The sequence below is a fragment of the Janibacter massiliensis genome, assembly GCF_900289115.1.
Classification (GTDB): Bacteria; Actinomycetota; Actinomycetes; order Actinomycetales; family Dermatophilaceae; genus Janibacter_A; species Janibacter_A massiliensis.
Map to the genome: position 1 here is coordinate 533027 of NZ_LT985196.1, position 97510 is coordinate 630536.

Here is a 97510-nt window from a genome sequence, read left to right on the forward strand (position 1 = left end):
TGTGGTGCAGAGTCGGCGCCCTCCGGGCTCTCCCCCTCTCTATTCGTGGGCAGCGTCAGATGTGTATAAGCGACAGCCGGGGGCAGGCGGCACCGAGGGGCCACCCGAGCCCGGGGGCGGCGGCACGCTGGCCTGGGCCGTGTGGAGGGCGAACGACCGGATCGCGCCGCGCTGCTCCATCGCGCGCAGGGCGCCGAGGACCCGCTCCCGCTCCCCAGCGTCGGCCGGGCGGCCCGTCGCCTCGAGGTAGGCGAGGACGCCGAGGTCCCGGTAGTGGCGCTCGACGTCGTTGCCGGGTCCCCCGAGAGCGCCGTCGGCCTTGTTCGCGAGGTTGTCGAGCTGCGAGCGGGCCTTGTCCATGAAACCCATGCGTCCCCTCCGTCCGGCCCGCGGCCGGGCCCGTCGTCGACGCGCCGGTGCGCGCCGGTGCGTGCGCAACCCTACGGACCGGCGCCTCGGATCACTAGGGTTCGAGGTGACCGGTCGCGCGACCGTCGCGGCCGACTGCGGACACGAAGGGGAACCAGCGGTGACGATCCACGGCAAGCTGTTCACGGACTTCAAGGAGACGGAGTCGAGGGACCAGTTCTCGCTCCAGAACAAGAAGCTCCTGAAGATCCAGATGGGGTACGGCCCGGTCTGGGCCAGGTCGGGCTCGATGGTCGCCTACCAGGGCGACATCCGTTTCGAGAACAAGGGCTCGGGCGGTCTGGGCAAGATGTTCAAGCAGGCGATGACCGGCGAGGGCGTCAACATGATGCAGTGCTCCGGCCAGGGCGAGCTGTTCGTCGCCGACATGGCCTCGGAGGTGCAGGTCATGTACCTGGAGAACGACCTGATCTCCGTCAACGGCAACAACGTCCTCGCGTTCAGCTCGTCGATCGAGTGGGACATCAAGCGGATCCAGGCCCGCGGCGCGGCGATGACCGGCGGCCTGTACAACGTCGAGCTGCGCGGCACGGGCTACGTCGCCATCACGACCAAGGGTGACCCGGTCGCCCTCGATGTGGCCTCGGCCCCGACCTTCGGTGACGCCCAGGCCGTCGTCCTGTGGACGCACGGGGTCCGCATGGACATCCGCGTCGACACCGGCGGTCTGAAGTCGATGGTCCGCGGTGGCACCGGGGAGACATTCCAGATGGCCTTCTCCGGCCAGGGGTACGTCCTCGTCCAGCCCTCGGAGTCGGTCGTCGAGGGCAACGGCCAGGGCGGCAGCGGCGGGGGCGGCGGGGCGAGCGCGCTCGGGTCGCTCCTCAGCTGACCCTGCCTAGGAAAAAAGTTCCCGGTCGGAGGCAACCAATGGCGCGTTCGTCCCGTCCTAAGGGTATGGGGACACCCGAAGGGGGAACGACGGGCGCGCCGGAGGGCGGATCCGTCGGCGGCGCGGGGGCGCCGCCCGGCCCGGCGCCGCGTGCTGACAGCGCGCGGCGCCGGCTCCGGCCGGGGGTCGGGGTCGCGTCGTTCGTCGCCGGGGGGCTGGCGGTCACGCTCGCCTCGGTGCCGATCGTCCTCGGCCTCATGGTGGTCGGCAGCGCGGAGCGGCCGACCACCGTCTTCGAGCAGTGCGAGCACGAGGACCTCACCGCGACCGGCCCGGACGGGGGTCCGGTGCGCACCGGGCTGTGCGTCCAGCACGCCCTGCGCGACCCGATCCTCGGAGTGCACCTCGACCAGCTGCGGCTCGTCGTCCGGCAGGAGGACGGCACCGAGATCCCCCGGGCCGTCACGTACGGCTGGCCGCTGCGGCGCGACGCACAGCCGGAGGTCGTGTTCGGCTCGGACACGGTCACGGTCTCCGACGGGCACGTCACCGCGACGTTCCCGCGGGTGAGCGCGGAGGACCTCGGATGAGCGCCTGGCTCCGGGGCGCGCTCGGGTTCGCCCTCGGCGTCGTCGTCGCCGTGCCGGTGGCCTACCTGGCGGTCGGTGCGCTCGTCGTCGCCGAGCTCGCGTTCCACCAGCCGCAGACCGTGTGGGAGCAGTGCGAGGGCCGCTACTGCGTCCGGCACGAGAGGGCCGACCGCCTGCTCGCGGAGGACACCGACGTCCTCGTCCTGGTGGAACCCGCCCACGACGCCCTGGAGGGCGGTCGCGCGGAGGTGCCCTGGCCGTTCCCGTACGAGGTCGGCGCTGGTGCCGACGTCGCCGGCGACCACGTCACGCTCAGCGGGGAGGACGGCACGACCGTCCGGATCGACACGGACATCCTCGACGCCGCCGCCACCCGCTGACCGACACCCCATCCGTCCACAGGCCGGGCCGGTGGGAGGATGGCCCCCATGACTGCGCAGGCTCCCGCACCCACCGACGACCGCCGCACCGACGGGGACATCATCGAGATCGCCCGCGAGCAGGTCCTCGATCGCGGGGTCCCGCTGAACCGGGAGCAGCTCATCGAGGTTCTCCGCACCGGCGACGACCGGCTCGAGGAGCTGCTGTCCCTCGCCCACGAGGTCCGGATGCGCTACCAGGGCCCGGCCATCGAGGTCGAGGGCATCGTCTCCCTCAAGACCGGCGGCTGCCCCGAGGACTGCCACTTCTGCAGCCAGTCGGGCCAGTTCACCTCGCCCGTGCGAAGCGTGTGGCTGAACATCCCCGAGCTCGTCCGGGCCGCGAAGCAGACCCGCGAGACCGGCGCGAGCGAGTTCTGCATCGTCGCCGCCGTCCGCGGTCCCGACGAGAAGCTCATGGCGCAGATGCGCGAGGGCGTCAAGGCGATCCACGACGAGGTCGACATCCACGTCGCCGCCTCCTTGGGGATGCTCAGCCAGGAGCAGGTCGACGACCTCGTCGACATGGGCGTGCACCGCTACAACCACAACCTCGAGGCGGCGCGCAGCTACTTCCCGGAGGTCGTCACGACGCACACCTACGAGGAGCGCTGGGACACCTGCCGGATGGTCAAGGAGTCCGGCATGGAGCTGTGCTGCGGCGGGCTCGTCGGCATGGGCGAGACGCTCGAGCAGCGGGCGGAGCTCGCCGCCGAGCTCTCGGCGCTCGAGCCGCACGAGGTGCCGCTGAACTTCCTCAACCCGCGCCCCGGCACGCCGTTCGGCCACCTCGAGCCGATGTCGAGCAACGACGCGCTCCGGACGATCGCCGCGTTCCGCCTGGCCCTACCCCGCACGATCCTGCGGTACGCCGGCGGCCGCGAGCTCACCCTCGGTGACCTCGGCACGAAGGACGGTCTCCTCGGCGGGATCAACGCCGTCATCGTCGGCAACTACCTGACGACCCTCGGCCGCGACCCCAAGGAGGACCTCGCCCTCCTCGAGGAGCTCGAGATGCCGATCAAGGCCCTCAACGAGACGCTGTGACGCAGCAGCACGACGCGCCGTACTGCACCAGGTGCGGCGAGCCGGAGGCCACGGGCGACCACGGCGCGTGCGAGCGCTGGCTGGCGTCCGAGGAGCCGCCGCGGTTCTGCCCGCGCTGCCGCCGGCGGATGAAGGTCCAGGTCGTCCCGCTCGGCTGGAGCGCGACGTGCTCGGTCCACGGGACGGAGCGCCAGGACCCCGCCTGACGCCCGACGCTCGCCGTCAGCCCTGCGCCGTCAGCCCTGCGCGGCGAGGTCGAGCGCCCGCTGCGCCGCCTCCCGCGCGGCGGGCACGTCCGCGTCGACGAGCGACAGACGCGTGCGCCGCTCGATGAGGTCCTCGGGCGTGAGCGCCCCCTCGGCGAGGACGCCGTGGAGCAGCTCGGCCCCGATCGTCGGGCGCCCGGGCACGACCGGCTCGCCGAGCCAGGCCGCCTGCTCCCGCAGCGCCCACACCGCCGCCGCCTCGGTCCCGTAGCGCCGCACGAGGTGCCGGGGCGCGTCGATGCGGGAGAGTGTGCGCTCGTCGGCCGCTCCGACGAGGGGGATCCGGGTCGTGCGGCACGGCTCGTCCCGGCCCAGCCGTGCGACCGCGGCGTCGACGGCGTCCTGGGCCATCCGTCGGTACGTCGTCAGCTTGCCGCCGGCGATCGTCAGCGGACGGCCGGGCTCGTCGAGGAGGAGATGCTCGCGCGAGACGTCGCTCGTCGGCATCGCACCCTTCGCCTCGGACGTCGCCGGGGTGACCAGGGGCCGCAGACCCGCGAAGCGACCGACGACGTCGTCGCGGGTCAGCGGACGCGCCAGCCCGCGGTTGATGACCGACAGGAGGAAGTCGACGTCCTCCTCCGGCACGGGCGGCGCGATGCCGTCGACGCCAGGCGCCGGGTCGTCGGTGAGGCCGATGTACGTCAGCCCACCGGTCTGCGGCATCGCGAAGACGTACCGCCCGAAGTGGTCGGGCACGGGGACGGTGAGCTGGGCCCGCAGGTCGCCGAGGGCGCTCGAGCGGACCACGAGGTGCGTGCCGCGGCTCGGGGTCACCGCCAGCTGCGGCTCGAGGTCACCGGCCCACACCCCGGTCGCGGAGACGACGACGCGCGCCCGCACGTCGATGCTGCGCCCGGTGCGCTCGTCGGTGACGGTGAGCGCGTCCTCGCGGACCTCGCTCGCGGCAGCGTGGGTGACGACGTCAGCGCCGTGGGCGGCCGCGGTCCGGGCGATCGCGGTGACGAGCCGGGCGTCGTCCTCGAGCTGGCCGTCCCAGTAGACGATGGCGCCGCGCAGCCCGTCGGGGTCGATGGACGGGGCGAGCAGGAGCGCGTCCTGCGCGCTCACACGGCGCGGGCGGGGCAGCAGGCGCGCCGGCGTCCGCCGGACCATGCGGAGGGTATCGGCGAACCGGATGCCGGTCTCGGCGAGCGCGCCCATCGCCGGCGACGTGCCCTCGTCGAGCGGCAGGAGGGTGGCGATCGGGTGGATGAGGTGCGGGGCGATCGCGGTGAGGAGGTGGTGACGCTCGACCGCGGACTCCCACGCGATGGCGATGTCGCCCTTGGCGAGGTAGCGCAGGCCGCCGTGGACGAGCTTGCTGCTCCACCGGCTCGTCCCCGCGGCGAGGTCGACCCGTTCGACGAGGGCCGTGCGCAGACCCCGGCTCGCCGCGTCGAGGGCGACCCCGGCCCCGGTCACGCCACCACCGACGACGACGACGTCGTACCGCTGCGCGCCGAGGCGGTCGAGGGCGGCCTCGCGGGTGCGCGCGTCGATGACGGTCATGGGTTCTCCTTGGTCACGGGGCAGGTGGTGCCACCGGCTGGAGGTAGCCGGTGACGACGTGGCGGATCTCGTCCTCGATCTCGGACGCGTGGCCGTGGGCCTGGACGATCGACCCGGAGACGGCGAAGGACTGCAGGGCCAGCAGGAGGACGAGGGCGGCACGGTCGGGATCGACCTCCCGGACCGAGCCGTCGGCGATCCCCCCCGTGATCCGTTCGCGCAGGTGGCTCAGGAGCATCTCGTGCGAGCGGCCCAGCCGGTCGAGGAGGTAGGGCAGGAGGATCTCGGCGTCGTGGTGCTGCAGGGCACGGAAGAGGGGGGAGGCGCGCAGGGCGGAGAGGAACCCGAGAACCTCGTCGACGAGCACCGTCAGGCGATCCGCCCCGGCGGGGATCGGGTCGGGGACCCGGACCTCGTCGAGCAGCTGTCGGAACTCCGAGACGAGGGCGGACATGACGAGGTCGTTGATCGTCCCGCCGACGCGATACACGGTGACCCGGGAGACCCCGGCCCGTCGGGCGATCGACGTCGCGGTGGCCCGGCGGACGCCGTAGGCCATGACCTCCTCACGCACGGCGGCGAGGACGAGCGCCTCGGTCGATTTCACCATGGACAACAATGTATCACCACCGTTACTCTGTTTCACATGGCCGATCTGCTGACCCACGTCATCCCTCGTTCCGTCTGGTACGGCTGGGGTGACCCGACCGAGGCCAAGCCCCTGTCGGCCGGCGCGTGGTCCGCGCTCGAGAAGGAGCTCGGCGTCTCCCCTCGCCGGGTGCCGAACCTGCCCGTGCCCATCGAGGACGTGCGGCTGCCCGACAGCCGGCTGACGGACGACCAGCGTTCGGCGGTCGCCGCCGTCGTCGGGGCCGCGCACGTGACCACCGAGCGGCGGGACCGGGTCGAGCACGCCGGGGGCAAGTCGTACCCGGACATCAAGCGCCTGCGCGACGGCGACGGTCGCAACGCCCCCGACGCGGTCGCCTTCCCCGCCGATGCCCGCGAGGTCGCCGAGCTGCTGCGCACGTGCTCCGAGGCCGGGATCGCCGTCGTCCCGTTCGGCGGCGGTACGAGCGTCGTCGGCGGCGTCGGCGCGGGCGAGGACGGTCCCGCGCCCGTCCTGGCCGTGGACCTGCGCCGGATGGACAAGCTCGTCTCCCTCGACCCCGTCTCGCGACTGGCGACCTTCGAGCCCGGCCTGCGCGGGCCGGAGATCGAGGCCGCGCTGCGCCCCCACGGGCTGACGATGGGCCACTACCCGCAGAGCCACCAGGAGGCCACCCTCGGCGGGTACGTCGCCACCCGGTCGGCCGGCCAGGCCTCGACGGGCTACGGCCGCAGCGACCAGCTCGTCGTCGGCGCCCGTCTGGCCACCCCTCGCGGCGAGCTCGTCGTCGGCAACCGCGCGCCCGCCACCGCGGCCGGCCCCCGCCTGACCGACCTCGTCGTCGGCAGCGAGGGCGCCTTCGGGATCATCACCGAGGCGACCATGCGCGTCGTCCCCGCGCCGACCGTCAAGCGCTACGCCTCGTGGGCGTTCGGCTCGTACGCCGAGGCGACGGAGGCCTTCCGCGCCCTGGCCCAGGAGCTCGGCCACGGCGTCGCGCCCGACGTCTGCCGGCTCTCGGACGCCGAGGAGACCGAGGTCTCCATGCGGCTGGCTGGCCGGGCCGGGACCGCGATGTCCGCGTACATGCGCGCCCGCGGTCTGTCGGAGCCGTGCATCTCGCTCTTCCTCTGGGAGGGCCGGGACGACAAGGTCCTCGCCGCCCGCCAGAAGGCCGCCGAGGGGCTGCTGCGCGAGCACGGCATCCGCATGCCGAAGGTCATCGCCCAGAAGTGGGAGCACGGCCGGTTCTCCGCGCCGTACCTGCGGGACGAGCTCATGGGGCACGGCGTCCTCGTCGACACCCTCGAGACGGCGACGACGTGGGAGAACCTCCACGTCCTGCACGACGCCGTCTCGACCGCGCTCCACGAGGCGTTCGCCGGCCAGGGAACCCCGGCGATCGTCCAGTGCCACGTGAGCCACCTCTACGAGGCGGGCGCGTCGCTGTACTACACCTTCCTCGCCAAGGAGGCGGCCGACCCGATCGCCCAGTGGCGCACGGCCAAGGACGCCGCGTCCCGCGCGATCATCGCCGCCGGCGGCACGATCACCCACCACCACGCCGTCGGTACCGACCACCGCCCCTACCTCGCGGGCGAGATCGGCGGGCTCGGCGTGGAGATCCTCCGTGCGGTCAAGGCGACCCTCGACCCCGAGGGCATCCTCAACCCCGGCAAGCTCATCCCCACCGACGCCGAGGTCGCAGCCGCCGAGGCCGCTCGATGACCGCGCGGTCCGTCACGCTCGTCGTCAACCCGACGGCGGGCGGTGGCCGGGCCGAGAGGCTGCGCACCCCCGTGCTCGACGCCCTCCGCTCGACGGGCTGGGACGTCACCGAGGTCGTTCCCGGATCGGCGGCGGAGGCGACCGCGCTCGCCGCGGCGGCCGGGCCCGACGACCTGTTCGCGACGCTCGGCGGCGACGGGCTGCTCGGTGCGGTCGCGTCGGGGGCGATGGAGTCCGGCGCCCTCGTCGCGCCGCTGCCCGGCGGCCGCGGGAACGACTTCGCACGGGCCGTGGGCATCACCGACGGCATCCTCACCGTCGCCAAGGGCCTGCCGACCGCCACGGAGCGGCGCGTCGACATCGGTGAGGTCGCCGGAACGCGGTTCCTCGGCGTCGCCGCCGTCGGGTACGACTCGGTCGCGAACCGGATCGCCAACGAGTCCCGGCTCAGGGGCCCGCTCGTCTACACGGTCGGCGGGGTGAAGGCGGTGTTCCGCACGCGGCCGCGGCGGTTCGTCCTCACCGTCGACGGGCGGCGCGAGGAGGTCGAGGCGTGGAACGTCGCCGTCGGCAACTCGGGTCGCTACGGCGGCGGAATCCACATCTGCCCCGATGCCGTCCTCGACGACGGCCAGCTCGACCTCGTCGTCACCGGCCGGACCTCGCGGGTCGCCTTCGCCGTGACCGAGCTGCAGACGTTCAGCGGCAAGCACGTGCACCGGCCCGGCGTCCGGTCGAGCCGGGCGCGGACCGTGCGGATCGAGGGTCCGTCCGACCTCGACGTCTACGCCGATGGCGACCCGATCGGCCGGCTGCCGGTGACGGTGACGGTGCACCGGGAGGCCGTGCGTATCCTCGCCGGGTGATCGACCCCCGGCCGCCCGATGAGCTCCTCGCGATCGACCGGGATCACGTCTGGCACCCGTACTCGTCCTCCCTCGACCCGGTGACGACACGCCTGGTCGAGTCCGCGTCGGGGGTTCGCCTCCGGCTGCGCGAGGCGGACGGGAGCACCCGCGAGGTCGTCGACGGGATGGCCTCGTGGTGGTGCGCGATCCACGGGTACGCCGTGCCGGAGCTCGACGCCGCCGCGCGCGACCAGCTCGCCTCCATGAGCCACGTGATGTTCGGGGGGCTCACGCACGCGCCCGCGATCGGCCTCGTCGAGCGGCTGCTCGCGATCACCCCGGCGCACCTGACGCGGGTCTTTCTCGCCGACAGCGGGTCGGTCAGCGTCGAGGTCGCGATGAAGATGGCCCTCCAGGCGGGTGTCCTCGACGGGCGACCGACCCGCACCCGCTTCCTCACCGTCCGCGGGGGGTACCACGGCGACACGTTCTCGCCGATGTCGGTGACGGACCCCGTCGGCGGGATGCACTCCCTCTTCCGCGGGGTCCTGCCGGAGCACGTCTTCGCTCCGTTGCCCCCGCACGCCCCGGTCGACCCCGTCACGGGCGTCCCGGTGAGCGACCCCGGCGCGCTCGCGACGTGGCGGGAGTCGGTCGACGCGCTCTTCGCGCAGCACGGGCCGGACCTGGCCGCGGTCATCGTCGAGCCGCTGCTCCAAGGAGCAGGTGGAATGCGACCGTGGGCGCCGCAGGCGGTCGACCACCTCTCCCGCCGGGCGCGCGAGCACGGCGCGCTCGTCATCCACGACGAGATCGCGACCGGGTTCTGGCGCACCGGGACCCGCTGGGCCGGCGACCGCTGCGCCGAGCCCGCGGACATCGTGTGCATCGGCAAGGCGATCACCGGCGGGTATCTCTCCCTGGCCGCGGTGCTGTGCACGGACGAGGTCGCCGACCGGGTGAGCGCGTCCGCCGGTGCCCTCATGCACGGTCCGACGTTCATGGGCAACCCGCTCGCGTGCGCGATCGCCTCGGCGAGCATCGACCTCCTCGAATCCCCGGGTTACGGCGGCACCGGTGCGGCGGGGACGGTGGCGCGGCTGTCCGCGGCGCTGCGCGCGGGGCTCGAGCCGCTGCGTGAGCGGCGCGGGGTGCTCGACGTCCGCGTGCTCGGGGCGGTCGGTGTCGTCCGGGTCGACCGGCCGGTCGAGGGGACGCTGCACGAGGCGGTAACCTCGGCCGCACTCGACGCGGGCGTGTGGCTGCGGCCGTTCCGCGACCTCGTCTACGCGATGCCGCCGTACGCGTGCACGGACGCCGACGTCGAGGTCCTCACGGCCGGGGTCGGGGCGGCCGTCGACGCCGCGGCCAGCGCTGAACGGACCGGGTCCGGGTGACCTGCGCGGGCTGCGCCGCCCGGTGCCACGGTAGGGCCGCCGTCATCGGTCCTCCGCACGGCCGTCGGCCTCCCGCTCGAACCAAGCCAAGAACAGCGCCGCGGCTTCATCGCACAGCGAGCCCAGCTCTCCCGCGGGGGTCGGCGTCGATTTCACACCAAGCGCCCACCCGTCCGTGTACCCCTTGGCAAGCCACGTCTGGCCATCGAGGAACTTGTTCACCAGCGGGATCTTGTTGGCACCTCGCGCACCACGTCCATTCCCGGCCGCCGTCCTGGCGATACGGGGGAACCTCTCTCCTGCGTCGTCCGTGACCAGTTGCTCCAGGACCCTGAGATGCTTGATCCAAGCCGGCGCCGACTCGCACTCCCTCGCGTCAGGTAAGTCGTCGTCGTCGGCAATCACCTGGACACCCACGTGATACTCGAGCCGCAGAAGCTCGCTCTCCTTCGGCATCGCCCGCCCGATCACTTGGACCTGGCCGCGAAGCTCGCGTCCGTCCGGGAGTGTCGGGGATTGCACGATGATCGAGGGCATCCCGGCGCCGTTGCGCCGGATCTCGACAAACCAGTCGGAAGGGAACAACCGCTCCGCGACCCCCTGGGCCCGGAACATGCGCTCAACAGTGAGCTTGTCGGACGGCATGTTCCGCACGTCATCGAGGGTCAAACGTGAGTCAGGCAGGGTCGCGAGGAGCTGCTCCCATGTGATCACGCAGTCGACGAGATCTGCGTGAACGCCCGCATCCTCAGCGGCGAGTACCAGCAGAACGAGATGGTCGACAACCTCCGCTTCACGCTCAAGCTGCTCGGCCGTGATCTGGTGATCGAACTTCGCCTCCAGACCAACTCGTCGCTCTTTGCCATCAGCCGCGTACACCAGCAGGACATCGATCCTTCGCTTCGACTCGCATCTGACATCGGTCAGAACCCCCAGTTCGCCGGTCGCGAGTTTCAAGCTCTCCTCGAGCAGGGCGGTTGCGTGCTCGGCGTTGTGGCGAAGCTCCGCGGCGAGAGCCCGGGTTGCCATCGGTTCACTGGTAAAGATCGAGGTCCCCACGGGACTTTGGTAGCACGGCAAGGCACAACTTGTCCCCGAATGACAAGGTCCACCGCCCCCGATCGTCGGGCTGCCGCCCCGGTCTACCGGGCCGATGCCCCGGAGCGGAATCTTGGGCCGGACGCGAGGGGTCTGACGGCACCCACGACCAATTGGACGCTTGGCCAGCGAGTGGTCAAGTCGCTCATACGCGACCTCGGCGCCTCGGCGGCGATGGCCTCGAAGATGTCGTGTCGGGGGGATCCGCCAGCCGGCAACGGCGGTCGTGCACCCGCCGCAGGTGGTGCACTGCGCGGCTTGGGCAGGCGTTTCCCACCGGATCTCGTGCCCGGGAACACGACGGCGTAGGCAAGCATCCGCGGCAACGGAGAGCACAGCGCGCTCGGATCCGCCGGGCCAGCAGCGAGGGTGGGCGTGGGCTCGATCGCAGACCGGGGGTGGGGGCGGTCTCACCCTGGCGGCGAGGGGCCGCCGGGATGCGGTGAGAGGATCGTCGGGATGATCACCGACGCGACGACCTTGACCGACTGGCTGAGCGACCGGGCGCGCGAGCGGGATGCCGCGGGCCTGCACCGCGAGACGGTCGTCCGGGGGGATGCCGGGCCGGAGCACGTCGTCGACCTCGCGAGCAACGACTACCTCGGGCTGCGGCGGCACCCGCGCGTGATCGACGCCGCCCGCGCGGCGGCGGGGTCCGGTGGTGGCGCGGGGGCCTCGCGGCTGGTCACCGGGACGCTGCCGATCCACGCGGAGCTGGAGGACCGGCTCGCGGCGCTCGTCGGGACCCCAGCGGCCCTCGTCCTCTCGACCGGCTACCACGCGAACCTCGCGGCGACGACCGCCCTCGCCGACGCCGACACCCTGATCGTCTCCGACGCCCACTGCCACGCCTCGCTCATCGACGGGATGCGCCTGTCCCGCGGATCGGTGCAGGTCGCCCGGCACAGGGACCTCGGCCACGTCGAGGAGCTGCTCACGGCGCGGGTCGGCCGGGACGGCGAGCCGCGCGGCCGGGCGATGGTCGTCGTCGAGTCGGTGTACTCGGTGCTCGGCGACGCGGCGCCGCTGGTCGAGCTGGCGGACCTGTGCGCCGAGCACGACGCGGTCCTCCTCGTCGACGACGCGCACGGGCTGGGAGTGCGTGGCGCCGACGGTGCGGGGCTCGTCGCAGGGTCGGGGATCGCCGGACGGCCGCACGTCGTCGTGACGACGACGCTGAGCAAGTCGCTCGGGTCCCAGGGCGGGGCGGTGCTCGGGACCGGGCTCGTGCGCGAGCACCTGGTCAACACGGCGCGCCCGTTCATCTACGACACCGGCCTGGCGCCCGCGGCGGCCGGGGCGGCGCTCGGGTCGCTCGACGTGCTCGCCGACGAGCCGTGGCGCTGCGCGCGGGTGCGGGAGGTCGCGGCGCGGTTGGCCGAGGTGTGCGGGGTCGACGAGCCGGCCGGGGCGGTGCTGTCGGTGCCGATGCCCGGACCGGACGAGGCGGTCGCGGCGGTGGCGGAGGCCGGTGAGCGGGGCGTGCGGATCGGGTGCTTCCGCCCGCCGTCGACACCCGACGGGATCTCCCGGCTGCGGTTCACCGCCCACGCCGGGATCACCGACGAGGACCTCGAGACGGTCGCGCAGGTCCTGGCCGGCGTCGTCGGCACGACAGGAGATGCGGCATGAGCGAGCAGGTTCCCCCCACCGGCCCGACCCTCGACACCGATGCGGCGGACGACCGGCGCGAGCTCGCGCTGCCCTCGGTCGTCCTCGTCACCGGGACGGGGACCGAGATCGGCAAGACGATCGCGACGGCGGCGCTCACCGCGCTCGTCCTCGCCCGTGGGTCGCGGGTCGCCGTGCTCAAACCGGCGCAGACCGGCCTGGCGCCGGGGGATGCGGGGGACGTCGACGTCGTGCGGTCCCTCGCGGCGACCCCGGAGACGGCGGCGCGGCTGACGACCCTCGAGCCGATCCGGGTGCCGGAGCCGCTCGCGCCCGACGTCGCCGCCCGACGTGCGGGGGTGGAGCTGCCGACGATCGCCGATCACGCCCGGACGGTGCGCTCGCTCGCGGCGGAGCACGACACGGTGATCGTCGAGGGCGCGGGCGGGTTGCTCGTGCGGCTCGACGGTCGGGGCGGGACGTTGGCCGACCTGGGGACGGCGCTGCGGTACGTCGGGACGTCGGTCGGGGTCGTCCTCGTCGCCGACCCGCATCTGGGGACGCTGAACTCGATCGCACTATCGGCGGAGGCGCTCGCCGCCCGGTCGCTCCCGCTGCTCGGGGTCGTGCTCGGGACGTGGCCCGAAGACCCGGGGCTGGCGGAGACGACGAACGTGGAGGAGATCCCGTCGGTGGCCGGCGCTCCCCTGCTCGGCCGCATCCCCACGGGAGTGGGCACCCTCGAACCCCAGACCTTCACCACCCAAGCCCCCACCTGGCTCACGATCCGCTGACCCACCGCCCGCTCGTCCCTCCTCGCAATTGCGCGCGCAATTGCCATCTGCGCGCCGAATATCGCGCGCAGATGTCAGCGATGACGCGCAGATCGTCGACCGGCGGGGGCGACCGTCGTCGTTCACATCCCACGAACCCCCGAACCCACCACGCCCGATCCACGAATCCCCGAGACCACCCAGGAGCACCCCGTGAGCGAGCCGTACCGCGTCTGCGTCGTCTGCACCGGCAACATCTGCCGGTCGCCGATGGGTGAGTTCATCCTTCGTGAGCTCTTCGAGGAGGCCGGTCTCGGGGACCGCGTCGTCGTCGACTCCGCGGGGACGACCAGCTGGGAGGTCGGCAACCCGGCGGATCCTCGGACCCTCGCGGTGCTCGAGCGGAACGGTCACGCTGACTTCGGCGGCCGCGAGCACGTCGCGCGGGCGTTCGAGCACGGGTGGCTCGCCGAGCGTGACCTCGTCCTCGCCGCCGACCGGGGGCACGCGTCCACCCTCCGCTCCTACGCCCGAACCCCCGAGGACGCGGCGAAGGTCCGACTCTTCCGCTCGTTCGACCCCGCTGCTGGCGAGGACGCCGAGATGCCCGACCCCTGGTACGGCGACGCAGCCGCCTTCGACCAGACGTACGCGGAAGTGACCGCCGCCGCCCGCGGGGTCGTCGACTTCGTCCGCGACGACCTCGACCGACGAGGCTGACCCGACGCGGCATCCGTTACGCCGGTCACAGCCGCGTGCCCGGCTGAGGCTCACCCCCCACCCCGACCCGGGCGCGCCGAAGGCCCCGGACCATGAGGTCCGGGGCCTTCGGGGTTCACGTCACCGCATCAGCGGCGGGTGGGTGGTGCGTCGTGGTTCACGCGCCCGTGATCTTGCGGCCGGCCTTGTCGAGCCAGCTGTCGCCCTCGCGGGTGTAGCCACGGCGCTCGAAGTCGGCGTCACGGTCCTGGACGTTCGAGTAGCGCGTGCGCTCGCCGCCCTCGTGCTCGATCTCGATCTCCTCGTGCGAGACGTCGGCCGTGACCTGCTGGTTCTCCGTGACGGTCCGCTTGTCGAGACCGACACGCTCGACGTCGACGACCTCCTTGTCGACGACCGCGCGCTCGGCGGACGTCGTGGCCTCGATCGTCTCCTCGCGGAGCTCGCCGCCGGTGCGACCGTCGGCGATCGGCTCGCGGACGACCTCCACCTCCTCGCGCTCGACCGGGACGTTCACCGTCTGCTGCTCGGTGACGACGTGCTTGCGGAGGCGGACCTTGCCGCCCTCGACGCGCTCCTTGCCGACGTTCAGCTGCTCCTCGCGGCGGACGACCGAGTCACCCTCGACCGCCCGGTCGCGGTCGACGTCCACGTCGGCAGCAGCGGCGCGGTCCACGTCGACGTCCGTGCGGGTGTTGTCCATCGAGTAGTAGCGGTAGAGCTCGTCCTGCTCAGCCTCACCGATGTGACCGTCGTCGTCGACGTTCGGAGCGTCCTTGACGAAGTCCTTGGTGTACGGGACGCGGATCTCGGAGCCCGAGATGTTGGCGCCGTTCAGCGGGATGAAGGACTCCTTGTTGCCGAAGAGGCCCGTGTTGACCGTCACCCAGGTCGGCTGGTCCGTGACGTCGTCGAGGTAGATCTGGCCGACGGAACCGATCTTGTCGCCGTTCTGGTCGACGACGGTGCCGTTCTGGACCTCATCCAGGTTGAAGTTCATGCTGTTCTCCTTCGAGTAGGTGACGCCTGTGCAGCGCCCTCTTCCGGGGGCAGTCCTTCAGCTGAAGCGCGGTGCCGCTGCCACTGTCGTGGCCCCGACGGGGCGATCAGTCATCCCTGAACATACCTTGCACAACGCGTTCGTCAAACCCTCGACAACGATCAGTTCTCGGCGGTGCCATCCCCGGGCAGGTGGAGGGGCAGGGACATCCGTGCCGAGGGGCCGTCGAACCCCGCTCGCTGGTAGAGGCTCCGGCCCTGCTCGGTCGTGTCGAGGAAGACCTCATCCGCCCCGACCGTGCGGGACCAGCGGACGATCTCGTCGACGAGCGCCGCGCCGTGGCCGTGGCGCCGGTGGTCGGGGTGGACAACGAGGTTGCCGAGCCGGACGACACGACCCGAGGGTCGCTCCGGGCGGACGATGCAGCACTCGATCGAGCCCGACCCCACGGCGACGAGGCCCTCGGGGGTGATGACGACGGGGAAGCACGCCCGGTCGGGACGGTCGACCAGCCCGCCGAACCACGCGCGGGCCCGGCCCTGCCAGCCCGGCGTCGCCGTGCCATCGACGAGAAACAACATCTCCCACAGCTCGAGGATCGACTCGAGGTCGGAGGACACGGCCAGCCGCATCCGCCCCCCGCACACCTGGCTCATGACGGACATGCTGCACCGCCCACCAACATCGCGGGCCCGGCGGGCTCCGGACCACGGCGAGCACGCGCCCGGGACAGGGGTCGCCCGAATGCGGCGGAGGACCGGGGAGCCTAGTGCCGTTCTGACCCCTGCGGACGATTTCCCTCCGGTAGGTTGGCAAGTCACCGAGCCCCCACACGTAGAGGCAGGTCGTTCGTGCAGGTCTTCGATGTCCGAGAGAAGGTCGTCACCGACTACCGAACCTTTACCGAGGCGTCGGTGAGCCCTCGGGCGCGGGACATCCGGGCCTTCCTCGACCTTCAGGCCCAGGACGGCGCCCAGTGGCCGGACCCGTGGATCAGCCTGAACCCGAGTTTCCGGGCGGGCGGTTCGATCGAGGACCTCGTCGCCCAGGGCCGCCTGCACCCGGACACCGCCCCGATCTTTCGCATCAAGAACCCCGGTAGCGACCCCGCGGGTGAGCCGCTGCACCTCCATCAGCACCAGGCGGACGCCATCGATGCCGCGCGCGCCGGCGGGTCGTACGTCCTGACGACCGGCACGGGGTCGGGCAAGTCGCTCGCCTACATCATCCCGATCGTCGACCACGTGCTGCGGTCCCGCGTGGCCGAGGGGCCTCGCCGCGGGGTCAAGGCGATCATCGTCTACCCGATGAACGCGCTGGCCAACTCGCAGATGGGCGAGCTGGAGAAGTTCCTCGACCACGGTTTCCCCCCTGGCCAGGCGCCCGTGCGGTACAAGCGATACACCGGGCAGGAGGGCGAGGACGAGCGCGCCGCGATCCTCGCCGATCCCCCGGACATCCTCCTGACGAACTACGTGATGCTCGAGCTGGTTCTCACCCGGCCGAAGGAGCGCGACTCGCTGGTCGCCGCCGCGGAGGGGCTGCGGTACCTCGTCCTCGACGAGCTCCACAGCTACCGAGGCCGCCAGGGCGCGGACGTCGCGCTGCTCATCCGACGGGTTCGCGACGCCTGCCGTTCCGAGCAGCTGGACGTCATCGGCACCTCGGCGACGATGGCCACCGGCAAGCGGGCCGAGCAGGCGGCCGAGGTGGCGAGGACCGCGAGCCTGTTCTTCGGGGTGGAGGTCCCGCCTGAACGGATCATCGGCGAGACCCTGGTTCGGTCCACCACGGGGGACGCCTCCGACCGTTCAGCCATCGTCGAGGTCATCGACGAACCCGACCTCCTCGACCGCCTCGACTACGACGCCCTCGCCGCGCACCCGATCGCCGCGTGGGTCGAGGACCGGTTCGGGCTCGACGGCGAGAGCGACCCGCCGCACCTCGTTCGCCGTCGCCCCTCTCGGATCGAGACCGAGGCCCGGGTCCTTGCGTCGCAGACGGGGCGCGGCGAGACCGCCTGCGGAGAGGCGCTGCGCCGGACCCTGCTGCGGGGGTCGAACGTGGCGCACCCGCGCACCGGTCGGCCGCTCTTCGCCTTCAGGCTGCACCAGTTCCTGTCCAAGGGTGACAACGTCTACTCGACCATCGAGCCCGAGGGTGCGCGCACGCTCGTCGGGACCTACCAGCTGCGGTCCCCGCAGGACCATGGCGCGGCGCTCCTGCCCATGACGTTCTGCCGCGAGTGCGGCCAGGACTATCTCGTCGCCGACCTTCGGCCCGATGCGGACGGCACCTGGGTCGCAGCCCGTCCCGGCGTCGGGGACGACCCGTCGCGGATGCAGCGCGGATACTTGTACCTGTCCCGGGGGGACGACTTTCCCTGGCCGGAGAACCCCGTCGTCAGCAAGCGCCTCCCGGCCGACTGGTTCGAGACCGTGGACGGGCAGGATGTCGTTCGGAAGAACTACGAGCAGCACCTTCCCCGGACGGTGCGCGTCCGCAAGGACGGATTGATTGACGACGAGGGACAGCTCGCCTGGTGGGTTCCCTCACCCTTTCGCTTCTGCCTGCGGTGCACGACCTCGTACACCAACGTCCGCGGGAACGACTACCCCCGCCTGGCGACCCTCGACCGCGAGGGCCGGGCGAGTGCCATCACGGTCATCGCGACCAGCCTGCTGCGCACGCTGCGTGAGCTTCCCGACGAAGCTCTCGACCCCCGGGCGCGCAAGCTGCTGACGTTCGTCGACAACCGGCAGGACGCTGCCCTGCAGAGCGGGCACTTCAACGACTTCGTCCTCACGGCGCAGCTGCGGGGGGCGTTGGTCAGGGCGCTGGAGCACTCGGCCGACCACACCCTCGACCACGAGGCGGTCGACTCTGCGGTGTCCGAGGCCCTCGCCCTGGACTTCGAGGAGTACGCGCTCTCGCCGGAGGCGGTGTACTCCGCACGCGAGCGGGCCGAGTCGGCGCTCCGCCGGGTGGTCGGGTACCGCGTCCTCGCCGACCTCAAGGTCGGCTACCGGCTGACCATGCCGAACCTCGAGCAGACCGGCCTGCTGGTGGTCGATTACGCCGATCTCGACCTCGTCGCGAAGGACGACGCGATGTGGCGCGGGTGCGATCCGATGCTCGCCGACGCTCGCCCGCAGCAACGCGCCGAGTGGTGCCGGGCTCTCCTGGGGGAGTTCCGCCGGGAGCTCGCGGTGTACGCCGCACCGCTCACGGGTCAGGGGTGGGACCAGCTCCAGAGCGCCTCGCGCCAGCATCTCACCGGGCACTGGGCCCTCGCAGAGAACGAGCAGCCCGCATCGACCTCGCGCGTGATACCTGGCAGCCCGCCGAAGGGGCGACGCAAGGGAGCGGAGCACGACGACAAGTTCCTGGGGGGGCGTAGCGCGTTCGGTACGTACATCGCGCACGAGCACAACGAGGTCCGCGGGACGCGTCCGTCGGTCGAGGACCGGGTCGGCCTGATCCGCGACCTCTGCAGCGTGCTCGCCCGGGCGGGCATCCTCGTCGAGGTCGGCGACCAGAAGGGCGGACCCGGGTACCAGCTGAACGCCGGAAGCGTGGTGTGGCGGCTGGGCGGCGGGAAGAAGGGGTATGTCGACCCGGTCCGGGTGCACATCTACGCGGAGCACGCGAAACGGGTCAACCCGTACTTCGTCGAGCTGTACCGGGACGTCGCAGCGTCGCTGAAGGGCCTCCGGTCGCGGGAGCACACCGCTCAGGTGCCTCCGGCCGAGCGCGAGGAGCGCGAGCACGAGTTCTCCGAGGCGAAGCTCAACGCACTCTTCTGCTCCCCGACGATGGAGCTCGGGGTCGACATCAAGTCGCTGAACGCCGTCGCCCTGCGGAACGTCCCGCCGTCACCGGCCAACTACGCTCAGCGCTCCGGCCGCGCCGGGAGATCTGGCCAGCCGGCGCTCGTGACGACGTACTGCGCGACGTTCAGCGCCCACGACCGGTACTTCTTCAACCGGCCGGAGCAGATGGTCGCCGGGGTCGTCCAGCCGCCCCGGCTCGATCTGGCGAACGAGGCGCTCCTGCGCAGCCACGTGTACGCGATCTGGCTCGCCGAGGCGGGGGTCTCCCTCCCGGCGCGGATCCCGGACCTGCTCGAGATGGACGACATCGACATCCTTCCGATCGACCGCGACCTCCGGGCGGACCTCACCCGTCCCGACATCGCGCCCCGGGCGGTTGCGCGCGCCGAGAAGGTCGTGCGCGCGGCGCGGACGTCGTGGGGGTCGGGGGATGCCGACTGGTGGTACGAGGAGTGGGTCTCGGACGTCATCTCCCGGGCGGAGACCGAGCTCGACGAAGCCCTCGAGCGGTGGCGCATCCTCTACCGCGCGGCCTACCGGGAGCACGAGGCGCAGTCGAAGCGGGTGCGTGACCACGCGACCGACCACGCGGGGCGCCGTGATGCCGAGGCCCGGCAGCGGGAGGCGGCCGGGCAGCTGCGTCTGCTGTCGAACGAGGACCGCGACGGCGGCCAGACGGACTTCTACACCTACCGCTACCTCGCGTCGGAGGGCTTTCTGCCGGGGTACTCCTTCCCCCGCCTGCCCCTGGCTGCGTACATCCCCGGCATGACCCGGAACGCCGGGGACTACATCCAGCGGCCCCGGTTCCTCGCGATCTCCGAGTTCGGGCCAGGTGCACTGATCTACCACGAGGGCGCGCAGTATCAGGTGTACCGCGTCGAGGTACCCCGGGGCGCCGACGGCGTGACGACGGAGTCCGCCCGCACCTGCGAGGCCTGCGGCTACCACCACCGGGTCGAGGTGGGGACGGATCGGTGCGAGCTGTGCGGTGCCGAGCTCGGCGACGAGACCCGCGGCCTGCTCGAGCTGCGCACGGTCTTCACGAAACGACGCCACCGGATCAGCAGCGACGAGGAGGAGCGGCGGCGCCAGGGGTACGAGCTCCGGACGACGTACCACTTCACGCAGGGGCCGTCGGGACGCTCGCATCACGACGCGTCCGTGGCCGGGGAGTCGGGTCCGCTCCTGGAGCTGACCTACGCCGACTCGGCCACCGTCCGGGTGACCAACCTCGGCCCCAGACGCGCCGCTCACGGTGACAAGGGCTTCATCCTCGATCCCCGGAACGGCCGGTGGCTGCGGCAGTCCGACGAGAACGGGGACGACGACGCGCTCACCGATCCGGGGACGGTGGAGCGCCCCATCCGTGTCGTGCCGTACGTCCACGACCGGCGGAACATCGTCATCGCCCGGTGGGCGGAGGAGCTCACCCCCACGCAGGCCGTCACCCTGCGCCACGCGCTCGAGCGCGGTATCGAGGTCTGCTTCCAGCTGGAGGACTCCGAGCTGTCGTCGGAGGCGTTGCCCGACCCGGACAACCGAGGGCGGCTGCTCCTCACCGAGTCGTCAGAGGGAGGCGCGGGCGTGCTCCGTCGCCTCGTGTCCGAGCCGGATGCGGTCGCCCGCGTCGCCCGGGCCGCCCTCGACCTGCTCCACTTCGACGACCGAGGGGGCGACCTCCGCCGGGCGCCGACGGCGACCGAGGACTGCCAGCTCGCCTGCTACGACTGCCTGCTCGGGTACAACAACCAGCCCGACCACGCGCTCATCGACCGTCACAGCATCGTCGACCTGCTGCTGGCGCTCGCCGGGGGCTCGACCGCTGCCCAGGGGGACGCCACGCCGGGCGCAGCGGGTGTCGCGGACGCCGCTGACCTCGACAGGTTGACCAGCTACGAGCAGGAGCTGGTCGGGTGGCTCGAGCAGCACGGCCACACGGTCCCCATGTCGTTCGGGATGCGCGTGGGTGACATCCGCGTCCCGATCGTCTACCCGGACCACGCAGCGGTCTTCGACCTGCGCGATCCCGATGCTGCCGGGTGCGCCGATGCCCTGGAGGATCTCGGGTGGACCGTGGTCCGGGTCCGCGGCACGGACGAGCTGGCGAAGACGGTGCCGACGCTGTCGTCGGTCTTCGGGGCAGGACGATGAGAGGGTGGGTATGAGCGTGACGGGATCTTTGGCGGCCGGGTCGCTGGTCCGGGCGCGAGGTCGGGAATGGGTGGTGCAGCCGGGCAGCGACGACGACTTCCTCGTCCTGCAGCCGCTCGGCGGGCGGGCCGAGGACGTCACGGGTCTGCACACCGCGCTGGAGCAGGTTGATCCCGCGACGTTCCCCCTGCCCTCCGCCGATGATCTGGGGGATGCCCGGAGCGCCCGTCTGCTCCGCACCGCCCTGCGGCTCGGTTTCCGGTCGACCGCCGGCCCGTTCCGCTGCATCGGCTCGATCGCGGTCGAGCCGCGGGCCTACCAGCTGGTCCCGCTGATGCTCGCCCTGCGCCAGCCGGTCACCAGGTTGCTCATCGCCGACGACGTCGGCATCGGCAAGACGGTCGAGGCAGGCCTCATCGCGGCGGAGCTGCTCGCCCAGGGCAGCATCGAACGGGTGGCCGTCCTCTGCAGCCCGGCGCTCGCCGAGCAGTGGCAGCAGGAGCTGCGCGAGAAGTTCCTCCTCGACGCGACACTCGTCCTCACCTCGACCGCGGCGAGGCTCGAGCGGGGCCTGATGATGGACGAGTCGCTCTTCGACCGGCACCCGGTGACGGTCGTCTCGACCGACTTCATCAAGTCCCCGCGCCGGCGTGACGACTTCGTCCAGCACGCCCCCGACCTCGTCATCGTCGACGAGGCGCACACCGCTGTCATGGACGCGGACACCACGGGCCGGGCGCGCCACCAGCGGTTCGAGCTGCTGACCGCGCTCGCCGCGAACCCCGCCCGTCATCTCCTGCTCGTCACGGCGACGCCGCATTCGGGCAAGGAGGAGGGTTTCCGCAACCTCGTCGGGCTGCTTGACCCGCAGCTCGCGACGATCGACCTCGACACCACGGCCGGCCGCGAGCGCCTTGCCCGGCACATGGTCCAGCGTCGTCGGAAGGACATCCGCCACTTCGTCCAGGCCGGGCTGCAGGAGCAGACCGTCTTCCCCGAGGACCGGGAGACCGCCGACCGCGCCTACTCCCTCACCCCTGCCTACCGTGACCTTTTCAACCGGGCGCTGGCGTTCGCCCGGGAGCAGGTGACGGACACGTCGGGGAGCGCCGTGCACCAGCGGGTCCGGTGGTGGTCCGCTCTGGCGATGCTGCGGACCCTCGCGTCCTCCCCGGCGGCCGCGGCGGAGACCTTCCGCTCCCGGGCGGCTTCCGTGCAGGCTGAGGACCTGTCGACCGTCGACGCCCTCAGTCGGTCGCGGGTGTTCGACGCGGCGGACGACGAGGCGGTCGAGGGCATGGACGTCTCCCCCGGCGCCGACCCGGGCACCGAGGCCGAGGGGGAACTCTCGTCCGCATCGCGCGAGCGCCGGACGCTGCGGGACCTCGCGCGTCGGGCGGAGGCGCTGCGTGGCCCGACGGAGGACGCGAAGCTCGCCGTGGCGGTGCGCGAGGTCAAGCGCCTGCTCGCCGACGGGTACAACCCGATCGTGTTCTGCCGGTTCATCCAGACGGCCGAGTACGTCGCCGAGCACCTGAGCAACGCGCTCGGCAAGGGAATCGTCGTCGGGGCGGTGACCGGGACCCTGCCGCCGGCGGAGCGCACCGAGCGCATCGCCGAGCTCACGGCGGACCCGGACAAGCGGCTCGTGCTCGTCGCCACCGACTGCTTGTCGGAGGGAGTCAACCTCCAGGAGCACTTCCAGGCGGTGCTCCACTACGACCTGGCGTGGAACCCGACGCGCCACGAGCAGCGCGAAGGCCGCGTCGACCGGTTCGGGCAGCGGGCGAGGACGGTGCGGGCGCTGACGCTGTACGGCCCGGACACCCAGATCGACGGCATCGTCCTCGACGTCCTCATCCGACGGCACCGCGCCATCCGCAAGGCGACGGGGGTGAGCGTGCCGGTCCCCGATCAGAACGACTCGGTCCTCGAGGCCCTGATGGAAGGCCTCCTCCTGCGGGGCGCGAGCGGCGACCAGCTGCTGCTCGATGTCGATGTCTCGCGCGCGGACCACGACCTGGAGACAGCGTGGGAGTCCGCGGCGGCCAAGGAGAAGGACACCCGGACGAAGTACCAGCACGCGGCGCTGAAGCCGGAGGTCGTCGCCGACGAGGTCAACCGGATGCGTGAGGCCATCGGCACCGGCGCGGAGATCGAGCCGTTCGTCCGGTCGGTCCTCGTGGGGCTCGGCGGTCATATCACCGGCGACGCCGAGGACCGGCTCGAGGTCGCCACCGACACTCTCGACCCCGCGCTGCGGGACCTCCTGCCGCGCACCGGGCGCCACGGGTCGACCTTCGTCCGCACCGCACCCGCCCCGTCGGGCGCCGCGGCGCTGACGCGAACCGACCCGACCGTCGCCGCGGTGGCCCGCCACGTGCTCGAGTCGGCCTTGGACGCCAGCGTTCCGGGCGAACGTCTGGCCAGGCGGGCCGGGATCATCCGCACCACCGCCGTGACCGGACGGACGACGCTGCTGCTCGTGCGCTACCGCTTCCACCTCGATCTGCCGAGCCGGGAGAAGGGGACGCGCACGCTCGTCGCGGAGGACTGCGAGCTCCTCGCCTTCCGCGGAGCGCCGAGCAGCGCGCAGTGGCTCGACGCGGCGGAGACAAGCGCGCTCGCCGAGGCGCGGCCCGACGCGAACATCCCGCCGGACCAGGCGCGACAGGGCATCGCCACGATGCTCGACCAGCTGCACCACGTCGAGGAGCACCTCACGGCACGGGCCGACGAGCGGGCGGCGGAGCTCGCCACCAGCCACGCCCGGGTCCGCGAAGGCGCGGGCGAGATCATCCGCGCGCTCAAGGTGCGTGCCGAGCACCCCGTCGACGTGCTCGGGGTCTACGTGTACCTGCCCGTCGTGGGCGCGACGAAGGGAGCCGGTTCGTGAAGGGCGACTTCTCGACCATCCGCACGGTCGGCACGACCCTCCCGGCGGAGCTCCTCGAGCGGGTCGTCGCCGGGGACACCCAGCTCGGCCGACTGTCGGCCGCGGACTACCACCTCGCCGCGGGCGAGACCCCCCGGGCGGCGGCGCACCGCGCGTGGTCGTACCTCAAGCAGGCGTGGGTCGGCTTCCGAGGACAGATCGAGGGCCGCCGGGACGACGACCCGCTCATCGGGGTGACCCGCGACCAGTGGCTGCACGTCGTGCTGCGCGAGCTCGACTACGGGCGGGTGCCGCAGACGCCGGCCGGCGGCATCGTCGTCGACGAGCGGGCCTATCCCGTCTCGCACGAGTGGGGGGCGCTCCCCATCCACCTGCTCGGGTGGAACGTCCCCCTGGACCGCAGGTCCAAGGGGGTGCCGGGAGCGGCGGACCGGGCGCCGCACGCGATGGTGCAGGAGCTGCTCAACCGGTCCGAGGATCGCCTGTGGGGGATCCTCGCGAACGGCCGGAGCCTGCGGCTGCTCCGCGACTCGACGAACCTCACCGGGGTCTCGTACGTCGAGTTCGACCTCGAGACGATGTTCGACCACGACGTCTTCAGCGACTTCGTCGTCCTCTACCTCCTGTGCCACCAGTCCCGCTTCGAGGTCGGTGAGGGCCAGCCGCCGACGGCCTGCCCCATCGAGACGTGGCGGTCCACGGCCCGTGACCTCGGCGTCCGGGCGCGGCAGGAGCTACGCGAGGGGGTTGCCCGGGCGCTCGAGCTGCTCGGCAACGGCTTCCTCACCCACCCGGCGAACACCGAGCTGCGACGCCGCCTGTCCACCGGGGAGATGACGCACACCGAGCTCCACCGCGAGCTCATGCAGCTGGTCTACCGGCTGCTCTTCCTCTTCGTCGTCGAGGACCGCCCCGAGCGGGACCTCATCCTCGATCCCGCGATCACCCCGGCGCAGCGCGAGCGCTGGTCGGTGTACTACTCCAGTCGGGTGCTCCGGCGCCGCGCCCTCGTGCTGCGCCGGACGCGTCACGGCGACGAGTGGCAGCGGACGTGGACGGTGCTGCGGGGGCTCGGCGGTGACGGGATCCCGGAGCTCGGCGTCACCGGGCTGGGTGGGCTCTTCGCGCCGACACCGGGCGAGACCCTGGCGGCGGAGGCACTCACTCGGGCCGATCGATCCGCCCCGCTGTGCCAGATCGGCAACGACTCCTTTCTCGCCGCGGTCCGTGCGCTGTCCGTGATCCGGCTCAAGGGGCAGCCGGAGCAGGTCGTCGACTTCGGTCGCCTGGGCGCCGAGGAGCTCGGGGGCATCTACGAGTCGCTGCTCGAGCTCGTCCCGCACCTGGACATGTCGACGTGGGCCCTCTCGTACGGCGAGTACCTGGGCAACGATCGGAAGACGACCGGGTCGTACTACACCCCGAGCGATCTCATCGACCTCGTTCTCGACGAGGCGCTCGACCCGTTGCTCGACGAGGCGGAGCGCGCCGACGACCCGGAGGCCGCACTGCTGGCGATGACGGTGTGCGACCCGGCGTGCGGGTCCGGGCACTTCCTCGTCGCGGCCGCCCGACGGATCGCCGAACGGGTCGCACTGGTGCGTTCGGAGACGCGGGACCTCCTGCCGGGCGACCTCGACGCGGCGATGCGCGATGTCGTCGTCCGGTGCATCTACGGCGTCGACCTCCAGCCGATGGCCGCCCAGCTCGCGAAGGTCGCGCTGTGGCTCGAGTCGATGGAGCGCGGGAAGCCGCTCGCCTTCCTCGACCACCACATCAAGGTCGGCAACTCCCTGCTCGGGGCGACTCCGGCGCTGCTGTCCCGGGGTGTGCCGGACGGCGCGTACGCGGTGCTCACCGGGGACGACAAGAAGGTCGCCGCGGCGCTGAAGAAGCAGAACCGCACCGAGCGGGTCGCCAAGCAGTCCACCCTCCTCAGCCAGGACGACGACGCCGAGGGGATCGAGATCGCGCCCGAGCGGGTGCGCGCACTCCAGGCGGTCGTCCCGCAGCGCACCGCCGCCGAGGTCGCGGCGGTTGCCGAGCGGTTCCGCGCGCTGGAAAGCGACGACGAGATGACGCGCGCCCGGCGCGCCGCGGACACGTGGTGCTCCGCCTTCACCGCGCCGAAGGTCGATTCCAGCCGGGCAATCACCACGGAGACGGTGCGCAACGCTGCGCACGGCACGCTGCCGGCTGTGCTAGGCGAGATCGTGTCGGAGGAGGCGACCCGCTACCGCTTCTTCCACTGGCACCTCGAGTTCCCCGAGGTCTTCACCCCGCTGCCGGCGGACGACATCCCCGACGACGACCCGACCGGCTGGGCGGGCGGGTTCACGGCGATGCTCGGCAACCCGCCCTGGGACCGCGTGAAGCTGCAGGAGAAGGAGTTCTTCGCGCACCGGGACGCCGCCGTGGCCGCGGCTCCGAACGCCGCCGCACGCAAGCGGCTCATCACCGCGCTCGTGGAGTCGAACCCCACGCTGGCGGCGGAGTGGCAGGATGCTGTTCACCAGTCCGAGGCGACGAGCGCTCTGCTGCGGGTGTCGGGGCGGTTCCCCCTGTGCGGGACGGGGGATGTCAACACGTACAGCGTCTTCGCCGAGCTGTTCCGCTCGTCGCTGTCCCCCGCCGGCCGCATGGGGATCATCACACCGACCGGCCTCGCAACGGATGCGACGACCTCAGCGTTCTTCGCCGACACGCTCCAGGCCCGGCGCCTCGGGACGTTCTACGACTTCGAGAACGAGGCGAAGATCTTCGCGGGCGTCCACAACCAGTTCCGCTTCGCGGTGACGTCGATGACCGGTGGAGTTCGTGCTGATCGCACGCGCCTCGCGTTTTACACCCGATTCATCGCCGACGTGCCCGATCGCCGGTTCGAGCTCAGCGCCGACGAGATCCTCCGGATCAACCCCAACACCGGGACACTTCCGCTGTTCCGTACCCGCCGGGATGCGGAGATCACCCTCGCGGTGTACCGCCGGTTCCCGGTTCTCATCGACGACGCGACCGGCACGAACCCCTGGGGTCTGCGCTTCATGCGGATGTTCGACATGGCCAACGACTCTGGTCTGTTCCGGACCGGCGAGCAGCTCGCGCAGGACGGGGCGGAGTTCGACGGGTGGGCGTGGACCTCCGGCCCCCGGCGCTGGGTCCCGTTGTACGAGGCGAAGATGCTCGGCCACTACGACCATCGGTTTTCGACATACCGTGGCGCCACACAGGCGCAGCTGAACAAGGGCACGCTCCCCCACCCCGACGCGGCCGCCCACGACGACCCGTCGATGGAACCCTTGGCCCGCTACTGGATCCACGAACGCGAGGTCGACAAGCAGCTCGATAATCGCTGGGACCGCGACTGGCTCCTCGGCTGGCGCGACATCGCTCGCGCTAGCGATGCCCGGACCTGCGTACCGAGCGCAATGCCGATCTCAGCCGTCGGTGGTGGTTTCTACCTTGCGTTCCCAAGGCAGGGCGGCGACGGCCCTCTTCTTGAGGGCGTGTGGTCGAGCTTTGCGTATGACTTCCTCGCCCGACAGAAGGTGAGCGGCGCTCACCTCAACCTCTCGCCGATGAGGCAGCTGGCGTGCCCGACGCCGGGCGAGGTCGCGGCATCTCTCCGTGGCGTCGACTCGACGTCATACGCGGGTTGGCTGCGCCCGCGGGTGCTCGAGCTGACGTACACCTCGTGGCGCATGGCCCCGTTCGCGGTCGACTGCCTAGAGCTCCCCGACGGGACGGACCCCGGCCCGCCATTCCGGTGGATCCCGGAGCGACGGGAGCAGCTGCGCGCCGAGATCGACGCCGCGATGTTCCACCTCTACGGCATGCCCCGAGAGGACGTCGAGCACGTCATGGGTTCGTTCACCGTGGTCCGGAAGTACGAGCTGCGCGACCACGGCGAGTTCCGGACGAAGCGCCTCATCCTCGAGATCTACGACGCCATGGCCGACGCCGCCGCCCGCGGCACGGTCTACACCTCACCCCTCGACCCCCCGCCGGGGCATGGACCTCGGCACGGATCGCGGTAGGGGTACTGGTGCTCGTCTATCCCGTCGACGTCGAGTCACACAGCGACGACCTCCTCTGCACCGCCGTCAGGCAGCAGCTCGCCCAGCCGCTGACCCCCGATATCGGCCCGGTGCCCGCGCTTGACCGTCCGCTGCGTACGCGAGTCCCCGACATCCTCCTCCGTCTCGGGCTGGTGATGTCTGCGCAGGGACGAACCGGCGGAGGTCGGACACGCTCAACCGACGCGCTGTGGCCGATTCTCAAGTACTTCCACTTCTTCCGTCGTTCCCGCCGAGGCGGACTGCTGGCGGGACCCGACGCTGCCCGTTATCGACATCACAGCCGCGGCGCCGTCTCAGACGAGCTCGGCATGGCGTTCAGTCTCCTTGCGGCTGAAAGATGGATCGTGGACGCCGGTCTGATCCCAGGCAACATCGTTGACCTCGAACGCCACCCGGGGCCGCTGGCCCTCAACCTCGCCAGAGGCCGGCGCCCCGATTTCGGTTACGAGGCATTCGACCTCGGGACCATGACCCCGAGGTGGCTCACAGTCGAGGCCAAAGGAGCATCCGCGCCCGCGTCCGAGACGCGCGCGGCGAAGCAATTGGCTGACGCGCACGGGCAAATCACAGCGCTGCCCAACATCAGCGGGCTCGCATCGGTGACCTTCACCGGTCGTGGCCCCGTGTCCATCTGGGCCGTCGCCGCACCCGCGGAGGAACCGCTCGATCCCGTGCTTGCGGATTTCTTCAAGTTCTCTGCAGGTCGACGACGTCACCGGCCCGAGGCGCGCCTACGTCATTCGATCAGCGCTCTCGCCGCGTGGTCAGGGGTGAACATGCTTCTAGGTCAGGAACGTGAGGCCCCGGTCGAATACACCTCATTACGGGACGAGTGGATGGGCCACCTCGACGTCTACGGCCGCAGAGGGCAGCTCGAGGGTCTGGAGATCTTTCGCGGGATCGATGCCCCCCTGGCCGAGTCGTTGCTCAAGGGAGACGTCGACATGTACCTCTCCGCACGTGTGCAATTGGCCGAACAGTGGTTCGCACGTCAGTCGAGGATCGATGAAGATGACTACCGTGAGCTCTATGAGCCCGGCTCGACAACGTGGGTGACCGCCCTTGCGCCCAACGGTGCGATCCTGGCGATCCGCGGTCGGGTGAAGGTGCCCGAACGCGATCCCCGAGCGACGAGACTGGAGGAGATGGACGATGAGTGAGAGCGTGCGCAAGGAAGTTCTGATCGCAGCCCTCATCGACGTCCTCCGTGAGTCGCACGGGCACCTGCCTGCGTCCCAGGCCATCGAGGCGGTGCGGCAACGCGTCGAGCTGACCGAATACGAGCTCAGCCGGAACCCGAGCGGCCACGAGCGGTTCGACACCTTCCTCCGGTGGGAGTCCTCCGGGCTCGTCACCCTCGGGTGGATCGTCAAGGAGTACGACGGCTGGGTCGTCACCGAGGCCGGTCGCGCGGCGATGTCCGCGCCCCGTCCCGAGAACGGCTGGTACCGCTTCTACCAAGAGCTGTACAGGCGCGAGAAGGCCCGCCTCCGGTTGGAGGAGCGACGAACGGCTGCCGAGCTAACCATCGCCACGGCGCTCGACCTCCTCGAACCTGGCACGTGGACGGGTCTGGACGACCTCGTGAGCTGCGTCGAGACCGACGAGGACGCTGTCGTGACGTGGCTCGCCGCGCACCAAGGAGCTGCGACGCGACGCGTGCTCGGCGCCGAGGGCCAGGTCCTCGACCGCCCGCGATGGCGACCGGACGACGACGCCGACTCCATACGCGCAGCGCTCGTCGCTGAGGGGTTGCAGTTCGACCCGGCCACCGGTCGGGCGAGCCTTGCCGGCCACCTCGGGCGGGAGGACCTCTTGCCAGACGAGGGAGACCCGGAGACGACGACGCGCGCGTGGCTGGTGCGCGGGTCGAACGTGTCCGGCAAGGACATGGTGCCGACCTGGCTGCGGGAGTCCTTCGTCTCCCTCGCCGCGACCCACCTCCGCACACTGAGCCTTCCGGTGGAACGGCGGCAGATCGCCGAGGCCGTCGAGATCGATTACGCGTCGCAGTCGTACAACCAGCGGTCCAACCGCTTGCGGTCGTTCGACCTGTTTCTCAACCGGATGTCGATCGACGACGTCGTCGTGACGGTGAAGGGGAGCGACCTCGTCATCGGCCATCTGATCAGCGAGCCGACGCAGGTCGCCTCGTCCGGCGGGCTGAGCAACCTGAGGCGTGAGGTTCGGTGGGAGAACCCCGATCGACCGGTGCCGTTCAGCGACCTACCCGAGGGCGTCAAGGCACGGCTGAAGTCCCAGGACGACGTCATCGACCTGACGACCCAGCTCGACGCCCTCCGCGAGCTCGCGGGGGAGACGACTAAGGACGAGACGGCCGAGGTCCCGGACGCCCCGCAGACCGCAGACCTCCAGGACCCGACGCAGGACCTCGCCGACGAGCTGCACGTCGACCTCGAGTGGCTGCAGAAGACGACCCGGTTGCTCCGCCAGCGGAAGCAGATCATCTTCTACGGGCCCCCAGGCACGGGGAAGACGTACGTCGCGCAGAAGCTTGCCGAGGCCGTCACCGACGCGGACGCCGTGAAGCTCATCCAGTTCCACCCGGCGTACACGTACGAGGACTTCTTCGAGGGGTACCGCCCGACGCCGAACGCGGCTGGCGACGGGGTCCAGCTCGCACTCCGGCCGGGGCCGTTCCGCAAGCTCGTCGACCGCGCCTCGGACAACCCAGGCACGGCCTACATCCTCATCGTCGACGAGATCAACAGGGCCAACCTCGCCAAGGTGTTCGGTGAGCTGTACTTCCTCCTGGAGTACCGCAAGCACCCGATCGACCTGCTGTACGCCGAGCCCGATGCCGAGCCGTTCATCATGCCGCCGAACGTCTTCATCATCGGGACGATGAACACGGCCGACCGATCCATCGCGCTCGTCGATGCGGCCATGCGCAGACGGTTCGCCTTCCTCCCGATGCACCCGGACGAGCGGCCGACCGCGGGGCTGCTGCGGCGGTGGCTGGCGGCGAAGGGCGGCGACACCGAGCTCGCCGACATCCACGACGAGCTGAACAGCCGAATCGACGACGCCGAGTTCAAGATCGGACCGTCGTACTTCATGCGGGATGAGGTCGCCGAGGAGGGCGGGCTCGAGCTGATGTGGGAGACGTCGATCGTCCCGCTGCTCGAAGAGCACTACTTCGGGGACTCTCAGGTCGACGTCGGTAGGCGGTTCTCGTTGGACGACGTTCGCAGGTCTGCGCGCCGTCTCCGCGAGCCGTCCGCCTCGCCGGCCGAGGGATCGACCGAGGGCCAGTCGTTCGATAGCACCGGCGGGGCAGCTGGCGCTCCGGAGCCCGGCGACGTTGACGCGCCCGGTGTGGACGAGGGCGCCGGTGACGCCTGAGCCGCTCGAGCTGCAGGAAGGGGTCGCCCGAGACGACTGCGATCTCACGGTCGAGCAGGCGTTCGCACTCGACGCGTCCGGGTGGCTGACCGTGACGCGGTCCCCCGGCGGGCGGTGGACCGTCGCACCGAGGACATGGGTCGGATCTGCGCGAATCGGTGATCTCGACGTCGTCATCCGCCCCAAGCTGCCGATCCGGAGGGTGTTCTTCCTCCTCGGGTACGCGGCCGGGAACGACCGGTGGGACGCGACGCCTACCGCCATGGCGACGACGGATGACCTCGTCGATGCGATGGCGAGCGCGTTCGTCGCCCAGGCGGAGCGAGCGATCGGCCAGGGCTTGCTGCAGGGGTACCGCACGGTCGAGGACGCGCTGCCGGTCGTCCGCGGGCGGATACGGCTCGCCGACCAGATGCGGCAGCACTTCGGGTTGGCGCTCCCGGTCGAGGTCACCTACGACGAGTTCGACACCGACATCGCCGAGAACCAGATTCTCAAGGCGGCGGCGACGGTGCTGCTCCGCCTGCCGATGGTGCGGCAGGACACGCGGCGGCGACTCGCCCGGGTACACCGCTCGCTGGCGGACGTCTCGCCGCTCGTGCGCGGGAGCGTCCTGCCTCACTGGTCACCGACGCGCCTCAACGCGAGATACCACGTGGCGGTGCCGCTCGCCGAGCTCGTGCTCCGATCGTGCTCTGTCGAGCAGGCCGCGGATCCGACCCAGCGGACGGCGGGCTTCATGATCAACATGGCGACCCTGTTCGAGGACTTCCTCGAACGTGCGCTCCGCGAGGCGATCGAAGGTCGGTTCGGTGGCGGGCTGAAGGGCCAGGACGGGCAGTGGCTCGACACCGGCCAGTCCGTGTGGGTCAAGCCCGACCTCGTCTGGTACCCGACCGGGTCGTCGACGGCAGGGGCCGTGATCGACGCGAAGTACAAGGCGGAGAAGCCGTCCGGGTATCCGAACGCGGACCTGTACCAGATGCTCGCCTACTGCACGATCCTCGGCCTCGACCGGGGACACCTCGTGTACGCGAAGGGTCAGGCCGAGCCAGCGCACCGAGTCGTCCGCAACGCGGGCGTCACCCTGGTCCAGCACGCCCTCGACCTAGACCAGGAACCTGACGCGCTGCTAGTGCAGGTCGGACATCTCGCGACTAGGGTCGTCGCACGGGAGTCGGGCGTCAAGCCACGTAGGTCGGGGGACTCGAACTAGTTCCGGCGGAAGCCGCGACGAGAACTTAGGGGCAGTGGTGGTCCGAGCGGAATTCGAAGAAAAAGAGTATGAAACCTTCGCGAATGTTGAATTGTACCAACTAGGGCGTCGGGGGCCACTGCCTCCCCTATGGACGCCCGGCCAGGTCCTCGAAGCAACTTTGGGCTACGACGCCGCGGCGAACGTGCGCCTAAATAAATCGCTTCGCCGAGCAATGGCGCTCCCGCCTAGGCGGCACGCGCGAATGGACGGCGTGACCACCGCGGCAATCTATCCCGCGCGTGGGCAGTATGCGAACATTCCACGATTTGTGGCGAGCCTATTTATCCAGTATAAACGGCCTGACAGGATGAGCGGTCGAGGCCAGTCAGCACATCTCTGGAACGGCCAACGCTACTACCGTGCTCGAATCGAAACCGATTCCAACCAGTATAGAATCCTCCGTGATCTCGATCAGATGGTTCATCCGAGGGCAGTCGTCCGCTATGCCGCGCCAGCATTCCACACTCGAACCGAACTCTTCGCATCTGCGTCGACCCACGCGGTCCTGGAACGGACAGCATTTCTTCGACCGGTTCGACTGAAGGACCAGCACACCTACTGGACCTACCGAATGCCTGGTAGCATGGGGCTGTGGAACCCCGCGGGGGATGCCTCCTATGCGGAGAGCATCGACCAAATGGTCGAAAACCTGTCGGATAGGCAGGAATCAGAAACACTCCAGTCCCATTTGAGAGAACTTTTTCTATCAATTGCAGAGGCCGATCACCTTGGCTTAACGGACAGCGACCGCCGCCTGCTAGATGCGTTCCTAGCGCCTAATGCGCGCATCGGGCGGCATTCGCAAGCGAGAGCGATACTCGCGATTTCCGGGTGGGTAGTGCGCCAACGCCTCACTTGGCGGCTGATAGCCCAACCACACGATCGCTACCGTGCTGGGATGATCGGGGCATGACCTCGACGCCGCGTGCCTCTCTCGCCGACATCACCCCGCCGATCGCCCTCGGCGCGCTCGACGGGCGCTACCGCCCCGCCGTGTCCGACCTCGTCGACCACCTGAGCGAGCCGGCGCTCAACCGCACCCGCGCGCACGTCGAGATCGAGTGGCTCATCCACCTCACCGACCGGCAGGTCGTCCCGAACGTCCGGGCGCTCACCGACGACGAGAAGGCGAAGCTGCGCGCCGTCATCACCGAGTTCGGCGCGCGGGACATCGACGAGATGGCGACGACCGAGCGCGTCACGCAGCACGACGTCAAGGCCGTCGAGTACTACCTCAAGGAGCGGCTGCACCGGATCGCCCCGGCGCCGGAGGACCGCGGCCTGGCCGAGCTCATCCACTTCTGCTGCACGTCCGAGGACATCAACAACCTCTCCTACGCGCTCATGGTCCAGGGCGCGATCGAGCAGGTGTGGCTCCCCCGCGCGACGACCCTCGTCGAGGCCCTCGCGACGATGGCGAGCGACCTGCGGGACGTCCCCCTGCTGGCCCACACCCACGGCCAGCCGGCGACCCCGACGACGATGGGCAAGGAGCTCGCGGTCCTCGCGTTCCGCCTCCAGCGCCAGCTGCGCCGCATCGAGGACGCCGAGTACCTCGGCAAGCTCAACGGCGCGACCGGCACGTACGGCGCGCACCTGGCTGCGGTCCCCGGCGCCGACTGGCAGGACATCAGCGAGTCGTTCGTCACTGGGCTCGGCCTCACGTGGAACCCGCTGACGACGCAGATCGAGTCGCACGACTGGCAGGCCGAGCTGTACGCCGACGTCGCGCGCTTCAACCGCGTCCTGCACAACCTCTGCACCGACGTCTGGACGTACATCTCGATGGGCTACTTCGCCCAGGTGCGTGGGCAGGGCACGGTCGGGTCGAGCACGATGCCGCACAAGGTCAACCCCATCCGCTTCGAGAACGCCGAGGCCAACCTCGAGGTGTCGAACGCCCTCCTCGACGTCCTCGCAAGCACCCTCGTCCAGTCCCGGCTCCAGCGGGACCTCACCGACTCCTCGATGCAGCGCAACATCGGCGTCGCGCTCGGCCACGGCCTCCTCGCGATCGACAACGTCACCCGCGGGCTCGCGGGGCTGGACGCCGTGCCCGAGGCGATGGCGGCCGACCTCGACGCGAACTGGGAGGTGCTCGGCGAGCCGATCCAGACGGCGATGCGAGCCCTCGGCGCGCAGGGCGTCCCCGGCATGGAGAACCCGTACGAGCGCCTCAAGGACCTCACGCGCGGTCGGCGGATCGGCCAGCCGGAGCTCGTCGAGTTCGTCCACGGGCTCGGGCTGCCGGCCGAGGTCGAGGAGCGACTCGCGGCGATGACGCCGGCGACGTACGTGGGCCTGGCGCCCGAGCTCGTCGACCACCTCGACTGAGGGCCTCGGCCGGCCCCGCTTCGCGGCGGGATGTGATGGCCGACCCCCCTTGTGCATTCGAACAGGTGTTCGATAACGTTGGGGCGTGGCCATCGCGGCGCTGGATCTGCAGGCCCCGGGCGGGGGGATGCCCGGGGCGATCGGTGATGCGCACGCGGCGGTGGACGCTGCCCTGGCCGCGGGGGCCGGTGGGGTGGGGTCGTTGGCCGAGCTGCGCGCGGCGTTGGGTGAGGCGGAGCGGCTGGTGCGGCGGGCGGAGGCGGTGCGGTTGGCGGTGATCCGGGAGATCGACCGGCGTGGGGCGGCCGCGTCGGCGGGGCACACGGACACCGGGTCGTTCGTCGCGATGGTGACGAACACCGACCGGGTCAAGGCCGCGGGTGCGGCGCGGTTGGCGGCGGACCTGGAGGCGAGCGCGACGGGTGCGGCGCTGGCGCGGGGGGAGATCTCCAGCGAGCACGCGCGGGTCATCACCCAGGCGTTGGCGGACCTGCCGGGGTCGGTGGACGAGGCGGGGCGGGCGGTGGTCGAGGAGTCGCTGGTGCGGGCTGCGGGTGGGATGAACCCGAGGAGCCTGCGGCGGTTCGGTCGGCGGGCGATCGAGGCGGTCGAGCCGGATCCGGTGGTGGTGGACGAGCACGAGAACTCCCTGGTGGAGGCGCAGGAACGGGCGGCGTGGGAGAACACGACGTTCTGGATGCGGGATGCCGGTGACGGCACGACCCATGGCCGGTTCACGGTGCCGACGGTGCAGGCGCACGCGGTGAAGAAGGTCCTGGACGCGATGACCGCGCCGCGGCGGCGCACGGACGACACCCCGGAGGCGTACCGGGACGACGCGCGTGCCGGCGGGTCACCGGCCGACGCTGCCGACGTGGGGCTGGCGGGGCCGTTCGACGCGGACCCGGCGATGTTGACGCCGCAGCAGCGGGAGGTCGCGGACCTGCATGCGGCGTACTCGACGGCGTGGAACGAGACCGGTGACCAGGGGCGGCGGTGGCAGCAGCTGCGGGGTCAGGCGTTCGCGTCGTTGATCGAGCGGATCCCGACCGACCATCTGCACGACAAGGTCGCGGCCACGGTCGTGGTCCATGTCGATCTGGCAACGCTGCGCGGGGAGCACGCGAAGGCCTCGAGCACCGACACCGGGGAGCTGATGTCTGCCGGGGAGCTGCGGCGGTGGGCGGCCGGGGCGGGGATCATCCCGGGCGTCCTGGGTGGGGAGTCGGTGCCGCTGGACCTGGGGCAGGGGAGCAGGTGCTTCACGACCCACCAGCGGCTGGCGTTGGCGAAGGTCTACGAGGAGTGCGCCGCGGAGCACTGCGGCCGGCCGTTCGCGTGGTGCGAGATCCACCACGACCACCCGTGGAAGGACGAGGGCCGCACGAGCCTGGACAACGCGATCCCCCTCTGCCCGTTCCACCACCGGCTCATCGACCAACGACCACACGTCGTCGAACCCGCCGACCCGCCGCAGGATCCACGAGATCCACGAGATCCCAGCGGCCGATCACGCGAGCGGACGGAACGGAAGGTGGTGCGCTTCCACGACCAGACCTAGCGCTGGTCGACCCGCGCGGGGGCCCAGGCAGTACGCGGGACCCAGGCAGCGGGCGGGGCTCGGTCAGCGGGCGGGGCTCGGTCAGGCGGGGTTGACGGAGACGTCGACCTGCTGCGCGAGGTAGTTCTGCACGCCCGTGGCCCGGATGGCGTCGAGCTGCGACTCGAACCAGTCGGCGTGCTCCTCCTCCTCGCGGGCGGACTCCTCGAAGACGAGGGCCGTCGCGTTGTCGCCGAGCGCGTGACACTCCGAGGCCGCCGAGTTGAACAGGCGGACCGCCGAGACCTCGCTCTCGAGTGCGAGGCGGAGCATCTCCTCGGGCGTCTCCCCGACCTGGATGTGACCCAGGCGCTGGACGTTCGGGTGACCGTCGAACATGAGAATCCGCTGGATGTAGGCGTCCGCGTCCTTCATCTCGCCGATCGACAGGTCGTAGAAGACCTTGCCGAGGCGCGGCAGGCCCCAGTTGTCGAGCATCCGCGCGTTGAGGAAGTACGCGTTGGTGACCGTCAGCTCGAACGTGAGCGCCTCGTTGAGCAGCTCGACGACACGGGGGCTAATGGGCTGCATGGGCGATCTCCCGGTGGAGGCCGGCATCGATCCCGGTGCCGGTGAGGACGGTGGCCACCTCATGCTGGCACTGAATGGCCTTCACCGCGAACACGCACCCGCCGCACTCGGAGCCGGCGCCCGTCCGCTGGCACACCTCGGCGAGGGAATCGGCCCCGGCGTCCACGGCAGCGCGGATCTGCTGGTCGTTGACGACCCGGCAGTGGCACACGATCACGGACGGTCCTCGGCGCGCTGGGAGGGGATGCGAGCGGCGGACCGCCCGAATACTTTAGGTGTGCCTTACCTAAGCACGAGCGGGCCGGGGGTCGCAACCTCCGTCCGGCGCCCGGCATGGACGCCTCGACCCGCTCCCAGCGTGGTCGATTACCGTGATCGGGCGACAAGTTTCCGAGCCTCCGGAGGTCTCCCATGCGTCGCACGACCGTCTCCACGTCCCGGGGTGTCACGTCCCGACGGGTCGCGTCGCGTCGCGGCGCGTCCGTCCTCGTCGCCGCCCTCGCGGTCGCCACCCTCACCGCGTGCGGGGACACCAACGACGACGCGCCGGCCCCGACGCCCCTGAGCGCGACCTCGACCGCCCCCGACAGCACCGCCACCAGCAGCGGCACCAGCTCGGACGATGACTGGACACCGGCCACCTTGACCTCGGGCGGCACCGGTTCCGGCGGGAAGGACGGCGACGGGAAGGCATCGGCCAGCACCGGTTCGGCCGGCTCCACGACCCGCCCGACCGGCGACAAGATCGACCCCGACGAGCTGAGCTCACGGATGACCGCCGCCGTCGCGAAGTTCCCGACGGCCCGCGTCCGCGGCGACGTCGACGGCGGCAGCGACGGCCTCACGCTCACGGTGGAGGGCGACGAGCAGATCGCCTCCTCGCCACAGATGGACCTCGACGTCGAGCTCGAGGACACCACGGCACGGGTGATCGAGACCGGTGGGCAGGTGTACGTCCGCGCAGGCCAGGGCGACTGGATCGCCTTCGCCTCCGACGACGACAGCCACCCGGTCGCGCAGCAGTTCGGGCCGATCATCAAGCGGCTCCGGATCGGCGACACCCTCGACGCCCTGGCTGCGGGCACTCGCGAGGTGCGCGAGCAGGGCACGGTGACCGTCGACGGCGTCCGAACGACCAAGTACGCCCTCGTCGTCGACAGCCGAAAGATGATGGCCGCCTACGGGGACACGATCCCGGACAGCGCGCCCGACACCGTGATCTTCACCGTGTGGCTCGACTCGCGAGACCTGCTGCGGAAGGCCGACTACACGGTCGGCACGACCCACGCCGTCATCCGGACCGACCAGTGGGGCAAGAAGGTGTCGATCTCGGCCCCGAGCTGAGCTGGGGCGATCCGGGGCGACGACGGGCAGCCGTCATCCGGTGTGCGTCAGGGTGAGTCGACGCCGCCGTTGACGTTGAGCGTCTCGCCGATGACGTAGCTGCTCTCCGCCGACGCGAGGAAGACGTACGCCGGGGCGAGCTCGACCGGCTGACCGGCACGGCCGATCGGCTGCCCGACGCCGAACTTCGGCAGCTTCTCCTTCGGCTGGCCCTCGACGACCTGCAGCGGCGTCCAGATCGGGCCCGGCGCGACGAGGTTGACGCGGATCCCCTTCGGCGCGAGCTGCTTGGCCAGCCCCTTGCCGAAGGTGTTCATCGCGCCCTTGGTCATCGCGTAGTCGAGCAGGTGGTCGCTCGGGGAGTACGCCTGGATCGACGTCGTGAGGATGATCGACGCGCCCGCCTCCAGGTGCGGCACGACGTCCTTGAGCAGCCAGAACATCCCGTAGACGTTCGTCTTCACGGTCTCGTCGAACTGCTCGTCGGTGATGTCGGTGATCGCCGGGCGGCTGACCTGCTTGCCGGCGTTGACGACGACGACGTCGAGGCCGCCGAGCTCGGCGATCGCCCGCTCGACGAGCTCGGTGTTGAACTGCCGGTCCCGCACGTCACCGGGGATCGAGACGCCCGTGCGGCCCTCGGCGCGGATGAGCTCGACGATCTTGTCCGCGTCGGGCTGCTCGTCCGGCAGGTGGGTGATCACGACGTCGGCCCCCTCCCGGGCGAAGGCGATCGCCGTCGCGGCGCCGATGCCCGAGTCGCCGCCGGTGATGAGCGCGCGACGGCCCTCGAGCCGGCCGGTGCCTCGGTACGACGTCTCGCCGAGGTCGGCCTTCGGGTCGAGCTTCGCGTCGAGACCGGGGAAGTCCTGGTCCTGCGGGTCGGGCGTGATCTTCGGGTGCCGGTCGACGGGATTGTCCTGGGACAGCTGGTCGTTGGTCATGAGGTGGACGATAGGTCCACGGTGTGTGCGTCACATCACCCCGATGGGGGTGCGAGCGCGCCGCCAGACCCGACGACCCGTTGTCGGATCCCTACGAGAAGGTGGAGCACATGAGCAGCGCTGGCGGATCGACCGAGAACCAGACCACGCCCGTCGTCGTCACGGGCATGACGTGCGGTCACTGCGTCGCGGCCGTCACCGAGGAGCTGTCGGCGATCCCGGGTGTCACCGACGTCGCGGTCGACCTCGTCGCCGGGGGTGACTCGCCGGTGACCATCACGAGCACCGGGCCGATCGAGCACGACGCGATCGTCGCCGCCGTCGAGGAGGCCGGCTACACCGTCGCACGGGGCGGCGAGGCGCCGACCCCGAACCACCCGTGAGCGGCGACCCGGGCTCCCCCGGGTTCGCGGACACCGAGCCGCGCGAGGTCGATCTCGCCATCACCGGGATGACGTGCGCCTCGTGCTCGGCCCGGATCGAGCGCAAGCTGACCCGGCTGGGGACCGACACGAACGTCAACCTCGTCACGGAGAAGGCCCACGTCGTCTTCCGTGAGCCGCTGACCGTCGACGACCTGATCGGCACCGTGCGCGGCATGGGCTACGGCGCGACCGAGATCGTCCCGGCCTCCGCGCGAGCGCGGGCGAAGGCGACGGACCGGGCCGGTGCTGGCGCTGATGGCCCGAGCACCGGCGAGTCGGCCGACGCCGATGCCGTGGCGCACCCGGCCAGCGAACCCGGGGTCGCCGACGACGCGAAGCGGCCGATCGATCCGCGCGCGCGGCTCGCCATCGCCGCCGTCCTGACGATCCCGGTCCTCTTCCTCGCGATGTCCCCCGGCTTCGACGTGCCCTGGAACCCGTGGGCGCAGCTCGTCCTCGCGACGCCCGTCGCCCTGTGGTGTGCGTGGCCGTTCCACCGGGCCGCGGCCCTCAACGCCAAGCACGGCAGCTCGACGATGGACACCCTCGTGAGCATCGGGGTCATCGCCTCGTGGGCGTGGTCGGTCGTCATCCTGCTCGGCTGGGCGACCGGCTGGTGGGGCACGCACGCCGACGGCGGGCACGCGCTGCCCCACCTGTGGTTCGAGACCGCCGCGGTCGTCACGACGTTCCTGCTGCTCGGCCGCTACCTCGAGGAGCGGGCGAAGAACGCGGGCAAGTCGGCGCTGACCTCGTTGGCGTCGCTGTCCGTGCGGGACGTCGCCGTCGAGCGGATCGACGCCCGCACCCGCGCCACGACGGCCGTCCGTATCCCCATCGAGGACCTCGCCGTCGGGGACACCTTCATCGTCCGGCCCGGCGAGCGGCTCGCGACCGACGGCATCGTCCGGGAGGGCACGAGCGCGGTCGACGCCTCGCTCGTCACCGGCGAGTCGGTGCCCGTCGACGTCGTCGCCGGGGACGAGGTCGTCGGGGGTTCGCTCAACGTCAACGGGCGCCTGACCGTCGAGGCCCGCGCGGTCGGCGCGGACACGACGCTCGCCTCGATCACCCGCCTGGTCGAGCAGGCGCAGAACGGCAGCTCGCCCGCGCAGCGGCTCGCCGACCGGGTGAGCGCGGTGTTCGTGCCCGTCGTCCTCGGGCTGGCGCTGCTCACCCTCGCCGGGTGGTGGATCGGCACGGGAAGCTTCGCGACCGCGCTGTCCGCGGCCGTGGCCGTGCTCGTCATCGCCTGCCCGTGCGCGCTCGGGCTCGCGACCCCGACGGCGCTCGTCGCCGGGACCGGCCGGGGCGCCGAGCGGGGGATCCTCATCAAGGGTCCCCAGGTCCTCGAGGACACCCGCGCCGTCGACACCGTCGTCCTCGACAAGACCGGGACGGTGACGACCGGCCACGGTCGGCTTGTCGACGTGACGGCCGCTGGTCGGCTCGACCCCGACGCGGCGCTGCGGGCGGCTGCGGCCGTCGAGTCGGGCAGCGAGCACCCGATCGCACGGGCGGTCGTCGCCGGTGCCACCGAACGCGGCCTGAGCATCCCCGCCGCGACGGGGGTCGAGGCGCTGCCCGGCAGCGGCGCCCGGGGAACGGTGAACGGGACCGAGGTCGTCGTCGGCAAGCCCGAGCTGTTCACCGAGGTTCCCCAGGAGCTGCGGGAGCCGGCGGACGATGCGGAGCAGGCGCACGACGCGGTGCAGGCGAGCCCGCCGGACGGCGCCGCCGGCACGCCGGATCGGGTGGCTGACGCCTCGCGTCTCGTGGCTGACGCCTCGGATCGGGTGGCTGGCACGCGGGTGCTCGTCGGCTGGGGCGGCGTCGCGCAGGCGGCGCTCACCGTGGCCGACGACGTCCGGCCCGAGGCGGGAGAGGCGATCGCTGCCCTCCGCGCGCGGGGGATCGACGTGCGGCTGCTCACCGGCGACTCCGAGCGGGTCGCCCGCGCCGTCGCCGCGCAGGTGGGCATCGACACGGGCGACGGTGGTTCCGTCGTCGCGCAGGTCCGGCCGGAGGACAAGCACGCCGCGATCGAGGCGATGCAGCGCGAGGGTCGGGTCGTGGCCATGGTCGGCGACGGCATCAACGACGCCCCCGCGCTCGTCCAGGCCGACGTCGGGATCGCGATGGGCGGCGGGACCGACCAGGCGAGCGCCTCGGCCGACGTCGTGCTCGTCCGGGACGACCTGCGGGCCGTCGAGGAGGCGCTCGACCTGTCGACCCGCACCGTCCAGGTCATCCGCCAGAACCTCGTGTGGGCGTTCGGTTACAACGTCATCGCGATCCCGATCGCGATGTCCGGCCGGCTCGACCCGATGATCGCCGGGGCCGCGATGGCGCTGTCGAGCGTCACGGTCGTCGGCAACTCGCTCCGGCTGCGCGCGTTCCGTCGCCGCTCCCGCTGACCCACGCGCGTCCGCTGATCCGCTTGCGTCCGCTGACCCGCTTGCGTCCGCTGACCCGCTGCGGCGCCCGTGTGCGTCTGCTGCGCTCCCGCCGAGATACGGGTTTCGGCTCCCATCGCCGTCCGATGAGGACCGAAAGCCGTATCTCGGCGTGGTGGGAGAGGCCGGTGCGGGACGCTGGGATCGGGCCGAGCGGGTCAGCTGGGTGCCTGGGTCAGCTGGGTGCCTGGGTCAGCTGGGTGCTACGCGGGTCAACTGGCTGCGCGGGTCAGGTGGCTGCGCGGGTCAGATGGTGACGGGGCCCTCAGGGGTGTTGAAGACGACCTCGAGCAGGCCCGGCGTGCCGTGCGGCGCGACGAAGGTGAAGTCGATGACCGAGCTCGTCGCGTCGGCCGGCAGGCCCAGCCAGTCGCGCACGCGCCCCGGGTCGCCCGCGAGCGTGAGGGAACCGATCGTCACCTCGGTGCCCGGTGCGACGTCGGCCGACGGGTGCGGCGAGAGCTCCAACCACTGGATGAAGTACGGCAGCTGCGCGTCGGCCATCATCCCCTTGACGCCGATCTGGCACCAGCGGAACTCGCGACCGTCCGGGGTCCGGCGGCCGCCGTCGACCGACTGGCGACCCAGCCGCTCCTCGATGGGCGCCATGTCGTCGACGCGGACGACCCACCCCATCCACCCGCCACCGGCCTCCGACCGGGCGCGGACCGCCTGGCCGAAGGGGGCCTTGTCGGCGCTGGGGTGGTCGAGCACCTCGACGACCTCGACGTAGCGCTCGTGCGCCAGCGGGAGGATGACGTTCCGCGTGCCGAACCGGGGGTGGAGCCCCCCGTCGACCGGTTCCACGCCCAGCTGGTCCGCCAGCCTGCGGGCCGTCGCCTCCAGACCGTCCCGCTCGGCGGCGTACGACACGTGGTCCACTCGCATGCGGTAATCGTGACACGGGCCGGAGGCGCCGGTGACACGGGTGCCCCCGCCGGGGTGAGGGCCAGCCTGCGCTCACCCCGGGTGGGAGTCCTGGCCGGAGAGCCCGCGGCTGCGGTGCCGCAGCGCCTCGTACGCGACGATCGCCGCCGAGGTGGCGACGTTGAGCGAGTTGACCACCCCGTGCATCGGGATGCGGATCCGCTCGTCGGCCGCCTCGAGCGCGGCGTCGGTGAGCCCGTACTTCTCCGTGCCGACCGAGAACGCGACCGGCCCCGACCAGTCGACATCGGTGTGCACGGTCTCGGTGTCCGGGGTCGTCGCGAGGTGCCGGACGCCGTGGTCGGCGAGCCACGCGATGGTCTCGCCGAGCGTCGCCGAGGCGACCGGCACCGAGAACACCGTCGCCTTGCTCCCGCGCACGACGTTCGGGTTGCCCCAGTCGGTCACCGGGTCGACCGCGACGACGAGGTCGATCCCCGCGGCGTCGGCCGTGCGGAGCATCGCCCCGAGGTTGCCGGGCTTCTCGATGCCCTCGCACAGCAGCACGAGCGGGTCGGGCGGCAGGGTCACCTGCGCCAGCGGCAGCCCGGGCGTCGGGACGACGGCGAGGAAACCGTCCGGCCCCTCGCGGTAGGCGGTCTTCTCGAAGGCCGCGCGGGCGACCTCCCACGTCTGCGCCCCGAGCGACCGGGCGCGCTCGACGAGCAGCAGCTGCGCGGCCGGGTCGAGCATGAGCTCGGCGCAGTGGAGGACCACCTCGGGGATCGCGCCGGCGTCCATCGCGAGCGCGAGCTCTTCGTAGCCCTCGACGAGGCAGGTGCCCGAGTCCTCCCGCTCCCGACGCCGACGCAGGGCCGCCACCCCCTTGAGGCGAGGGTTCGCGGGCGACGTGATCTGCAGGTCGGCTGCCGGGGTCAGGACGTGCTCCCGGTAAGGGAGTCGAGGACGTCGGCCAGGCCGTCCTCGAGGACGTCGCCGGTCACCTCGTCGGCCGCGGCCTTGACCTCGTCGGGCGCGTTGCCCATCGCAACCCCGCGGGCGGCCCAGCGGAGCATCTCCAGGTCGTTGCGCTGGTCCCCCACCGCGACCGTGTCGCCCGGCTGGACGCCGAGCTGCCGGCGCAGCTGCTCGAGCGCCGACCCCTTCGAGACGCCCTCCGGGTTGATGTCCAGCCAGGCCGACCAGCCGACGGCGTAGCTCACCTCGTGAAGCCCGATCTGGTCGATGAGCTCGTCGAACTCGGCGCTCGTCGACTCCGGCGAGCGGATCGTCACCCGGGTCACGGGCTCGGCCATGAGCTCCTCCCACGGGACGACCCGCAGCCGGCCGTCGAGCTCACCGTCGGGGAACGGTGCCGACAGCTTGAACCCGACCCCGAGCTCCTCGACCGCGACGACCGGCACGGGCGAGCCGTCCGGCCAGCGCTCGCGGATGACGGTGAGGGCGGGGCGCGGGTCGAAGGTCACCGCCTCGAGCACCTCGAAGCCCTCCTCTCTCGACGGATCGAGCGCGACCGTCACCGCACCGTTCGAGCACACCGCCCGGCCGGTGGTGATCCCCAGCTGGCGGACGATCGGCATCGTCGCGACGACCGCCCGACCGGTCGACATGACGACGTGGTGGCCGGCGTCGACGACCCGCCGGACGGCGTCCCGCACGCGCGGGCTGAGCACCTGGTCGTGCGTGATCGTCGTGCCGTCGATGTCGAGGCAGATCATCAGGGGGCGCGAGCCGGTGCTCTCCATGCCGCCGACCCTAACGGCGCGTTCCCCGCGTCACGGGCGCGGGCGCCCCAGGCGCCAGTAGCCGCTGTGACTGATCCGCCGCCGGTCGAGCCCATGCCCGCGCATCACGTGCCTCCGGGCTGCGGCGACCATCGACCCCTCCCCGCAGATCCACGCGTAGCCGAGACCGGGGATCGGTTCCTGCGCCAGCACGTCGAGCACCGCGGACCCCGGCGCCGCGTCCCCGCGTTCGTGGACGAGCGCGCCGGCCGGGATCGACTCGACCCCAACCGTCTCGACCGAGGGGACCTCGACGTGGACGAGGCTCACGGGCCGGCCCGGCCCGTTCCCGAGCCATTCCTGGATCGCGCACACCGCGGGCAACGCTGTCTCGTCCGCGACGAGCAGCTGGACCCGGTCGACCGCTGCGGCGTCACCGGGCCGCCACCCCGCGTAGACCGACCCCGCCGAGCGCACCCCGACCTCGTCCCCGACGCCGACCCGGCACGCCCACGCCGATCCCGGGCCGCTGTCACCGTGGCGCACGACGTCGACGTCGATCTCCCCGGCCTCGGGCCGGTGCGCACGGATCGTGTACCACCGCAGCGCGGGGCGCTCGCCCTCCGGCATCGCCGCGACGGCCGCGCGCGGGTCGGGCCGGTCGGCTGGCATCACGAGGCGTGCACCCCGCTCGGGCATGAGGAGGCCGACGTACTCGTCGGGGCCGCTGCGCTCGAAGGTCCGGAGGGTGTCGGCGGCGATCGTCAGACGGCGGGTCGCGGTCCCGAGGTCCCGGACGGCGACGACGCGCGCGACCGTCTGCACCTGCTCCTTCCGGGCGGGGGCGAGCGCCATCGTCAGGCCGGCGGCGCGGTGCACGAGGGCGACGGCCCCCTTCTCGATCAGGCCTCCGGTGCTCATCGGGGCTCCTGCGCGATCGGTCGGGGCGCACGGCCCCCGTGGGCTGGTGGGTGGGCGGGGACGACGAGGGGGGTGCCGGTCACCGGGTCGGGGACGACCTGGACCGTCAGCCCGAGCGTGCGTTCGAGGACGGCTGGCGTGAGGACGTCCGCTGGCTCGCCCTGCGCCACCACGCGACCGTCGTGCATCGCGACGATCCGATCGGCGTAGCGGGCGGCGAGGGCGAGGTCGTGGAGGACCATGACGATGGTCGTGCCGGTGGACCCGAGCCGCCGGACGACGTCGAGCACGTCGATCTGGTGGGCGAGGTCGAGGAAGGACGTGGGCTCGTCGAGCAGGAGCACCGGCGCCTGCTGAGCGAGGACGAGCGCGAGCCACACCCGCTGCCGCTGGCCGCCGGAGAGCTCGCCGACGCCCCGGTCGACGAGGTCCCGGGTCCCCGTGACCTCGAGCGCCTCGGCGACCGCGGCGTCGTCCGCAACGGTCCATCGGCCGAACCAGCCGCGGTGGGGGTGCCGGCCGCGCGCGGCGAGCTCGGCGACGGTCGTCCCGGCCGGGACGACCGGGTGCTGCGGGAGGAACGCGATCTGCCGCGCGAGCGCCTTCGCGGGCACATCGGCGACGTCCCGCCCGTCCAGCGTGACCCGACCACCCGCGAGCGGCACGAGTCCGCGTACCGCGCGCAGCAGCGTCGACTTGCCGCAGCCGTTCGGACCGATGATCGCCGTCACGGCGCCGGGCTCGACGTCGAGGTCGACCCCGTCGACCGCCGCCGCGCTCGCCCCCGGGTGGACGAACCGCACGCCGCTCGCCCGCAGCTCCGGCGGCGCGACCGGCGCGCCCCGGGCGACGCACGTGGCGCTCCGCGCGTGCGCGGAGTGCCACTTCTCGGCGTGGGGGCTGGTGGCCATGGGGGTGGTGGTCATCGGACCTCCGTCGGTCGTCGGGTGATGAGCCAGATGAGGAAGGGAGCGCCGATCGCGCCGGTGACGACGCCGACCGGCAGGTTCGTGCCGGGCAGGGCGTAGGCGGCGACGTGATCAGCGGTGACGAGGGTGATCGCGCCGACGAGCGCGGCGGCGACGACCGTCGGCCGACCGCGCAGCAGCCGCCGGGCGATCGGACCGGACAGCAGCGCGACGAACGCGATCGGTCCCGAGAGGGCGCACACCGCCGCGACGAGGAGGACGACGAGGACGAGCACGGCCGCGCGGGTCCGCCGCAGGTCGACGCCGAGCCCGGCAGCGAGGTCGTCGCCGAGCGCGGTGACCTCGCTCACCCTTCCGACGGCGACCGCGAGCGGCAGCAGGGCGAGCGTCGTGAGCGCGAGCCACCGGATGCCGTCCCACGTCGCCGCGCCGAGGCTGCCCGTGACCCACAGGAGCGCCTCGTGCGCCCCCGTGATGCTCGAGCGGAGCAGCACCCACTGGACGAGCGCATGGCACGCGGCGGCCGTCGCGACGCCGCCGACGATCAACCGGGTCGAGGCCCGCGGGCCACGTCCGGCGAGGCCAACGACGAGCGCGGTGGCCACGACCGCGCCGGCGAGGGCGCACCCCGTGACGGCCGGGCCCCGCAGGTCGAGGACGACGGCACCGACGACCGCCCCGAGCCCCGCGCCGGAGGTGACCCCGAGGACATCCGGGCTGGCGACGGGATTGCGCACGTGGTCCTGCAGCAGCGCGCCCGCCGCGCCCAGGCACATCCCGCCGAGCAGTGCGGTGACGGCGCGCGGCAGCTTCGACTCCATGACGACGAAGGTCGCGACGGGGATCATCTCGCCGCGCAGGATGCGGACGAGGTCGACCGGCGTCACCGTGTAGTCACCGAGGAGCACGCGCACCGCCAGGACGCCGACGAGCGTGGCGAGCAGGCCACCGAGGACGACGCCGGTGGTGCGTCGACGGCGCCGGCGCGCGAGGGCGAGCGGCGAACCACAGCCCGGCGACCGGGCGAGCGCGGGCGTGCTCATGCGAGCGTCCGTCGGCGCAGGAGCAGGACGAGGGCGGGCGCCCCGACGAGCGCGACCGTGATGCCCGCGGGCACCTCCCCCGGGGGTGCGAGGACCCGCCCGACGACGTCCGCGATGACGACGAACGCGGCTCCGCACCCGGCCGAGGCCGGGAGAACCGCGAGGTGTCCCGTCCCGACGAGCGGCCGCGCGGCGTGCGGTGCGAGGAAGCCGACGAAGCCGAACGGTCCGGCGACGGCCGTCGCACCAGCGGTGAGCAGTGCCGCGGCCAGGAGCGCCAGGCCGTGGAGCCGTCCGACGTCGTGCCCGAGCGCGGACGCGGCCTCGTCCCCGAGCGCGAGCGCGTCGAGGCCCGGGGCGAGCGCCAGGGCCAGGACCACCCCGCCGAGCAGGAGCAGCGCGACCGGCAGGAGCACACCGACCGACCGCCCGGCGGACGAGCCGACCTGCCACGACCTCAGCTGGTCGAGGGCGCCGCGGTCGGTCAGGAGGATCCCCGTCGCGGCCGAGCTGCACACCGCGGTGAGCGCGGCGCCGACGAGCACGCTCGTCTCGGGTCGTCGGGCGACCGGCACCCGGCGCGTCGCGAGGTGGACGAGCACCCCGACCACGAGCACCCCGACGACGGCGAGGACGCCGACGAGCGAGGACGACCCGATCCCGAGCACGGCGGTGGCGACGACGACCGTGAGCACGGCACCCGCGGTGAGGCCGAGCAGGCCGGGGTCCGCCAGCGGGTTGCGCGAGCTGCCCTGGAGGGTTGCACCGGCCAGACCGAGCGCCGCGCCGACGACCAGCCCGACGACGGTGCGATCGGTGCGGGCCTGCAGCACGCCGGACGTCGACAGCGCGCCCGCACCCACCGCAACCGAGAGCGTGACCGCCGCACCGAGGGCGAGCAGCATCACCGCCGCCGCGACCGCACGGCTTCGGCCGCTCACCGGGTGACCGGGGTTCCGCCCGCCGCCGTCGCGACCTTCGGCATGAACTTCGTCGCCGCGACCTCGATGGACAGCGGGGTGGGGCTGCTCATCGCGTAGGCGACCGTGCGGTCGACCGAGGCGACGTACTGCTTCTTGCGGATCGCCGGGATCGCCGAGACGAGCGGGCTGGCGAGGATCCGGTCGAGCTGCTTCGGCTCGTCGAGGTAGAAGATGAAGACGTCGGCGTCCAGCTCCTCCGCCCGCTCCGCGGACAGCGAGAGGTCGAACGTCTTCTTCGCGCGGGACAGCTCGGCGACGAGCGGCGCGTCCTTCATCCCGAACTCACGGAGCATCTGCGGCCGGAGGTCTCCCGAGCCGTAGAGCCCGAGCGTGCTCGTGTCCTTCGGGTCGATCCAGCCCCACGCGACGGTCTTCCCGCGCAGGTCGTCGAGGTCTTTCTTCGCCCGCTCGATCGTCTCCTCGGTGCGCGCGACCAGATCCTTCGCCGCGTCGGGGCGGCCGACGGCAGCGCCGATCGTCGTCGTCGAGTCCCGCCACGGGGTCGTCCACGGCATGTCGGGGTAGGCGACCGTCGGTGCGATCTTCGAGAGCTTGGCGTACTCGGCCTTCGTCATCCCGGAGTTCACCCCGAGGATGAGGTCCGGCTCGAACGTCGCGATCTCGTCGAGCGGCACCCCGTCGGAGTCGTCGTACCGCTCGACGGCGGAGCCGCTGCTGTTGTTGATGCTCCTGTTCTTGCGGATCTGCTCGTCGAACCAGTCGGTCGAGCCCTTCGCGTTCCCGCCCCAGGTGATCTTCGCGGCCGCCGCCGGGACGAGGCCGAGGGCGGCGACGACGTCCTGGTCCGACCAGCCGATCGTCACGACCCGCTGCGGCGCGCTCTGCACCGTCGTCGACCCGAAGGCGTGCTCGAGGGTCACCGGCAGCGCACCGTCCTCGACCTCCCCGCTCGCGCCGGTCGAGCCGCCCTGTCCGTCGGCGGGTCCGGTCGAGCAACCCGCGGCCAGGAGGAGCGGACTGGCCAGGGCGAAGGAGAGGGCGGTGCGGCGGCGCATCGAGGGGTCCGTTTCGGGGTCGGAGACAGGTCGCTCGGCCATGACAATGAGGTTAGCCATGCCTAAGTAAGGCTTACCTAAGCAACGTAGCCCGGTGGTGTCAACCGTCGCCAGGGCAGCGCGGTCGGGACCGAGCCGGCCGAGCACCCGGGCGCGTGACCGAGGCCTCAGGACTCGCGGGCGGGGAGGATCCCGTCGAGGAGGACGTCCAGTCCGGGGAGCGGCGGGGCGGCGGCTGTCTCGAGCGCAGCGGTGAGCGGGAAGTCCGCGGGGTCGACCTGCGCCAGCGCCCGCTCCCCACCGGGGGTGAGGGTGGCACTCGCCTCGAACAGCGCGTGCGCCTGGACGTACGTCGTCAGGGCGTACGTCGCCGCTGCCGCCCGGGCCGGCTCGAGCCCCTGCGCGGCGAGGAACCGCAGCAGGGCCTCGTTGAGCGCGAGCGCGTGGGGTCCGACGATCCGTCGACGGGCGAGCACGTCCGCGAGCCCGGGGCTCGCGGTGAGGACCTCGACCGCCGACGCGACGAACCGACCCAGCCGGGCGGGAGCGTCGGGGACCGACCCGTCGACGGCCAGAGGCGCGAGCGGGATACGTCCGACGAAGGCGTCGCCGACCGCGTTGAGCAGGTCATCCATGTCGGCGAAGTACGTGTACATGGCCGTCGGTGTGGCGCCGGCCGCCGCCGCGACCGACCGCAGCGACAGCACGCCCCCTCCCTCGACGAGCCCGACGGCGGCGGCGACGAAGCGATCGGCGTCGAGGTCTCCGCGCGGGCCCCGACGGGACGCCGGGGACCCGCCCGTCGGCGCAGCGGCGTTTCCGTCGGCTGCCGGGGGCGTTCGTGAGGACTTCTTGCGGACCATCACTCACCACGGTAGCGTCCCGATTTGTGCAGCGAACAAACAGCGTGCCTCGGATCACCGGTCGGGCCGCGGCCGGGCTGGTGCTCGGGTACCTGCTCGCGCTCGCGGGGATGGTCGCGCTGTGCGCCGGATTCGCCGCTGGCGGGCACGACATCCCGCCGTGGGCCATCGCGGTCGGCCGATGGATCCCGGCCCTGGCGAGCCTTCTCGCGCTGCTCGTCGTCCCCCTCGTCCCCCGACGCGGACGCGCGGCCGAGCAGACCGACGGCTCCCGAGCAGAGGGCCGGCCGACGCGCCTGGCGGACATCTGGCGACTGCGCCCGGGCGGGTGGAGGGGCCTGCTTCGTGCGTGGTACGCCGCGATGGCCGTGACGGCGGTCGCGACGATCGTCCCGGCGATCGTCGCGGGCGTCGTCACGGGCACCATGCCGAAGGGGCCCCTGCCGCTCGCGTCGGTCGTGCCCCTGCTCGTCATCGGCAGCAGCCTGCTCGTCGTGAGCACGATCGGCGAGGAGGTCTTCTGGCGCGGCCACGCCCACACCGTCCTGCGGGCGCTGGGGTTCTGGCCGATGGCGCTCGTCGTCGCGATCGCGTGGGCCGCGTGGCACGTCCCGATGCAGTGGCTCTACTGGCGCCAGGGCACGTTCACGGCCACGGAGTCGATCGCGCTCACGGTCGGGATCGCGGCGTGGGCGCCCCTGCTCGCCGCCCTCGTCGAGCGGTTCGGGTCCGTCTGGCCGGCTGCTGCCGCCCACGCCGTGCCCTTCTCCGCGGGCAACCTCCTACGGGAGGGCGCGATGGACGAGACCGCCCCGTTCTGGGTGGTCAACGCGCTCACCTGGGTCGTCATGCTCGCCCTCGCCGCGGTCGTGATCCGCTGGCGCGGCGGCGGGCGCGAGGAGGTCGGTGCCCGGGAGCCGACCCCCTCGTAGGCTGGATCCATGCCGGAAGCGAGCGTCCCCGCCGCGTTCGAGCGGTGGGAACGCCCCGCCCCGCCGATCGGGCGCCGCGACATCGGCCTGAGCGTCGTCGTCGGCATCCTCGCGATCGTCCTCCTCGAGCTCGTCCGTCGCCTCGGCGCCCTGGAGACGGTCGGCGCGGACCCGTGGGTCCAGCGCGCCGCCACGCTCGCGGTCGCCGCCCTCCTCGTGGCCCGGCGTCGTCACCCGCTCGTCGTCGCCGGGCTCGCGGCCGCGCACATGTTCGTCGTCGGCGTGACGATGCCGCTGGTCATGGCGCAGATGAGCCTGCAGGTCGTGTACTTCGTCGCGTTCTTCTCGGCCACGGCCTGGGCCAGGGACCGCGCAGCGGCAGCGATCGTGTGCACCGGGATCGTCCTCGTCATGGCCCTGTGGATCGCCTGGAACTTCGCGTACGGCTCGGGGGTGGAGGACATCGTCGACGCGAACCAGGGTGCACCGACCGGTGGCGGGGTCGCCACCGCAGCCATCCTCATCACGGTGATCATCAACGTCCTCTACTTCGGGGGCGCCATCCAGCTCGGCCGGGTCACGTGGCGGGCGGCCCGGGCCCGCGCGGTCCTCGCCCACCAGGCGGAGACGATCGCCGACCAGTCCAGCCGCCTGCGTACCCAGGCGGTCGTCGACGAGCGGCTGCGGATCGCGCGTGAGCTCCACGACGTCGTCGGCCACCACATCGCGGGCGTCGGCCTCCACGCGGGGGCGGCCCGCCGGCTCGTGCGCACCGACCCGGTCGCCGCCGCCGAGGCGATGGCGACCGTCGAGTCGAGCGCCACCGACGCCGTCGCCCAGCTGCGCGGCCTGCTCGGGGCGCTGCGGATGCCCGATGGTGACGGGGACACGGGCCGGGTGGACGAGACGGGCCGGACGAACGTCACGAGCGACACGAACGAGGGCCAGCTCGAACCGGGAAAGCAGCCCGACCGGTCGCCCGGACCCGCGCTCGCTGACCTGCCCGCGCTGCTCGATCAGGTGCGCGACCGGCTCGACGTCGAGCTGACGACCGCGAGCGAACCGCCCGGCGCGCTCGAGGACGTGCCGCCGGCGGTCGGGGCCGCGCTCTACCGGGTCGTCCAGGAGTCGCTGACGAACGTCCGGCGGCACAGCACGGCCGACTCGGCACGCGTGGCGCTGCGGTGCGTCCGCCACGGCAGCAGCCCGCACGTCGAGGTCGAGGTCACCGACTCGGGTCGACCCCGCAATGGCACCTCCGGCTCCGGGCTGGGGCAGCTCGGGATCCGCGAACGGGTCGCCGGGCTCGGTGGCACCGTCGACATCGGGCCCCGCGTCACCGGGGGCTACCGCGTGCGCGTGCGCATCCCGCTGGCAGGCTCGCGGTCGTGAGCACGCAGGGCACGCAGGTCGCGCCGGACCCGCAGGACGGCTCGAACCGCACCGACGGGGGGCCGCTGCGCGTCCTCGTCGCCGACGACCAGCCGATCGTCCGATCCGGCCTGACGATGGTGCTCGGGACCGAGCCGGGGATCGAGGTCGTCGGCGAGGTCACCGACGGGGCGCAGGCGATCGAGCTCGCCCGCCGGCTGGCCCCCGACCTCGTCCTCATGGACGTCCAGATGCCCGGCACGGACGGCATCGAGGCCACCCGGACGATCACCTCGAGCAGCGACACCAGGGTCGTCGTCCTCACGACCTTCGACCGAGACGACTACCTCTTCGCCGCGCTCGAGGCCGGGGCCAGCGGCTTCCTCCTCAAGACCGCCGGGAGCGACCAGCTCGTCGAGGCCGTCCTCGCCGTCGGGCAGGGGCACGCGCTGCTCGCCCCCGAGGTGACGGCGCGGGTCATCCGCCGCACCCTCGCCGCGCGGGCCGCCGCCCCGACCGGGAGCACCACCTCCCCCGGGGTCGTCACCGATCCGGGGCTCTCGCTGCTTACCGGCCGCGAGCGCGAGGTGCTCGGTCTCGTCGGGGCCGGGCTGTCGAACGCCGAGATCGCCGCCGAGCTCGTCATCGGGGAGGCAACGGTGAAGACCCACGTCTCGAACGTGCTGGCCAAGCTGCACCTGCGCGACCGCGTCCAGGCCGTCGTCCGTGCGCACGAGTGCGGCATCGTCGCGGGCACCCGACCGCGCGGCTGAGTCGTCCCCCGACGGGCGGAGGAGAGCACCGCCGAAGATCCGCCGCGCGACGGATCCGGCCCGGGGCGCTCGTCCGTAGCGTCGAGGGCATGGACATCACCACCAGCGCGAACGAGATCAGGGCAGAGCACCTGACCCGCCGGTTCGGGGACGTCACGGCCGTCGACGACGTGTCGCTGACGATCCCGGGCGGGCGGATGACGGGCTTCGTCGGCGGGAACGGCGCCGGCAAGACGACGACGATGCGGATGATCATGGGCGTCCTGCAGCCCACCGAGGGCGCGGTCCTCTGGCAGGGCCGACCGATGACCGCCGACGACCGCCGCACGTTCGGCTACATGCCCGAGGAGCGCGGCCTCTACCCCAAGCAGAAGGTCGGCGAGCAGCTCGTCCACCTCGCCCGCCTGGCGGGGCTGTCCGCGGCCGACGCCCGGGCGAGCGTGGAGGAGCACCTCGAGCGTCTCGGCCTGGCCCACCGCGCGGGTGACCCCGTCGAGAAGCTCTCGCTCGGCAACCAGCAGCGGGTGCAGATCATCGCCGCGGTGATGACGCGCCCCGCGGCCCTCGTCCTCGACGAGCCGTTCTCCGGCCTCGACCCCGACGCCGTCGACTCGATGGCCGACCTGCTGCGCGAGCACGTCGCCCGCGGGATCCCCGTCCTCTTCTCCAGCCACCAGCTCGATCTTGTCGAGCAGCTGTGCGACCGGCTCGTCATCCTCTCCGGCGGCCGCAAGCGCGCCGAGGGAACGGTCACCGAGCTCCGCAGCGCCGGGGCCCAGCGGCACCGGGTCACCCTTCGTGGGGACGCCGGCTGGCTGCGGGACCTGCCCGGCCTGGACGTCGTCGACGTCGACGGGCGCGAGGCGGTGCTCGAGCTGCTCGGCGACGAGACGCAGCGCCGCGCCACCCTCGACCGGCTCCTCACCGAGGCGACCGCTCGCGGCGGCCTCGACGCGATCGCCCCCATCGTCCCCCGCCTGAGCGACATCTACCGAGAGGTCACGGCATGAGCACGCAGACGACCCCGACCCCGAGCAGCGCGAACCGGACCACCCCGGCCCAGACCCCGCGCGCCTCGGCCCGCGGCGCCTGGCGGCTCATCGCCCAGCGCGAGATCCTCGTCAAGCTGCGGGACAAGAGCTTCATCTTCTCGACGTTCCTCACCCTCGCGATCATCGGTGCGTCGATCGGCTGGCAGGCGTGGAACGCCGACCGGCACCGCGACTACACGATCGTCGCGGTGGCCGACGACGCGGCGATGGCCGACACGATCGCCACGGCCGCGGAGCAGTCCGGCGACAACGTCGGGATCACGGTGACGCGCGTGCCCGACGGCGGCGCCGCCAAGGCGGCTCTCGCCGACGGGTCGGCCGACGGGTGGCTCCACGAGGACGGCGGCACGTGGACGCTCACGGGCCAGCGAGAGGTCGACGACCGGCTGGAGGGTCTGACGACGGAGACGGTCGGCGGGGTCGTTCGGGCGCAGAACGCCCAGCGCGCGGGCACCGATCTCGCGGCCATCGAGAAGGGCACGGAGGTGAGGACCGCCCTCGTCGTCGGCGACCAGAAGGAGCAGCTGGTCGCGAAGGTCGTCGGCCTGGCGATGACGTTCCTCTTCTCCTTCGCGGCGCTGCTCTTCGGGATCGCTCTGGCGACGAGCGTCGTCGAGGAGAAGCAGTCGCGGATCGTCGAGATCATCACCGCCTCGATCCCCGTCCGGCAGCTGCTGCTCGGCAAGGTCGTGGGGAACGTCCTGCTCGCGATCGGCCAGCTCGTGCTCTACACGACCGTCGCGCTCGTCGGGGTGTCGTTCACCCCGTTCGCGTCGATGATCCCCGCGATGTCGAGCGGCCTGCTGTGGTTCGTCCTCTTCTTCGTCGTCGGGTTCACGGTCATCGCGACGCTGTACGCCGTCGCGGGGGCGCTGGCCAGCCGGACCGAGGACGTCCAGTCGACGTCGGTGCCCGTGACGATGCTCGTCATGCTCATGTTCTTCGGGGCGATGTTCCTCGACGGGGCGCCGAAGACGGTCGCCTCTTTCGTCCCGCCCCTGTCCGCGGTGCTCATGCCGATGCGGATCGTCGAGGGGACGGCGCAGTGGTGGGAGCCGGTCCTCGCGCTCGCCCTCCTGCTCGGGGCCGGTCTCGGGGTCGTGCTCGCCGCGGAGCGGATCTACCGCCGGGCGCTGCTGCAGACCGGCGGCAAGCTCACCGTCCGCCAGGCGTGGACCGCGGAGACGTGACGGCCGGCCGACGGGCGACGTGACCGTCGGTTGACACCGATCGGCTAACAGTGTTCACTCAGTGAAGTGAACACTGTTAGCCGAGTCCTCGTCACCGTTCCCGTGGCCCTCGTCGCCGTCGTCGCGACCTCCTGGGTCTGGAGCCGGACCCACCCCCATGTCATCCGCACCGAGCGCGTCATCGACGCCCCGCCCGAGCGGGTGTGGGCCGTCCTCGAGGCGAACGAGCGCTGGTCGGAGTGGAACCCGTCGATCGTCCGGAGCAGAGGTCGCTTCGTCGAGGGCGGCACGGTGACGAACACCGTCCGCTCGGGCGACGGGACCATGACGTTCACCCCGACGATCCTCTCGCTCGAACCCGACCGCGAGCTGCGGTGGCGCGGGACCTACTACGTGCGTGGCCTGGCCGACGGCGAGCACTCCTTCGTCCTCGAGCCGCTGCCGGGTCGCCGGACCTGGCTCGTCCAGGAGGAACGCTTCGTCGGTGCCCTCGTCCCGTTCGCGGGCCGCACGCTCGACCTCGAGGACGACTTCGAGGCGGTGAACGAGGCCCTCGCGCGACGGGTCGAGGCGGACGTACCGTCCACCCCGTGACCCGCACACCCCCCGGCACGCTGCCCGAACCGGCCGTTCCCGAACCGGCCGTTCCCGAGCGCAGCGCCCGGGTGGCCTCGATCGTCGGGGCCACGCGCGCGATCCTCGTCGAGCAGGGTTGGGAGGCGGTCTCGATGCGGACCATCGCCGCCGCGCTCGGGATCACCGCGCCCTCGCTGTACAAGCACGTGAAGAACAAGGACGCCCTCGCTGCGCTCCTCATCACCGACGGCCTGCTCGCCATGGGCACCGGGCTGCACGCCGCGATCGCTCGCGACCCGTCACCCGCGGCGCTGCTGCCCGCCTACCGCCGGCTGGCGCTCGGCGACCCCGAGGTCTACCGGCTCGCGACGAGTGGCCCGCTCGATCGCGACGCGCTGCCCGACGGGCTCGAGGAGTGGGCCGGCTCGCCGTTCTTCCTCGTCACCGGCGACCCGCACCGCGCCCAGGCGCTGTGGGCCTGCGCGCACGGCATGGCGATCCTCGAGGTCGACGGCCGCTTCCCCGACCCGCGCGAGCTCGACTCCACGTGGGAGGCCGCCGCGCGGCAGTTCGCCTGACGTCAGGCGGGCGCGATGACGTCGAGGCCGACGAACGGGCGCAGCGCCTCGGGCACGACGACCGAGCCGTCCGCCTGCTGGTGGTTCTCGAGGATCGCGACGAGCCAGCGCGTCGTCGCGAGCGTCCCGTTGAGCGTCGCCGCGACCTGGGTGCGGCCCTCGGCGTCGCGGAACCGGGTGTTCAGCCGCCGCGCCTGGTACGTCGTGCAGTTGCTCGTCGAGGTCAGCTCCCGGTGCCGGCCCTGGGTGGGGACCCACGCCTCGCAGTCGAACTTCCGGGCCGCCGGACCGCCGAGGTCGCCGGCCGCCGTGTCGATGACCCGATAGGGCACCTCGATGCGCGCGAGCATCTCCTTCTCGAACCCCAGGAGCTGCTCGTGCTCGGCCTGCGCCTGCTCCGGGTCGCAGTAGACGAACATCTCGAGCTTGTTGAACTGGTGGACGCGGATGATGCCGCGGGTGTCCTTGCCGTACGAGCCGGCCTCGCGCCGGTAGCACGTCGACCAGCCCGCGTACCGCCTCGGGCCGTCCGACAGATCGAGGATCTCGTCCGCGTGATACCCGGCGAGCGCCACCTCGGAGGTCCCCGTGAGGAAGAGGTCGTCCGCGGGCAGCTGGTAGACCTCCTCCTCGTGGGCGTCGATGAAGCCCGCGCCGGCCATGACGTCGCGCCGCACGAGGGTCGGGGTGATCATCGGGACGAAACCACGCTCCACCGCGAGCTGCAGCCCCATCTGGAGCAGCCCGAGCTCGAGCCGCGCACCCGGCCCGGTGAGGAAGTAGAAGCGGCTGCCGCCGACCTTCGTCCCGCGCTCCATGTCGATGGCACCGAGCGCCTCGCCGAGCTCGAGGTGGTCCTTGGGCTCGAAGCCCTCGGCGGCGAAGTCCCGAGGGGTGCCGACCTCCTCGAGCACGACGTAGTCGTCCTCGCCCCCGGTGGGAACGCCGTCGACGATGACGTTGCCGACCCGCCGCAGCAGCGCGTCGAGCTCGACCTGGGCCTCGTCCTTCGCGGCGTCGAGCTCCTTGACCCGCGCGGCGACCTCCTTGGTCCGCGCGAGCAGGGCCTGCTTCTCCTCGCCCCGGGACTTCGCCACGGACCTGCCCATCGCCTTCTGCTCCGCGCGCAGCGCCTCGAACTCGGCGATCGTCGCCCGGCGTCGCTCGTCCCCCGCGAGGATCTCGTCGATGAGCCCGGGGTCCTCCCCGCGGGCGCGCTGGCTGGCGCGGACGACGTCGGGGTTCTCGCGCAGGAGCTTGATGTCGATCACGCGGTCGAGGTTACCGGCGCGCCCGCGCCCGCCCCGCTCTCGCCGGGTCCACCCGGCCCGCGCGGTCGCACCTGCTTGCCCCGCTCCTTCCGGCGCTTCTCCAGCCGGGCCATCGCCGGTGTCGCGAGCACCCCGTGGAGGATGACCGACAGGACGATGGTGAACGCGACGGTCGACCACAGCCACCGCTGGCCGTCGAAGGCAGCCGCCCCCGTCGCGTACGCGAGGTAGTAGAGCGAGCCGATGCCGCGCACCCCGAAGAACGCGGTGACGAGCCGCTCGCGGGAGTCGAGGCCGGAGACCTCCTTCGCCTTCGCGTGCCCCACGCGGAGCGCGAGGAGCGCCGAGAGGGGCCGCACGACGAGGACGAGGACGAGCGCGAGGAGGGCGCCGCGCCAGTCGAGGTGGGCCAGGAGCCCGTGGGTGAGCGCCATCCCGAGCAGGAGGAGGACGAAGAGGGTCATGAGCCGCTCGAGCCGCTCGACGACCTGGTGCATGTGCTCGTGGTACTCGTTGCCGCGTTCGGCGGAGCGGAGCGTCATCGCGGCGACGAAGACGGCGAGGAAGCCGTACCCGTGGAGAACCTCGGACGTGCCGTACGCGAGGAGCAGCGCGGCGAACGCCAGGAGCGGCTCGCCCTGCTCGGCCATCCGCAGCGATGGTGACGGGGCCCGGAAGGCGATCTTCGCCAGCACCCACCCGACGGCCAGGCCCGTGAGCACGCCGACCGCGACCTTGCCGACCAGCTCCCACCCGAACCACCCGGCGCCCCAGCTCGCGAACGCCCCCTCCGTCGCGGCGAGGATCGCGGCGTAGACGAACGGGAAGGCGAGCCCGTCGTTGAGCCCCGCCTCGGAGGTGAGCGCGAAGCGGACCTCGTCCTCCTCGTCGATCTCGTCCTCGTGGCCCTCGGTGACGGGCCCCTCGACCTGGATGTCCGAGGCGAGGACGGGGTCCGTCGGCGCGAGGACGGCCCCGAGGAGGAGCGCGGTCGCCGGAGCGAGCCCGAGCAGACCCCAGCCGAGGAGTGCGACCGCCCCGATGCACAGCGGCATCGCGAGGAGCAGCAGCCGCCAGGTCACCGACCAGCGGCGGATGCTGCTCCAGCTGCGGAGATCGAGCGGACGGTCCAGCGCCAGCCCGACACCCATGAGCGCGAGGAGGACGGTGACCTCCGTGACGTGCTCGACGACCGCGCGGTTCTCGACGGGGTCGAGGACGAGGCCGTCCGGGGTGGGGAGGAGCCCGATGAGCATGCCCATCGCGAGGAGCACGATCGGCGCGCTGATGGCGGCCTTGTGCAGGAGCGAGGGGAGGACGACCGCGGCGAGGAGGGCGATCCCCGACACGAGGAAGACGACGTCGGCGGTCACCGCGTCACCCTACGTCGCCGATCCGGCGCCGCCATCCCCCCGAAGGGAGGGGCCGCCCGCGGGGGGCGGGGGGTACCGTCGCCGCGTGCCCGGATCCTGGACCGCCCTCGCCCTCGTCGCGCTGCTCGAGGCCGCCCTCGTCGTGCTCGCGATCGTCGTGACCGAGTCCACGACCCGGGCGGCGCTGGGCCGCCCCCGGACCGAGCCGGGTCGGCACGCCCGGCCGCGCCCGTCCCGCGGGGTCTTCCGCCCCGCGGCTGCTCGCCGGGGGCTGGCCGGGAAGGGGGCGCCCGCCGGGAAGGACGTGGCCGAGCCCGTGCGGCTCAAGCGGGCGGCCGTCATCGTCAACCCGACGAAGTTCGCCAGCGCGGCGGCGCTCGCCGGCGTGCGCGCGCGGCTGGATCGGGTGTGCCGGGAGCAGGGCTGGAACGTGCCGCTCGTCCTGGAGACGACCGCCGAGGACCCCGGGACGGGTCAGGCCCGCGAGGCGCTGCAGGCCGGGGTCGACGTCGTCTGCCCGCTCGGTGGCGACGGGACGATCCGCGCGGTCGCGGCGGCGCTGGCGGGGACGAGCACGCCGATCGGCCTGCTGCCGGGCGGGACCGGCAACCTGCTGGCCCGCAACCTCGGTGCGCCCGTCGACTCGATCGAGGCGGCGATGGTGACGGCGTGCACGGGCCGCAACCGACCGATCGACGTCGGCTGGCTGCGGATCGACCCGCCGGAGGGGGACACCACCGACGACGAGGGCCACGCCGACGAGCCGCAGCGCGGGCCGGAGCTCGACGCGCATCTCTTCCTCGTGATGGCGGGGCTCGGGTACGACGCCGCGATCATGGAGGAGACCTCGGAGGCCTCGAAGAAGCGCTTCGGGTGGCCGGCGTACGTGCTCACGGGGCTGCGCGAGCTCGGACGGGCCCGCTTCCCCGTGCGGGTGACGGTGGACGGCGAGCCGCCGGTGGGGCGACGGGTGAAGACCGTGCTCGTCGGCAACTGCGGCCGGGTCCAGGGTGGCGTGGCGCTCCTGCCGGAGGCGAAGGTCGACGACGGGCGGCTCGATGCGCTACTGCTCGCGCCGAAGGGCCCGCTGTCGTGGCTCGAGATCGCGACGTCGATCATCACCCGCGGCGCGACCGGCTCGTCCCGGATGAAGGTGCTGCAGGGGTCGCGGATGGAGGTGCGCACGCCGCGCCCCCAGGCGATCGAGATCGACGGCGACGCGATCGGGACGGCGAGCCACGTCATCGCGACGGTCCGACGACGAGCCCTCCTCGTCCGCGTCGAAGCCCTCACCCAGAGCGCCGCCAAGACCGACAAACCCGGCACCTGATTCCTGCATTTGCGCGCGCAATTGCAATCTGCGCGCCGAGTATCACGCGCAGATGTCACCGATGGCGCGCAGATCTCGAACCTTCGATGCGGCTCGCCCGTCGTTCGAGGTGGGTCAGCCGAGCAGCTGCGTGCCCCAGTCCTCACCCTCGCCGAGCCCGCCGGGGCAGGCGAAGACCGCCGATCCGGTGTGCTCGATGTACTCGTTCAGCAGGTCCGAGCGCGACAGCGCCCGCTGAATCGGGACGAATTGCCGTCCCACGTCCCGGCAGAAGGCGATGAAGAACAGCCCCGCGTCGAGGTGCCCCAGCCCGTCGCTGCCGTCGATGAAGGTGTACCCGCGCCGCAGGATCCGCCGCCCGCCGTGGCTCGACGGGTGGGCCAGCCGCACGTGCGAACGGACGTCGATCGCGCTCGCGCCGTCGGTACCGGGCCTGGTGAAGTCGGGCTGCTCGAACTCGTCCTTCCCGCCGAGCGGGGCACCGCTGAGCTTCGCCCGACCGATCGACGCCTCCTGCTCCTGCAGGGTGCTGCGGTCCCAGACCTCGATGTTCATCCGGATCCGCCGCGCGACGAGGTACGTCCCGCCGGTCATCCACGACGCTCCCGGGACGTCCTGCGCCTGGACCCAGACGTGGTCCTGCAGCGCGGCGCCCTCCTCTGCCTTGATGTTGCTCGTGCCGTCCTTGAAGCCGAAGAGGTTGCGCGGGGTCGCCTGGCTCGTCGAGGTCGACGAGGTACGGCCGAACCCGAGCTGGCTCCACCGCACCGCGACCGTGCCGAACCCGAGCCGGATGAGGTTGCGCACGGCGTGGACCGCGACCTGCGGGTCGTCGGCGCACGCCTGGATGCACAGGTCGCCGCCCGAACGCGCGGGATCGAGGTCGTCACCGCCGAACCGCGGGAGGTCCTCCAGGCCCGCGGGCCGACGCGTCTCGAGCCCGAACCGGCGGAAGAGCGAGGGCCCGTACCCGATGGTGATCGTCAGTCCGGCCGGAGGGAGGTCGAGCGCCTCGCCGGTGTCCGTCGGGACGCCGTGGGGTCCGAGGCCGACAGCACCGCCCGGCGCGGCCTCGGCTCCGGCGACCATCCGCTCGGCCGCCCGGGTCCACGCCCTCAGCATGTCCTGCAGCGCCTGCCGGTCGTCGGTCGTCACGTCGAGCGCCACGAAGTGCATGCGATCCTGCGCCGGGGTCGTCACCCCGGCCTGGTGGTCACCGCGGAAGGGGTGGGTCCGACCAGCCGGGTCGTCCCCGCCGTCCGCCGGGGCGGCCGGCGCCTGCTGCCCGGGACCGCCGAACGCCTGCGCCGCCGCAAGACCACCGGCGAGAGTTGCCCCCGCGGCCGTGGCGAGGAGGTGCCTTCGTCGAGGCCCGGCCGCACCGCTGGCCGTCGTCCGATCCGTCGACCCGCTCATCGTGTCCCGACGACGCCCGCGACCTTCGCGACCTCCTCGCTCAGGGCGTCGAGGGCCTTCGAGAGCGCCTTGACCTCGTCCGTGCTCAGGTCGGTGTACGGCGCCCAGCCGTCCCCGCGCTGGTGCTTCGCGAGGAGCGTCTCGAGGGCCTTCGTCCGCTCGTCGATCCGCTCGACGAGCTCCGGGTCCTCCTCCTCGAGGTAGGGCCGCAGCGCCTGGATCGCCGCCGTGCTCCCGTCGAGGTTGGCGTCGAAGTCCCACAGGTCCATGTGGCTGTACCGCTCCTCCTCGCCGGTGATCTTGCCGGTGGCGATCTCGTCGAGGAGGGCCTTGCTCCCGTTCGCGAGCTGCAGCTCGTCGAGCTCGACCTCCTTCGCCCTCGACACCAGCGTGCGCACGTCCTCCAGGAGCTGGTCGGCGATCGTCGCGCTGTCCTCCCTCAGGCCGGTCTTCCACAGGTCGCGCTCGAGGCGGTGGTACCCGGTGAACCGCATGCCCTCGTCGATGACGTCCTCCCGGCCGTCGATCTTCGGGTCGAGGTCGCCGAACGACTCGGCGACGGGCTCGATCCGCTCCCAGTAGACCCGCGCACGCGGGTACAGCCGCTTGGCCTCGGTGACGTCCCCCCGCTTGACCGCGGCGACGAACCTCTCCGTCTCGCTCTCGAAGGCGTCCGCCTGGCTGCTCACGTAACGCTGGTACGCGTCGGTGGCCTCGACGAGGCGCTCGTCGTCGGTCTTGTCGACCGCCTCGCCCGTCACCGTGAACGGAGCCCGGATGCCCTGGCCGACCAGGCCCGGCTTGCACGCCGTCTCGTACGTCCCCGGCTCGTCGAGGCGGACGAGGAAGCGGCGCTCGAGGCCGGGGCCGATGTTCTCGACCTCGCCCATGACGCGGTCACCCTCGGCGTAGACGTAGAACTCGTTGACCTTCGTGCCGGTGTTGCGCACCGTGAACTCGATCTGACCCGCCGGGGCCTCGGTGCGGGCGACCTGGCACTCGCTGTCGGTGGCGGTGACCGCGATGGCGCCCTCGGCGCCCGTCCTCCCCTCCGTCAGGCCGCACCCGGCGAGCACGACGGCCGCGGTGGAGATTCCTGCGAGGGAGCGGACGACGGTGCGAGGGCGGGACGAGGTGGGCATGCGGGTTCCTCCGGATCGGGCGGTCGGGCACGCGGCCGGCGCGCCGACCAAGGTGAGGCCCTCCTTCCTGCAGTTGCGCGCGCATTTGCCATCTGCGCGCCGAACATCGCGCGCAGATGGCAGCGTCGACGCGCAGATCTCGAGCCCCGGCCCGGACGTTGGCAGCGGCAGCCAGACCGTGGCTGGCATGGCGATGCAGTGCCGACCGGCGTGGCCGGGGTCGCCGGGTGGAGCCACGGATCCGCACGCGGATCGGGCGGGCTGACGGGATCTGCGCGTCGAATGAGACATCCGCGCGTGAAATACCGCGCGCAGATGTCAGTTGCGCGCGCAATTGCGGGGAGGATGGGGGGTATGCGCGCGACGACGAAGTTCCTCAGCGGGATGTACGCGGTGACCGGGGTGCTGCACCTTGCCGTGCCGCGGGTCTACGACGACATCATCCCCGTCCCCCTCGGCCGCTGGGACCGGGAGCTGACCTACCTCTCGGGCGTCGCCGAGCTGGCCTGCGCCGCCGGCCTCGCCCACCCCCGCACCCGACGTGGCGCCGCGTGGGCCAGTGCCGCCCTCCTCGTCGCCGTCTTCCCCGCGAACGTCCAGATGGCGGTCGACCTCGTGCCCCGCGCGGCACGCCGACCGACCGGCAAGCGGGTCGCCGCCGCCGCCACGGCGATCGCACGACTCCCCGGCCAGTGGCCCCTCATCGCGTGGTCCCTCGCCGAGGCTCGCCAGCCGCACGGCGCGCGCTGACCGAGACCCGGGGACCGGGCCCGCCGAATCGGCCCCGGGCACCGAGCACCGGACTGGGTATCGGGATGGGTACGCGCACCCATGACCGACGACACCGGCGCGTCGAGACTCGACGGCATGACGAGCCTCGCCCTCCCCCGCACCGCGACGAGCGCCACGACGAACCCCGCGTCGACGGCCCCCACGGCCCCGTCGACGGCCACCGACCCGCACCCCGCCCCGCGGCGCGACCACCTCATCGACCTCCTGCGCATCGCCTCCGCCGGCGTCGTCGTGACGATGCACTGGCTCTCGACCCGGGTCTGGGTCGACGGCGACGGCATGCACTCGACCCTCGCCCTCGAGGGACGGACGATCTTCGTCCTCGGCTGGCTCCTGCAGGTCATGCCAGTCCTGTTCATCGCGGGCGGCTTCGCGAACACGAAGGTCGTCGACTCCTGCCGCGCGAAGGGCCAGAGCGCGACCGACTACCTCGGCATCCGCGCCCGGCGGCTGACCACGCCCCTGGTCCTCCTCGCCGCGGTCATCGTCCCCGTGACGGTCGTCGGCAACCTCATGGACCCCTCGATCGGCGCGATGCTCGGCGACCAGGCCGCCCGGCCGCTGTGGTTCCTCGCCGTCTACCTCGTCATCACCGCCGCCGCGCCGCTCATGGTGCGTGCGCACGACCGGTCCGGCCTCGCCGTCCCCGCCGCGCTGGTGCTCCTCGCACTCGGGCTCGACCTGGTCCGCTACGAGGTGGGCACGCTCGGCGGTGTCAACGTCGGCATGCTCGCGATGTACACGAACCTCGTCGTCGTGTGGCTCTTCGTCCACCAGCTCGGCATCATCCACGCCCGCGGCGTCTTCGCGCGGGTGCCGGCGTGGGGGCTCGTCGCGGTCGCCGGCGCCGTCGCGGCGCTCATCACGGTCATGGTCGACCTCGGCCCCTGGCCCGCCGCGATGGTCGGCACCGCCGAGGACCGCGACACCAACCTCCTTCCCCCGACCGTCATCATCGGCCTCCTCGGCCTCGTCCAGATGATGGTCATCGCCCTCGTCTCCCGCGCCACCGCCCGCTGGAACCCCTCGACGAGCACGGTGCAGCGGATCGGCGTCCTCAACGCGCTGATGATGGTCGTCTACCTCTGGCACGTCCCGGTCATCGCGACGGCCATCGGCATCGGCCTCCTCGCTCCCGACACCCTCCTGCCCTCGGACGAGGCGACCTGGTGGGCCATGCGCCCCGGCTGGTTCCTCGCCTGCGGCCTGCTGCTGCTCGGGATCACGCGGCTCGCCGTCCGCTGGGAGCTGTTCTGCGCCCGCTTCGCCGTATCGCGCCAACCGGTCCGGGTCGTCCTCGGCGCCCTCGCGGCGACCGCCGGAACCTTCCTCGTGTGGCAGTACGGCCTGCTGACGACCGACCCGCTGGCGGTCACCGGCCTCGCCCTCGTCCTCCTCGGCGCTGCGGTGCTGACCACCCGTGAGCGCAAGGCGCCGGTCCGGCTCGCCTGAGTCGCCACGATCGAGACCACGCGCCCGGTCTTCGTAGGCTGGGCACCATGACCGCCCCCGCCCCGACGACGGCCTTCGTGCTCGGCGGGGGCGGTGTGCTCGGCGCCACCCATGTCGGGATGCTCTCGGCGCTGATGTCCAGAGGGATCACCCCCGACATCGTCGTCGGCACGAGCGTCGGCGCGATCAACGGGGCGTTCGTCGCGGCCGACCCCGGCCTGCACACCGTCGGCCGGCTCGAACGGCTCTGGACCGAGGTCACCGAGCGAGGGGTGCTGCTGGAGAACCCCGTGCGCCAAGCGGCCCGGTTCGCCCGCAGCCGGACCCACCTCGTCTCCGCCGACCCGCTGCGCGAGATCCTCGAGACCCACCTGCCCGTCACCCACATCGAGAACCTCGTCGTGCCGTTCCAGTGCGTCGCCGCGGAGATCGAGGGAAGCCGGTCCCGCTGGTTCGACGAGGGTCCGCTCGTCGGCCCCATCCTCGCCTCGTGCGCGGTGCCGGGACTGTTCGCCCCGGTCGAGATCGACGGGCTGCACTACCTCGACGGCGGGCTCGTCCACTCCATCCCCGTCGGGCGGGCGCTGCAGCTCGGCGCGCGCCGCGTGTTCGTCCTCCAGGTCGGGCGCGTCGAGAACCGGCTCGAACCGCCGAAAACGCCGTGGGAGCTGGGGCTCGTCGCGTTCGAGATCGTCCGGCGGCACCGGTTCGTCGAGGAGATCGAGGCGGTGCCCGACGACGTCGAGCTGCACGTCCTGCCGAGCGGGGTGAGCGCGTCGTCGCCGATCGCCACCCTCCGGGTGGCCAGGGGCGACAGCGTCCCCGAGCGGATCGAGCGGGCGCGCGAGGCGACGCTGGCCCACCTCGACAAGGTCGGGGCCTGACCAGCGGGAGGCTGCGAGCCCGAGGGCGCGGCACGGCCGAGCCGGCCCGGCCGACGGTCAGCCGGTGATCGAGCGCAACCAGTCGCGCGCGTCCTCGAAGGCCTGCGCCCCCGTCGAGGCGGTGACCGTCGGCGTCGTCGGGTCCGCGCTCGGGTACGAGCCGAGGAAGCGGACGTGCGCGCACACCCGGTACAGCCCCATGAGCGCCTCGGCGACCCGCGGCTCGCTCACGTGGCCCTCGATGTCGACGGAGAAGCAGTAGCTGCCGAGCTCCTCCTTCGTCGGCCGCGACTCCAGGCGCGTCATGTTGATGCCGCGGACGGCGAGCTGCTCGAGCAGGGCCAGGAGCCCGCCGGGCTGGTCCAGCCGCTGGAAGAGAACGACCGTCGTCTTGTCGGCGCCGGTCGGGGCGGGCAGCCGACCCGGGCGCGCGACGAGGACGAACCGCGTCACCGCCCCGGTGTTGTCGCCGATGTCGTTGGCGAGGACGACGAGCCCGTGGTCCGCGGCGGCGCCGGGGGCGCAGACCGCGGCGTCGAAGCCGCCCGAGGGGGTCTGGGCTTCGCGGGCCGCGCCCGGCGCGGCACCTGCCCCCAGGGCGGCTGCCGCGGCGGCGGTCGAGAGCGTGGGGACGTAGTCGACGTCGGGCAGGTGCTCGGCGACGAACCGGCGGACCTGCGCCCAGGCGTGGGAGTGCGTGCCGATCGTGCGGACGTCCGCGAGCGCGGTCCCGGTGGGGGCGGCGAGGACGAAGGTGACGGGCACCCGGACCTCGGCGACGACGACGAGGGGCTCGCCGTGCGCGAGGGAGTCGAGCGTCGCGGACACGCCGCCCTCGACGGAGTTCTCGATCGGCACCATCGCCGCGTCCACCTCGCTCGCGAGGAGGGCCGCCAGGGCCGCTCCGACGGACGGGAACGGGATCTCCTCGACCGGTGGGTCGACGGACGACGCGCCCGACGCGTTCGACTCGTCCGAGGGGCTCGCCGAGGCGAGCCACGACCGCAGGGCCTGCTGGGTGAACGTCCCTGCTGGCCCGAGGTACCCGAGCCGTCGGGGTACCGACCAGGCGTCGGCCTGCTGCTCGGGACTGCGCTGCTCGGTCATCGGGTCGCCTCCGCCGTCGCGGGCTGATCGGTCGGGGTCCGGGCCGGGACCGCCTGGGCCGCCGGATCGAAGTCGTGGTCGTCGGCGAGGACACGGCCCGGCGGGTCCTCGTCGTCCCGCTCGTCGCGACGGAAGGACCACCACATGAGGGCGATCGTCGCGATCCCGGCGAGGAAGTACGCGTTCTCGAGCATCACACCGACCGGCTGCACCGGCAGCCGCCGGACCATCCACTCATGACCCCAGTACGGCACGTGGATGGCGAAGACGACGCCGATCGCCACGACCGCGAGGATGCGGCGCCGGTCCTTGAGCGGGTCGGAGCCGAGGATGGCGAAGAAGGCGACGGCGAGCCAGTGGAAGTGGTGCACCCAGGCGACCGGCGAGAGCATGCACGCCATGAGGCCGACCGCTGCGACCTCCGTGATCGAGTCGCCCCGGCGCCACGCCCGGCTCGCAAGCCAGAAGCCGACGACCGCGACGATGACGCACAGCACCGCCCAGACGAGGGTCTGCGTCAGGCCGCCGTCGCCGCCGGGGTCGGTCGGCTCGCCGGGCCAGATCCGCATGAGGACGCCGCGAATCGACTGGTTCGAGGGGCCGGCGTTCGGGCCGAGCCGTCCGGGGTCCTGCAGCGCCCCGCCCCAGAACGCCACCGAGGCCTCGGGGAGGAGGAGCGCGGCGCCGATCGTCGCGAGCGCGGCCGTCCCGACGGCGGTCGTGAGCTCCCGCCAGCGCCGGTTCACCGCGTAGTGGATGAGGAAGACCCCGGGGGTGAGCTTGACGGCGGTCGCGAGGCCGACGAGGACGCCCGGCGGAACCCGGCGCAGCACCCGGGGCCGGGGGATGCGCAGGTCCATGAGGCAGGCCAGGACGATGAACGCGTTGACCTGGCCGAAGCGCAGGCCCTCGGCGACGGGCTGGATCCACCACAGCGGCGCGACGAGGAGGGCGAGCGTCACCGGCAGCCAGCGGCCCGTGCGGTGGGTCAGCCGGAAGGCGGCGTACCAGACGATGCACGTCGTCGCGAGGATCTGGGCGACGAAGGCGACCCAGCCGACGGCACCGAACGGGATGAGGCCGAGCGGCACCGACAGCAGCGCGGAGAACGGCGGGTAGGTGAACGGCAGGAGCTGCGGCGGCTCGGTCAGGTGGTCGTAGATCGGTCGACCCATGAGGACCGACCGGCCGGCCTCCCGGTAGACCTCCACGTCGACCTGCCACTGGTCCTGCGGCCAGCGGAGGAGGTAGTACCACGCCGACGGGATCGCCGAGGCGACGAGGATCGCCGCGCCGAGCAGCCACCGGGAGACCGACGGTCGGCGCGGGTCGACGCGCGCGCCGGGGCGCGCCTTCGCCGGCGGGGGCGCGGGAGCGGGGGCCACCGGGATCAGCGGAGCGTGATCTGGCGGCTGAGAAGACCGCTGCGGGCTCGCCGCTCGTCGGCCGTGAGCGGCTCGTCGACGGACAGCGCCGCGTCGTACCGGGCGAGGACGGCGGTGAGGGCCTCGACGTAGCTGCCCGGCTCGGCCTGGGGGTCGAGCTCCCAGACGGGCACGAGCAGGCCGGACGTCCGGAAGGCACCGAGGAGCTTCGTCTCCCCACCCAGGCTCGTCTCCCCCGCGGCCTGGAGCCGGGCGAGCGCGGTCGTCGCGGCGTCCTCGTCCTCGGCGAGGAGGACACGGACGTAGGTGCGTTCCCCGATCCGGCACCAGAACGCCGAGCGGTCGACGTCGATGCGGACGGTCGGCACGACGCTCTCGTTCGCGCGCTCGAGGGACTCCTTCGCGGCGCCCTCGGCCTCCTGGTCACCGATCCAGTAGTCGAAGCCGTCGTGGACCTGCGCGCGGGGGTCGCTCGCGGGGGCGAGGAGGTCCTGCAGGCGAGGGGTGTCGGCCGTCACCGGCGGCGCGGTCGTCAGGGGGGCGCCGGGCTCGAGGGCGACCGCGGCGAGGATGCGCCCTGCGAGGTCTCGGCTCGCGTCGCCGCTGTGGCTGCCGGCCTGCGTGGCGACGAGGACCTCGCCGTCGTCCCGACGCAGCGCGGGCCATGCCAGCGGCAGGACGGTCGAGATCGTCACCGTCGTCGGGGCACCCTCGGGCAGCTGGTCGCCGGACAGCTCGACGGTCGCGGTGGCGGCGGGCAGGACCTCACCGAGCGCGACCCACTCCGTCTCCCCCGGCAGACCCTCGAACGGCCGTCGGGCGAACGGCACCTGCGCCGCCCGGGACGGACGTGCGTCGGCGGTCTTCTTGCGTCGAGATGCCTTGCCCATGGGGGTAGAGGGTAGTTTGCCGGGGCCGACGGCGCCCTGCGTGGCTCAGGTCGTGACGCGGCGCCGGGACGGCCCGCCGACGCACGCCCAGACGATCCGCCCGTGGGGATCGTCCAGGACGCCCCACTCGTGGGCGACGCTGCGGACGATCCGCAGGCCCCGACCCTGGGTGGCCCACGGCGCGAGGGGGCTGGGTCGCGGGGTGGTCGGTGCCCCACCGTCGCCGACCTCGATGTCGACGGTCTCGCCCTGGACCCGCCAGCGGACGCGGACGCAGCCGTCGGTCAGGGGTGCGGCGTGCCGGACGGCGTTGGCGACGAGCTCCGTGACGACCAGGCGCGCGTCGTCGATCACTGCGGGGTCGACCCCCCGGGCGGCGAGGTCGGCCGCGAGCGCGCCCCGGACGAGGGTGGCGGCCTCCGGGGTCGCGGGCGGGCGGACGATCCGCGCCGCGCCCGTGCCGGGGGCGACGCCGAAGGCGTCGAGCCCGTCGCCGACGTCCGTCGTCGCACGGGCGATCTCGCTGGTCATCGGGCACCTCCCGCTGCCTCGCGTGGTTCTCTGGACCCTCCACCCTCACACATCCGACCCACCGGACGTTGTACCGACGTGACCACGACCCGCCTGCCGCCGTTCCAGCGGCTCGTCGACGACCACTGGCGCGACGTCGACCGTCTGGCCCGCGCCCTCGCCGGCTCGGCGGGGGAGGACGTCGCGCAGCAGGCCTGGGTCCAGGCGCTCGCCGCATACCCCCGGTTGACCTCGGCCCGCAACCTCCGGTCGTGGTTGCTGACGATCACCCACCGATGCGCGATGGACCACCACCGGCGTCGCTCGGGCGGCCCGGTGCCGACGGACGAGCCCGCCGCGCTCGAGGCCGCTCCGCTCGCCCCACCGGCCGATGCAGGGCTCCTCGACGAGGAGCTGTGGCAGCGGGTCGGGGCGCTGCCGCCGCGCCAGCGCGAGGCGATCGTCCTGCGCTACGTCGGCGACCTCGACCACGCCTCCGTCGGCCGCGCGCTCGGCACCACACCCGCCGCGAGCCGTCGCCTCGTCAGCGACGCGCTCGCGACCCTCCGGAAGGACCTCGCATGACCGACCCCACGCCGCCGAGCCCCCCGCCGCTCCGCCTCCCGACCGATCGCACGACGGGCGAGGAGTCCGTCGTCGAGGCCCGGCTGCGGCGGATGATTGCCGAGGCCGAGGGACACCCTCCGGTGCTCGAGCCCGTCACGGGCGCCGTCTCCTACCGGCACCTGGACACCCCGATCGGTCGGATGCTGCTCGCGCGGCACCCGGGCGGACCGCTCGTCGCGTCGACGTTCGCACCGGACGCCTCGACGACCGAGCGCATCCTGCAGCGCATCGCCGAGCGCATCGGGCCGGTCATCCTCCACCGCCCGCGGGACCTCGACGAGGCGAGCACCCTGCTCGAGCAGTACCTCGACGGGCACCGCACGGACCTGCCCGTCGCGGTCGACCTCGTTCTCGCGACGCCGTTCCAGCGATCGGTCTACGCCGCGCTCGACGGCATCGGGTACGGCGAGCGGGCGACGTACGGGGCGCTCGCGGCCCGGCTCGGGCGGCCCTCGGCCGGCCGGGCGGTCGGGGCGGCGCTCGGCGCGAACCCCGTGTGCGTCGTCGTGCCCTGCCACCGGGTCGTCGCCTCGTCCGGCTCGCTCACCGGGTACGCCGGGGGGCTGGCGGCAAAGGAGTATCTGCTCGACCTGGAGGCGGGTGCGGACCGTGATTGACTGAACGGGTGACCCTCGCGCTCGCCGTTCTCACCGGCCTCGCGGTCGGCGTCATCATGGGCGCGCTCGGCGGGGGCGGCGCGATCCTCGTCGTTCCGGTGCTGCTCTACGGGTTCGCCATGGAGCCCCACGCCGCGACGACCGGCTCGCTCGTCGTGGTCGGGATCGGTGCCATCGCCGGGGCGATCTCCCACGGTCGTCGCGGCGAGACCAACCTCACGCAGGGGACGGTGTTCGGGCTCGGCGGGTTCGTCGGGACGACCGTCGGGGTGCTCGCCTCGGCCCACGTCGCGCCGTGGGTGCAGACCGGGTCGTTCGCGCTGCTGCTCCTCGTCGTCGCGACCGTCATGCTCCGGAGATCCCGGCCCGAGGGCGACGACGACACCAGCGGCCCTCCGCCGCTGGTCGCCTTCTCCCCCGTCCGCTTCGCGCGTGGCTCCGACGCGGCGCTGGTGTCCTGGCGCCACACGTGTCCGCAGTCTGCACAGCGGTAGCGGCGCACTACAACTTCCAGCACGGTCGGTCGCCAGCCCAGCGGCTCGTGGGCCAACCGCCGGATCACGGTGTCACGAGCGGCGCCTTCGCTGCCGCACCGTCGGCACCACTGATCTGGTTCCACCACGCGGCACGCGAGGACCGCACGATCCGGTTCAAGTCGTTGCCCGATCACGCTCAGACCGAGGCCGTCGAGTCGAGCGAAGGCGGTCAGGTCAGGGCGGCCGAAGCCGGGCGGCGGGGTAGCGTCGGGCACGTCGAGGTCTTTCCGATGGATGGCGTAGGAACCTCCATCGTCGGGAGACCTCGACGTCCATCTGCGGACCGACTCGGCGGGGCGCGATCGTCTCGTGCGCTGGCGGACTACGGGAGCTTGGACGCGAGGACGTCGGCCGCCAGGATCTCGGGTGCTGCGCCGAGGAGGTGCTGGTTGGCCATCAGGGCTGCGACGATGGCGCCGTTGGCGTGGGCGTCTCGAGCGTCCTCGTCGGGGAATGCATCGAAGATCCAGAAGGTGTCGGCGTAGGTCCTGACCGCGAACCAGACAATCGTTCCTACTTCTTCGTTGGCGAGTGCGACAGCGCCGGCGAGCAGATCGGCGAGCGCGTCGTGCTGTCCATCGGCCGCGACGATCTTGGCGACGAAAGCATACGGAAGTGATGCGGGTGTTGACATGAGGGACTCTCCTTGAGGTCGTGGTTCTTCGTGGGACGAGTTCAGCGTATAACGAGCGAGGGCCGGTGGGGAGTGGCGTATACGGCAGTATTGCTACTGTTTACGTCATGCGTATTGGACTGATCGCGATCGACGGCTGCTTCGGTTCGGCTATCGCGTCGATCATCGACATCGTGCGGGTGGCCGACGGAGCCCGCGGCGATGTCGACCCGCGGATCGACCCGATCGAACTCGCCATCCTCGGACCGAAACGGAGAGTGACCACGACGGCATCGATGACCCTGTCGGTGGACCACCCGCTGTCGGAGTCCGCAGAGTTCGACGTGGTCGTCGTCCCTGCACTTGGAACCCTTACGGCCGCCGCTACCAATGACGCCCTCCAGAGCCGAGATGCTCGTTCGGTCATCGCCTCGCTCGGGCGCCTCGACGAGGCGACCACCCGGATCGCCGCGGCGTGCACCGGCGTGTTCGCTGTCGCCGAGACCGGACGGATGCATCATCGGCGGGCGACGACCAGCTGGTTCCTGGGACCGGAGTTCCTGAAGCGCTATCCGACCGTCGCCCTCGATCTCGACACCATGGTCGTGGTCGACGGGAACCTCGTCACCGCCGGCGCAGCGTTCGCCCACATCGACCTCGCGCTCTCACTCGTGCGATCGATCAGCCCCGACCTGGCCCAACATGTCGCCAAGCTCCTCATCATCGACGAGCGTCCGTCGCAGGCGGCCTTCGTCGCCTACGAACATCTCCGGCACGAGGACCCGATCGTCGTCGAGTTCGAACGCTTCGTGCGCGCCCGCCTGGACGAACCGTTCAACGTCGCCTTCGTCGCGCAGTCGCTCGGCACCAGCCGGCGCACCCTCGAACGACGAGTCCGTGCGGCGCTCAACCTCACTCCGCTCGGCTTCGTCCAACGGCTTCGCATCGAACGAGCTCGGCACCTCTCAGCAACCACGGACCTCACCTCCGCGGAGATCGCGCTCCGGGTCGGCTACGCGAACGCCGAGACCCTGCGCTCCCTCCTGCGCAGGGAGCGACGCCGTTCCTGACCTATCGCCATGCCTGTAGCTTGTGTCCTAGCGCTCGGTTGGAACCACCTCTCAGCACGTCGCGTCGACGCTCCTACGTCGCCCCTGGACTACCCACTCGACACGCCCGCAGCACAGCTCATGTGACGTGCCCCGGCTTCCCGGACGGTCGGGGTTGGGTGGCTGTGATGTCGCTGCGTTCTCGTCGAGAGGGTCAGCAGACCCGATCAGAGCCGATTGGGATGAGCCGCGAAGGCGGTTAGGTCAGGGCGGCCGAAGCCGGTCGGCGGGGTAGCGTCGGGCACGTCGAGGTCTTTCGGATGGATGGCGTAGGTACCTCCATCGCCGGGAGACCTCGACGTCGATCTGCGGACCGACGCGCCCGGCCGACCTACACCTTCATCTGGAAGAGCCCGGTTGCCGGCGCGCTGCCCGAGGACGGACTCGACGAGCTCGATCTCCTCGACGTCCCACCACGGGCCCTCGTAGGTGTCGAGCACCCGCAGCCACCGCGCCGCCGACACCGCCCGGCGCGGACGGGCGAGGGTCAGGTGCGGGACGAACCGGCGCCCGTCCGGCGGCGCGCCGACGACCGCGAGCGCGTTCCGCGAGCCCTCGGCCAGCCGCGGGAGGTCCGACTCGCCACCCACGACGCCGAGCCAGAGGACCCGCGCGGCGAGGGCGTCGGGGAAGCACCCGCCGCCGCGGAGGCGGAGCGGGAAGGGGTCGGTCGAGGCGGCGAGGCTCGTCAGACGCTCGGCGAGGTCGTCCAGGCGGTGCTCGGGCATCGTCGCGGCGAAACCGAGCGTGAGGTGCCACTGCCCCGGCGACGTCCACGGCATCCCGGCGCGGGGCTCGAGGAAGTCGACGAGGTCCTCGACCGCGTGCAGCGCGGGCCGGACGGCGACGAAGACCCGCGCGCTCACCGCGTCCCGACCCGGGTCTGGTGCCCGTCGTCGAGCAACGCCCGCAAGGTCGCCAGGGTCACGTCGAGGCCGGCCCGCTGCTCGGCCGAGAGGACCTCGATCCGACCGACGAGCCACGTCTGCCGCCCCTCGCGCGCCTCGCGCAGCGCGACCTCGCCGTCGGCGGTGAGGTGCAGCACCATCCGGCGCCCGTCGGCCTCGTCCCGGTCGGCCCGGACGAGACCGGCCGTCCGAGCCGCGGCGACGGTGGAGTTCATCGCCTGGGGGCTGACGAGCTCGGCGCGCGCGAGGTCCGAGGACGTCATCGCCGGGGTCGCGTGGAGCCGGGCGAGCACCGCCTGCTGGGCGAGCGGCAGCTCGGAGCGTGTCGTCTCCGCGCGCAGCCGCCGGAGGAAGGCCCACATCACCTCGGCGAGCTCCGTGGCGAGCTCCCCGTCGGCCACCGAGAGGTGGGCGCCGTCGCGCGGCGCGTTCTCGCCCGTCATACCCCCCGACGATACCATCAACTTAGTTGTTAAACCTCGTTGATTGCTTCCCCGTCACGAGATCCTCGTGTCCCACTCCGCCATCGCGCCCGGGCAGCACGTCCCCATGCGCACCGTGCTCGGCCACCTCTGGCCGCCCCTCCTCATGGGCGCCATCATGACGTTCGCCTACCTGTGGGGGTTCCACGCGCCGAGCCCGCGCCACCTCCCGGTCGCCGTCGTCGGCCAGGCCTCGACGCCGATCGCGGACGGCCTCGAGCAGCGCTTCGGCGACGGTCTCGACGTCACCGTCGCGGCGGACGAGGCGACGGCGCGCGACGACCTGGCCCACCAGCGGATCGCCGCCGCGTACGTCCCGGCGGACCCGCGCGGGACGGACGCGACCGCCCGCCTTCTCGTCGCCACCGGCTCGTCCGAGACGACGACGAACGTCACCGAGAAGATCTTCCGCTCCGTCGCGGAGAAGCAGGGCGCCCGGCTCGCGATCGAGGACACCGCGCCGCTGCACGAGAACGACCCCATCGGCCAGAACGGGTTCTTCTACCTCGTCGGTCTCACCATTGCCTCCTACGCGACGTCCATCGCCATCGGCGCCGCGGGCGCGACCCGGCGGATGCGCGAGCGGGCCCTCCTCGCCCTCGGCGCCTCCGTCGTCATCCCGACCGTCCTCGTCGCGATCGCCTCCACCCAGGGCGTCTTCGCCGGCCACACCCTCACCGCCTGGGGCCTGTCGGTCCTCTACTCCCTCGGCGTCCTGCTCATCGGGGTGGGGCTGCACCCGATCGTCGGACGGTTCGCCACCGTCCTCTACTCGGCGCTCTTCGTCGGCTTCAACTTCACCTCCTCCGGCGGCGTCTTCGCCCCGACGATGCAGCCGGCCCTCTTCGCCTGGCTCCACCGGATCTGGATCGGCGCCGGCTTCATCGAGGCCGAGCGGCGCACCGCGTACTTCCCCCTGATGAGCCGGGCGACCCCCGTCCTCACCCTCCTCGCGTGGATCCTCGTCGGGCTTCTCGCGATCGGGCTCGGCACCCTCCGCGAGCGCCGTCACCTCGGCCCGATCGACGCGCGGCACGCGCTCGACGCCGACACCGAGGAGGAGATCGAGGAGGCCTCCGCGGTCGGCTGAGCGCCGGCTGAGCGCGGACCGACGCGGGCGGCCCTGACCCGCTCGCGCAGGGTCCGCGATGATGGGCCGCATGCACGCGTACGAGGTCCAGCCGCTCGTCCTCGCCGGGGCCCTCATGGTGCTCGCGTCCCTCGTCGGGTGGGGGCTCCTGCTCGCCGCGGCGGCGCGTGAGCGCCGCTACGGCGGGGCGCGGCGGGCCACCGGCCGCGTCGTCGAGCTCGTGCGCGACCCCGGCACCGAGTACACCCAGATGGGGCGGATCGACGCCGGTCGCCTGGTCCCGATGCTCCCCCGGGTCGAGTGGGTCGACGAGGGCGGCACCCGCCACACCTTCATCTCCCGGATCGCCACCACGCCCCCGCCGGCCGTCGGGTCCGACATCCCCGTCCGGCACCTGCCGGGCCGCCCCGAGACGGCGCAGGTGGGGACGACCGCCGCCCGCGCCCTGTGGTTCGTCGTCGGCGGGGTGCTCGGACCCGTGATGACCGTCGTCGGGCTCGTGCTCGTCCTCATCGGCGGCTGAGTGCCATGGCGCGCACGGTGACCGACCGGGCGAGCGGGCGGCCGACGAGCGGGCGGCCGACGAGCCTGCTGTGGTTCCGCCGCGACCTGCGGCTGACCGACCACCCCGCGCTCCTCGCGGCGATCGAGGACGGCGAGGTGCTGCCGGTCGTCTGCCCCGACGACGCCGCGCTCGCCGCCGGCGAGCTGCCGCGGCTGCGCTGGACGGCTGCCGCCCGCAGCCTGTCCGAGGACATCGCCGCGCAGGGCGGGAGGCTCGTCGTCGCCGCCGGAGACCCCGAGCACGCCCTCGCCCGGCTCGCCGCGCGCGTCGGGGCGCAGCGGGTGCACGTCACCCGGGAGACGGACCCGCCGGCGGCCGCGCGCGACGCCCGGGTCCGCGAGCGCCTCGCCGCCGACGGGGTCGAGCTCGTCGGGACGGGCACCCCCTACGCGGTGGGGCCGGGCCTGGTGATGACGAAGCAGGGCACGCCGTACGCCGTCTTCACCCCCTTCTCCCGGGCCTGGCGCGAGCACGGCTGGCCCGGTCCCGCACCGGCCCCGAGCACGCCCCCCTGGGCCGCGGTCCCCGACGACGCACTGTCCGACGGCGAGGCACTGTCCGACGGCGAGCTGCCGAGCGTCGACGACCCACGCATCGACCCCGCGACGCTCGGCGAGCGCGCCGCGCTGGATCGGCTCGCCGCCTTCCTCGTCGACGACCTGGCCCGCTATGCGGACGAGCGGGACCGGCCCGACCTCGACACGACGAGCCGGCTGTCGGTGCCACTGCGGCACGGCGAGATCCACCCCCGGACGATCCTCGCCGCGATCGACGAGGCGACCGCCGGCTGGCGCGACGTCCGCGCCGATGCGGCCGAGAAGTTCGTCACCGAGCTCGCGTGGCGCGAGTTCTACGCGGACGTCCTCCACCACGACCCGGTCTCGGCGTGGGAGGACCTCAGGGGCACGCTCCTCGATCTGCCGTACGACGACGCGGACGAGCCAGCAGTCGCGCGACGGGTCGAGGCGTGGCGCGAGGGCCGGACGGGGTACCCGATCGTCGACGCGGGGATGCGACAGCTGCGCGACTCGGGCTGGATGCACAACCGTGTGCGGATGATCACGGCGAGCTTCCTCGTCAAGGACCTGCACGTCTGGTGGCCGGTCGGCGCGCGGCACTTCCTCGACCACCTGCTCGACGGCGACCTCGCGTCGAACAACCACGGCTGGCAGTGGGTGGCCGGGACGGGGACGGACGCCTCGCCGTTCTTCCGCGTGTTCAACCCGACGCTCCAGGGGACGAAGCTCGACCCGTCCGGGGAGTACGTCCGGCGCTGGGTGCCCGAGCTCGCGCACGTCCGCGGCAAGGGCGTGCACACGCCGTGGAAGACCGACGGCGCGTACGACGAGGGCTATCCGCGGCCGATCGTCGACCACGACCTCGAGCGACGCGAGGCGCTGGCCCGCTACGAGGCAACCAGGCGCTGACGCGGGGACGGGCCGGCCGCTGGCAGCCGCGCGTCGTCAGTGGCCCATGCAGGTGAGGAACTGCTGGACGAGCGGTCCGCTCACGGCCTGGGCCAGGCGCTCGCCGAGCCTCGTCGGCAGGCCGCGCACCTCGAGGTCGGTCGTCAGGTCCATCCGCGTGCCGGCCCGACCGGAGACGTCGACCTCCGTGAGGACGAGGTCGATGTCGATCGTCGCCTTCGCCAGGCCCCGCCTGTCGCTGCCCTCGGAGCGGATGACCGCGTGGTGGTTCTCCTCGTCGGCGACGGCGAGCTTCCCGTGCCCGACGAAGGACAGGGTGATGAGGCCGATGCCAGCCTTCATCGTCCCGTCGAACTCGTTCCCGCGGACGTCGGTGACCTCCGCCCCGGGGAAGCAGCGGCCGACGCGGCGCAGGTCCATGAAGTGGTCCCAGACGGTGTCGATCGGGGTCGCCACGGTCTCCGAGTGGGTGAGTCGCACGCCGCCACCCTAGGGCCGTCGGCCCCCGCTGGTTCAATGACGCGGGTGACGACCTCCGCCCCGGACCCCACCCGACCCGCCGGCTCCCCGGACGAGCAGGCCCGTGCCGCCGCCGAGGACCTCGGTGCGTTCGTCGCCGCGAGCCCGAGCAGCTTCCATGCCGCCGCGCAGGTCCGGGACCGGCTCGTCGCCCGAGGGTTCAGCGAGCTCGACGAGGCCGCCCCCTGGCCGTCGAGCCCCGGCGGGTACGTCGTCGTCCGGGACGGCGGCGTCATCGCGTGGGTCGTCCCGACCGGCGCGGGCCCGACGACCCCGTTCACCGTCCTCGGCGCGCACACCGACTCCCCCGGGTTCGTCCTCAAGCCCCGGCCGACGACCGGCCGCGACGGCTGGGTCCAGGCCGGGGTCGAGGTGTACGGCGGGCCGTTGCTCAACTCGTGGCTCGACCGGGAGCTCGTCCTCGCCGGGCGGCTCGTCACCCGGGACGGTGCCAGCCACCTGACCCGGACCGAGCCGCTGCTGCGGATCCCGCAGCTCGCGATCCACCTCGACCGCGCGGTCAACGACGGGCTCACCCTCGACCGGCAGCAGCACACCCAGCCGGTGTGGTCCCTCGGCGACCCCTCCCGCGCCGACCTCCTCGCCGTCCTCGCCGGGGCGGCGGGGATCGACCCCGCTGACGTCGCCGGGTACGACGTCGTCACGGCCGACGCCCAGCACCCGGCGGTCTTCGGGGCGGGCGGGACGCTGCTGGCGAGCGGGCGCCTGGACAACCTCGCGAGCGTCCACGCGGGCCTGCGCGCGCTCGAGGAGATCGGGCCCGAGGGGCTCGGCGGCGACGCCCCGATCGCCGTCCTCGCGGCCTTCGACCACGAGGAGATCGGCAGCGAGACCCGGTCCGGTGCCGCGGGGCCGTTCCTCGCCGACGTCCTGTCGCGGGTCGGCGCGGGCCTCGGCGCCTCTGCCGACGAGCACCACCGCGCGCTCGCGGGGTCGCTGTGCGTGTCGGCCGACTGCGGGCACGGCGTCCACCCGAACTACCCCGAGCGGCACGACCCGGCCAACCGCCCGCGGCTGGGCTCCGGCGTCCTGCTGAAGATCAACGCGAACCAGCGCTACGCGACCGACGGGGTCGGGGCCGCGGCGTGGCACCGGATCTGTGCCGACGCGGCCGCCGACGTCCAGGAGTTCGTCTCGAACAACGTCCTGCCGTGCGGCTCGACGATCGGCCCGATCACCGCGACCCGCCTGGGCATCCGCACCGTCGACGTCGGACTGCCGCTGCTGTCGATGCACTCCGCGCGCGAGCTCGCCGCGGTCGAGGACGTCGCCGCGCTCGGTCGGGCGGCCCGCTCGGCCCTGGCTGGCGCCTGGCGCTGATCGGGCTGTTACCGGTAGCGGGCCCGACGGTTCAGAGTCGACGGCGGATCGCGTCGACGGACTTCTCCAGCGCGGCGACGCTCGTCTTCCCGACGCCGGTCGCGTTGACGTAGCCGTGGATGTGGCGCGGCTCGAGGTCGACCTCGACGTCGTTGCCGGCCTTCTGCGCCCGGCGCCCGTACGCCAGGCCCTCCTCACGCAGGGGGTCGAAGCCGGAGACACCGATGTACGCCGGGCCGAGGTCGCCGAGGTCGTCGGCGAGCAGCGGGGATGCGTGCGGGTCGGTGCGGTCGGCCGCGTCCGGCAGGTACCGAGCGATGTACCACCGCATCTGGTCGCGGGTGAGGAAGTACCCGTCGGCGAAGCGCTCGTACGAGTCGGACTCGTGCGCCATGTCGGTCACGGGGAAGAAGGCGACCTGGAACATCGGCGCGGGCAGGTCCTCGCCCGCCCGCCGCGCGTCGCGGACCCGCATCGCCGTGACGATCGTCAGGTTGCCGCCCGCGCTGTCGCCGCCGAGCAGGACGCGGTCGGGTCCGATGCCCCATCCCGGGGCCTGCTGGACCGCCCAGCGGTAGGCCGCGAGCGCGTCGTCCGGCGCCGCGGGGAAGGGGTGCTCGGGCGCGAGCCGGTAGTCGACCGCGAGCACGGTGATGTTCGCCCGGGCGCAGAGGAAGCGGCACACGGAATCGGCGGACTCGAGCCCGCCGAGGACGAAGCCGCCGCCGTGGAAGTACACGAGGACCGCGCGGCCGGGGCCGTCCTCGCGCGGGTCGTACCGGCGAGCGGGGACCGAGCCCTCGGGCGTGGGGATGCTCAGGTCCTCGACCCGTCCGACCTCGGTGCGCTTGCCGAAGACCCACGCCTCGGCGTCGATCTGCGCGCGAGCCTGCTCGAGCGGGAGCGTCTCGAAGCTCGAGGCGGGGACGGCGTTGAGCAGACGTAGGGCCATGCCGACCTCGGGGTGGACGGTCGTGCCGTGCTCGACGGCGAGATCCCCGGCGATCCGGCGCTGCACCCCCTCGGGCAGGCGGGAGAGGACGGAGAGGACCCCCTTGGAGACGACGTCGAGCGGGGCGTGCTTCACGGTGGCCTCCTCTGCCGCGGGCATCCTTGCCCGTCCCGGCAACCCTAGTGGGGGTCGTCGCCGGCCGGGCGTCGTGCGCCACAGTGGGGGCATGACCATCGTGCGCGTCGCCGCCTGCCAGCTCACCGCGACCGAGGACCCGGGCGCGAACCTCGCCGCGGCGACCGAAGCGATCGGGCGAGCCGCCGACGCCGGGGCGGTGCTCGTCGCCCTCCCCGAGGCCGCGCTCGCCCCCTTCGACGCGCCGCTTCGGGAGCTCGCCCAGCCGCTCGACGGTCCGTTCGCGACCGGGATCCGCGAGGCCGCCCGGGCGCGGGGGGTCACCGTCGTCGTCGGGACGCTCACCCCCGCGGAGTCCGGCGAGCGGGTCCGCAACACGCTCCTGGTCACCGGGCCGGAGGTCGAGGAGCGGTACGACAAGATCCACCTCTTCGACGCCTACGGGTCGCGGGAGTCCGAGCTCGTCGAGCCCGGCGACCGCGTCGTCACCGTCGACGCCCCGACGCCGAGCGGTCCGCTGCGCATCGGCCTCGCCACGTGCTACGACGTCCGCTTCGCCGACCAGTTCACCGCCCTCGGCCGGGCCGGTGCGCAGCTCGTCGTCCTCCCCGCGTCGTGGGGAGAGGGGCCGGGGAAGGCCGAGCAGTGGGACCTGCTCGTCCGCGCCCGCGCCCACGACGCGCAGGCGTGGCTGCTCGCGTGCGACCAGGCGTGGACCCCGCCGCGGGGGAAGGCCGCGCTCGGCATCGGCCGCAGCGCGCTGCTCGACCCCTCCGGCGGCGTGCGCGCCCGGCTCGACCACGCACCCGGCCTCCTCGTCGGCGACATCGACCTCGAGGCCGTCACCGCGACCCGACGCCGCGTCCCCCTCCTGTGACCCACGCGGCGCTCGCGGGCCTCACCGTCCGCGCGTACACGCCCGGTGACGCCGTGGCCACCGCCGAGGTCTTCCGGGCCGCGGTGACGACCACCGCCGCGACGCGCTACTCGCCCGAGCAGATCGCCGCCTGGGTCGGCGGGGTCACCGACCCGGGTGCGTGGGCCAGAGACCGGTCCGCCGCGTGGACCGCCGTCGCCGAGTCCGCCGGTCGTGTCATCGGGTTCGCCGACCTGACGGAGGACGCGGTGCTCGACATGCTTTTCGTCCACCCGAGCGCCGCCCGCCGGGGCGTCGGTCGGCGTCTCGTCGAGACCGTGCTCGCCGAGGCACGACGGAGGGGCCTGCACCGGGTCGACACCCGGGCCAGCCACGTGGCCCGCACGACGTTCGAGCGGACGGGGTTCGTCGTCGACCGCGAGGATGACCGCAACACCGTGAGGGGTGTGCTCGTCCCGAACCTCGCGATGCACGTCGACCTCTGACCGACCCGTGCCGCGAGGCGGGCGTCACGGCGCGCGACCGGTCGTCGGTGGCAGGATCGCCACGGACCCCACCGACGACCAGGAGGCGTGCAGGCGTGTCGACCAAGACCGAGCAGGGCAACTTCTACGAGGACTTCGCGATCGGGCAGGAGATCGTCCACGCGACGCCCCGCACCGTGACCGAGGGCGACGTCGCGCTCTACACGGCGCTCTACGGCTCGCGGTTCGCGCTGTCGTCGGCCGAGACGTTCGCGCGCTCGATGGGGCTGGAGCGGATGCCCGCCGACAGCCTCCTCGCCTTCCACCTCGTCTTCGGCAAGACCGTCCCCGACGTCTCGCTCAACGCCGTCGCGAACCTCGGCTACGCCGGCGGTGTCTTCGGCACGCCCGTCTACCCCGGTGACACGATCACGACGACGTCGACGGTCATCGGTCTCAAGCCGAACAGCAGCGGTAAGAACGGCAACGTCTACGTCCGCTCCGTCGGGCGCAACCAGGACGGCGAGGTCGTCCTCGACTACGTCCGCTGGGTCATGGTCAACCGCCGCGAGCCCGTCGCCCCCGACGCGATCGGCGAGAAGCAGGTCCCGGAGCTGCCGGGCGCGGTGGCGGCGGAGGACCTCGTCGTCCCCTTCGACCTGCCGAACGGCTACGGCGAGGAGCTGCAGCAGCTCGCGGGCAGCCGCCACCTGTGGGACGACTACGAGGTCGGGGAGAAGATCGACCACGTCGACGGCATGACGATCGAGGAGTCCGATCACATGCTCGCCACGCGGCTGTACCAGAACACGGCGAAGGTCCACTTCAACCAGTTCGTCCAGAAGGACACGAAGATCGGCCGGCGCCTCATCTACGGCGGCCACGTCATCAGCCTCGCCCGCGCGCTGTCGTTCAACGGCCTGGCCAACGCCCAGACGATCGCGGCGATCAACGCCGGCACCCATGCGAACCCGACGTTCGCCGGGGACACGATCCACGCGTGGTCGGAGGTGCTCGAGAAGATCGAGCTGCCCGGGCGGACCGACGTCGGCGCGCTGCGGGTCCGGCTCGTCGCGACCAAGGACCTGCCGTGCGCGGACTTCCCCTACAAGGGCGAGGACGGCAAGTACCTCCCGAACGTCGTCCTCGACCTCGACCTCACGGTCCTCATCCCCCGCCGCTGACCACCCCCGCTCTTCCCGCAATTGCGCGCGCAAGTGACATCTGCGCGCCGAATATCGCGCGCAGGCGCACCATTCGGCGCGCAGATTCGCGAGGATCGGGTCGCGCGGCGCGCGAGCGGACGTGATCCGGCCGGGGTCGACAACCGCTGACCGGGTCACGAGGTCTCTGTGCTTCACGTCACAGTCCTCTACGCTCCGGCCCATGCGCCGCACCCTTCGCGTCCTCGGTCGACTCCTCGTCGGCCTGCTCGTCGTCCTCGCCGTCGCGGTTGTCGCCGGGTACTGGTGGCAGCGACCGATGATCCTCACCGGGACCGGGTACGCCGCGCACAACGAGTGCGCCGTTCGGAACCTCGCGGGTCGCGATGACCCCCTGAGCGACCTGCCCGACAACCCGCTCGTCCCCTACCTCGGCTCGCGGGTCCACGGCGCGGTGGGTGAGGAGGGCGCGCACGTGACGGCCTCGATGAAGAACACCGGCCTCGCCGGGCAGGAAGCGTTCTTCACCCCCGGGCTGGGATGCACGCTCGCTCAGGAGGGCGATCCCGGCTTCGCCCCGCGCGTGAGCGACGCGGCCTCCTTCGGCCCCAACCCGCTCGACGGTGCACCGGTGCGACCGCTGACCGGTGCACGGAGTTCCGACCTCGACCGCGCGATCGACACCGCGTTCGGCGACGACCTCGACCCTGCGGAGCAGCAGCGACTCGGCACCCGCGCGGTCGTCGTCGTCAAGGGCGACCGCGTCGTCGCCGAGCGGTACGCCCCCGGCTTCGATGCGGACACCCCGCAGCTCGGGTGGTCGATGAGCAAGAGCGCGACGAACCTCTACGTCGGGCGGCTCGTGCAGGAGGGGAAGGTCGACATCCATGCGGAGGGCATCCGCCCCGAGTGGACCGAGGACAAGGCGTCGATCACCCTCGACGACCTGCTGCGCATGCAGTCGGGTCTGGCGTGGGACGAGACGTACGAGCTCGGCACCCCCATCACCGAGATGCTCTACCGGCAGGACGACATGGGCGACTACGCCGCAGCGCGAGACCTCGCGCACCCCGTCGGCGCCCACCGGCAGTACTCGACCGGCTCGACGCAGCTCGTGTGCGACACCGTCCGGCAGAAGCTCGGGGTGGACGACCGTGACGAGGCCGCCGCGCTGCCCTACCGCTGGCTGCTCGAACCGCTCGGGCTGCGCAGCGCGCGGTGGGAGCCTGACGCGAGCGGGACGACGGCGTGCGGCAGCTACCTGTGGATGACGCCGCGGGACTGGGCGGCGCTCGGCATGTTCGCGCGCGACGACGGGCGCTGGGACGGCAAGCAGCTCCTGCCGAAGGGCTGGATGCGGTCGTCGACGACCGAGGACCCCGCCGAGGGTGAGCCCGAGCCGTACGGATCGACGTGGTGGCTGCGCACCGGCGCCCACCAGCCGCCGTACTTCCGCTCGCTGCCGAAGGACACGTACTGGATGTCGGGTCACGACGGGCAACGCACCGTCGTCGTGCCGAGCGCCGACCTCGTCGTCGTCCGGATGGGGTTCAGCCCGACGTACGCCGACCAGGACCCGCGCGTCGAACAGCTCGTGCGCGCCGCGATCGACGCCACCTGACCCATCGGGCCCGTCGTGCCTCCCGCACCGTGAATCGGCTCGTGGTCATCGGATCCGGTGACCACGAGTCGTTTCGCGTGGCGCGGGCCGATCGCGAGTCGTTTCGCGCGGCAGGAGTCGTTTCGCGCGGCGCGAGCCGGGCGTCCGCGTGGCGATGGCGCAGCCGCCCACGAAATCTGCGCGCCACATGGGGCATCTGCGCGTGAAATATGGCGCGCAGATGTCAATTGCGCGCGCAATTGCGGGAAGAGCGGGGGTGGTCAGCGGCGGGGGATGAGGACCGTGAGGTCGAGGTCGAGGACGACGTTCGGGAGGGACTTGCCGTCCTCGCCCTTGTAGGGGAAGCTGGCTCTTATAAACATCTCCGAGCCCACGAGACGGGCTCCCAACCCGTATGCCGTTCTCTTCTTTGCAAAAAANGGGGTGGGCAGGTCGGGGTGGGTTCCCCGGGGAGGCTGCCGATGCGGCTGGCCGGATGGTCGCTGAACGGCGGGGGCGTGTGGCGCGGGCCCTGGTGCTCGAGCGCCACCGTCACCGGTGCCCCCGGCGCCACCGTCACCATGTCGTCCCGCACCGTGATCTCCACGCCCGGTCCCTCCTCGGCGGTCGCGCTCAGGGCGTCGGCCGACAGGTCGATGCGCAGCCGCGTCCCCCGTACCCGCACCCGGAACGTCAGCCCGTCCCACCCGTCGGGCAGCCGCGGGTCGAAGGTCAGCTTCCCACCGCGGTCCCGCATCCCCCCGAAGCCGTGGACGAGCGCGTTCCAGACCCCGCCGGTCGAGGCGATGTGCACCCCGTCACTCGTGTTCCCGTGAAGGTCGCCCAGGTCGACGAACAGACCCCGGTAGAAGTAGTCGAGCGCGAGCTGCCCGTACCCGACTTCGGCGGCGATGATCGACTGCACGACCGCCGACAGCGTCGAGTCACCCGTCGTGATCGGGTCGTAGTAGTCGAAGTTCCGGCGCTTCTCGTCGAGGGTGAACCGCTCGCCCTGGAGGAACATCGCGAGGACGACGTCGGCCTGCTTGAGCACCTGGAACCGGTAGATGACGAGCGGGTGGTAATGCAGCAGGAGCGGGCGGCGGTCGTCCGGCGTCTCCGAGAGGTTCCACAGCTCCTTGTCGAGGAAGCCGTCGTCCTGGGGGTGGATCTGCAGGTGCTGGTCGTACGGGATCGCCATCCCCGCGGCGCAGCGCCGCCACTCCTCGACCTCGCCCTCCAGCAGTCCCAGCCGCCGGGCGACGCGCCGGTGCACCGCGGGGTCGGACTCCCGGAGCCGGTCGATCGCGTCGGCGGCGTGGACGAAGTTGGCGCGCGCCATGACGTTGGTGAAGAGGTTGTTGTTGACCACGGTCGTGTACTCGTCCGGCCCGGTGACGCCGTGGATGTGGAAGCGCCGGCCCTTGCGGCCATCGCGCCAGAACCCGAGGTCGGCCCACAGCCGGGCGGTCTCGACGAGGATGTCGACGCCCTCGCGGGCGAGGAAGTCGACGTCGCCGGCGACGTCGACGTACTTCGTCAGCGCGTGGGCGATGTCCGCGTCGATGTGGTACTGCGCGGTGCCCGCCGCGTAGTACGCCGAGGCCTCCTCGCCGTTGATCGTCCGCCACGGGAACAGCGCCCCGCGCTGAGACATCTGGGTCGCGCGCTCACGGGCCTTCGGCAGCATCGTCACGCGCGAGCGCAGCGCGTTCCGGGCGACGTCCGGGGCGGTGTGCACGAGGAACGGGATGACGTAGGCCTCCATGTCCCAGAAGTAGTGGCCCTCGTAGCCCGAGCCCGTGACGCCCTTGGCAGCGATCCCCAGCTGGTCGGTGCGTGCCGTCGCCTGGAGGAGCTGGAAGAGGTTCCAGCGGATCGCCTGCTGCAGCTCCGGCTGCCCGGGGACCTCGATGTCGGCGTCGGCCCATGCCCGGTCGAGGAACGTGCGCTGCTCGGCGACGTAGTGGCCCACGCCCTGCACCCGGACCCGGTCGAGGGTGCGGCGGCAACGGTCGAAGAGCTCGCGTACGGGCACGCCGCGGCTCGTGTGGTACGCGACGGCCTTGGTGATCCGTAGCGTCGTGCCGGCGGTGGCGGAGACCCGGACGACGTGCTTGCCCAGGTCGTCCTCGGTGGAGATCCGCTCCTCGGCCTCGTCGGCGGTCTCGACCGTGTGGTCGGCCGCGACGGCGATCGTCATCCCCGACCGGGCCGTCCGGTACCCCAGGGCCATCCGGCCGTCCTCGTGCCAGTGCCCGCGCGGGAGGAGGACGCGCTCCTCGAAGTGGCGGGTCTTGCGCGGGTCGAAGCCCTCACCCATCGCGGCCTGCTCGACGTAGTACTCGTCGCGCCCGTCCTGGCGGTTGAGGATCTGGCTCGAGACGACGACCGGCGCGTCCCCGTCGAGCATCGTCAGCTCGAGCGTCATCACCGCGAGGTGGCGCTCGGTGAACGAGACCATCCGCGCCGTGCGCACCCGCACCCGCTTGCCCGAGGGGGTGCGCCACAGCAGGTCCCGGCGGAGGATCCCCTCGCGCATGTCGAGGACCCGCTCGTACTCGAGGAGATCGGCCGTCGACAGCAGCAGCGGCTCGTCGTCGACGTAGACCTTCATCAGCTTGGAGTCGGGCGCGTGGACGATCGTCTGGCCCGTCGTCGCGAACCCGAAGGCGTCCTCCGCGTGCTGGATGGTCCACGTCTCGTGGAAGCCGTTGACGAAGGTGCCGTGGCTGTGGGCGTCGCGGCCCTCGGCGGGGTTGCCGCGCATGCCGAGGTAGCCGTTGCCGACGGCGAAGATCGTCTCGTCGCGCCCGAGGGTGTCGAGGGAGGGTGCGCGCTCGATGAGGCGCCAGGGGTCGACGGGGAAACGCTCGCGGTCGACCGGGTCGAAGTCCGGGCCGGTGCGGGGGACGGCGGCGTTCACGGGAGGAGCTCGGCCAGGTCGTCGACGACGACGTCCGCGCCGCTCGCGGTGAGCCGGTCCCGGCCCGCACCGCGGTCGACACCGACGACGAGCCCGAAGCCCCCGGCGCGGCCCGCGGCGACACCGGACTCGGCGTCCTCGAGGACGACGCAGCGCCCGACCGGGACGCCCAGGCGCTCTGCGGCGGCGACGAAGGTGTCAGGGGCGGGCTTGCCCGGCAGGTTCTCGCGCCGAGCGACGGCACCGTCGACGACGACGGAGAACCGGTCACGGATGCCTGCCGCGGTCAGGACCGTCTCGGCGTTGGCCGAGCTGGACACGACCGCTAGCGCCGTGCCGTGCTCGCGCAGCGCGTCGAGGAGGCGGAGCGAGCCTGGGTAGGGGTCGACGCCGTCGCGCTCCAGGATGCGGTTGACCTCGTCGTTCTTCCGGTTGCCCAGGCCGCAGACGGTGACGGCGTCGGACGGGTCGGACGGGTCGCCGTGGGGGATCTCGATGCCGCGGGAGGCGAGGAAGGCCGCGACGCCGTCGTACCGGGGCTTGCCGTCGACGTGGGCGAAGTAGTCCTCGTCGGTGTACGGCTCCTGCGCGCCGGGTTCGTCGCGCGTGGCGAGGAAGGAGGTGAACATGTCCGCCCACGCGGCCATGTGAACCTTCGCCGTAGGCGTGAGGACCCCGTCGAGGTCGAAGAGGGCCGCGTCGTGCTCGCTCCAGTCCATGGGCGGAAGCCTACGGTCGCGCGAGCCGCGGATCAGCCGCGTTCGTCGTCGGCGGCCGGGGTGCCGGCGACGGGGCTGGCGGCGGCGCCGTCCGCCTCGGCGCGGGCCTGCCGAGCGGCCTCCTTGCTCGACCGCACGACGGAGGGGACGACGATGACGACGATGAGGGCGATGGAGATGTACGTGCTCCACCGCGCGATCTCGTCGATGAGCCGCTTGGCCGGCTCGCCGATGGCGTACCCGAGGTAGAGGTACACCGCGCGGTTGAGCAGGGCGGCGAGGAGGTCGACGGCGAGGAAGGTGCGCCAGCGCATCTTCGCGGCACCGGCGACGACGATGATCGCGGCCGTCGGAATGAACGGCAGGAACCAGGAGACGAAGACGCCGGGGATCGCCCACCGCTCGGCGATCGCGACGGCGCGGGCGGTGCCCCGGGCGGCGCGCTTGCTCCGGCCGGCCATGACCTCGATGAGGCCGTGGCCCCACAGCCGCCCGGCCCAGAAGTAGATGGCGTCGAACTTCGCGACCTGGAGGGTGGCGACGAGCAGCAGCGCCCACCACCACGGCTGGGAACCATCGCGGATGCCCGCGCCGATGTCGACGAGGGCGATCGAGCTGCCGGTGACGAGGGCGAGGAGGGTCGTGCTCAGGCCGAGGAGGTACGGCCGCAGCGGGATCATCGCCAGGCCGTAGATGCCCATCGCGGCGATGAGGCCCCAGCACCACTTGTCGGCCCGCGTCGGCTCGCCGGACCACGGCAGGTGCGGCTGCGCGCGGGGGGCAGCGGTCGCGCCGGGGGTCTCGTCGCTCACGGGGTCCGAGCCTAGGTGTACCCGGGAGGCTCGGCCCTCGGCGGGCTCACACCGGCCAGCCGTCCCGCACGAAGGTCCCTGCCGGGTGCATCCAGGGGCGTGACCCCTCCCAGGGTGCGCGGCCGCCCCGCCTGTGGACCATCGAGGTGCGGAATCCGAATTCTTCTCTAGGCTCGGAGCCGGACCTCGGGGGAGGTCGCTCCTCCCCCAGCAGCAGGACGACAGTCGACCGAACCGAGGAGCACCCGTGAGCCGACCGAAGCAGATCGCCGCCGTTGCCCTGTCCGTGGCCGGCCTCGCCGCACTTGCCGCGTGTGGCGGCGACGACAGCAGCAGCGGTCTGACCCCCACGTCGTCGACCGCGACGAGCTCCTCGCCGTCCACGACGGGATCCGCCGCGCCGACGAGCAGCTCGACCACCGACAAGACCTCGACGCCGACCGCCACCGGCGCCCGCGCAAACATCCCCGAAGCGGCCATGAAAAACACGAAAGCTGGCGCGGAGGCATTCGTGCGCTACTACAGCGATCAACTTAATTTGGCGTACCGAAAAGGATCACCCGCACCGATTGACGGCCTCGGGACTAAGAACTGCGAGTTTTGCAACTTGTTCATCTCCGAACTACGAGCCATTGAGAAGCGCGGCACACACTACGAGAGCCGCGTTCACGACCTGAAGATCATCGGCACCGGGCCCGCCAAACGTGCGAGCGACATCACTGTCGTGACCGAGATTACGGAGCTCGATTCTCGCCAGGTCTATTCCACGGGAAGGGTCTACAAGGTGGACAAGGGAGAGCCTCCCCTGAGGCTCTTCGAGGTCGTCCGATGGACTGCCGACGGGTGGCGCCTGTTGGAGGTGTCGAAAGCATGAACGTCACAGCCGCAGCTCTCGCCGCCACCTTGCTCTCCTCAGTCGTGCCCGTAGTCGACTTCGACGGAAAAGCCAACGGTAAAGGGACAACCGTTGGCATGTTTACCTCGGAAAGCGTTGCCCAGATTGCGGAGACGTCCGTCACGACCGGGGTGCCTCCGCGGTTGTACTTCGGGGTGGACGGGTGCCGGGGCGAGGTGCCGTGGGAGCGGGGCACCACCACCGAGGACACCTGCCTGAACAAGGACGCCCGCTGCGCAACGCAGACCGGTTGGCGGGAGGTGTGGTCCGTCGCGCCGGGTGCGGACCAGTCGGTCGAGGGCAACTGGCGCGACGAGGGCGTGATCTGCCCCGAGACCCACCTGCCAGAGGACGGGCGCGTCCCCGGCGCCGACGAGATCCGTCGCGCGTTCCACGACACCGACTTCTCCGTGCCGCAGCTGATCCTCGACCCGCCGAAGAACCGAACTCTCGTCACCGTCCCCGTCTACCTGCAGCTCGACTTCCCCGACGCCGGGTTCGAGCCGCAGGAGATCGACACCCCCGACCGGGCCCGCTTCTACGGGTACGACGTCGACATTCGCCCCACCTTCCGCAGCGTCACCTACGACCACGGCGACGGCACCTCCACCGGGCCGACCTCGGACTGGGGTGGTGAGTACCCCGATGGAGGGATCACCCACAAGTACGAGACGAAGGGGCGCTACTCGCTGCGGGCCGACGTCACCTACAGCGGGGAGTTCCGCATCGACGACGGCCCCTGGCACCCCATCCCCGACACGGTCACCATCGACGGCACCGCCGAACCCATGACCGTCCTGACCGCCAAGAACCGGCTCGTCCGACGCTGACGACCCGCGCATCTCGCACCCGGGCGGGGCTCGGCGGGCGCGCGCCTACCCTTGGTCCATGACCACGGGATCAGAGCGCGAGGACGCGGGCGCCACGGCCGCGCTCGGGCCCGGTCCGCTCGCCGACCTCACCCCGCGACAGCGGCGTCACCTGCTGAGCCGCCTGCGCCGGGTCACCCCGACGTCCGGCGGTGGCAGCCGGGACAGCGCACTTGCCGTCGCCGTCATGCTGTGCGCGCTGGCGCTCGTGCCGTGGACCGTCTACCTCGCGTTCGCGCTGCCGAACGCCTACCGCGCGACCGACTGGGGCTCGACGTGGGTCGGGTTCGACGTGCTGTTGTGCGTGATGCTCCTGGCGACCGCGTGGCTGACCCGCCGGCGCCGGCCGATGCTCGTTCCGGTCGCGTTCTCGACGGGGATCCTGCTGTTCGTCGACGCGTGGTTCGACGTCATGCTCGCCGCTCCGGGCGACTTCCGCGGGTCGCTGCTCAGCGCGGTCGTCGTCGAGGTGCCGCTCGGGGCGTTCCTGTCGATGAGTGCCGTGCGCACCCTCCAGCGGTACGTGGCCCTCGCATGAGCACGTCGACGTTCGTCAAGGTGTGCGGCCTGTCCACGCCGGGGGACGTCGAGACCGCGGTGGAGGCCGGGGCCGACGCCGTCGGGTTCGTCGTCAGCGAGGGCAGCCCGCGATCGGTGCCGCGCGAGCGCATCGCCGATCTCGCCCGCCTGGTGCCCGAGGACGTCGTCACCGTGCTCGTCACGGCGACGCTGCCGGTCGACGACGCGGTGACGCTGGTGCGCGACGCGGGCCTGGGGGTGCTCCAGCTCCACGGGCGCCGCTACGACGCCGAGGACTTCGCTCGGGCGCGGGCCGCGGGGGTGCGGACGTGGCGGGCGACCTCCCTCGCGGACGAGCCCGACCTGGCCGTCGGCGCGCTTGGCGAGGAGGTGCTCCTGCTGGACTCCCCCGCGGCGGGCTCGGGCTCGCGGTGGGACCTGTCGACGCTCGCGCAGCCGCCGGTCGGGCGGTGGCTGCTCGCCGGCGGGCTCGACCCGGACAACGTCGCCGACGCGATCGCGACCGCCCGGCCGTGGGGCGTTGACGTCAGCAGCGGGGTCGAGAGCGCCCGCGGGGTGAAGGACCACGGGCTCATCCGGGCGTTCGTCGCGGCCGCGCGCGCCGCGGACTGACCCGGTCGACCGACCCGGCGGTCAGTCGCCGCGGAGGGAGCGCAGGACGAGCGGGAGCTCGGCGGGCAGCTCGCCGGCGAGGTATCCGACCCGTCCGAACCGCAGCGAGAGCGCGTCCCCGGCCGCGGCGTGGAGGTACTTGCCCCAGACGAGGGCCTGCTCGCGGCCGGCTCCCCGACCGAGGAGGCCGAGGACCGCGCCCGCGACGACGTCGCCCGAGCCGGAGGTGCCCAGGCCGGTGTCGCCGACGGGGAGCTCCCACACCCGGTCGCCGGACGCGACGAAGGAGTCGACCCCGACGACGGCGTCGAACCGGCGGGCGGCCTCGACCACGGCGGCCGCGACGTCGTCGACCTCGTCCTCCCCGAGGATCCGGGCGAGCTCGCCGCTGTTCGGGGTGGCGACGAGGTGGCCGGCGAGCGCGGCGCGGGTGTCGTCGTCGGCGTCGGGCAGGACGGTGAGGCCGAAGGCGTCGAGGACGACGGGCGTCTCGCGGGGGATCAGCGGGGCGATCTCGGTGAGCAGCTGCAGGGAGCCCTCGGGGTCGCTCAGACCGGGGCCGACGAGGACGGCGTCACCACGCTCGAGCTCGCGGGCGAGGAGCTCACCGGCACCGCCGCCGGCGACGCACCCGGCGTCGGTCTCGGGCAGCGGGATGACCCCGCTCTCAGGGACGGCGACCGCGACGTGCGGCGCGACCGACCCGGCGACGGCGAGCGTGAGCCGTCCCGCCCCGACCCGCAGCGCGGAGATCCCCGCGAGCATCGCGGCGCCGGGGGTCGTCGCCGAGCCACCGACGACGAGGACGAGGCCGCGGGCGTACTTCGTCCCGTTCGGCTGCGGCAGCGGCCAGGCGCGCAGCAGGTCCGGCGAGACCTGCTGGGAGTCGTCGACGGGGCCGCCCTGCTCGGGCGAGGGAACCTCGGGCTCGGCGACGTCAGACACGCTCGCCACCGACCTCGTCGCTCGCGCCCGGCTGGTCGGTGACCTCGACGCCCTGGTCGCGCAGGTGCTCGTCCATGTTGTAGTCCGTGACGACCCAGCCGGTCGGCGAGTCCTCGTCGCGGCGCAGGCGGCAGATGGCGGCGTTGCGCAGCCCGTTCGTGCGCGACCGCTCGAGGACGGCCTCCTCGTCGAGGCCCTCGGCGACGTAGCAGAACAGGAGGATGACGACGTCGTGCGCGGTGAGCAGGACGCGGTCGTGCTTCTCGGTGTTGGCGAGGTCGGTCAGCACGGAGCGGACGCGGAAGGCGACGTCGGCCCAGGACTCCCCGCCCGGCGGCCGGTAGTAGAACTTGCCGATCCACTCGCGGCGCTCGGCCTCCTCCGGGTACTTCTTGCGGATCCCGGCGGCGGTGAGCTGGTCGGTGATCCCCATGTCGCGGTCGCGCAGCCGCTCGTCGACGCGGAAGTCGAGCTCGACGTCGGCCGTCTCCAGGGCGATCTCGGCGGTCTGTCGGGCGCGGCGGTACGGGCTCGTCCACACGATCTGCGGGCGCTCGTCCTCGGGGAGGTTCGTGATCCATCGGCCGACCGCCGTGGCCTGCTGCCGGCCGGTCTCGGAGAGAACGACGTCGGGGTCGCGCGCCGGGACGTCGATCCGCTCGAGGTTCTCGCGGGCCGCGGACTCGGCCGCGACGTTGCCCTCCGACTGGCCGTGCCGGACGAGGATCAGCTCGGTGAGCGCCATGCCGCCGAGGCTACGACACCGATCTCGGGTGTCATCGTCCTCACCTCTGGTGGATCGTGCGCAGGACGGTCCGTGACACGCGATCGACTTTCGCGCGGTCTTCGTCGGAGACGAAAAGTCCGACCAGACCGGAAGGGATCTCGACGACGATCATCTGCACCTCGTTGCGCCGAGGCGTCGAGGGGGCGCCGCCGAGCTCCGTGGGTATCACGAACCGTGGCGTGCAGGAGGCCCCCTGCCCGGTCGGGTACCGGACGGCCGGAGCCATCGTCGTGCTGGACGACGACGGACCCGGGCTCGCGGGTGACGAGGAGCCCGGGTCCGCCGACGACGTGGACGAGCTGGTCGTGATCGGTTCTCCGGTGGAGTCGGGGCCCGGCGACATCCCGCACCCCCGATGATCAGCGCGGACGCGTCGACGGCCAGACGACGTGCTCTGTTCCCTGTGCGGAGGACCCTGACGGGACGTCAGGGGACGATCAGGCCGGGAGTCTGCGTCGACGCCTTGGTGAAACGCTCCTGCACGTCCACCCAGTTGACGATGTTCCACCACTGCTTGACGAAGGTCGCCTTGTCGTTCTTGTACTGCAGGTAGTACGCGTGCTCCCACATGTCGAGCGCCAGGAGGGGGACCATGCACATCGGCAGGTTGCCCTGGTGGTCGAAGTGCTGGATGACGTAGCAGCGCTGGGCGACCATGTCCCACGCGAGAACGGACCAGCCCGAGCCCTGCACCCCGAGGGCGACGGCCTCGAAGTACGCACGGAACTTGTCGAAGGACCCGAAGTCCTGGTCGAGGCGGGCGGCGAGCTCACCGACCGGCTTGTCCCCGCCGTCGGGCGACATGTTCGCCCAGAAGACCGAGTGGTTGACGTGCCCACCGAGGTGGAACGCGAGGTTCTTCTCCAGGGTCGACAGCGAGCCGAAGGACTCGTTCTCGCGGGCCTCCGCGAGCTGGTCGACCGTCGTGTTGATGCCCTTGACGTAGGTCGCGTGGTGCTTGTCGTGGTGGAGCTCCATGATCTCGCCGGAGATGTAGGGCTCGAGGGCGGCGTAGTCGTAGGGCAGGTCCGGCAGCGAGTAGATGCTCATGAGCCCCACTCAACCCTTGTTGCAACACAGTTGCAACAGGGAGCGGGTCCCCTCACCCCCGAGAACGGGGTCGAGCCCACCGACCCGCGCGGTACCCGATCCACATCAGGCGCGGTCGCGGAGGTAGCGGCCGAAGTGGGGGACGGTGAAGGCGATGCGGCCGCGCTCCGTGCTGTAGACGAGACCCTTCTTCAGCAAGGCGTCCCGCGCGGGTGAGAGCGACTGCGGCTTCTTGCCCAGGTGCGCCGCGACGTCGGCGGTCGGGACGGACTCGACGGTGTCGGGCGACGGCGACTCGGTCGGCCCCTCGGCGGCGGCCGTTGCCGCGACGTCGGCCATCGCCCGCAGGTACTCCCGCTCCCCCGGCGTCGCTCGCTCGTACCGGCTGCCGAAGAAGCCGACGGCGAGCTCGGCCTCGGCCTCGGGGGCCGCGACCCGCACGTCCTCGGCGGTGATCGGTGATGCGGGCGCCTTGTCCCACACCGCCTTCCCGTACGCCTGGAGGAAGTAGGGGTAGCCACCCGTCGCGACGAACAGCGCGTCGAGCGCGTCGGCCTCGTACTCGGCCTCCTCCTCGGCGGCCGGGGCGGTGAGGGCGAGCTCGGCGGCGGGCCGGTCGAGCCGGTCAATCCGCTGGTACCGGAACAGTCGCTCGCTGTAGCTCTTGCTCGCCGACAGGACCGTGGGCAGGTGCGGCAGACCGGCCCCGACGACGATGACCGGCAGTCCCGACTGGCTCATCTCGTGGCACGCGGCGCACAGCGCGGACACGTCCGCGGGGCCGAGGTCCTGCATCTCGTCGATGAAGATCGCGACGCCGCGGCCGAGGTCGGCGGCCAGTCCCCCGACCTCGGTGAACAGCTCGACGAGGTCGATCTCGATGTCGCCGGAGTCGGCGCGACCGGTGACGGCGGGGGCGTCGATGCCGGGGTTCCACTGGTCACGCAGCTTCGTCCCGGGCGCGGAGTCGCGCTGGGCGAACGCCTTGACGACGCCAAGGACGTGGGTGGCCTCGTCAGACCGGGCGTGCCCGAGCTCGCGGATCGCCTGGTGGAGAGCGCTGCTCAGCGGGCGACGGAGGGTCTGGTCGGGGCGCGCCTCGATCTTCCCGGTGCCCCAGCGGGCGCGGACGGCCTGGCTGCGCAGCGCGTTGAGCAGGACGGTCTTGCCGACGCCGCGCAGCCCGGTGAGGACGATCGAGCGCTCGGGGCGGCCGCGGGCGACGCGCTCGAGGACGACGTCGAAGGCGCGCAGCTGGTCGTCACGGCCGGCGAGCTCTGGGGGTCGCTGGCCGGCGCCGGGGGCGTAGGGGTTCCGGATCGGGTCCACGATCGGAGGCTATCCGGGTTTCTACCGACAGCATCATACATCGCTAGCGAGTCACATCAGGCGACTCTGCCGGGATTCAGTCGTCCACAGGCCTTCGTTCATCCGTCGGTTGTCCACCCGCGAGCCCCGTCACGGCGCGATGTCAGTCCTCGAACATATGTTCGTCTCATGGCGATCGCACCGGTGACTGGTCACGCGCAGGGGGTTCCTGCGGGTGGGTTGTGTGGTGCGGTGCACGCGGGCCTGGACGAGCTGGAGCGGGCGTTGGACGCGCTGGCGGGTGTGTCGGGGGTGGGTGCGGGTGAGCTGGCCGCGGCGATGCGGGAGCTGACGCGTCTGGTGAACCGGGCGCAGGCGTTGCACGACAAGGGCGCGGCGCTGGCGGGCGCGGCGGGGGGGGGGCCCGGGGGCGCCGGACGACCAGGACCGCCGGGGGGGGGGGGACCGGGGGCGGCTCCCCGGCCCCTATACCACACCTGCGCCGCCGCCCAATAAAGAAGATGAAGCGCTGGG

88 protein-coding genes and 1 pseudogene are annotated in these 97510 nt (G+C 72.3%); 50 read left to right on the top strand and 39 right to left on the bottom strand.

Annotation, left to right across the window (positions count from 1 at the left end; genetic code table 11):
* Positions 1–39: 39 nt before the first annotated feature.
* A complete protein-coding gene (locus tag DAA34_RS02675) occupies positions 40–369 on the bottom strand; it encodes a hypothetical protein (RefSeq protein WP_106817501.1) in 330 nt (109 codons plus the stop codon).
* Between the two features lie 160 nt (positions 370–529).
* On the opposite strand from DAA34_RS02675, the gene DAA34_RS02680 reads away from it, so the two are divergent.
* The 5 genes from DAA34_RS02680 to bsaP all read left to right on the top strand — a co-directional run bounded on the left by DAA34_RS02680 (position 530) and on the right by bsaP (position 3523).
* Positions 530–1261, top strand: coding sequence for an AIM24 family protein (locus tag DAA34_RS02680; RefSeq protein ID WP_106819720.1), 732 nt, complete (start codon positions 530–532; stop codon positions 1259–1261).
* Between the two features lie 236 nt (positions 1262–1497).
* Positions 1498–1851 carry a hypothetical protein gene (locus DAA34_RS02685; RefSeq protein ID WP_158707566.1) on the top strand — a complete coding sequence of 118 codons (354 nt, stop codon included), beginning with the start codon at positions 1498–1500 and terminating at the stop codon, positions 1849–1851.
* Positions 1848–2231: a hypothetical protein gene (locus tag DAA34_RS02690; protein ID WP_106817503.1), complete on the top strand. Its 384-nt coding sequence runs from the start codon at positions 1848–1850 to the stop codon at positions 2229–2231. Before DAA34_RS02685 ends, DAA34_RS02690 begins: the two co-directional genes overlap by 4 nt.
* A 48-nt stretch (positions 2232–2279) precedes the next feature.
* Positions 2280–3317 (top strand): biotin synthase BioB, encoded by a 1038-nt coding sequence (gene bioB, locus DAA34_RS02695; protein ID WP_106817504.1) that lies wholly within the window; start codon positions 2280–2282, stop codon positions 3315–3317.
* Positions 3314–3523 carry a biotin synthase auxiliary protein BsaP gene (bsaP, locus tag DAA34_RS02700; protein ID WP_106817505.1) on the top strand — a complete coding sequence of 70 codons (210 nt, stop codon included), beginning with the start codon at positions 3314–3316 and terminating at the stop codon, positions 3521–3523. Before bioB ends, bsaP begins: the two co-directional genes overlap by 4 nt.
* Before the next feature lie 30 nt (positions 3524–3553).
* Here bsaP and DAA34_RS02705 read toward each other — a convergent pair whose 3' ends face one another.
* Both DAA34_RS02705 and DAA34_RS02710 read right to left on the bottom strand, forming a co-directional pair.
* Entirely contained in the window at positions 3554–5095 is a 1542-nt protein-coding gene (locus DAA34_RS02705) for a glycerol-3-phosphate dehydrogenase/oxidase (RefSeq protein ID WP_106817506.1), read from the bottom strand.
* 13 nt (positions 5096–5108) lie between these two features.
* Complete coding sequence (locus DAA34_RS02710; RefSeq protein WP_106817507.1) at positions 5109–5705, bottom strand: TetR/AcrR family transcriptional regulator; 597 nt, start codon at positions 5703–5705, stop codon at positions 5109–5111.
* A gap of 36 nt (positions 5706–5741) precedes the next feature.
* On the opposite strand from DAA34_RS02710, the gene DAA34_RS02715 reads away from it, so the two are divergent.
* The 3 genes from DAA34_RS02715 to bioA are packed head-to-tail and all read left to right on the top strand — an operon-like array spanning position 5742 to position 9678.
* Entirely contained in the window at positions 5742–7433 is a 1692-nt protein-coding gene (locus DAA34_RS02715) for an FAD-binding oxidoreductase (RefSeq protein ID WP_106817508.1), read from the top strand.
* Positions 7430–8299 carry a diacylglycerol/lipid kinase family protein gene (locus DAA34_RS02720; protein WP_106817509.1) on the top strand — a complete coding sequence of 290 codons (870 nt, stop codon included), beginning with the start codon at positions 7430–7432 and terminating at the stop codon, positions 8297–8299. Before DAA34_RS02715 ends, DAA34_RS02720 begins: the two co-directional genes overlap by 4 nt.
* Complete coding sequence (gene bioA, locus DAA34_RS02725; protein ID WP_234354076.1) at positions 8296–9678, top strand: adenosylmethionine--8-amino-7-oxononanoate transaminase; 1383 nt, start codon at positions 8296–8298, stop codon at positions 9676–9678. Before DAA34_RS02720 ends, bioA begins: the two co-directional genes overlap by 4 nt.
* A 42-nt stretch (positions 9679–9720) precedes the next feature.
* Here bioA and DAA34_RS02730 read toward each other — a convergent pair whose 3' ends face one another.
* A complete protein-coding gene (locus DAA34_RS02730; protein ID WP_106817510.1) occupies positions 9721–10737 on the bottom strand; it encodes a hypothetical protein in 1017 nt (338 codons plus the stop codon).
* A gap of 498 nt (positions 10738–11235) precedes the next feature.
* Here DAA34_RS02730 and DAA34_RS02735 point away from each other — a divergent pair, with 498 nt between their 5' ends.
* From DAA34_RS02735 to DAA34_RS02745, 3 genes are all read left to right on the top strand, one after another.
* On the top strand, positions 11236–12408 hold the full coding sequence (locus DAA34_RS02735; RefSeq protein WP_106817511.1) for an aminotransferase class I/II-fold pyridoxal phosphate-dependent enzyme: 1173 nt from the start codon (positions 11236–11238) through the stop codon (positions 12406–12408).
* Entirely contained in the window at positions 12405–13181 is a 777-nt protein-coding gene (gene bioD, locus DAA34_RS02740; RefSeq protein ID WP_106817512.1) for a dethiobiotin synthase, read from the top strand. Before DAA34_RS02735 ends, bioD begins: the two co-directional genes overlap by 4 nt.
* A 192-nt stretch (positions 13182–13373) precedes the next feature.
* On the top strand, positions 13374–13880 hold the full coding sequence (locus tag DAA34_RS02745; protein WP_199847405.1) for a low molecular weight protein-tyrosine-phosphatase: 507 nt from the start codon (positions 13374–13376) through the stop codon (positions 13878–13880).
* Positions 13881–14037: 157 nt separating this feature from the next.
* On the opposite strand, the gene DAA34_RS02750 is transcribed toward DAA34_RS02745, so the two are convergent.
* Both DAA34_RS02750 and DAA34_RS02755 read right to left on the bottom strand, forming a co-directional pair.
* Positions 14038–14880 carry a DUF2382 domain-containing protein gene (locus DAA34_RS02750; RefSeq protein ID WP_106817513.1) on the bottom strand — a complete coding sequence of 281 codons (843 nt, stop codon included), beginning with the start codon at positions 14878–14880 and terminating at the stop codon, positions 14038–14040.
* A 161-nt stretch (positions 14881–15041) separates the two neighbouring features.
* On the bottom strand, positions 15042–15536 hold the full coding sequence (locus tag DAA34_RS02755; RefSeq protein ID WP_158707567.1) for a GNAT family N-acetyltransferase: 495 nt from the start codon (positions 15534–15536) through the stop codon (positions 15042–15044).
* Positions 15537–15731: 195 nt separating this feature from the next.
* Here DAA34_RS02755 and DAA34_RS02760 point away from each other — a divergent pair, with 195 nt between their 5' ends.
* The 8 genes from DAA34_RS02760 to DAA34_RS02795 all read left to right on the top strand — a co-directional run bounded on the left by DAA34_RS02760 (position 15732) and on the right by DAA34_RS02795 (position 36358).
* Positions 15732–20867 (top strand): DEAD/DEAH box helicase, encoded by a 5136-nt coding sequence (locus DAA34_RS02760; protein ID WP_106817515.1) that lies wholly within the window; start codon positions 15732–15734, stop codon positions 20865–20867.
* A 10-nt stretch (positions 20868–20877) separates the two neighbouring features.
* On the top strand, positions 20878–23763 hold the full coding sequence (locus tag DAA34_RS02765) for a helicase-related protein (protein ID WP_106817516.1): 2886 nt from the start codon (positions 20878–20880) through the stop codon (positions 23761–23763).
* Positions 23760–27797: an Eco57I restriction-modification methylase domain-containing protein gene (locus tag DAA34_RS02770; protein ID WP_106817517.1), complete on the top strand. Its 4038-nt coding sequence runs from the start codon at positions 23760–23762 to the stop codon at positions 27795–27797. The genes DAA34_RS02765 and DAA34_RS02770 overlap by 4 nt, the downstream gene beginning before the upstream one ends.
* A gap of 8 nt (positions 27798–27805) precedes the next feature.
* Complete coding sequence (locus tag DAA34_RS02775) at positions 27806–28999, top strand: hypothetical protein (protein WP_106817518.1); 1194 nt, start codon at positions 27806–27808, stop codon at positions 28997–28999.
* Positions 28992–31205 (top strand): McrB family protein, encoded by a 2214-nt coding sequence (locus DAA34_RS02780; protein WP_106817519.1) that lies wholly within the window; start codon positions 28992–28994, stop codon positions 31203–31205. Before DAA34_RS02775 ends, DAA34_RS02780 begins: the two co-directional genes overlap by 8 nt.
* Entirely contained in the window at positions 31195–32421 is a 1227-nt protein-coding gene (locus tag DAA34_RS02785) for an McrC family protein (protein WP_158707568.1), read from the top strand. Before DAA34_RS02780 ends, DAA34_RS02785 begins: the two co-directional genes overlap by 11 nt.
* Before the next feature lie 951 nt (positions 32422–33372).
* Complete coding sequence (purB, locus tag DAA34_RS02790; protein WP_106817521.1) at positions 33373–34797, top strand: adenylosuccinate lyase; 1425 nt, start codon at positions 33373–33375, stop codon at positions 34795–34797.
* A gap of 85 nt (positions 34798–34882) precedes the next feature.
* On the top strand, positions 34883–36358 hold the full coding sequence (locus DAA34_RS02795; protein WP_106817522.1) for an HNH endonuclease signature motif containing protein: 1476 nt from the start codon (positions 34883–34885) through the stop codon (positions 36356–36358).
* A gap of 81 nt (positions 36359–36439) precedes the next feature.
* On the opposite strand, the gene bfr is transcribed toward DAA34_RS02795, so the two are convergent.
* Positions 36440–36928, bottom strand: a complete 489-nt coding sequence (bfr, locus tag DAA34_RS02800) for a bacterioferritin (protein ID WP_106817523.1) — start codon at positions 36926–36928, stop codon at positions 36440–36442.
* Entirely contained in the window at positions 36915–37145 is a 231-nt protein-coding gene (locus DAA34_RS02805; protein WP_106817524.1) for a (2Fe-2S)-binding protein, read from the bottom strand. Before DAA34_RS02805 ends, bfr begins: the two co-directional genes overlap by 14 nt.
* A gap of 194 nt (positions 37146–37339) precedes the next feature.
* On the opposite strand from DAA34_RS02805, the gene DAA34_RS02810 reads away from it, so the two are divergent.
* A complete protein-coding gene (locus DAA34_RS02810) occupies positions 37340–38272 on the top strand; it encodes a hypothetical protein (protein WP_106817525.1) in 933 nt (310 codons plus the stop codon).
* 47 nt (positions 38273–38319) lie between these two features.
* On the opposite strand, the gene DAA34_RS02815 is transcribed toward DAA34_RS02810, so the two are convergent.
* Positions 38320–39216, bottom strand: a complete 897-nt coding sequence (locus DAA34_RS02815) for an SDR family oxidoreductase (RefSeq protein WP_106817526.1) — start codon at positions 39214–39216, stop codon at positions 38320–38322.
* Between the two features lie 110 nt (positions 39217–39326).
* Here DAA34_RS02815 and DAA34_RS02820 point away from each other — a divergent pair, with 110 nt between their 5' ends.
* The gene (locus DAA34_RS02820) at positions 39327–39599 is read left to right on the top strand and encodes a heavy-metal-associated domain-containing protein (protein WP_106819725.1); all 273 of its coding nucleotides are present in this window, start codon (positions 39327–39329) and stop codon (positions 39597–39599) included.
* Complete coding sequence (locus tag DAA34_RS02825) at positions 39596–42058, top strand: heavy metal translocating P-type ATPase (protein ID WP_325027414.1); 2463 nt, start codon at positions 39596–39598, stop codon at positions 42056–42058. The genes DAA34_RS02820 and DAA34_RS02825 overlap by 4 nt, the downstream gene beginning before the upstream one ends.
* 285 nt (positions 42059–42343) lie before the next feature.
* Here DAA34_RS02825 and DAA34_RS02830 read toward each other — a convergent pair whose 3' ends face one another.
* The 9 genes from DAA34_RS02830 to DAA34_RS02870 all read right to left on the bottom strand — a co-directional run bounded on the left by DAA34_RS02830 (position 42344) and on the right by DAA34_RS02870 (position 50464).
* On the bottom strand, positions 42344–42985 hold the full coding sequence (locus DAA34_RS02830) for a VOC family protein (protein ID WP_106817527.1): 642 nt from the start codon (positions 42983–42985) through the stop codon (positions 42344–42346).
* 72 nt (positions 42986–43057) lie between these two features.
* Positions 43058–43885 carry an RNA methyltransferase gene (locus DAA34_RS02835; RefSeq protein ID WP_106819727.1) on the bottom strand — a complete coding sequence of 276 codons (828 nt, stop codon included), beginning with the start codon at positions 43883–43885 and terminating at the stop codon, positions 43058–43060.
* Positions 43886–43899: 14 nt separating this feature from the next.
* Positions 43900–44730, bottom strand: coding sequence for an HAD family hydrolase (locus tag DAA34_RS02840; RefSeq protein ID WP_106817528.1), 831 nt, complete (start codon positions 44728–44730; stop codon positions 43900–43902).
* Positions 44731–44760: 30 nt separating this feature from the next.
* Entirely contained in the window at positions 44761–45630 is an 870-nt protein-coding gene (locus DAA34_RS02845; protein WP_106817529.1) for a siderophore-interacting protein, read from the bottom strand.
* Positions 45627–46556 carry an ABC transporter ATP-binding protein gene (locus DAA34_RS02850; protein ID WP_234354078.1) on the bottom strand — a complete coding sequence of 310 codons (930 nt, stop codon included), beginning with the start codon at positions 46554–46556 and terminating at the stop codon, positions 45627–45629. Before DAA34_RS02850 ends, DAA34_RS02845 begins: the two co-directional genes overlap by 4 nt.
* A complete protein-coding gene (locus DAA34_RS02855; RefSeq protein ID WP_106817530.1) occupies positions 46553–47602 on the bottom strand; it encodes a FecCD family ABC transporter permease in 1050 nt (349 codons plus the stop codon). Before DAA34_RS02855 ends, DAA34_RS02850 begins: the two co-directional genes overlap by 4 nt.
* Positions 47599–48543 carry a FecCD family ABC transporter permease gene (locus DAA34_RS02860; protein ID WP_199847406.1) on the bottom strand — a complete coding sequence of 315 codons (945 nt, stop codon included), beginning with the start codon at positions 48541–48543 and terminating at the stop codon, positions 47599–47601. The genes DAA34_RS02855 and DAA34_RS02860 overlap by 4 nt, the downstream gene beginning before the upstream one ends.
* Entirely contained in the window at positions 48540–49643 is a 1104-nt protein-coding gene (locus tag DAA34_RS02865) for an iron-siderophore ABC transporter substrate-binding protein (protein ID WP_158707569.1), read from the bottom strand. The genes DAA34_RS02860 and DAA34_RS02865 overlap by 4 nt, the downstream gene beginning before the upstream one ends.
* 125 nt (positions 49644–49768) lie before the next feature.
* A complete protein-coding gene (locus DAA34_RS02870; RefSeq protein WP_158707570.1) occupies positions 49769–50464 on the bottom strand; it encodes a TetR/AcrR family transcriptional regulator C-terminal domain-containing protein in 696 nt (231 codons plus the stop codon).
* Positions 50465–50490: 26 nt separating this feature from the next.
* On the opposite strand from DAA34_RS02870, the gene DAA34_RS02875 reads away from it, so the two are divergent.
* The 7 genes from DAA34_RS02875 to DAA34_RS02905 all read left to right on the top strand — a co-directional run bounded on the left by DAA34_RS02875 (position 50491) and on the right by DAA34_RS02905 (position 56936).
* Complete coding sequence (locus tag DAA34_RS02875) at positions 50491–51396, top strand: CPBP family intramembrane glutamic endopeptidase (RefSeq protein ID WP_158707571.1); 906 nt, start codon at positions 50491–50493, stop codon at positions 51394–51396.
* Between the two features lie 9 nt (positions 51397–51405).
* Positions 51406–52788 carry a sensor histidine kinase gene (locus tag DAA34_RS02880; protein WP_106817534.1) on the top strand — a complete coding sequence of 461 codons (1383 nt, stop codon included), beginning with the start codon at positions 51406–51408 and terminating at the stop codon, positions 52786–52788.
* Complete coding sequence (locus DAA34_RS02885; RefSeq protein WP_106817535.1) at positions 52785–53540, top strand: response regulator; 756 nt, start codon at positions 52785–52787, stop codon at positions 53538–53540. Before DAA34_RS02880 ends, DAA34_RS02885 begins: the two co-directional genes overlap by 4 nt.
* An 89-nt stretch (positions 53541–53629) precedes the next feature.
* The gene (locus DAA34_RS02890) at positions 53630–54550 is read left to right on the top strand and encodes an ABC transporter ATP-binding protein (RefSeq protein ID WP_106817536.1); all 921 of its coding nucleotides are present in this window, start codon (positions 53630–53632) and stop codon (positions 54548–54550) included.
* Positions 54547–55782 carry an ABC transporter permease gene (locus DAA34_RS02895; RefSeq protein WP_106817537.1) on the top strand — a complete coding sequence of 412 codons (1236 nt, stop codon included), beginning with the start codon at positions 54547–54549 and terminating at the stop codon, positions 55780–55782. The genes DAA34_RS02890 and DAA34_RS02895 overlap by 4 nt, the downstream gene beginning before the upstream one ends.
* A 66-nt stretch (positions 55783–55848) precedes the next feature.
* On the top strand, positions 55849–56376 hold the full coding sequence (locus DAA34_RS12395) for an SRPBCC domain-containing protein (protein ID WP_106817538.1): 528 nt from the start codon (positions 55849–55851) through the stop codon (positions 56374–56376).
* The gene (locus DAA34_RS02905; RefSeq protein WP_106817539.1) at positions 56373–56936 is read left to right on the top strand and encodes a TetR/AcrR family transcriptional regulator; all 564 of its coding nucleotides are present in this window, start codon (positions 56373–56375) and stop codon (positions 56934–56936) included. Before DAA34_RS12395 ends, DAA34_RS02905 begins: the two co-directional genes overlap by 4 nt.
* A gap of 2 nt (positions 56937–56938) precedes the next feature.
* Here DAA34_RS02905 and serS read toward each other — a convergent pair whose 3' ends face one another.
* A complete protein-coding gene (serS, locus tag DAA34_RS02910) occupies positions 56939–58207 on the bottom strand; it encodes a serine--tRNA ligase (protein ID WP_106817540.1) in 1269 nt (422 codons plus the stop codon).
* Positions 58204–59580: a cation:proton antiporter gene (locus tag DAA34_RS02915; RefSeq protein ID WP_106817541.1), complete on the bottom strand. Its 1377-nt coding sequence runs from the start codon at positions 59578–59580 to the stop codon at positions 58204–58206. The genes serS and DAA34_RS02915 overlap by 4 nt, the downstream gene beginning before the upstream one ends.
* A gap of 85 nt (positions 59581–59665) precedes the next feature.
* Between DAA34_RS02915 and DAA34_RS02920 the strand changes: the two genes are divergently transcribed.
* Entirely contained in the window at positions 59666–60910 is a 1245-nt protein-coding gene (locus DAA34_RS02920; protein ID WP_234354079.1) for a diacylglycerol/lipid kinase family protein, read from the top strand.
* A 114-nt stretch (positions 60911–61024) separates the two neighbouring features.
* Here DAA34_RS02920 and efeB read toward each other — a convergent pair whose 3' ends face one another.
* Positions 61025–62326: an iron uptake transporter deferrochelatase/peroxidase subunit gene (gene efeB, locus DAA34_RS02925; protein WP_106817542.1), complete on the bottom strand. Its 1302-nt coding sequence runs from the start codon at positions 62324–62326 to the stop codon at positions 61025–61027.
* The gene (gene efeO / locus DAA34_RS02930; protein WP_106817543.1) at positions 62323–63468 is read right to left on the bottom strand and encodes an iron uptake system protein EfeO; all 1146 of its coding nucleotides are present in this window, start codon (positions 63466–63468) and stop codon (positions 62323–62325) included. The genes efeB and efeO overlap by 4 nt, the downstream gene beginning before the upstream one ends.
* Positions 63469–63822: 354 nt before the next feature.
* Between efeO and DAA34_RS02935 the strand changes: the two genes are divergently transcribed.
* The 3 genes from DAA34_RS02935 to DAA34_RS02945 all read left to right on the top strand — a co-directional run bounded on the left by DAA34_RS02935 (position 63823) and on the right by DAA34_RS02945 (position 66596).
* On the top strand, positions 63823–64218 hold the full coding sequence (locus DAA34_RS02935) for a DoxX family protein (protein WP_234354080.1): 396 nt from the start codon (positions 63823–63825) through the stop codon (positions 64216–64218).
* 81 nt (positions 64219–64299) lie between these two features.
* Complete coding sequence (locus DAA34_RS02940; RefSeq protein WP_106817545.1) at positions 64300–65712, top strand: acyltransferase family protein; 1413 nt, start codon at positions 64300–64302, stop codon at positions 65710–65712.
* Between the two features lie 47 nt (positions 65713–65759).
* The gene (locus tag DAA34_RS02945) at positions 65760–66596 is read left to right on the top strand and encodes a patatin-like phospholipase family protein (RefSeq protein ID WP_106817546.1); all 837 of its coding nucleotides are present in this window, start codon (positions 65760–65762) and stop codon (positions 66594–66596) included.
* Positions 66597–66653: 57 nt separating this feature from the next.
* Here DAA34_RS02945 and pheA read toward each other — a convergent pair whose 3' ends face one another.
* Genes pheA through DAA34_RS02965 form a run of 4 tightly spaced genes read right to left on the bottom strand, consistent with a single transcriptional unit; the run spans position 66654 to position 70509 of the window.
* Positions 66654–67703, bottom strand: a complete 1050-nt coding sequence (pheA, locus tag DAA34_RS02950; protein ID WP_106817547.1) for a prephenate dehydratase — start codon at positions 67701–67703, stop codon at positions 66654–66656.
* Positions 67700–69088: a glycosyltransferase 87 family protein gene (locus DAA34_RS02955; RefSeq protein WP_234354081.1), complete on the bottom strand. Its 1389-nt coding sequence runs from the start codon at positions 69086–69088 to the stop codon at positions 67700–67702. Before DAA34_RS02955 ends, pheA begins: the two co-directional genes overlap by 4 nt.
* 5 nt (positions 69089–69093) lie before the next feature.
* Positions 69094–69978 (bottom strand): DUF5926 family protein, encoded by an 885-nt coding sequence (locus tag DAA34_RS02960; RefSeq protein ID WP_106817548.1) that lies wholly within the window; start codon positions 69976–69978, stop codon positions 69094–69096.
* A gap of 45 nt (positions 69979–70023) precedes the next feature.
* On the bottom strand, positions 70024–70509 hold the full coding sequence (locus DAA34_RS02965; RefSeq protein WP_106817549.1) for an ATP-binding protein: 486 nt from the start codon (positions 70507–70509) through the stop codon (positions 70024–70026).
* A gap of 78 nt (positions 70510–70587) precedes the next feature.
* Between DAA34_RS02965 and DAA34_RS02970 the strand changes: the two genes are divergently transcribed.
* From DAA34_RS02970 to DAA34_RS02980, 3 genes are read left to right on the top strand one after another with little or no spacing between them, the layout of a single operon-like run.
* Positions 70588–71073, top strand: coding sequence for an RNA polymerase sigma factor (locus tag DAA34_RS02970; protein ID WP_106817550.1), 486 nt, complete (start codon positions 70588–70590; stop codon positions 71071–71073).
* On the top strand, positions 71070–71732 hold the full coding sequence (locus DAA34_RS02975) for a methylated-DNA--[protein]-cysteine S-methyltransferase (RefSeq protein WP_234354082.1): 663 nt from the start codon (positions 71070–71072) through the stop codon (positions 71730–71732). The genes DAA34_RS02970 and DAA34_RS02975 overlap by 4 nt, the downstream gene beginning before the upstream one ends.
* Positions 71733–71740: 8 nt before the next feature.
* On the top strand, positions 71741–72226 hold the full coding sequence (locus tag DAA34_RS02980; RefSeq protein WP_106817551.1) for a sulfite exporter TauE/SafE family protein: 486 nt from the start codon (positions 71741–71743) through the stop codon (positions 72224–72226).
* Here DAA34_RS02980 and DAA34_RS02985 read toward each other — a convergent pair.
* A pseudogene (locus tag DAA34_RS02985) lies at positions 72157–72483 on the bottom strand (transposase family protein); the annotation flags it as partial. The gene DAA34_RS02980 and the pseudogene DAA34_RS02985 sit on opposite strands and share 70 nt — an antisense overlap.
* Positions 72484–72590: 107 nt before the next feature.
* Positions 72591–72902, bottom strand: coding sequence for a putative quinol monooxygenase (locus DAA34_RS02990; RefSeq protein WP_106817552.1), 312 nt, complete (start codon positions 72900–72902; stop codon positions 72591–72593).
* A gap of 107 nt (positions 72903–73009) precedes the next feature.
* On the opposite strand from DAA34_RS02990, the gene DAA34_RS02995 reads away from it, so the two are divergent.
* Positions 73010–73951, top strand: a complete 942-nt coding sequence (locus DAA34_RS02995) for a GlxA family transcriptional regulator (protein ID WP_062244175.1) — start codon at positions 73010–73012, stop codon at positions 73949–73951.
* A 206-nt stretch (positions 73952–74157) separates the two neighbouring features.
* Here DAA34_RS02995 and thpR read toward each other — a convergent pair whose 3' ends face one another.
* Both thpR and DAA34_RS03005 read right to left on the bottom strand, forming a co-directional pair.
* Positions 74158–74856 (bottom strand): RNA 2',3'-cyclic phosphodiesterase, encoded by a 699-nt coding sequence (thpR, locus tag DAA34_RS03000; RefSeq protein WP_158707572.1) that lies wholly within the window; start codon positions 74854–74856, stop codon positions 74158–74160.
* Entirely contained in the window at positions 74853–75341 is a 489-nt protein-coding gene (locus DAA34_RS03005) for a MarR family winged helix-turn-helix transcriptional regulator (protein WP_158707573.1), read from the bottom strand. Before DAA34_RS03005 ends, thpR begins: the two co-directional genes overlap by 4 nt.
* Positions 75342–75408: 67 nt before the next feature.
* On the opposite strand from DAA34_RS03005, the gene DAA34_RS03010 reads away from it, so the two are divergent.
* The 3 genes from DAA34_RS03010 to DAA34_RS03020 all read left to right on the top strand — a co-directional run bounded on the left by DAA34_RS03010 (position 75409) and on the right by DAA34_RS03020 (position 78462).
* Entirely contained in the window at positions 75409–76470 is a 1062-nt protein-coding gene (locus DAA34_RS03010) for an ABC transporter permease (protein WP_234354083.1), read from the top strand.
* Positions 76471–76540: 70 nt separating this feature from the next.
* A complete protein-coding gene (locus DAA34_RS03015) occupies positions 76541–76993 on the top strand; it encodes a DUF3592 domain-containing protein (RefSeq protein ID WP_158707574.1) in 453 nt (150 codons plus the stop codon).
* 5 nt (positions 76994–76998) lie between these two features.
* Positions 76999–78462, top strand: a complete 1464-nt coding sequence (locus DAA34_RS03020; RefSeq protein ID WP_106817555.1) for a cryptochrome/photolyase family protein — start codon at positions 76999–77001, stop codon at positions 78460–78462.
* A gap of 36 nt (positions 78463–78498) precedes the next feature.
* On the opposite strand, the gene DAA34_RS03025 is transcribed toward DAA34_RS03020, so the two are convergent.
* Complete coding sequence (locus DAA34_RS03025; RefSeq protein WP_106817556.1) at positions 78499–78942, bottom strand: CoxG family protein; 444 nt, start codon at positions 78940–78942, stop codon at positions 78499–78501.
* A 36-nt stretch (positions 78943–78978) separates the two neighbouring features.
* Between DAA34_RS03025 and DAA34_RS03030 the strand changes: the two genes are divergently transcribed.
* The gene (locus DAA34_RS03030) at positions 78979–80322 is read left to right on the top strand and encodes a M18 family aminopeptidase (protein ID WP_106817557.1); all 1344 of its coding nucleotides are present in this window, start codon (positions 78979–78981) and stop codon (positions 80320–80322) included.
* 31 nt (positions 80323–80353) lie between these two features.
* Here DAA34_RS03030 and DAA34_RS03035 read toward each other — a convergent pair whose 3' ends face one another.
* Positions 80354–81409 (bottom strand): alpha/beta hydrolase, encoded by a 1056-nt coding sequence (locus DAA34_RS03035; RefSeq protein WP_106817558.1) that lies wholly within the window; start codon positions 81407–81409, stop codon positions 80354–80356.
* A 91-nt stretch (positions 81410–81500) separates the two neighbouring features.
* Between DAA34_RS03035 and DAA34_RS03040 the strand changes: the two genes are divergently transcribed.
* The 4 genes from DAA34_RS03040 (at position 81501) to DAA34_RS03055 (ending at position 85534) form a co-directional block, all read left to right on the top strand.
* Positions 81501–82286 carry a nitrilase-related carbon-nitrogen hydrolase gene (locus tag DAA34_RS03040; protein ID WP_106817559.1) on the top strand — a complete coding sequence of 262 codons (786 nt, stop codon included), beginning with the start codon at positions 81501–81503 and terminating at the stop codon, positions 82284–82286.
* Positions 82283–82771, top strand: a complete 489-nt coding sequence (locus DAA34_RS03045) for a GNAT family N-acetyltransferase (protein WP_106817560.1) — start codon at positions 82283–82285, stop codon at positions 82769–82771. The genes DAA34_RS03040 and DAA34_RS03045 overlap by 4 nt, the downstream gene beginning before the upstream one ends.
* Before the next feature lie 95 nt (positions 82772–82866).
* Positions 82867–83934 carry a MaoC family dehydratase gene (locus DAA34_RS03050; protein ID WP_106817561.1) on the top strand — a complete coding sequence of 356 codons (1068 nt, stop codon included), beginning with the start codon at positions 82867–82869 and terminating at the stop codon, positions 83932–83934.
* 202 nt (positions 83935–84136) lie between these two features.
* Positions 84137–85534, top strand: a complete 1398-nt coding sequence (locus DAA34_RS03055) for a serine hydrolase domain-containing protein (RefSeq protein ID WP_106817562.1) — start codon at positions 84137–84139, stop codon at positions 85532–85534.
* 352 nt (positions 85535–85886) lie between these two features.
* On the opposite strand, the gene DAA34_RS03060 is transcribed toward DAA34_RS03055, so the two are convergent.
* Genes DAA34_RS03060 through DAA34_RS03070 form a run of 3 tightly spaced genes read right to left on the bottom strand, consistent with a single transcriptional unit; the run spans position 85887 to position 89970 of the window.
* Entirely contained in the window at positions 85887–88439 is a 2553-nt protein-coding gene (locus DAA34_RS03060; RefSeq protein WP_106817563.1) for a glycoside hydrolase family 65 protein, read from the bottom strand.
* On the bottom strand, positions 88436–89158 hold the full coding sequence (locus DAA34_RS03065) for an HAD family hydrolase (protein ID WP_106817564.1): 723 nt from the start codon (positions 89156–89158) through the stop codon (positions 88436–88438). Before DAA34_RS03065 ends, DAA34_RS03060 begins: the two co-directional genes overlap by 4 nt.
* Positions 89159–89190: 32 nt before the next feature.
* Positions 89191–89970 (bottom strand): DedA family protein, encoded by a 780-nt coding sequence (locus DAA34_RS03070; RefSeq protein ID WP_106817565.1) that lies wholly within the window; start codon positions 89968–89970, stop codon positions 89191–89193.
* 247 nt (positions 89971–90217) lie between these two features.
* On the opposite strand from DAA34_RS03070, the gene DAA34_RS12075 reads away from it, so the two are divergent.
* The 4 genes from DAA34_RS12075 to DAA34_RS03095 all read left to right on the top strand — a co-directional run bounded on the left by DAA34_RS12075 (position 90218) and on the right by DAA34_RS03095 (position 92886).
* Complete coding sequence (locus DAA34_RS12075; protein WP_158707575.1) at positions 90218–90844, top strand: DUF6318 family protein; 627 nt, start codon at positions 90218–90220, stop codon at positions 90842–90844.
* Positions 90845–90942: 98 nt separating this feature from the next.
* Positions 90943–91695, top strand: coding sequence for a hypothetical protein (locus DAA34_RS03085; protein WP_158707576.1), 753 nt, complete (start codon positions 90943–90945; stop codon positions 91693–91695).
* Positions 91696–91753: 58 nt separating this feature from the next.
* The gene (locus tag DAA34_RS03090) at positions 91754–92272 is read left to right on the top strand and encodes a hypothetical protein (protein WP_106817569.1); all 519 of its coding nucleotides are present in this window, start codon (positions 91754–91756) and stop codon (positions 92270–92272) included.
* Entirely contained in the window at positions 92269–92886 is a 618-nt protein-coding gene (locus DAA34_RS03095; protein ID WP_106817570.1) for a phosphoribosylanthranilate isomerase, read from the top strand. The genes DAA34_RS03090 and DAA34_RS03095 overlap by 4 nt, the downstream gene beginning before the upstream one ends.
* A gap of 21 nt (positions 92887–92907) precedes the next feature.
* Here the strand turns inward: DAA34_RS03095 and DAA34_RS03100 are convergent, their stop codons facing one another.
* Both DAA34_RS03100 and DAA34_RS03105 read right to left on the bottom strand, forming a co-directional pair.
* The gene (locus DAA34_RS03100) at positions 92908–93840 is read right to left on the bottom strand and encodes an ADP-dependent NAD(P)H-hydrate dehydratase (protein WP_325027415.1); all 933 of its coding nucleotides are present in this window, start codon (positions 93838–93840) and stop codon (positions 92908–92910) included.
* Positions 93824–94576, bottom strand: a complete 753-nt coding sequence (locus DAA34_RS03105; RefSeq protein ID WP_106817571.1) for a histidine phosphatase family protein — start codon at positions 94574–94576, stop codon at positions 93824–93826. The genes DAA34_RS03100 and DAA34_RS03105 overlap by 17 nt, the downstream gene beginning before the upstream one ends.
* A 221-nt stretch (positions 94577–94797) precedes the next feature.
* Between DAA34_RS03105 and DAA34_RS03110 the strand changes: the two genes are divergently transcribed.
* Positions 94798–94977: a hypothetical protein gene (locus DAA34_RS03110; protein ID WP_106817572.1), complete on the top strand. Its 180-nt coding sequence runs from the start codon at positions 94798–94800 to the stop codon at positions 94975–94977.
* A gap of 67 nt (positions 94978–95044) precedes the next feature.
* Here the strand turns inward: DAA34_RS03110 and DAA34_RS03115 are convergent, their stop codons facing one another.
* On the bottom strand, positions 95045–95668 hold the full coding sequence (locus DAA34_RS03115) for a superoxide dismutase (RefSeq protein ID WP_106819737.1): 624 nt from the start codon (positions 95666–95668) through the stop codon (positions 95045–95047).
* A 105-nt stretch (positions 95669–95773) separates the two neighbouring features.
* Positions 95774–96997, bottom strand: coding sequence for an ATP-binding protein (locus DAA34_RS03120; protein ID WP_106817573.1), 1224 nt, complete (start codon positions 96995–96997; stop codon positions 95774–95776).
* Between the last annotated feature and the right edge of the window lie 513 nt (positions 96998–97510).

Excerpts from the sequence above, each read along its gene's own strand:
- DAA34_RS02675 (WP_106817501.1), bottom strand. The coding sequence starts at position 369 with ATGGGTTTCATGGACAAGGCCCGCTCGCAGCTCGACAACCTCGCGAAC.
- DAA34_RS02690 (WP_106817503.1), top strand. The coding sequence starts at position 1,848 with ATGAGCGCCTGGCTCCGGGGCGCGCTCGGGTTCGCCCTCGGCGTCGTC.
- bioB (WP_106817504.1), top strand. The coding sequence starts at position 2,280 with ATGACTGCGCAGGCTCCCGCACCCACCGACGACCGCCGCACCGACGGG.
- DAA34_RS02705 (WP_106817506.1), bottom strand. The coding sequence starts at position 5,095 with ATGACCGTCATCGACGCGCGCACCCGCGAGGCCGCCCTCGACCGCCTC.
- DAA34_RS02710 (WP_106817507.1), bottom strand. The coding sequence starts at position 5,705 with ATGGTGAAATCGACCGAGGCGCTCGTCCTCGCCGCCGTGCGTGAGGAG.
- DAA34_RS02715 (WP_106817508.1), top strand. The coding sequence starts at position 5,742 with ATGGCCGATCTGCTGACCCACGTCATCCCTCGTTCCGTCTGGTACGGC.
- DAA34_RS02720 (WP_106817509.1), top strand. The coding sequence starts at position 7,430 with ATGACCGCGCGGTCCGTCACGCTCGTCGTCAACCCGACGGCGGGCGGT.
- DAA34_RS02735 (WP_106817511.1), top strand. The coding sequence starts at position 11,236 with ATGATCACCGACGCGACGACCTTGACCGACTGGCTGAGCGACCGGGCG.
- bioD (WP_106817512.1), top strand. The coding sequence starts at position 12,405 with ATGAGCGAGCAGGTTCCCCCCACCGGCCCGACCCTCGACACCGATGCG.
- DAA34_RS02750 (WP_106817513.1), bottom strand. The coding sequence starts at position 14,880 with ATGAACTTCAACCTGGATGAGGTCCAGAACGGCACCGTCGTCGACCAG.
- DAA34_RS02755 (WP_158707567.1), bottom strand. The coding sequence starts at position 15,536 with ATGAGCCAGGTGTGCGGGGGGCGGATGCGGCTGGCCGTGTCCTCCGAC.
- DAA34_RS02765 (WP_106817516.1), top strand. The coding sequence starts at position 20,878 with ATGAGCGTGACGGGATCTTTGGCGGCCGGGTCGCTGGTCCGGGCGCGA.
- DAA34_RS02780 (WP_106817519.1), top strand. The coding sequence starts at position 28,992 with ATGAGTGAGAGCGTGCGCAAGGAAGTTCTGATCGCAGCCCTCATCGAC.
- purB (WP_106817521.1), top strand. The coding sequence starts at position 33,373 with ATGACCTCGACGCCGCGTGCCTCTCTCGCCGACATCACCCCGCCGATC.
- bfr (WP_106817523.1), bottom strand. The coding sequence starts at position 36,928 with ATGCAGCCCATTAGCCCCCGTGTCGTCGAGCTGCTCAACGAGGCGCTC.
- DAA34_RS02810 (WP_106817525.1), top strand. The coding sequence starts at position 37,340 with ATGCGTCGCACGACCGTCTCCACGTCCCGGGGTGTCACGTCCCGACGG.
- DAA34_RS02815 (WP_106817526.1), bottom strand. The coding sequence starts at position 39,216 with ATGACCAACGACCAGCTGTCCCAGGACAATCCCGTCGACCGGCACCCG.
- DAA34_RS02820 (WP_106819725.1), top strand. The coding sequence starts at position 39,327 with ATGAGCAGCGCTGGCGGATCGACCGAGAACCAGACCACGCCCGTCGTC.
- DAA34_RS02830 (WP_106817527.1), bottom strand. The coding sequence starts at position 42,985 with ATGCGAGTGGACCACGTGTCGTACGCCGCCGAGCGGGACGGTCTGGAG.
- DAA34_RS02840 (WP_106817528.1), bottom strand. The coding sequence starts at position 44,730 with ATGGAGAGCACCGGCTCGCGCCCCCTGATGATCTGCCTCGACATCGAC.
- DAA34_RS02845 (WP_106817529.1), bottom strand. The coding sequence starts at position 45,630 with ATGAGCACCGGAGGCCTGATCGAGAAGGGGGCCGTCGCCCTCGTGCAC.
- DAA34_RS02850 (WP_234354078.1), bottom strand. The coding sequence starts at position 46,556 with ATGACCACCACCCCCATGGCCACCAGCCCCCACGCCGAGAAGTGGCAC.
- DAA34_RS02855 (WP_106817530.1), bottom strand. The coding sequence starts at position 47,602 with ATGAGCACGCCCGCGCTCGCCCGGTCGCCGGGCTGTGGTTCGCCGCTC.
- DAA34_RS02865 (WP_158707569.1), bottom strand. The coding sequence starts at position 49,643 with ATGGCCGAGCGACCTGTCTCCGACCCCGAAACGGACCCCTCGATGCGC.
- DAA34_RS02870 (WP_158707570.1), bottom strand. The coding sequence starts at position 50,464 with ATGGTCCGCAAGAAGTCCTCACGAACGCCCCCGGCAGCCGACGGAAAC.
- DAA34_RS02880 (WP_106817534.1), top strand. The coding sequence starts at position 51,406 with ATGCCGGAAGCGAGCGTCCCCGCCGCGTTCGAGCGGTGGGAACGCCCC.
- DAA34_RS02890 (WP_106817536.1), top strand. The coding sequence starts at position 53,630 with ATGGACATCACCACCAGCGCGAACGAGATCAGGGCAGAGCACCTGACC.
- DAA34_RS02895 (WP_106817537.1), top strand. The coding sequence starts at position 54,547 with ATGAGCACGCAGACGACCCCGACCCCGAGCAGCGCGAACCGGACCACC.
- efeB (WP_106817542.1), bottom strand. The coding sequence starts at position 62,326 with ATGAGCGGGTCGACGGATCGGACGACGGCCAGCGGTGCGGCCGGGCCT.
- efeO (WP_106817543.1), bottom strand. The coding sequence starts at position 63,468 with ATGCCCACCTCGTCCCGCCCTCGCACCGTCGTCCGCTCCCTCGCAGGA.
- DAA34_RS02935 (WP_234354080.1), top strand. The coding sequence starts at position 63,823 with ATGCGCGCGACGACGAAGTTCCTCAGCGGGATGTACGCGGTGACCGGG.
- DAA34_RS02940 (WP_106817545.1), top strand. The coding sequence starts at position 64,300 with ATGACCGACGACACCGGCGCGTCGAGACTCGACGGCATGACGAGCCTC.
- DAA34_RS02945 (WP_106817546.1), top strand. The coding sequence starts at position 65,760 with ATGACCGCCCCCGCCCCGACGACGGCCTTCGTGCTCGGCGGGGGCGGT.
- pheA (WP_106817547.1), bottom strand. The coding sequence starts at position 67,703 with ATGACCGAGCAGCGCAGTCCCGAGCAGCAGGCCGACGCCTGGTCGGTA.
- DAA34_RS02960 (WP_106817548.1), bottom strand. The coding sequence starts at position 69,978 with ATGGGCAAGGCATCTCGACGCAAGAAGACCGCCGACGCACGTCCGTCC.
- DAA34_RS02965 (WP_106817549.1), bottom strand. The coding sequence starts at position 70,509 with ATGACCAGCGAGATCGCCCGTGCGACGACGGACGTCGGCGACGGGCTC.
- DAA34_RS02975 (WP_234354082.1), top strand. The coding sequence starts at position 71,070 with ATGACCGACCCCACGCCGCCGAGCCCCCCGCCGCTCCGCCTCCCGACC.
- DAA34_RS02990 (WP_106817552.1), bottom strand. The coding sequence starts at position 72,902 with ATGTCAACACCCGCATCACTTCCGTATGCTTTCGTCGCCAAGATCGTC.
- DAA34_RS02995 (WP_062244175.1), top strand. The coding sequence starts at position 73,010 with ATGCGTATTGGACTGATCGCGATCGACGGCTGCTTCGGTTCGGCTATC.
- DAA34_RS03005 (WP_158707573.1), bottom strand. The coding sequence starts at position 75,341 with ATGACGGGCGAGAACGCGCCGCGCGACGGCGCCCACCTCTCGGTGGCC.
- DAA34_RS03015 (WP_158707574.1), top strand. The coding sequence starts at position 76,541 with ATGCACGCGTACGAGGTCCAGCCGCTCGTCCTCGCCGGGGCCCTCATG.
- DAA34_RS03020 (WP_106817555.1), top strand. The coding sequence starts at position 76,999 with ATGGCGCGCACGGTGACCGACCGGGCGAGCGGGCGGCCGACGAGCGGG.
- DAA34_RS03030 (WP_106817557.1), top strand. The coding sequence starts at position 78,979 with ATGACGCGGGTGACGACCTCCGCCCCGGACCCCACCCGACCCGCCGGC.
- DAA34_RS03040 (WP_106817559.1), top strand. The coding sequence starts at position 81,501 with ATGACCATCGTGCGCGTCGCCGCCTGCCAGCTCACCGCGACCGAGGAC.
- DAA34_RS03055 (WP_106817562.1), top strand. The coding sequence starts at position 84,137 with ATGCGCCGCACCCTTCGCGTCCTCGGTCGACTCCTCGTCGGCCTGCTC.
- DAA34_RS03065 (WP_106817564.1), bottom strand. The coding sequence starts at position 89,158 with ATGGACTGGAGCGAGCACGACGCGGCCCTCTTCGACCTCGACGGGGTC.
- DAA34_RS03085 (WP_158707576.1), top strand. The coding sequence starts at position 90,943 with ATGTTTACCTCGGAAAGCGTTGCCCAGATTGCGGAGACGTCCGTCACG.
- DAA34_RS03090 (WP_106817569.1), top strand. The coding sequence starts at position 91,754 with ATGACCACGGGATCAGAGCGCGAGGACGCGGGCGCCACGGCCGCGCTC.
- DAA34_RS03095 (WP_106817570.1), top strand. The coding sequence starts at position 92,269 with ATGAGCACGTCGACGTTCGTCAAGGTGTGCGGCCTGTCCACGCCGGGG.
- DAA34_RS03105 (WP_106817571.1), bottom strand. The coding sequence starts at position 94,576 with ATGGCGCTCACCGAGCTGATCCTCGTCCGGCACGGCCAGTCGGAGGGC.
- DAA34_RS03115 (WP_106819737.1), bottom strand. The coding sequence starts at position 95,668 with ATGAGCATCTACTCGCTGCCGGACCTGCCCTACGACTACGCCGCCCTC.